The sequence below is a fragment of the Pseudomonas rosaeacicularis genome (assembly GCF_057128745.1).
In genome coordinates this window covers 1-106,912 of the sequence record NZ_JBSKHT010000021.1, presented here as the reverse complement: position 1 = coordinate 106,912, position 106,912 = coordinate 1, and the positions used below count along the sequence as shown (strand labels likewise).

Below are 106,912 nucleotides of genomic sequence, written 5' to 3'. Positions count from 1 at the left end.
CAGAATTGAGGCGTACGCAAACCCTGTGGGAGATAACTTGTTGGCGAGCCTTGCGCCGCGGTGTGTCAGGCACACCGCCTCGCGAACAAGTTCGCTCCTACAGAATTGAGGCGTACGCAAACCCTGTGGGAGATAACTTGTTGGCGAGCCTTGCGCCGCGGTGTGTCAGGCACACCGCCTCGCGAACAAGTTCGCTCCTGCAGAATTGAGGCGTACGCAAACCCTGTAGGAGCTGCCGAAGGCTGCGATTGCGGTTTACCTGACACACCGCAGTCGCAGCCTTCGGCAGCTCCTACAGGGGACCGCGTTGTTTTTGGAGTCACTGGATGTTCGATTGGGCCTTATTGCAACAAAACGCGCCGCTATTGCTCGACGCGCTGTGGGTAACGCTGCAAGTGTCGATTGCCGCGCTGGCCATCGGCTTTGTCATCGGCATCGTAGTCGGCAGCCTGCGCTTGTCGCCGGTGCCGTTGTTTCGGCGTCTGGGTGGCGCTTACATTTTCGTGTTCCGCGGCATTCCGCTGCTGGTCCAACTGCTGTTCATTTATTACTTCCTGCCGCGTATCGGCCTGCCCAATGTCTCGCCTACCGTGGCGGCGATCATCGGCTTGTCGCTGGCGGCCGGGGCCTACACCGCTGAAATCCTGCGCGGTGGTTTTCTCGCGATTCCCGGTGGTCAACTGGAAGCCGCAGGCCTGCTGGGCATGAGCGACAGCCAAATGCTGATGCGCATCCGCGTACCACAAGCCGTGCGCCTGACGCTGCCGGCGCTGGTCAATGAAATGATCCTGCTGATCAAGGCCTCATCCCTGGTGTCGGTGGTCGGCCTGGCTGACCTGACCCGCACCGCGCAGAACCTTGCCGCCAGCGACTATATGTTCGTTCAGGACTACCTGATGCTGGCCGGCTTCTATTGCCTGATCAACATCCCCTTGGCGTTCTTCGGCGGTGTTCTGGAACGTCGGTTGAAGGAGTTCGGCGCGTGATCTTCGACCCGAAAATCATCACTGAGCACTGGGCCGACATCGGTTCGGGTTTCCTCGTCACCCTCGGCACCTGGAGCAGCGGCGTGGTGCTGGGCCTGGCGCTGGGCATGCTGATTGCTGTCGCCCAGGTGTTCGGCAACAACTTCATCCGCGCGCCACTTCGGGTGTTTATCGAACTGATCCGCAGCACGCCGTTTCTGGTGCAGCTATTTCTGGTGTATTACGGCGGCCCGGCGTTCGGTCTGAGCCTGGACCCGATTCCCGCCGGGATCATTGGCTTGGGTGTCTACGGCAGCGTGTATTTCGCCGAAATCTTTCGCACCGGTTTCGAGTCGGTGGCACGGGGTCAACTCGAAGCGGCCGATTGCCTGGGCATCACTCGCATGCAGTGCATCCTGCGCATTCAGGTGCCGCAGATGCTGGTGATCATCTTGCCCGCGCTGATCAACATGATCACCGTGCTGTGCAAGGAAACCGCCGTGTTGTCGATCATCACCATCCCGGAACTGACCATGGTTCTGACCGGCATCGGCTCGGAAACCTTCGCCTTCGTCGAAACGCTGCTGATGCTGTGCATCGGTTATCTGATTCTTGTGGAGTGCTGCTCGCGTCTGGGCATGCTGCTGGAAGTGCGGGTCGGCCGATTCATGAGCAAGCAGCCGCGATGAACAGTTTCCTCATTCCCAGCGGCGCTGTGCCCCAACGCCACACGCCAGAAACAAGGTGAAACCATGAACACTTCCGCAGCCCTGCCTGGCGATGCAACGCCCATCGTCACCCTGAACAAGGTCGGCAAAAGCTTCGGCGCCCTGCGCGTGCTCAAGGGCATCGACATGACCGTGCAACGCTCAGAGGTGGTGTGCCTGATCGGCCCGTCCGGGTCGGGCAAAAGCACCTTGCTGCGCAGCATGGCGTTTCTTGAGGAATACGACGAAGGCACGATCCATATCGAAGGCCAGTTGCTGGGCTGGATCGACACCGACAAAGGCCGGAAACGCGCGCCGCAATCACAGATCAACCAGACGCGGCGCAACGTCGGCATGGTCTTTCAGCAGTTCAATCTGTGGCCGCACATGACGGCACTGGGCAATGTGTGTGAAGCGCTGCGCCAGGTGCGCAAGTTGTCGGCGGATGAGGCGAGAAAGCGCGGCATGGCGATGCTCGACAAGGTCGGCTTGGCGCACAAGGCCGATGCCTATCCGGCGCAGCTTTCCGGCGGTCAGCAACAGCGTGTGGCGATTGCCCGGGCGCTGGCCATGGAGCCGCACATCATGTTGTTCGACGAGCCGACGTCGGCGCTGGACCCGGAGTTGGTGGGCGAGGTGCTGCAAGTGATGAAGACCCTGGCCAAAGAAGGCATGACCATGGTCGTCGTCACTCACGAAATGGGCTTTGCCGCGCAGGTGGCCGATTCGGTGATCTTCCTTGATCAGGGCGAGGTGGTCGCGCGCGGGACACCGCAGCAGATCTTCCACAACGCCGAGCACCCGCGCTTGCAGCAGTTCTTGCAGAACTACCTGGACCGCAATGCCTTCTGGCAGGACAACAAAGAAGCGAGCCGGATATGAACGCTTCAGGGCGCGGGAGCTGCTGATGGAAAAGTCGGCGCCGCAGGCTCTGTACCGGCAGGCCAAGGACTACGTGCACGGCAAGCTGATGTCCGGCGAATGGAAAGCAGGCGATTTGATCCCGTCCGAGAATCGCCTGGTGCTGGAGCTGGGCATGTCGCGCATGACCGTCAACCGCGCGCTGCGTGAGTTGACCGAAGAAGGCCGGCTGTTGCGGGTTTCAGGCGTTGGCACTTTTGTCGCCGAGAGCAAGCCGCAATCGAACCTGCTGCGCATCAGCAACATCGCCGACGAGATCATCGCCCGTGGCCATCGCTATCACTGCAAGGTGTTGCAGGTCGGGCGTGAGGCGGCGTCGATGCCGATCGCCTCGGCGTTATCTCTGCCAACGGGCGCTTCGGTGTTTCATCTGTTGTGCGTGCATTACGAAGAAGGCGTCGCGGTGCAACTGGAGGACCGTTACGTCAATCCGCAGATGGCGCCTGAGTTTCTGCACCAGACTTTCGGCGACACGCTGCAATCGGCTGCTTATCTGCTGGACATCATCCGCCCGGATGAAATGGAGCACATCGTCGAAGCCAGTCATCCCAGCAGCGACGAGCGCAGACATTTGCAGATCGACGCCGACGAACCCTGTCTGGTGCTGATGCGCCGCACCTGGAACAGCGGCAAGATCGTCACTTACGTGCGATTGGTTCATCCCTCTTCCCGCTATCGTCTGGGCAGTCGGATGCTGGTCAGCGGTGCTCATCGCTCAGGTTGAGCGGTGCCTGTTTTCAACCGGTCAGCAGATTGATCGAACGCCTGTGGTCCATCGCCCTCGATATCAGTAAGTCCTGTGAACAGGACATGACAGAAGAGGTGCATATGGATACCCAAGACAACCAGCAAACCACCGAACGTAACGATCCGGCGATTGACCCTGATACGCCAGATAACAACATGGGCCAGGACAAACAGCCGTCTCAGGATCAGTCCCAGGGCGGCAGCGCTCAGACGCAGTCGCCAGCCGAGAACAACCCTGCGCAAGGGAATCAATCTCAGGACAACAAAGAGGCCACATCTACCGATAACAGCTATACCCCGGACTTTGAGCCCGAGGAAGCTGAGTCGGCGGATGACACCAGCGAGCAAAAGCAGACCGGTGAGACGGATGCAGATATCGATACACCCGGGGGTTAAGGCCTGCACATATCTTCTGTGGGAGCCAACTTGTTGGCGAGACATTCGACGCGGTGTGTCAAACACGCCGCCTCGCGAACACGTTCGCTCCTACAGGGTTCTGCGTCATTCCCTGCATTTCCGATTGCATAGCACCCTAATTAACCGGCACGATCAGGTTCTTGTCTGCGCCCGCAGATTTCTCACGAATGCCTCTTCCCGGAGCGTTGTCGGTAATGGTCCAACCCACCCATGATTTGCCGCGGGCGAGCACAAAGCTCACGCCGCTGGAATTTCGCGGCATGGTCGCGATTCTGCTGTCCATTGCCCTCGCCACTCTCGACACCGCCATCGCCAACACCGCCCTCCCCGCCATCGCTGCGGACCTGAAAGCCTCGCCCGCTGCCTCAGTCTGGATCATCAACGCCTACCAGTTGGCGGCGGTCGCGACGTTGTTGCCGCTGGCGGCACTGGGCGGAGTGATCGGTCATCGCAAGGTGTATCTCGGCGGGCTGATTCTGTTTGTGGTGGCATCGGCGTTGTGCACGTTTTCCTGGTCTTTACCTACATTAACCATCGCTCGGGTTTTCCAGGGCCTGGGCGCCAGCGCGATCATGAGCGTGAATGCTGCGTTGATCAGCTCGATCTTTTCCTACGAACGCCTTGGGCGCGGCCTGGGCCTGAACGCCTTGGTAGTGGGCACCTCGTTCGCCGCGGGGCCGACCATCGCATCCTTGGTGCTGTCGGTCGCCAACTGGCCGTGGCTGTTCGCGATCAACCTGCCGATTGGCATCTTCGCCCTGGTGTTCGCCTGGAACTCTCTGCCCAAGACCAAGCCCGGCACGCTAACGTTCGACCGTATCACCGCCCTGCTCAACGTGGTCACCTTCGGCGCCTTGATTTTCGCCCTGAGCGAAGCGGCGCAATTAGGCTCGATGACCACGGTGCTGATCGCTATCGCGGTGTTTCTGGTGGGCGGCGCGCTGATGCTCAAGCGCGAGGCCGGGCATCCGGCGCCGATGTTCCCACTGGATTTACTCAAGCGACCGATGTTCGCGCTGTCAGCGTTGACAGCATTTTGCTCGTTCGCGACTCAAGGGCTGGCGTTTGTTTCGCTGCCGTTCTTTCTGGAAACCACGCTGGGACGCGATCCAGTGCAGACCGGGTTCTTGATGACGCCGTGGTCGGTGATCGTGGCGTTCATTGCGCCATTCGCAGGCCGTTTATCAGACCGTTACGCACCTGGCCTACTGGGCGGGATTGGACTGGCGATTCTGTGTGCAGGGATGATTTCTTTAGCAACGATGCCGGCAGATGCCAACGCCTGGGAGATCGGCGTGCGGATGATTCTCTGTGGGCTGGGTTTTGGATTTTTCCAGGCGCCGAACCAGAAAGCCCTGATGACCAGCGCTCCGAAAAATCGCGCCAGCGGCGCCAGTGGCACCATCGCCACCGCGCGCTTGATTGGGCAAGCGACCGGCGCTGCATTAGTGGCGTTGAGCTTCGGAATTTCCAGCGAGCATGGGCCGGTGGTGGCGTTGAGCATCGGTGCGTGTTTTGCGGCAGTGGGTAGCGTGGCCAGCGGGTTGCGGTTGGTGACGAAGAACACTGCAAATCAGCCGAGCTGAAATCACCTGTCATGATGAGTACGGTCCCCGTGGGAGCGGACGCGTCCGCGAAGAGTTCCTTGTAGCCGACACATGTCTAGCGTCTGACACACAGTATTCGCGGACAGGTCCGCTCCCACGAAGTCGCAAAACGCCGATCAATGCGAAGAAACATACTGCGAATTCACCTGCGCAGGCAGCGCGAATGAGCCCTGCAAGCGTGTCACTTCGTCAGTCGGCGTCCTGCCGAACAGCCTTTTGAATTCCCGACTGAACTGCGACGGGCTTTCGTAGCCTACTGCCGCGGACGCCACCGACGCGGTCATGCCGTTGCGCAGCATCAACAGCCGCGCCTGATGCAAGCGGGTGGACTTCACGTACTGCATGGGCGAGGTGTGAGTCACCGCTTTGAAATGCGCATGAAAGCGCGTGACGCTCATGTTGGCTTCTCGGGCCAGCTCGTCGACATCCAGCGCCTGGGCGAAGCTGCTATGAATCTTGCGGATGGCTTTCGATACCCGGCCAAACCGCCCTTGCTCCTCCAACGCGGCCCGCAGCGAACCGCCCTGCTCGCCCATGAGAATCCTGAAGTAGATTTCGCGCTCCAGCGCAGGACCCAACACCGCACATTCGACAGGTGATTTCAGCGCTTCGAGAAAGCGCAGCAGCGAGTCTTTGAGGCCATCGTCCATGGGCGATGAATACATACCTTTAGGCAAGTGCGATGCCTGCGGAGACTGCTCGTCCAGTTGCAGCATCAACTCGCCCAACAGCGCGAAGTCCAGATGAAAATACACCGCCAGCAACGGCTCGTCGCTGCTGGCATCGGTGGCCATGGTGAACGGTACCGGCACAGATACCACCAGGCATTGCTGTGCGTCATAGATGAAGGTTTCTTCGCCCCAATGGCCGATCTTCCGGCCCTGGCAAACCATCACAATGCCCGGGTCGTAAAGCACCGGCGCCCGTTCCAGTGGCCGGTTTGATCGCAGCAGTCGCACCTTTGGCAATGCTGTCACGGTATAGCCTTCCAGCGGGGCCAGCGCCTCAAGCAGCGTGATGATTCGCTGCTGGCGTTTGTCTCGAGTGGGGTGCAGATCTTTCATGGTCGATTCGCCAGATAGGAGCGCTACGCAACCCTGCACTGCTTGCCGAGAGAACACCAGCATTTGGGAAGAATAGGCAAACATGCGGCAGCTCTGCACCTTCGCGCTGCGGGCTCCGGCTTCTACCATGACCCCGTTCCCATCGACTTTCGTCGATGGCCATCAACATGAGTGAGGCAACCGAAATGAGTGACAAGAAAACCCTGTTCATCACCGGCGTCAGCAGCGGCTTTGGCCTGGCCTTGGCGCAACAGGCCTTGGCCGCCGGGCATGCGGTGATCGGCACCCTGCGTAACGCCGAGGCCTTGCAGGCCTTTGAAGCGCAATCACCCCACGCCCACGGCGTATTGCTGGATGTCACCGATTTTGCTGCCATTGACGCGGCGATCAACCGCGCCGACCAAAAGTTCGGTCCGGTGGATGTGCTGGTCAATAACGCCGGCTACGGCCACGAGGGCGTGTTCGAGGAATCGCCACTTGAGGAGATGCGTCGTCAGTTCGACGTCAATGTGTTCGGCGCCGTGGCGATCACCAAAGCCTTCGTGCCGTTGTTCCGCCAGCGTCGGCGCGGGCACATCATCAATATCACCTCCATGGGCGGCTATCTGACCATGCCAGGCATTGCCTACTACTGCGGCAGCAAGTTCGCGCTGGAGGGGATTTCCGAGACTTTGGGCAAGGAGCTGAAAGCATTCGGCGTGTTCGTCACGGCTGTGGCGCCCGGCTCATTTCGCACGGATTGGGCGGGCCGTTCGATGCAGCGCTCGCCCCGACAGATCGCCGATTACGACGCGCTGTTCGACCCGATCCGCCAGGCGCGGGAGGAGAAAAGCGGCAAGCAACTGGGCGATCCGGTCAAAGCGGCGCACGCCATGTTGCAACTGATCGCCAGCGAGAACCCGCCCGCGCATTTGTTGCTGGGCAGCGATGCACTGAAGCTGGTGCGCGAGAAGCTGGCGCAGCTGAGTGCGGAGATTGACCAGTGGGAAGCACTGACGCGGTCTACGGATGGGTGATAGGCGTGCTCATCCATGTGGGAGCGGACCGGGCGGCGTTCCGTATGTCCGCGAAGAGGCCTTTACAGTCGACGAAAATGTATCGCCTGAAATATTGCTTCGCGGATGGGTCCGCTCCCACGGGTTTAGCGTCTTGCGCCAGCTTTGCGGCAGCCTTCACGCATTACCTCGACTGAATATCCGGATCACTTCGTCCAGGTGCTCGGCCATTGCCTGGCGTGCAGCTTGGGGATCACGATTTTCCAGCGCTTGCAAGATCAATCGGTGCTCATGCTCCGAGCGCAGCGGCATGTCGTCGGAGGTGTAATGGGCCTGCAAGCGCTGGAACATGCTGCCGTAGCGATGGCCGAGCAGGTGCTGAATCATTAGCGAATACGCCGGATTGCCTGAGGCCTGGGCAATGCGGATATGAAACAGTCGATCGCCGGGATGGGTGTGGGAGCCTTCGCGGTTGTCCTGGCAGTTGCGCTCGAAGGCCTGATGAATCAGCGCCAACTCTTCATCACTGGCGTTTTCCGCCGCTAACGCTGCGGCTTCCGGTTCGATCAGGCGCCGCGCCTGTAACAGCGCAAACGGCGGGATCTCAGCGCTGAAATCCACTTCGATCGCCAGTTCCGGGTCCAGCTCTTTCCACTGATTGCGCGTCACCTGGGTCATCACTGGCTCATTGGTCGGCGCCTTCATCGGCGGCTCACAGACCAACACGCCATTACCGACACGCACATCCACCAGCCCGATCACTTCCAGCGCAATCATCGCTTCACGCACCGAGGCGCGGCTGACGCCCAGCATTTTTGCCAACTCACGCTCGGCGGGCAGACGACTGCCAGGCGGAAATTCCCCGCTGTCGATCAACGCGCGCAGCTGGTCGGCGATCTGTCGATAAAGGCGTTGATTATCAATAAGTTGAACGGGCATAGGCGTGAACTCGAGTTTCGAAGACGTCTGCACGGGCGCCGATCAGGAGAAAAAATCCCCTTGTTGACGGCCAACGTGCGTGCTAAAAACAGGTCCAATGGCCTGACCATTGGATCGCTGCACTGAGCGGATCATAGCAAAGCCTGAGACGTTCAGGCGCTGTCGATTCGGGTGCTCGGGTCGCATCAACGCACAATAAAAACAAAGGACGCATGATGGATCTCAACGGTAAACGTGTGCTCATCACCGCCGCCGCACAGGGCATCGGCAAAGCCAGTGTGGAGGCCTTTCTGGCGGCAGGCGCGGAAGTCTTCGCGGTGGACATTAACGCCGCAGCGATGGACCAGCTCAGTGGCGTGCACAAGCACGTGCTCGACGTCACCGACAATGCCGATATCGAAGCCCTGGCCGCAGAGGTCGGCGCGCTGGACGTCTTGTTCAACTGCGCAGGCGTCGTGCACAGCGGCAACATCCTCGAATGCTCGGACAAAGACTGGTCATTCGCCTTCGAACTCAACGTCACCGCCATGTACCGGATGATTCGCGCCTTCTTGCCGGCGATGCTGGAGCACGGCGGCGGCTCGATCATCAATATGTCTTCGGTCGCATCGGCCATCAAAGGCGTCCCCAACCGCTTCGCTTACTGCGCCAGCAAAGCTGCAGTCATCGGTATCACCCGCTCGGTGGCGGCGGACTTCATCGGCCAGAACATTCGCTGCAATTGCATTTGCCCAGGCACTGTCGAATCACCTTCGTTGCGCCAGCGAGTGGCGGACCAAGCCGAGCGCGAGCACCGCAGCGAAGATGAGGTGTATGCCGCCTACGAAGCGCGGCAGCCGATGGGCCGTTTGGGTAAGCCACAGGAAATTGCGCAGCTGGCGTTGTACCTTGGTTCCCCGGTGAGCGGGTTTACCACCGGCACTGCGCAGATCATTGATGGCGGCTGGAGTAACTGACGCATGACTTGTAGGAGCCAACTTGTTGGCGAGATCAAACGACACGGTGTGCCTGACGCAACGCCTCGCGAACAAGTTCGCTCCTACAGAATCACATCCACCCTGTAGGAGCCAACTTGTTGGCGAGATCAAACGACACGGTGTGCCTGACGCAATGCCTCGCGAACAAGTTCGCTCCTACAGAATCACATCCACCCTGTAGGAGCCAACTTGTTGGCGAGATCAAACGACACGGTGTGCCTGACACAACGCCTCGCGAACAAGTTCGCTCCTACCGAGTTACACCCATTTCATTGAAAACGAGGACACCCCATGAAGCTTCTGCGTTACGGCGAAAAAGGCCAGGAACTGCCCGCCCTGCTCGACAGCAACGGCGGCATTCGCGATTTGTCCGGCCACATTGCCGACCTCTCCGGCGCCTCATTGAGCCCGGACAGCATCGAAAAACTCAAAGCGCTGGACCCTGCGTCTCTGCCACTGATCGAAGGCAATCCCCGGGTTGGGCCGTGCGTGGCGCAAGTGGGCAAGTTCATCTGCATCGGCCTCAACTACGCCGACCACGCCGCCGAAACCGGCGCCGACATTCCCAAAGAGCCGATCATTTTCAACAAGTGGACCAGCGCCATCGTCGGCCCCAACGACAACGTCGAGATCCCTCGCCAGTCGAAAAAGACCGACTGGGAAGTGGAGCTCGGCGTGGTGATCGGCAAAGGCGGTCGCTACATCGATGAACAGAACGCTATGGACCATGTGGTTGGCTATTGCGTGATCAACGATGTGTCAGAGCGTGAATTCCAGATCGAACGTGGCGGCACCTGGGACAAAGGCAAAGGCTGCGACACCTTCGGCCCGCTCGGCCCATGGCTGGTGACCAAGGATGAAATCGCCGACCCGCATCAGCTCAATCTGTGGCTGGAAGTGGACGGCAAGCGCTATCAGAACGGCAACACCCGCACGATGATTTTCCAGATCCCGAAACTGGTGAGTTACCTGAGCCAGTTCATGAGCCTGCAACCGGGCGATGTGATTTCAACGGGTACGCCGCCGGGCGTGGGATTGGGAATCAAGCCGGAGCCGGTGTTCTTGCGTGCGGGTCAGCGTATGCGCTTGGGTATCGAAGGACTGGGCGAACAGGAGCAGTTGACCGTAGATGCCTGACCTGTAGGAGCCAACTTGTTGGCGAGATGGAACGACACGGTACGCCTGACACACCGGCTCGCGAACAAGTTCGCTCCTACAGAAATGCGCCGCGTAGCAAGCCCGAGAATAAATCCAAAAAGGGAGACGCCATGACCAGCCTCACCGGCCTTCGGGTCGAAGACATTCGCTTCCCCACGTCGCAGTCTCTGGACGGCTCCGACGCCATGAACCCGGACCCCGATTACTCGGCGGCCTACGTGATTGTGGAAACCGATAATCCTGCGCTGCAAGGCCACGGCCTGACCTTCACCATCGGTCGCGGCAACGAGATCTGTTGCGCGGCGATCAACGCGTTGTCGAACCTGGTGGTCGGGTTGAAGCTCGATTGGATCGCCGAAGACATGGGCCGTTTCTGGCGCCACATCACCAGTGACAGCCAGTTGCGCTGGATCGGTCCGGACAAGGGGGCAATCCATCTGGCGACCGGCGCGGTGGTCAATGCGGTGTGGGATCTGTGGGCCAAGGCCGAAGGCAAACCGGTGTGGCGCCTGGTGGCCGACATGACCCCGGAAGCGTTGGTGCGCTGCATCGACTTTCGCTACATCACCGACTGCATCACCCCGGACGAAGCCATCGCGCTATTGCATGAGCGCGCTAACGGTAAAGCCGAGCGTTTGGCGTTGCTCCAAGCTCAGGGTTATCCCTGCTACACCACCTCCGCTGGCTGGCTGGGTTACGGTGATGAAAAGCTGCGTCGTCTGTGTCAGGAGGCAGTGGACGCCGGGTTCGATTACATCAAGCTCAAGGTCGGCCGCGACTTGCAGGACGACATCCGCCGCGTGCGCATTGCCCGCGAAGTGCTGGGCCCGGACCGCCATCTGATGATCGACGCCAACCAGATCTGGGAGGTCGATGCCGCCATCGACTGGGTGCGCGAACTGGCGTTCGCCAAGCCGTGGTTCATCGAGGAACCGACCAGCCCGGACGACGTGGAAGGCCATCGCACCATTCGTCTCGGCGTTGCTCCAGTCAAGGTCGCCACGGGCGAGATGTGCCAGAACCGTATCGTGTTCAAGCAGTTGATCATGCGCGAAGCGATCGATGTGGTGCAGATAGACGCCTGTCGCCTGGGTGGGGTCAACGAGGTACTGGCGGTGATGTTGATGGCCGCCAAATACAACCTGCCGGTCTGCCCCCATGCCGGTGGAGTCGGTTTATGCGAGTACGTGCAGCACCTGTCGATGATCGATTATCTGTGCATCGCCGGCACCCAGGAGGGGCGCGTTGTGGAGTATGTCGATCACCTGCATGAACACTTTGTCGACCCGTGCGTGATCAGCAATGCTGCGTACATGCCGCCGAGCCTGCCGGGGTATTCGATTGAAATGAAAGCAGCGTCGCGGGCGAAATTCGCGTATCGCGGGTGACGTTCATCCTGTAACGGATGAGCAGCGCTCTTCTGTAGGAGCCAACTTGTTGGCGAGACATACGACACGATTTACCTGACAAAGCGCCCCGCGAACAAGTTCGCTCCTACAAACGCTGCATGACCAGACTTGGACGGAGTACAACAACAATGTCGTCCCAAGACACCCGCCCGCCGAGTCCTTTGCGGCTCGACGCGCATCAACACTTCTGGCGCTACCAGGCGCAGGATTATCCGTGGATCGATGATCGTCACGGGGCGTTGCGCCGTGACTTCATGCCCGATGATCTCAAGCCACTGCTCGACGCGGCTGGAATTCACGGCTGCATCGCCGTGCAAGCGCGACAAAGCGAAAGCGAAACTGATGATCTGCTCGTCCTCGCTAAACAAAACCCCTGGATCTACGGCGTCATTGGCTGGGTCGATTTGCGCGCCAGCGACCTCGAACACAGGTTGGAACGCTGGTCCGACGCCCATTGTCTGTGCGGCTTTCGGCACCTGATTCAGGACGAACTGTCGCCCTTGGCGTTCATGCACGACCCGGCCTTCAATCAGGGTTTGCGGGTGCTGCAACGCCAGCAAAAGGTCTACGAAATCCTCATCAAAGAACAGGATTTAGACGCCGCCACTGCCCTGTGCCGACGCCATGACCGGCACCATCTGGTGCTTAATCACCTGGGCAAACCCCACGTCGAAAACGACAACCCGGTGGCCTGGGCCGAGCGCCTGGCACCCTTGGCCGCCCTGCCCCACGTCAGCTGCAAACTGTCGGGGCTGATCACCGAAGCCGATTGGCAGCAATGGCACCCGGTTCAGCTGCTGCCTTACTTCTATCTGGCATTGGAACTGTTCGGCCCGCAGCGCCTGATGTTCGGTTCCGACTGGCCGGTCTGCCAGCTGGCCGGTGCCTATCACGACGTGCATCACCTGTTCGAATCCGCCATTGCCGACTTGTCTGCCGATGAGCAGGCCGCGATCCGTGGCGGCAATGCCATTCGCCTTTATGGCCTGGAAGGAAACTGCCCATGAATCTGCATCTGCAAGACAAAGTCGTGATCGTCACCGGGGGCGGCTCCGGGATCGGCGCCGCCATTTCGCTGGGGCTGGCCGAGGAAGGCGCGATTCCGGTGATCTTTGCCAATCAGCCGCTGCCGGAAGCCCTGGCCGCCGAGCTGGATCAGCGCCAGCCGCAAAGCCTGTTCATACAAGTGGAACTGCGTGACGAAGACGCCTGTCGCGCCGCCGTGGCGCAGGTGCTGCAACGCTTCGGCCGCATCGACGGGCTGGTGAACAACGCTGGCGTCAACGACAACGTTGGGCTTGAGGCTGGCCGCAGTGCGTTCGTCGAATCCCTGGAAAAGAACCTGATTCACTACTACGTCATCACCCATTTGTGCCTGGATGCGCTCAAGGCCAGTCGCGGCGCCATCGTCAATATCGGCTCCAAGACGGCCGTCACCGGGCAGGGCGGCACCAGCGGCTACACCGCCTCCAAAGGCGCGCAGCTGTCGTTGACTCGCGAGTGGGCCGCGTCGTTGCTGGCCGATGGCGTGCGGGTCAACGCGGTGATTCCGGCGGAAGTCATGACGCCGCTGTACGAGCGCTGGATCGCCACCTTCGATGACCCGCAGGCCAAGCTGGCGCGCATCGTCGAGAAAATCCCCTTGGGCCAGCGCATGACTACGCCTGCGGAAATCGCCGACAGCGTGTTGTTTCTGTTGTCTTCCCGCGCCTCCCATACCACCGGCCAATGGCTGTTCGTCGACGGCGGCTACACCCATCTTGATCGAGCGCTGACATGAGCGGCGCCCGGTTTTGCCTGGCGCTGGACCTGATCGACGACGCCGACGCCATCGCCGAATACACCCGCTTGCATGAGCAGATCTGGCCGAGCATCGCCGAGCATTTGCGCAGCCACGGCGTGCTCGACATGCAGATCTGGCGACTGGGCACGCGGCTGTTCATGGTCATGGACACCGCGCCTTCTTACAGCGCCGAGGCGATCAATCGCGCGGCCGTGAGCAACCCGGATGTGCTGGCCTGGGAGGCATTGATGTGGCGTTTCCAGGCGCCTACGCCGTGGACCGAGCCCGGGAATAAATGGCAGCCGATGACTCAGATTTTCAGCCTCAAGGATCAACCGGGCTGACAACCACAAAATCAACCCGTGGGAGCGGAAATGTCCGCGAAGAGGCCGGTACAGCCGACAAAAATACATCGTCTTTGAAGCAGCATTCGCGGACAGGTCCGCTCCCACAGGAATCGTCGCGGCCGCCCAGACCCTACAACACGCTTCACGCCTTACAAAAACAACAAGGAGAGCGTCATGCTGACCAAGCAAGCGAAGATCGAAACACAGGTAAACCGGCAGGCCGTGCCGTCGGTGCGCTGGGCGCTGATTCTGGTGACCAGTCTGTTCTTTCTATGGGGGTTGTCGTACGGCCTGCTCGATGTGCTGAACAAGCATTTTCAGGAAACCCTGCACGTCAGCAAGGCGCAGTCGGGGCTGCTGCAAGCGGCGTATTTCGGGGCATATTTCATTATCGCCCTGCCTGCTGGATTGCTCATGGACCGCTTCGGTTACAAGGCCGGCATCCTCCTCGGGCTATGTTTGTACGCAATAGGCGCATTGCTGTTCATGCCCGCCGCCAACGCCCAGAGCTTTCCGTTTTTTCTGTTTGCGCTGTTTGTCATCGCGTTGGGACTGGGCTGTCTGGAGACTGCTGCCAATCCTTACGCCACGGTGCTGGGGGATCCGCAAGGCGCTGAGCGACGCTTGAATCTGGCGCAGTCGTTCAATGGCCTGGGGCAATTCGTCGGGCCGTTGCTGGGCGGTGCGTTGTTCTTCAGCGGCACGCAGACCGCGGGCGATAACAGCTCGCTGCAAACCACTTACGTAGTCATTGCCGTGATCGTGCTGCTAGTAGCGGCTTTGTTCTACCGCACGCCGCTGCCTGATTTGCGTGAACAGGAATCGCAGATCCAGCGCACCAGCGACAAAACCCTGTGGCAACACCCGGAGTTCGTCGGCGGTGTGGTGACGCAGTTTTTCTATGTGGCGGCGCAGGTCGGTGTCGGTGCGTTCTTCATCAATTACGTCACCGAACACTGGGCCAACATGACAAGCCAGACGGCAGCGTATCTGCTGTCGGTGGGCATGATCAGCTTCATGGTCGGACGGTTTTTCAGCACCTGGTTGATGGGGCGTATCTCGGCGCAACGGCTGCTGATGGTTTACGCGTGGATCAACGTTGCACTGTGCGCGGTGGTGGTGTCGGGGGTTGAAAATGTGTCGGTGGTGGCGCTGATCGCGATCTTCTTTTTCATGTCGATCATGTTCCCGACCATCTTTGCGATGGGCGTGAAAAACCTCGGGCCGCACACCAAGCGTGGCAGCTCGTTTCTGATCATGGCGATTGTCGGAGGCGCGTTGATGCCCTATCTGATGGGCCTGATCGCCGACCACGCCTCAACGGCGACAGCGTATCTGCTGCCGCTGGGGTGTTTTGTGGTGGTGGCGTTTTATGGCCGCAGCGGATTGCGTCGCGGTTGATGCAGAGCCTGGTCGAGGCTTGGCACGTTCCTGTAGGAGCTGACGAGCAGCGCGAAGCTGCGATCGCGGTGCGTCAGTCACGAATGTTTCAACTGATACATCGCATCGCAGCCTCGCGCTGCTCGTCAGCTCCTACAAGGGTCCGGCATTAAGGCTTGGCGATATCGGTCCGTGATACCGCCGGCGACTCCTGCGGCAAGGTCGCCCGCAGTTGTTTCACCTGCTCGGCCTTCACCGCAGGCGCCTGGTTGCCCCAGCTGCTGCGGATGAAGGTCAACAGTTGCGCCACTTCTTCATCCGACAGCCGCCAGGCGAAACCGGGCATGCCCAGTTCCGAAGGCGCCGCTGCGGTGGCCGGCAATTTGCTGCCTGCCAACACCAGACGAATCATCGACACCGGGTCTTCCGAGAGCACCGATGAGTTGCCGGCGATCTTCGGAAATACCCGCTCATAGCCTTGGCCGTTGGTGCGGTGACAGGCAGAGCAGTTGTCGACATACAACTGGGCGCCACGGCTGCCTTCCTCCCCCGCCGCCAATGCTTTCGCCGTCGCCGGATCAGCCTTGAAGCTTGACACCTGACGCTCGCTGGCCGGCAAGGTTTTCAGGTACGCCGCCACCGCCTGCAAGTCACCATCATTCAGGTGCTGAGTGCTGTGCACCACCACATCGCCCATCGCACCGCCCAAAACCGCGTGGGTGGCACTGCGAGCGCTGCGCAAGGTGGCGACGATGTCTTCCTTGCTCCAGGCGCCCAGACCGTCCGCCGGATTGCCCCGCAGATTGACCGCCAACCAGCCATCGATCACCGGCCCACCGGACAGGTAAATCGGGCTCGACTCGTCCAGTGCCTTTTCCTGCAAGGTCAGCGCCCGTGGCGTGTGGCAACTGCCGCAGTGGCCCAGGCCCTGTACCAGATAAGCACCGCGCGCGACTTGTGCATCCGTGTAGCGTTCAGGCTTGAAGGCGATGGCATCCGGGTCCGGTGCAAACGTCTTGCGCCAGATTGCCAACGGCCAGCGCATGGACAACGGCCACGGCACGTCATTGACGCGGTTGATCACACCGACCGGCGCAACGCCCTGCATGAAGTACGCATAAAGCGCGCGAATGTCGTCATCGCTGACTTTCGCGTACGCCGGGTACGGCATGGCCGGGTACAGGCTGTCGCCATTGGCAGCGATGCCGTGCCGCAACGCCCGATCAAACTCATCCAGCGAATAACCGCCGATGCCCGACACTTTGTCCGGCGTGATGTTGCTGCTGTAAAGCGTGCCAATCGGCGAAGCGATCGGCAGGCCGCCCGCAAACGGTTTGCCGCCTTTAGCGGTGTGGCACGCCGTGCAATCGCCGGCGTCCGCCAGATAACGGCCCTTCTCGATCAGCGCCGCCTGTTCGGCTTGCGGTGCTGCCTGCAACGCACGGGTGTGCGTAGGCCAGAAGGCAAACGCCAGCAACACCACCAGCACCACGACGCCCAGTCCAACCAGGCTCAGGAGAAACTTTTTCATGGGTCGTTCTCCTTATGCCTGAACCAGCGGGCCGGGGTTTTTCAGGTACTGCTCGCGGATGGCCTTGGCAGACCAATACGCCAGCGCGCCCACCATCCCGGTCGGGTTATAGCCGTTGTTTTGCGGGAACGCGTTGGCGCCAATGGCGAACACGTTGTGCACGTCCCACGATTGCAGATAACGGTTCAGCGCCGAGGTTTTCGGATCGCTGCCCATGATCGCGCCGCCGCAGGTGTGGGTGCTCTGGTATTTGGTGATGTTGTAATGCTCGCCCGGTTTCTTGGCGTCGCCCGCCATGGCCGTTGGGTTGAGGATTTTCGACATCTCCAGCGCCTTGCCCACCAGATATTGCGAAGCTTTGATTTCGTTGTCGTGCCAGTCGAAATTCATGCGCAGCAGCGGCCGACCGAAGCCGTCTTTGTAGGTCGGATCGAGGCTCAAATAATGCTGACGGTACGACATGCAAGCGCCCTGCACTTCGAAATAGAACGAGTGACGGAACGCATCGCTGGCCGCCTGCTTCCACTGCGTGCCCCAATTGGGTGTCCCCGGCGGCACGTTGATTCCGCGCACGGGACCGGCGCCCGGCTGACGCGCCCAGATCACCCCGCCGCCGACAAAACCGGCCTTGGCGCTGTCCAGTTGATTGCCGTTGAGGTTGTCCATGGTCGTGCCGGCGCCACCGATCCCGATGAACTGGTTGGCCTGCACTTCCTTACCGAAGAACAACACCACACGGTTGAGGTTCTGGTAGGAATAGTTGCGCCCGACGGTGCCTTCGCCAGTCTGCGGATCGTAGGGTTTACCGATGCCCGACAGCAGCATCAGATGCACGTTGAACAGTGAGAACGCACACAGCAGAACCAGATCGGCCTGCTGCTCGACTTCGCGCCCCTGAGCATCCAGATAAGTGACGCCGGTGGCCTTCTTGCCATCGCTGTCGAGATTGACTTTGAGCACCTGAGAGTTGGTGCGCATCTCAAAATTCTTGCGCAGGCGCAGTACCGGCAGAATGCTGATATTAGGGCTGGCCTTGGAGTAGTTCAGGCAGCCGTAATCGCTGCAGAAACCACAGGCATTGCACGGGCCCATCTGGCAACCGTAAGGGTTGACGTAAGGTCCGGATGCGTTGGACGCCGGGATCGGATACGGGTCCCAGCCCATCTCCCGGGCGCCTTTGTAAAACATTTCCGCGCCCAGGTAATTGGGGTTGGGCCCCAGCGGAAACTCACGGGAGCGCGAGCCTTCGAACGGATTGCCGCCGACCTGTTTCGCGCCTTGAATCACCCCGGCTTTGCCCGAGGTGCCACACACGTATTCGAAGTGATCGAAGTGCGGTTCGAGGTCTTCGTAGGTGACCGGGAAGTCCTGGATCGTCATGTCGCCGGGGATGAACTTGGCGCCATAGCGCTGCTCGACATTGCTGCGCAGATTGAAGTCTTCCGGCAATGCGCGGAAGTGGCAGCCGGACCAGTGACTGCCCGCGCCACCCACGCCAGTACCCGGCTTGAATGAGCCCATCTGCCGATAGGGTACGGCGACGGACGTCTGGTTGTGCCGCACGGTGACGGTTTCCTGGGACAGGCTTTGCAGATACCGGCGATGCACCGAACCCTCCAGCTCATCGACCACTTTGGGATAGGCAAAATCAGGTTGCGTGTCGCGATCGGCACCGCGTTCCAGCACCACCACATTCAGGCCTGCGTCGGTGAGTTCCTTGGCCATGATGGCGCCGGTCCAGCCCATGCCAACGATGACCGCATCTACTTTTGGTTTGACGTTCGCCATGCTCAACCCCTCCGTCCGGCCAGATCGACTGGCCCCAGCGGATACGGCTTGTCACGCACCGTCACCCAGTCCATGTAGTCGGCACGCATGCCCGGATAGCCGATCATTTTCCACGCGCCCATGTTTTTGTTGCCACCGTGGGACGGGTCGGCGAAATAGCCGTTGCGCACCTCGTTGAGCAGGTTGGTGAAAAACAGCTTCGACGACACCTCTTCCAGCACCAGCTTGCCGCTCTCGGCCGACTTCAACAGGTCTTCCTGCTGGGCTGTTGTGAGCTGGGCGAAGGTCTTGCCGGAGAAGGTTTTCTTGCAGCTGGCGTCCATTGCCTTGATGCCGACCCGCAGCAATTCGCGCAGGGTCAGACGGCCCTGATAACCGAACTCGGGGGCCGCTTCCAGAAACGGCCCTTGCATGTACCAGATGCCGCCATTGGCGTAAGGCGTCTGCATGTGGCGGTCGAGAAACTCCGGGACGCCCAGCTCGACAGCGCCGGGGCCGACCTGATCGGACGGGATCAAACGATCACATGCCGCAAACACGAACGCCCATTCTTCGGGGGTGAAAAACGTCGGTTTGTAGTCGTCGGGTTTGCTCGCCGGTTGCGCGCCTTGCTGGGCGTCGCTGGCGGGAGTCTGCGCGAAGGTGGTAGCGGGAAGGCCGGCACTGGCCAAGGTTACAACGGGGATGAGCGTCAGCGATTTGCGCAGAAAATCGCGACGGCCGGGGGAGGTATCGTCATCGGACATCGTTTACTCACTCCTGGGTCTGAAACACGGGTGTGCTGCTGGTTTGTTATCTTTTGCCGCTCGATGTCGGCATTTCGATTGCTCACTAATCATGATCAAGCTAAGCATTCGGACGTTACTAAAACAGCTATCGCCGCCTGTTGCCAGGCAAGCGACGGGCTGAAACGTTTCATCAGATTTTGAACTGACGGACCAGGCTGCTCAGGTTGCTGCCCAGTGAGGACACTTCGCGCATGGTGCGTGCGCTTTGTTCGGTTTCGTCGGCCAGGCTTTCCACCGCGCCAGCGATTTGGTGCACGCTGCGGTTGATCTCTTCGGCTACCGAGGTTTGCTCTTCGGCGGCGCTGGCGATCTGCGCGTTCATTGCGTTGATGGTGCCGATCAGGCCGGAGATGGAGTCCAGCGACACGCCGACTTCGTTGGTCTGCTTGTTCGCGCCCTCGCCCGCTTCAGTGGAACGGCGCATGGCCGCAACCGAAGCCGTGGTGCCGGCTTCAAGGCGGGTGATCATGCCCTGGATTTCCTGGGTGCTGGTTTGCGTGCGACTGGCCAGCGCGCGGACTTCATCGGCCACTACCGCAAAGCCACGACCGGCTTCCCCGGCACGCGCCGCTTCGATGGCAGCGTTGAGTGCCAGCAGGTTAGTTTGCTCGGCAATCGAGCGGATCACGTCGAGCACCGAAACGATCGAACGCACATCTTGCTGCAGGTTATCCAGACTGGTGCCGCTCAGGCGAATGTCCGACACCAGAGCGCTCATGCCCTGAATGTTGTTGCCCACCACTTTGCGTGCGGCATGACCTTGCTGGTCGGTTTCAGCAGCGGCCTCGGCGGCGCGCTGGGCGCTCATGGCGACTTCTTGCGCGGCAGACGACATCTCGTTGATCGCGGTGGCGACCTGATCGGTCTCGTTGCGTTGACGCTGCATGGCTTGTTCGGAACGCAGGGTTTGCTGCGTCGCCTGAACCACCAGGCCATCAAGATCGCTGGTCATCTGCGCAACCTGACGCACCATGGTGTGAATCTTGTCGATGAAGCGGTTGAACGACGCGGCCAGATCGCCCAGTTCATCGTGGCTGGTGATAGCCAGGCGATGGGTCAGATCACCCTCACCGGCGGCGATGTCATCCAGATTAGTCTTGAGTACGCGCAGCGGCCGGACGATGCCATTGGCGGTCCAGATACCGGCTGCAGCAGTCACCAGCAGCAACACCAGCGTGACCAGGAAAATACTGCCCAGAATATCACGCGTGCGTTTGGTCACTGCGTCCTGCTCCAGGACCATCGCCGCGTCGATGTCATCCATGTTGATGGCGCTGCCGAGCACCAGATCCCACTTCTCCAGGTAAACGGTGTAGCCCAGTTTGGGCACTTGCACGCTTTCCTGACCCGGTTTCGGGGCGGCGTAATCAATGTAATGCTTACCGTTTTTAGCCACTTCGACGAAGGTCTGGTAGTGGTAGGAACCGTCGGGGTCCTTGGTGTCCCAGAAGCTTTTGCCCACGCCCGCCGTGCTGTCGCCCCGGAAGACCCGCACGCCTTTGCTGTCGTAGCCGAAGAAGTAACCGTCTTCACCAAACTTCACCGGTTTCAGTACATCCAGTGCTTTATCGCGGGCCGCCATGTCGCCGTTGGCCGAAGCGTCGTGCAACGGCTTGATGGTGGTCAGCGCCACTTCGACGTAGTTTTTCAGCACATCGCGATTGCGTTGGACCAGGCTCTCGCGGGTGTCGCGCATTTCCTGATCAGCGCTGCGCTGCAACATCCATGACGCTAGCCCACTGATGATCAGCGCGAACAACAACGCGGGAATGATGGCTAAGCACAGCAATTTGCTTTTGACGGTCAACTTCATGGGAGAAATGCCCTCCTGGTCAATGTGGTTTTCAGGAGTATCGGCAGGAGGTCGTACAACTTGAAAAAAGAATGGTGGCAATTTGGCGTCAAATTTTTAGTGACCGTGGAGCGCTCTTGCAAGTGCCGGCGATATTTCATATCAACCGCTGCGCTCCCTCTGAGTGATAGTCAGAGGGAGCGCTCCCCATCAAGCCATGTTTCCACCCCGGAAACGGGCCGTTGTTGAAGTTGTTCCAGCGCATTTCCAGGATGTCGTCAGTCGGGGCAATCGGCGTATCAGACACACCGCATCGAAAGCCCCGCACTGCTCGCGCTCCTTCAGGTTTTGCGTATTACCAGCGAAACGCCACAGTCCCCAACACCGTGCGCTCTTCACCCCAGTAGCAACGCCCTGCGTTGTTGCAGCCCGACACGTATTCCTTGTCGAACAGGTTCTTTGCGTTCACGTCCACCGACCAATGCTTGTCGATGTCGTAACCCACCAGCGCATCCACCAGTGTCACATCGCCGGTCTTCAATTTGCCGTACAACGTCGGCGCGGTGTAGGCGAAGGTGTTGTCGAAGTAACGCACCCCGCCGCCCAGACGCAGCCCGCTCAGCGCGCCATCCAGGAAGCGATACGTCGCCCAGGTCGAGGCCTGGTTACGCGGAATACCGGTCAGTTGATGATCCTCGAACAACGAGCCCGGCGCGTCCTTGGTCACCCGCGCATCGGTGTAGGTATACGACGCCACCAGGCTGAGATTGCGGGTCACATCACTGTTGACCTCAAGCTCGACGCCCTTGGATTTGCTCTTGCCCACTTGCTGGCTGAAACCGTTGCTGCCCGCGACCACGTCATGGGATTTGGTCAGGTCGAAAACCGCAGCGCTGAAGGTGGTGTTCCAGCCTTTGGGCTCATATTTCAAACCCACTTCGTATTGCTCGCTGAGGATCGGATCGAGCAAATCGCCATTGGGCTGCGACGACTGTTGCACCGGGGTGAACGCCGTCGAATAGCTGACATACGGAGAAATGCCGTTTTCGAACTGGTACATCAAGCCGGTCTGCCAGCTGAAACGGTGATCCCAACCGTCCAGATCGGTGGCCGGCGTCGTGCCTTTGGCGCGGTTGCGGTATTCGCTTTGCACCCAGTCCTGACGCCCGCCCAACAAGAAAATCCAGTTGTCGTACTTGCTTTGCAGTTGGCCGTAGGCTCCGTACATGTGCTGATCGAGCTGGGAGTTCTGAACGTACAACGGCGTGGTCGGCTGTACCGGCGAGAACACCGGATTGAACACGTTATAAGTGCCGCCCAGGCCGGCGTTCCAGTCCTGATTGAACGAGGTACGGTCGTAACTGGCCCCGAGCAATACGGTGTTATCCAGTGCACCCGAGGTGAAGTGACCTTCGAACTGGTTGTCCACCGAATAAGTGACCGACTTGTTGTCGCGGTCGTAGGCACTGCTGCTCAACGTGCTGCCAAAGCCGGCCTGATTCAGGTTGTTCGGCCAGGTTTCATGGCGGTTCACACGCGATTCCATGTAGCGCGAGTTCTGACGGAACTGCCAGGTGTCGTTGATCTGATGGCTGAACTCGTAGCCCAGCGTCCAGGCTTCACGCTCGAAATCATCCCAGCTCGGGTTGCCGTTGAACTGATCCTTGCCAATTTTGCCGTTGACGTTATTGAGCAGCGTCCCCGCCGCCGGGTAGCCCAGCAGCAGTTTGGTGCGGTCGCGCTGGTAGCTCGACAGCAGGGTTAGCGCGGTGTCTTCGTCGAAATTGAAGGTCATGGACGGCGCGATATAGAGACGATCATCCGGCACCGAATCCACCTGCGTATCGGCGTTGCGGCCCAGCATCACCACACGCCCAAGAATGCGGTTGTCGTCGGTCAGAGGCCCGGAAACATCCAACCCCAGCTGACGGCGATTGTTGCTGCCGTAGCTGAATTTAGCTTCACCCTGCGCGGTTTCGGTCGGCTTTTTGCTGACCAGATTGACCAGGCCGCCCGGCGCGTTTTCGCCGTAGAGAATCGAACTCGGGCCACGGAACACTTCAGTGCGCTCCAGGCCATAGGGCTCGGTGGTGGTGTCGTAACGGTTGCCCTGCAGACGCAAGCCGTCCTTGAGCAATCCATATCCGTAGTCGGTAGCGTTGTAGCCACGAATGGAAAACAGGTCGCCGGCCAGACCATCACCCACCGCGAAAGGCGGCGCAAAAATACCTGGGACGTAGCCGAGAATGTCGGTGAGCGTTTGCGATCCCTGATCCTGGATGCGCTGACGTGTCACCACCGACACAGAACGCGGGGTCTCGGACAGAGGCGTGCTGGTCTTGGTGCCGGCGGTGCTGTTCTGTACCTGATAGCCGACGGTCTGTTCGCCTTCCGGTGCCTCTCCAGTGATCACCGAGTTCTGCAATTGCAACGCCTCGCCTTTCGTTGCCGGTTTGGCTGGCGCATCTTCGGCGGCGGCCATGCCATGCCAGCTCACCGTGGCGACCAGCAACGCCAAGGTTTTCACCTTCACATCCATCTTGTTATTACGAGCCATTTACCTTGCCCCTCCCTTGAAGTTGCTGCGGGCCCAGCCCCGTTTGTACCGCTATGTTTCAAAAACGAGGAAATGTAACAGAGAACAATTCCTATTACCATTGCGATTGGCTGCTACGACAAATGTCTTTTCTAGCTGCGCGCAGCGCCTCAGCCTGCGCTCAGGCCGGCTGTTACGCTGGAGGGGGGGGAGAGGAAGATTTAGGCGACCTGAGCGATCTTTGCGGCGGCAATAATCTAGCCACGGGAGAAAGCCAATAACACCGGCCCGAGGACCGATCGCCTCAGTGAGCAAACCGCGCTGCAAACACCGGACATTACTCCTGATGGAGTCCTGCGAGTCTATACAGCGCGTGAAAAGGAGTGGTTGCCGCTACTGTAAATTCACGAACAACCCGCCATCCACCAACAACGAAGCACCGGTCACATAACGCGCCATATCGGACGCCAGGAATACGATCGGCCCCGCTACATCTTCCGGCTGCCCAAGGCGCCCAAGCGGTGTGCGCGAGGTCATGTAGGCCAGCTTCTCTTCATCCGCCAAATCTTCCTTGTTGATATCGGTGGCGATGGTGCCGGGCAATACCGAGTTGCAGCGAATGCCATAGGGCCCCAACGCGATGGCGCACGACTGCATCAGCGAATGCAGACCCGCCTTGGTCGGCGTGTAGTGGGTTTGCATGGCCCCGCCGACCAAGGCGCTGATGGAGCTGACGGCGATGATCGCCCCGCCGTTACCTTGATTTTTCATCTGATTGGCGGCGGCCTGAACGGCAAAATACGCGCCGTTGAGGTTGGTGTTGATGGTCTTCAGATAGACTTCGCGCGGCATGTCGAGGAACGAGTGAAACGGACAGATGCCGGCGTTATTGACGAACACGTCAACGCTGCCGAACGCATCCACCGCGCCCTTGACCAGCCTGTCTCCGGTGTCCGGATCTTCTGCGTCGCTGCCGACTTCAACGGCCCTTCCACCGAACGCATCGATCTCATCGATCAGGCTGCGCGCTGCGGTCAAACCCTGCTCGCTGCCGCTGTGGCCGATCACCACGCTGGCGCCTTGTCGCGCGCACTCTTTGGCTGCGGCCCTGCCGATGCCTCGTGAAGCACCGGTAATAATCACGGTTTTGCCTGCCAGTAACATAAGAACTCCTTGCTGGATATCGAGTGAAAGTTGGGCTGCTGTCAGCCCAGATAGTTGCCGTAGCCGACCATGCCGATAGAACCGAGAATCACCGCGATGCCCATCATCAGCACGCCCTTGTTGGATGAGGTCGTGCCCTGCCATTCGCGGAAATACAGGCCCCAGCAGTTGGACACGATGATGATGAAAGACATATGCAGCACCCACGAACTGGCGTCGTTCTGCAGGCGGCTTTCGCCCATGCCGTAGAAGAAAAACTGCAGAAACCACAACGTCCCGGCGCTCGCCACCAACAGGTAATTGCGCAGCAGCGGCGTCTGGGTATTGGTGTAATCGCCGAAGGTACGATTTCGGCGATTGAGCCCCAGGCACCAGATCGCGTTGGTGGTGAGGCCGCCCCACATGATCACCATGAAGGTCACGTTGTTCTGGAACAGGCTGTTGGCGCCATGCTGCACGGCGGCTTCAGCCAAGGGTCGACCTGCTGCGATGCCGTAACTGAAACAGGCGCTGAGCACGCCTGAAATCACCGCCACCAGCGCGCCTTTGCTCAGAGAGAACTCGCTGACGCTGGCGAACTTGGTTTCGTCCGATACATCGCGCTCCTTTAGCATCCCGGCTCGACCGCACAGGGCGATGCCGATCATCGACACCGCCACGCCCCACAGCACCCAGTTGCCACCGACACTGGCGACCATTTCAGTCAGCGTCCCTGCTGTAGCGTCCGTGAATAGATCGCGGTAGAGCGCGGGCATCAGAGCGCCCAAGGCTGAAGTCAGTCCCATCACCAGCGACATGCCCAGCGACAGACCGAGGTAGCGCATGGTCAGGCCGAACGTCAACCCGCCGATCCCCCACAACACGCCGAACAGGTAGGTCCAGAACAACGTTGCGCTGTCGGCCTGCCGCAGGATGTCCAGAAAACCCGGCACCGTCAGCTGCGCGGCAATCAACGGCACGATCAGCCACGACGCCAGCCCGCCCATGATCCAGTAACTTTCCCACGCCCAGCCGTGGACCTTCTTGTAGGGAATGTAAAAGCTGCCAGAAGCTGCACCTCCGATAAAATGCAGCAGCACACCGAGCAGAATGATTTCCACGGTTTACGTCCTTTTTGTTTTTTTGGATTGGGCTTTCGCTTGAATGAATACGCTATGTTTCAGTCGCGGGTGAGGCTGAACATCGGCTGCAGATCGACGCTGATGGGTGATGCGTCCGGATGGCTCGGCATGAGCGAATGCATGTGCTGCCACCATCGCTGCATGACTGGCAAATGCCGTAATTCATCGAGCCGATGAGGGTCGTCGTGGGTCATCACGGCAAACAGCGCGAGGGCGTCGGGATCGAGAAAAATCCGGTAATCGGTGATGCCTGCATCGCGCAGCGCCTGCACCAGTTCCGGCCAGATTTCATCATGCCGGCGGCGGTACTCATCAGCCTGACCGGGGTTGAGATTCATGCGAAATGCGCGCACCGGCATCAGCGTGCTCCCTGCTCGGGCAGGGAATAGGCGCTGGCAACGTTGCGCAAAAAGAACTTTTCCTGAACCGAGGCGGGTTTGTCTGCCAGGCAGCGTTTAACCAGGCCGACGGTCGTGTCGAAGTCGGCGACGGTATTGCTGTTGGGCCAGTCGCTGCCGAAGAAACATCGGTCCTCACCGAAGGCTTCCCAGAGATAAGCCAGTCGATCCCGGTAATACGCAGGATCGTTGATCACCCCGCCTGCATCGAGCTGAGGGATTTCTGCCAGCTTGGCGAACACATTGGGATTCTCGGCCAGCGCGAGCACATCGCGCTGAAAGTCCGGGAGCTGGTCGGCGGTGACTGCAGCACTGGGCAAATGATCAACGATGATGCGCAAATCAGGCAGCCTGTCACTCAGTCGCAGCAGGCCCTTGATCAATCGGGGATCAGGGTTGGCGCTGTCCAGACTGCGGCCCGATTCAACCAGGCGCCGCATGCCTTCGATGAAGCCCGGACGCGTTTGGTCATCGAGTAAGTCCCGGTCCCACAAGTTGCCGTAACGCAGCCCTAGAAACAGCGGCTCGCTGTGTAGCGCCTCGAAGTCATCGTTGAAATGCGGGGCCAGCGGCGACAGATTGCCGACGAAACCCAGCATGCTGGGGGTGTCGCGCATCTTGTCCAGTAGCCACTGATTGTCCGAGCGCCAGGGACTGGCCTCCACCACGATGGCGCCAACGATATGATGAGCAGTTGAGACCTGTTGATATTGAGCAGGCAACGACGTGCCATGCAGCACATGACCAACCTCGGGCCAAGGGATCCCCTCAGGCCGCGTCGCGTCGAACAGGTGAATATGGCCGTCGATAATCGGGCCGTCGTACAGGATGGGAGCAGTCATTCTCGATTCCAACTGATAACGCTTGTTCTTATTGAGGCCGACTGTAGGGCGTGGCAGCGATACGTGACTAATCGATTTTTGGTTAACAGCGATACCTTAAGGCTATCGGCCTCACGCCAGCCGAAACACCCCAAAGCTGAACCTTCTCCCCAAGACGCCCTCACTTATGAAGGCCGTGGCGGTGGGTTCGGCCTCGATATCAGCGCCCGCATCAGACATCCCCTGTCCGGATTCTCAGGATCGCCCATGAATCTTTATGCCCCTTCTCCTTCAGTCATTACCCCCATCGAGCGCGAGTTGAGTGTGCGAGCGGTGATCACCGGGGTGCTGCTGGGCATCGTACTGACGCCGTCGAATGTCTACGCCGGGTTGAAGATCGGCTGGTCGTTCAATATGTCGATCATCGCGCTGCTGGTGGGCTTCGGCGTGTGGCAGAGCTTTATCGCAAGGTTCAAGACACAACCGCCTTGGACCCTGCACGAGAGCAATATCAATCAGACGGTGGCCTCGGCGGCGGCGTCGATCATTTCCGGTGGGCTGGTGGCGCCGATCCCGGCTTACACCCTGTTGACCGGCCAGCAACTGGACCCAATCCCGATGATGGCCTGGGTGTTTTCGGTGAGTTTCCTTGGCATCTGGATTGCCTGGTACCTGCGCCCTACCCTGCTCAACGACAAGGCGCTGAAGTTTCCCGAAGGCATGGCGACCCTGGAAACCCTGCAGCATATTTATCATCACGGCCATGAAGCCGCCGCGCGAATCAAAGTGCTGTTCTCTGCCGCACTGTTGTCAGCGGGCGTGAAGTGGATCGACACCTTTCTCTGGACCATCCCGCGCTGGGCGCCCAACGCGCAACTGGAACGCCTGACCTTTACGGCCGACCCCTCGCTGTTGCTGATCGGCTTCGGCGGCATCATCGGCATTCGCGTGGGCTTGAGCCTGCTACTGGGCGCAGCACTGGCGTGGGGCGGGCTGGCACCCTGGTTGCTGGCGCAAGGACTGATCGTGTTGCCATCGGGCAGTTCCGGACCACAATTCGCCAAGCTGGTCGAGTGGCTGCTGTGGCCTGGCGTGAGCTTGATGGTCAGCTCCACGCTCGTGTCGCTGGCCATCCAGATTTTCAAATCTCGCCGTCAAACCGTTGGAAAGCGAACTTTCGCTTGGCACAGGCCCGCTGCGGGTCCGGCCATAGGGTTCGCGCTGTCGATCGCGTTGGTGGTTTGCCTGCAAGCTGCATTGTTCGGGATCGACGTCTGGATGGCGCTGCTGTCGATCCCGCTGGCGATCTGCCTGGCGGTGGTGGCGGCACGCGTGGTCGGTGCCACCGGGATCGCGCCGATTGGCGCCATCGGCAAATTGTCGCAGCTGAGCTTCGGCCTCGTGGCGCCGGGGCAAGTGCCGATCAATCTCATGAGCGCCAACACAGCGGGCGGCGCGGCGGGTCAGAGCACCGATTTGATGAACGACTTCAAGGTCGGGATGGCGATTGGCGCGACACCCAAGAAACAGGTCATCGCGCAGTGCGTGGGTATCTTCATCGGCAGCATCGTTGGGGTGCTGGTGTATATAGCGCTGATTCCTGACCCGCAAAGCATGCTGCTTACTGAAGAATGGCCCGCACCCGCCGTCGCGACATGGAAAGCTGTGGCGCAAACTTTGATGTATGGACTGGATTCGCTGTCTTCCAGCGTGCGCTGGGGGATCTTTCTCGGTGCAGTGGTCGGGTTGCTGCTCGGGGTAATGGACAGCCTGCTGCCCAAACGTCTGACGCGCTTTTTGCCCAGTTCAGCAGCCCTTGGTTTGTCGTTCGTTCTTCCGGCGTCGACCTCATTGATGATGGCCTTGGGCGCGGTGCTGACCTGGCTGGTGAGTCAGCGTTGGCCGCACATCACCGAGCGATTTGCAATCACCGCTGCGGCCGGTTTGATCGCCGGCGAAAGTATCACCGGAGTAGGTGCATCGTTTTGGGCAATGGCTGGGAATCTTTAGAGCTCGGGTAGCTCTGAACTTCAGCGCCTTGAGTCGACGACATAGTTGTGACGCAAGGCTTTCAGCATCAGCCGCTTGCGAACTATCAATTCGATCAATATTGAACATAGCGAACTTCGCCGTTCTTTTCGGATTGCGAGACAGGGATGATAGCGCCATCGATTTTTCAAGGACTTAGCTCCCATGTCAGTCAACATGACCATCCTGTTTTTACTGATCGTCTCTTTCACGATTGCGTTGTTTGGCGTCGGCTTTTAAAGAGCGATTGCCCGGCAAGCGTCAACGACCTTCCAGCAACACTCCGGCCTGATCCAGCAGCCCCAGCGGATCGCTGGTCTTGTGAATGTCCACGGACAGCAACTGCCGAAACTTGCGAGCGCCGGGGAAACCCGTGCCCAATCCCAGTACATGACGCGTGATGTGATGCATCGAGCCGCCGTCGCTCAGGTGAGCGGCGATATAGGGGCGCATGGCCGCAAGGACTTCGGAACGGGTGATAACGGGGGCAGTGCTGCCGAACAGCTTGCGATCGACGTCCGCCAGTAGGTACGGATTGTGGTACGCCTCACGGCCAAGCATCACCCCGTCGAAGGTGTTCAGGTGTTCCCGGCATTGCTCGAGGGTTTTGATACCGCCGTTGAGAATGAACTCAAGGCCGGGGAAATCCTCAACGAGTTGCGCAGCAACGTCGTAGCGCAGCGGCGGGATGTCGCGGTTTTCCTTAGGCGACAGGCCTTCGAGAATGGCGATCCGCGCGTGAACGGTGAAGCTGGTACAACCGGCATCGCGCACGGTGCCGACGAAATCACAAAGCTCTGCATAACTGTCGCGACCGTTGATGCCGATCCGGTGCTTGACCGTTACGGGGATCGATACCGCATCGCGCATGGCTTTGACGCAATCTGCAACCAGCTGCGGGTGGCCCATCAGTACGGCACCGATCAGGTTGTTCTGCACCCGGTCACTCGGGCAGCCGACGTTGAGATTGACCTCGTCGTACCCCGCCGCCTCGGCCATTTTCGCGCAGGCGGCGAGATCCGCCGGGGTGCTGCCACCCAACTGCAGGGCCAGTGGATGCTCGGTGTCGTCGTGCCGCAAGAAGCGCTCGCTGTCGCCGTGCAACAACGCACCGGTGGTGACCATCTCGGTGTAGAGCAAGGCGTTTTTCGACAGCAGGCGCAGGAAGTACCGGCAATGGCGGTCAGTCCAGTCCATCATCGGCGCGACGGAAAACCGACGGGACGGTTCGCTTGGCTTGAGAGCAGCGGGTGAAGCGGTCAATGGCAACATATTGGCAATCGTGCGGATCTGTCGTGACGGACGCGCAGTTTATCAGCAAGCGCAAACATTCACCGTTACGGATGTTGCACCAGTCAGCAGCCTGCGTACCATTTGCCCGTTTGATGACATGGAATGGGAACAAGCAGCGCCAGCCGCGCTCAAACCAGTCTGGATCGAGTATCCGCGTCTCAACAATCCATAACGGCAGGTCGGGACATCAGGCATAACGCCTTGTCACGCTGAATTCATCGCCGACGCGCAGACTCCCCGTTTGCGCAAACGAGAGCCTTGAATCGCCCGCATCCGTTATGGTTTACGCCCTTGAGTGGCCGACGGCGCTCGGGTAATGTCATCAAACCCACAGGACAGAGCACGCTCATGACTTCCAAGCTGGAACAACTCAAAAAAATTACCACCGTCGTTGCCGACACCGGCGACTTCGCAGCCATCGAAAAACTCAAGCCGGTCGATGCAACCACCAACCCTTCCCTGCTGTTGAAAGCAGGTTCGAACGACAGCAACGCTGACCGCCTGAAAGAAGCGTTCAGTGGCAGCAACGGCGACATCGATCTGGCAAGCGACCGTTTCGCCGTCGCTATCGGCCGAGAGATCCTGAAAGTCGTCCCTGGCCGTGTCTCGACCGAAGTCGACGCACGCATCTCCTTCGACACCGCCGCCTGCATTGCTCGCGCAGAACGCATCGTGGGTCTGTACGAAGAGTTCGGCATTGGCCGCGACCGCATCCTGATCAAGCTCGCCTCCACCTGGGAAGGCATCAAAGCCGCCGAAGTACTGGAAAAGAAAGGCATCCAGTGCAACCTGACCTTGCTGTTCTCCTTCGCCCAGGCTCAAGCCTGTGCAGACGCTGGTGTGTTCCTGATTTCGCCGTTCGTAGGCCGCATCTACGACTGGTACAAAAAGGCCGAAGGCAAGGAATACGTGGGCGCGGAAGATCCGGGCGTGAAGTCCGTCAGCCGCATCTACAACTACTACAAGGCCAATGACTACAAGACCGTGGTCATGGGCGCCAGCTTTCGCAATCTCAGCCAGATCGAAGAACTGGCGGGCTGTGATCGCCTGACCATCAGCCCGGACCTGCTGCAGAAGCTGTCCGAAGACAACGGCGTGCTGGAGCGCAAACTGGCGCCGGGTAAAGGCGGCGAGCCGCGCCAGACGCTGAACGAAAGCCAGTTCCGCTGGGCTTCCAACGAAGACGCAATGGCCACCGAGAAACTGGCCGAGGGCATTCGTCAGTTCGCCCGCGATCAGGAAAAACTGGAAGCGTTGCTGTCGGCCAAGAAATAACGTTCGGCTCAGCGCAAAAAGGGCGGCATCCTCGCGGATACCGCCCTTTCTTTATGCCTGCGATTTATCGCGGCGAATGACTCAGGTCACTGACGCTCGAGCGCGTTTACCAGGTCGTGAAATGCCTCGCGGTTGGAGTCATTCAAGCCCATGAGGATCTTGTGGGCTTCCAGCACTTTGGCTTTGACCACTTCTTCGCACTGGTCCTGCGACGGCAAGTCGGTCAGGCACTCAGGGCGCGGGATCGGGCGATCGACAATATTGAACACCTGATCGAAGCCCATCGACTGTAAAAGGCGCGTGATGTCTTCATGGGTCGTTACCACGGTGGGCAAGAGACCTACTTTTTGACGCGACAGAATAGACAACTTCGCCAACAAGCCGAGTGTGGTGCTGTCAATGCTGCGGGTTTCGGTCAGATCGATCACGACCGTTGAAAAATTCAACGCCGTGAAGATCCGCTCAATCGTCGTATCCAAGGCCGAACAAAGCGTCAACCGCACTTCACCCACAAATTTCAGGACGAACGTGCCATCTTGCTCGGCAAACTGGATTCTACCGGTACTCATTAAAGGTTCCTGCTCAACACTAACAAGGCGATATCATCCGGCATCTCCCCGAGTGTGGCCAATCCAAACTTGCGGCGTAAGCCATCCAGGCTGCCACCTGCCGCCATCACCAATTCAGGTAACGCGGCCTCTTTCTCTTTGAGTGTATCACCTGGCAAAAGGTCCAGAATGCCATCAGACAGCAACGTTAGACTAAAGGACGCAGGCAAATCCAGCACGTGGTCCGTATACGTCGCTTCGTTGAACAACCCGACTGGCAAACCACGCCCATCCAGATAACGGGCCCCTTCCGGGGTGTACAGCACCGGCAATGGCAGATGGCCGCCGACGCTGTAGGTCAATTGCCCCGTGTCTTCATCAATGACACCGCCCACCATCGTTACGTGCTTGCCCAGCTTGCAGCTGATCAAACCGCGATTGATGTGGCCGAGGACATCAGAAGGCTTGAATTCCGGTAATGTGCCGCCGCGCCTGGATTCGAACAGCAAGCGGGTGGTCATGAACTTCAACAGAACCGTAATGAACGCTGATGATGCGCCATGACCTGATACATCGGCCAGATAAAACGCTACACGGCGCTCATCGACACGAAAGTAATCAACGAAATCACCAGATAGATATAGCGAGGGGATGATCTCGTGTTCGAACTCGAAATCATCGATGGCCCAGGGATTGGTCGGCAGCATGTTCATCTGAACCTGGCGGCCGGCGTCCTGGTCTTCCTGAAGCAAATGAAGGCTGGCTTCAAGCTCGCGGTTTGCCGTTTCCAGCTTCTGCCGATACAGCTTGTTTTCCTGAAGCAGAAACGAGCGATCCAGAGCCCGGCGCACCGAATGCTCCAGCACGGCCAGATCTTCCAGCGGTTTGATCAGGTAATCGGCGGCCCCAAGACGCAGTGCTTCAACCGCGTCGCTCATCACGCCAGCACCGGACACCACGATCACCGGGGTTTCCGGGGCGAGACTGGTCACCTGACGAATCAGCTCGAGGCCGCCCACTTGGGGCATGCGCAAGTCGCAGATCACCAGATCAGGCGTTTTTTGCTCGAATATCTGTAGACCCTGCTGGCCGTTACTGGCCTGCAGGACGCTGAACCCACTGTCTTCCAAATAGGCCGCAAGACTTGCGCGCACTACTTCGTCGTCATCGATTATCAGCAACGTGGCACTGGTTTTTTGCATGTGGGCAAACGGCGCCAGATTAGGTTGGCGTAGGCGGTCAAGGGGTGTCTGACCGCGTACTGGATTCGCTTCTAGCCTCTCTGGCTATTCGCGCCCGGACTTTTGATCCCGCGCGGCGTATGACAGAGGTGCCCTTCAAGGCGCAGACGGTACTCCCATCCGCCGGGCGTTTCAAGCGCGCTCCAGCGGTCGGTTTGCGTCTTTACACCGCAAATCGCCCGGAGTTATAAGAACGGTTAATTCAGCAACGAAATCGAAGGATGTACCATGGGCCAGAATGATCGCGACTACGCCGAGAAACGGGACTACATCCGCATGCGGGTTGATGCTGATATCAGTCTGCTGTACGCGGGCCAGATCATCCCGGCCGTTTGCGTGGATTTATCCAGCTCGGGCATGCAGATAGAAGCGCCGCGCTCGTTTCAGGTAGGTGACAAGATCAGCGTTCGCATCGACTCAGAGCATGCTGCACTGAAGGGCCTGGAGGCCGAAACCGAGGTCGTCTGGCTGGCGGACCTGGAAGAAGGCGGACAGAAACTGGGCCTTACCATCCTGAAGATGAACTGAGTCGGCACGGAACAGGTTCACAGTTTCGACAAATGACCGGCGTAAAAAAGGCGACTCACTGAGTCGCCTTTTTTTGATTTTCAAGCAGTCAAAGACGAATCAGAAATCGTCTACAACCTTGCCGTCCTTCACTTTGAACTCACGGTTCTGCAGGAAGGCGTTGCGAATGAAGATGTACTTGTCACCGTTGATAAGCTTCTCGGCCGACAGCAGGCTGGCGCGAGTGTCGACGATGTTGAGGCCCAGCAGCGAGTTACGGACCGGCACGTCGTCGATGTAGCGGTACGGTGCAGTGTAGGTGTCCGGGTACTTGGCGACGGCGTCACGCACGGTGCTAGGACCGAAGAAAGGCAACATCACGAACGGGCCGCTGCCTACACCCCAGTAACCGAGGGTTTGGCCGAAGTCTTCGTCATTGCGTTGCAGGCCCATCTTGGTGCCCACGTCGAAGAAGCCAGCGAGACCGAAGGTGGTGTTGAAGATCAAACGTGCGGTGTCGACGCCAGCAGCGGCAGGTTTGGCCTGCAACACATCGTTGGCGAGGTTGGTCACGTCGCCGACGTTTTTGAACATGTTGTGGATGCCGTCTTCCAGAAACTGCGGGGTGATGAACTCATAACCCTGGGCAATAGGCTTCAGCGCGTATGTGTCGAGGGTGTCGTTGAAGCGGAAGATGGCACGGTTGACGCCTTCCCAAGGGTCTTCGTCAGCGGCTTGGGCGGCCATTGGAACCAGTGCGATACCGGCACAGAAACAAAGCTTAGCGATACGATCAAACAAGCCTGCACCAGTCACGGGCATAGCTGACACTCCTAGTCAAAGTTATGAAGCGGGCGCTACGCCCCCAAAACAAAGTCGCGAGTATAAAGCGTTCCGCGATGATTTACGTCGCTCAACGCCGAAGGATTTGCTTACGCATTGAAATTTGACAACCGCTGTCATCGCGCCGTCATCGGACTGTCACGTGAGTACCTTAGTTTCACCTCTATTTCAGAGGGAAATTCATGCTCGCTCCCGTCGCTGTTTCCGACCCCTCTTTCACGGCTGTGCTATTTGGTCTGAGCGGCTGCCTTGTAGACTTCGGCGCGCAGTCAGCCGCGCTTAAGCCCAAAGAATCGCAACAAATCGTGTCAGCCGAGGTGGCTGCGCAAGCCGCCGACTATGCCTTCCCCACGCCCGGCGCATTAGCCGTTTTGAAATCTCTGCGGCATCAAGGCGTACCGTGCGCCTGGATTGAGGAATTCCCCACCCCCATCGCACAAGAGCTGGCCAAACCTCTAAGCGGCTGGATCCAGCCTGGCGCTGCTTCAGGCAGCCACTGGCCGGCGCCCGATGCCTGCTGGCAGGCGTTGATGAGTCTGAATGTGAGTCAACTGGATGGATGCGTGCTGGTCAGCGGTGATCCGCGCCTGATCAAGTCGGGGCTCAATGCCGGTTTGTGGACGATCGGCCTGGCGTCGTGCGGGCCACTGTGCGGAGTCTCGCCAGCGCAGTGGGAGAGTTTGAATGACGCTAAGCGTGAACAGTTGCGCACTCGAGCCACGTTGACACTCTACGAAATCGGCGCCCATTCGGTTATCGATCATCTTGGCGAACTGGAATCGTGCCTGGCCGACATCGCACTGCGGCGGTTGAAAGCAGAGAAACCCTGACACCGTTTGATCGACATCATGCAGGTTGTGGCGCACTGGATTAGTCTTACAGCATAAGGACCTTTGGCCGTGCGCCGAGGTCCATGCTGAGACTATCAATAAAGGGAGCACCCTATGTCCGCCCGCAAACTGCAAGAGCAACTCAATACCTTGCGCGAGCAACTGGATCAAAACCCGCCGTTGACTGAAACGGAGCGCGAGGACCTGAAACAGGTGATGGAGCAGATTCAATCGCAGATCGAACTCGAAACCCGGACACAGGACACCAGCGTGGCCGACGGCGTCAATCTGGCTGTGGAGCGCTTTGCACTGGAACATCCGAGCATCGCCGGCACATTACGCAACATTGTCCAGACGCTGGGCAACATCGGCATTTGAAATGCCTGCTCTTTTGTATGAGCGAATTTATTCGCGAGACGGCGATTCAGGCGCAGCAGATGCGTCGAATTTACCGCCCTTCGCGAACACTTTCGCTCCTACAGAAATCTGCACATCACTGCCGCGCCAAACGGGCATTCTCAAGGGTCAAAGCTTCGGTACTGCGATACGGGTTGATGTCCAGCCCACCACGCCGCACGTACCGCGCTGACACCGTCAGCTTTTCCGGCTTCAGCAATCGTTGCAAGTCCATGAAAATCCGCTCCACGCACTGCTCGTGGAAATCCGAATGCTGGCGAAAGCTGACGATGTAGGCCAAAAAGCTTGCGTGGTCCAACGCAGCTCCCCGGTATTGCACCGCAACGCTGCCCCAATCCGGCTGACTGGTCACCGGGCAATTGGATTTGAGCAGATGGCTGTGCAGGGCTTCTTCAATGATGCGTGAGGAGTCACAACGCAGCAATTCTGGCTGCGGGCGGTCGTAACTGTTGATGCTGATGTCCAGATCATCGATGCACTCGCCTGGCACCGCGACGATGCCCTCGCCTTCGATGTCTTTCAGGCTGCGAATGCGCACGCCAACCGGCTTGCCTGCTGCGGCCGACAAATCCTTTTCAAGCGTCGCCACCAGCTCGTGTTGAGACGCGAACGGCGTCTGGTTCAGTGAGTTCAGGTACAGCTTGAAGGATTTCGATTCGATGATATTGGGCGAATCCGCCGGTATCGCAAACTCCCCGATCGCCACCACTGGTTTGCCCGACGGCAACAACCATGACAACTCGTAGCAGTTCCAGAAATCGACGCCTTTGTAGGGCAACGTCTCGGCAGTCAGCCCCAATTCTGCCCATTTGGCGGCGCGTGGAATCGGGAACAGCAGCGATGGCGTGTAGGTGGCGATGTACTCACTGGACTTGCCCAGCGGCGAGTGTTCGGCTGCGGGATGCATGGCGGGACCTGAATGTGAAAGCGGAAATGAAAACCAAGGCGTGTAAGTTTACGGGTTTTGCGGCCGTCGCAAACCTGTAGGAGCGAACTTGTTCGCGAGACGGCATATTTGATTTGCCGCGAGATCCTCTCGCCAACAAGTTGGCTCCTACAGAAGCCGCGTCTTCAGGGCGTCACTCATAACGCAGCGCATGGGCCGGCTGGATCTGCGCCGCGCGCCAGGCCGGGTAGATCGTCGCCAGAAAGCTCAGGATGAAACCGGCCGCGCAGATCAGCGCCACGTCCCCTCCTTGCAAATCGGAAGGCAGATTGCTGATGAAATACACGTCCGAGGTGAAAATATGCTGCCCGGTGACGCGCTCGATCCAGCCGACCAGTGCGCTGACGTTGATCGCAGCAATGACGCCCAGCACCCCGCCGATCACCGTTCCGACAACGCCGATCACGGTGCCCTGGACCACAAAGATAGCCATGATTTGCCCCGGCGTAGCGCCAAGGGTGCGCAAGATCGCGATGTCCGCGCCCTTGTCGTTCACCACCATGATCAAGGTTGCGATGATGTTGAAAGCCGCCACCGCGACGATCATCAGCAGCAACAGACCGATCATGGTTTTTTCCATTTTCATCGCACTGAACAGGCTGCCTTGGGTGTGCGTCCAGTCATCGGCTTTGTAGCCATTACCCAGCCCCGCAACAATCGCCGAGGAGACTTGCGGTGCTGCGTACAAGTCTTTGACCGCCAGACGCACGCCCTGCACCTGATTTGGCTGCCAGCGCTGAATGGTCGCCGCATCCGCCACATTGACCAGTCCCATGGAGCCGTCAAGCTCGGCCCCGACCTTGAACACGCCGACCACGGTCAAACGCTGCAAACGAGGGGTAATCCCGCCCGGCGCGGTGCTGACTTCCGGAACGATCAACGTCAGCTTGTCGCCCACATTCAAACGAAAACGCCGGGCCGTGATCTCGCCGATCACCACGCCGAAATCGCCGGGCTTGAGATCCTGCATACGGCCTTGGACGATGTGTTGAGTGACGATCGAGACTTGCGATTCAAGGGACGGGTCGACGCCGCTGATCTGGATCGGCTGCATCGCGCCTTTGTAGGACAACATGCCGTCCATTTCCGTGAAGGGCACGGCAGCGGTGACTTCCGGGTTTTTCATGGCCGCTTCGGCAGCAGGCTTCCAGTCATCAAGCGGGGTAACCCCGGAGATCACTGCGTGAGGGACCATGCCGAGGATGCGCCCACTCATTTCCTTCTGAAAACCGTTCATCACGGACAGCACCACAATCATCGCCAGGACGCCAAGCGCCAGGCCAATCATCGAGGTCATGGAAATGAACGAGATGAAATGGTTCCGGCGCTTGGCCCGGGTGTAACGGGCGCCGATAAAGATTGATAACGGTCTGAACATTCGTGGAGCACCGAAGCTAAAGGTAGCTATAAGTAAAAATACACCGACACCGGTATGAGCGGCGTCGGGTTGAATCCATCAGATCGAGATCAGCCGCCCGTCTTGCAGGCTCAGCACACGGTCCATCTGCTTGGCCAAGGCCAGATCGTGGGTCACCACCAGAAACGCCGTGCGCGACGAGGTGCTCAGTTCGAGCATCAAGTCCTGAATGCCCTGGGCAGTGTGATGGTCGAGGTTGCCGGTTGGCTCGTCGAGCATCACCAAGCCTGGCTGATTGACCAACGCACGGGCGATCGCAACACGCTGACGCTCCCCACCGGACAACTCGGACGGCTTGTGCGCCAGGCGAGGGCCCAGGCCTACCCGCTCAAGCAACGCCGTGGCACGCTGACGGGCCTCGGGAATTGCGGTCTTGCCGATCAGCAGCGGCATGCAGACGTTTTCCAGCGCGGTGAACTCGGGCAACAAATGGTGGAACTGATACACGAAACCCAGCGCCCGATTCCGCAACAGGCCACGGGCTTTTTCATTCAGCGCCGACAACTCTTCGCCGGCCAGCCATACGCTGCCTTCGGACGGCGTATCAAGGCCGCCGAGCAGGTTGAGCAACGTACTTTTGCCCGAGCCCGAACTGCCAACAATCGCCACGCGCTCACCGGCGTGCAACTCCAGTTGCAAGCCAGACAACACCGTTACCGACTCTGGACCTTCCTCGTAGGATTTGCCCAGGTTGCGGCAGCTCAAAACTGCTTTATCACTCATGCCCGACTCACTCATAACGTAACGCCTCCGCCGGCTGGGTGCGCGCGGCACGCCAGGCTGGATACAAGGTGGCGAGGAAACTCAGGATCAATGCCGCGCCGCAGACGAGGAATACGTCTTCGGGCAGTAATTGCGATGGCAGATAGTCGATGAAGTAGACATCTGCATTGAGAAATTTGTGGCCGATCAGGCCTTCGAGCGCAGAGATAGCGGCGCTGACGTTGAGGGCGGCAAAGATACCGACTGCCGCGCCGATGGCAGTCCCAACCACTCCGATGACCGTGCCCTGGACCATGAAAATCGCCATGATCTGGCCTGGCGTGGCGCCCAGCGTTCGCAGAATCGCGATGTCACTGCGCTTGTCATTCACCACCATCACCAGCGTGGAGATGATGTTGAACGCCGCCACTGCAACGATCAGCAGCAACAGCAGGCCGATGATGGATTTCTCCATGCCGATCGCCTGATAAAGATTGCCGTGAGTGCGGGTCCAGTCGCGGGAGTAGTACTGGTGCTCGCCGAGATTCTGCGCGATTTCATAGGCGGTACGCGGCGCCTTGAACAGGTCTGTGAACTTCAGGCGCAGGCCCTGCACCTGATCGGGCTTCCAGCGATGCAACCGCGCCAGATCCTGAAGGTTGGTGACGCCCAGATAACCGTCCAGTTCGCCCGCGCCGACGTGAAAGATGCCGACTACGGTGAAGCGCTTCATGCGCGGGAACATCCCGGCGGGCGTGACGGTGACTTCCGGTGCGACGAACGTCACCTTGTCACCGATAACGACACCGAGCTTGGTAGCGGCCTTGTCGCCGATCACCACACCGAAACCGCCGGCAACCAGATCATCGAGCCGACCCTGCTTCATGAACTGGTCGATGATCGACACTTTACGTTCCTGGGCCGGATCAATGGCATTGAGAAGGATTTTCTGCACATTGCCGTTATTGGTCAGCAAACCCTGCATCTGGGTGAACGGCGCGACGGCCTCCACCTGCGGGTTCTGCTTGACCTTGGCCGCCAGGCTTTGCCAATCGCTGATTGGCTCGCCTGACTCGATGGTAGCGTGGGGCACCATGCCCAGGACGCGGGTGCGCATTTCATGATCGAAGCCGTTCATGACCGATAACACGACTATCATCACGACTACGCCAAGGGCGAGGCCGATCATCGACGTCAGGGAAATGAAGGAGACAAAATGATTACGGCGTTTAGCACGGGTATAACGCGTGCCAATAAATACAAAAAGAGGTCTGAACATTTAGGGCTTGTTCGCAGGAATGGGGAACGTCCTTGTGGCGGGCCTCAGCGAGCAGCTTTACACTCAAAACACACTGAGCCAACTGACGGATCGCGCTGGGCGATCTTTCTGACAACCGCCGCTACCATGGGTTCGCCATGTCGACATTAGATGAAGAAGAACGCCGCGAATACTACCGTATCGAGGACAGCGTCGCACTGGAAATTAACCTGTTGTCAGGGCCAGGCGCGGTCGACGAACACGCTCACCGAGGCACCTCGGCGCTGTTTGATCTGCTGAGCGAACTGCACGTCAGCGAGTTCGAGTCCCAGCATTTACTGCGTCAACTGGACGAGCGCGACCGCACGCTCAACAGTTTTCTCAAAGCCCTCAGCAAGCGCATCGATCTGCTCGGTCAGGTAGTGGCGCAAACCGTGCTGGGCAAGCTCGGCAAGCCGCAAAAGGTGATCATGTCCGAAGGCGGCCTACAATTCGAGACGCCACAGCCCTTCCATGCAGGCGATCTGCTTTCGATCAAAATGGTCCTCATGCCACAAGCGTCCGGGATGATGCTGCGGGCTAGAGTGACGTCCTGCCAAGCGCTCACTATTGGAGATTTCGAGGTCGGCACCGAGTTCATCGACCTGCCTGACGCCCAACGCCAACTGCTCGCCAGACACATCCTGCAACGACAAGCCCAGCAACGGCGGCTGGCCCGCGAACAAAACGATCCTTCTCCCGACTAATGTTCTGCACAGTGCGTTTAACTGAAAGTACACAAAGGCGCCCGACGTCCCCAAGGAGTAATTGTGACCCTGATCTATGGCCACCGCGGCGCTAAAGGCGAAGCACCGGAAAATACCCTGAGCAGTTTTCAGGAATGTCTCAAACACGGCGTGAAGCGTTGCGAACTGGACCTGCATCTGTCCCGCGACGGCGAACTGATGGTGATCCACGACCCAACCCTCAAACGCACCACCGATCGACGCGGCAAAGTCGTTGAACATCAAGCCTCTGATCTGGTGACCTACGACGCGCGCAAAGGCGGCCCTGGCTGGGTCAATCCTTGTCCGATCCCGCGTTTAGAAGAGCTGTTTGAAAAATGCGCGTTCGAACACTGGCAGCTCGAAGTCAAAAGCGCGTCACGCACCCGTGCCGCCACCACGGTGTTGGCGATTCGGGAACTGGCTCAGCGTCACGGCTTGCTGGATAAGGTCACCATCACTTCCAGCTCCCGCGAAGTGCTACGTGCCGCTCTGGAGCTGACACCTGATATTGCTCGGGGACTGGTGGCCGAATACGCCTGGCTCGACCCGCTGAAGGTCGCGCAAGGGTATGGCTGTGAGATCTTGGCGCTGAACTGGACACTATGCACCCCGGAGCGTCTGAAGAAGGCGCAGAACCAAGGGCTGCATGTGTCGGTGTGGACGGTCAACGAACCTGCACTGATGCGCAGGCTCGCTGATTTCGGCGTTGACAGCCTGATTACAGACTTTCCCGGTTTGGCCAGCGCCACGCTCGGGAATTACTGAAATCGGTCTCCCCGGCCGGCTCAGGCCACCGGCCGGAGTTGCTTAAAAAAGCCGGTTCAGGCCGTCGTAAGCCGCGACCCGATAGGCCTCGGCCATGGTCGGGTAGTTGAACGTGGTGTTGACGAAGTACTTCAGCGTGTTCGCCTCGCCCGGCTGGTTCATGATCGCCTGGCCGATATGCACGATCTCTGAAGCCTGGTCACCGAAGCAGTGCACGCCCAGCACCTGCAGGGTTTCGCGGTGGAACAGGATCTTCAGCATTCCCACGCGCTCGCCAGAAATCTGCGCCCGGGCCATGCCCTTGAAGAACGCCTTGCCCACTTCATAAGGCACTTTGGCCTGAGTCAGTTCGTGTTCGTTTTGACCGATCGAGCTGATTTCAGGAATCGTGTAAATGCCGGTCGGCACATCGTTGACGAAACGCCAGCTACCGTTATCGACCACACTGCCCGCCGCCGAACGACCCTGATCGTAAGCAGCACTGGCCAAACTCGGCCAGCCAATCACGTCGCCTGCGCCATAGATCGTCGGAACAGCGGTGCGGTAGCTTTCGTCCACGTCGATCTGGCCGCGACCATTGGCCTTGATGCCGACGTTTTCCAGTCCCAGCTTGTCGGTGTTACCGGTACGACCGTTACACCACAGCAACGCGTCGGCCTTGATCTTCTTGCCCGACTTGAGGTGCAGGATCACGCCGTTTTCCAGCCCTTCCACGCGCTCGTATTCTTCGTTATGGCGAACCATGACGTTGTTGTTGCTGAAGTGATAACTCAAGGCCTGGGAAATTTCCGAATCCAGGAAGCTCAGCAATTGATCGCGGTTATCGACCAGCTCCACCATCACGCCCAGACCGCTGAAGATCGAAGCGTATTCGCAGCCGATCACGCCTGCGCCGTAGATGATCAGTTTGCGCGGGGTGTGGTTGATGCTGAGGATGGTGTCGCTGTCGTAGATGCGCTTGTGGGAAAAGTCGATATCGGCCGGGCGATAAGGGCGTGATCCGGTGGCGATGATGATCTGGTTGGCGACGAGTTTTTCCACGATGCCAGTGGGGCACACGACGTCGATGGTGCGCTCATCGGCAAAGCTGCCGGTGCCGAAAAACACGTCAACCCGATTGCGCGCGTAGTAACCGGTGCGCGACGCGACCTGCTTGCTGATGACGATTTCGGCGTTTTTCAACACGTCCGGGAAAGAGAACCAGCGCGGTTCGCCGATGGCCCGGAACATCGGGTTGGTGTTGAACTGAATGATCTGTTTGACCGAGTGACGCAGCGCCTTGGACGGGATCGTGCCCAGGTGGGTGCAGTTGCCGCCGACCTGGCGACGGCTATCGACCATGGCAACCTTGCGTCCAGCCTTGGCGGCATTCATTGCCGCCCCCTCTCCTGCGGGGCCGGAACCCAGTACCACCACGTCGTAGTTGTAGACAGCCATGCGTACTCCTTAGAACGGGCCGAGAGCGCCACTCTGGCGTCTCTGGCTGACTCACGCCGCTGGCCGCGGCGGGAAGAATTCAAACTCGCGACGCAGTCTATACGTCCAGCGCCGCCGCGAACATTAACCCTTGGTCGCGTCGTAGGCCAATATTGTCTGCGCTACACCGCTTTTTTGCACAGCGGATCGATTCAGAGAGGCCGCACTCGGGGGAAAAGTGACATAACCTTGTAGGCAGACTCTTGAAAAGGTGTGCGTGATGCGGAAGTTGTTGACGATAGTGATGGTGTTACTAGGCACGCTGACGTGCTCTCAGGTCATGGCTTCTGAGGCCGATCTCTTGAAGCAAGCAGATTTTCCGGCTCAGTTGCCCGGGCAGTCGCCGGTACTGGAGCGCAAGAACCAGGCGATTTTGACGTACATGTGGGCCGATGTGTACGCCGCAGCCTTTTATGCAGAGCCTGCGATCAGCGCCAAGGAGTCGGTCCTGAAACAGACCCCGCAGCGCCTTGAACTGTTCTACTTTCGCGACATCGATCGTGAAGACGTGATCAAGGCTGCCAATGCCACGCTGGAACGCCAGCAAACCGAGGAGGCCCTGAAACGTCTTCGCCCTGAGATCGAACGCCTGCACAAAAGCTTTCAAAACATCAGCAAAGGCGACCGCTATGACTTGAGCTGGGACGAGACTGACGGGCTGACCCTGACGCGCAACCAGAAGGTCATCTTCGCCAGTCCCGATCGAGAACTGGCGAAGGCGTATCTGGCGATCTGGCTCGCGCCCGATGGCCTGTCGGACAAACTGCGCGAGTCGTTGCTCAAGTAAGCGAGCGGGCTGCAGCGCTCTGCTCCCAAGACTTGACTGACAATCGGTCAAGCCGTCCCGCCTCGTTAGTTGCGGGACGGGCAGCGTTACGGTGCCAAACCAATAAACAGCCGTTGGGCAACGTCTTTACCTATCGCGCTTCGGTAAACACTGACCACTGCGCCATCGTCTTTTGCGGCCTTGACCAACGCCTTGTAGCCGATGAAGCGCTGCTCCGGCAGCTTCAGGTGCGCCGCTGTGAAGGCGTCAGCAGCCGCCCCTTCGCTGGCGTAATGGAAATGAGCCCACCACAGCACGCGCTGGTCTTTGTCGCGGATGACATATTCCTGAAGAAAGTCATTGCGCCTGGCGCCGGACATATTCTTGCGCCCATCGAAACGGGCAATATTGACCTCCCGCTCGCGCGCCAGATAACTGAGCCGCGCGGCCGTCGGCGGTTGATTCTTGATCATCGCGACGCGCACCGTTCGGCCCTCGTCAATCAGTCGCGCACCCCCTGATCGCAACTCATCGATCAGCGACTGCAAGGTATTCTCGAGCGCTTCGTTCTGAGGAGGGTCGGCCAAGTGAACCCCCAGCTTGTCAGCCAATGCGCTCAGTTTGTCGGCCTTTTGCACAAGGATGTCCTGCATGTCTTCCGGCTCGCTGACTCGCGCAGACTGACGACGCACAGTGCTGATATCCGGTTCGACGCGCGCCAGTGCAGCCGCTGCCTCACGCTTGAGTTCGGTCAGAGCCATCGCGCTTTCGCCATGCGTCGGTTTGACCAAAGGCGCGACTTGGACCTCCACCCATTCGCCGTTCTCATGCAAATGGTAGGTGCCGATGACGGTGTCGCCGGCAGCCTGCGTCACATCGACCACAGCGCCGGGCAAATCCGGCGCGCCTTCGCGCAGACGCCCGATCAGCGTGCGCTGGGCACGGGTCTTGAACACCCGTCGGCGAGGTTGCTTGAGCCTGGGCGCATACTCGGACGGTTGCGCCGGCGGCTCGGCACTTTCGCGAATCAGCGCCGACAGCCGGTGCTCGGCGCGATCCGAAATCCACGACAACTCTTCGAGAAAACGACTGAAGTACGCCAGGACCATGGCGTCGGGTTCACTTTCGTGTGCATACGTGGCAATCAGGGCACTGCGTTGATACTCGCGCAGTGAGCTTTCCAGCACGCTGATTTGTTCGGCAAGCGTGTAGTCGTTCGGCTTTTCCAGCTCGGCCTGGGAACTGAACGCAGCGTGCAGCGCTTCATCGGTACGCAGATCCTTGAGCTCCCTGGCGCCCTGTCCTGAAAGGATCTGGTCTTCGCTGAAGGTCAATTCCAAAAGCGACCACAATCGGTTTATCCGCCAGTCCACCTGGGTGAATAGACTGCTCAGGTGCAACTCCAAAACGTCCTCGCGCCAGAATCCTTCGCCGACCTTGGGCACTGCGCGCAACTCCTGCCATAACCTCTCTCTGACGCCAGACCAGTGCACGCCTCGGCTTTGCAGGGCCAGCAGATCCTCAAACAGCTTCAAGTAGACGGTGACGTTAGCCTGGATAACGCTGGTATCGGAGACGGTTTGCAGTTGAATCATTTGAGCCCGCGCCTGTTTCAGCACGCTTTCAAGCAGCAAGCCTTCGAAGAAGGCAATGCGTCGACACACTCCTTGCAGATCCTTTCCAACGGTCTTATCCGCCGCGCGGTCAGCCGGACGCAGTGCCAGTTCGAGCTGTTTTTTCTGCTCGATGATGGCGCAGATCTCCTTCAAATCCGTTTCAACGCGTGTGATGAGGTCAGCGGGCAACTGCTCCGGCGTTGCGCGGAACGCGTCGTCCCAGTCGATGAACTTCTGATAAAGCGCGTATTTACGCTGATCCAGCAGCACTTTCGCCTCGGTCACACGTTTGAGCGTTGCCGCGTTTTCCAGGGCAAGTTGCCGAACACTCCGCTTGGGAGCGCCGCCACGCAAGCGCATCGACAAGTCCAGCGTCCATGCCTGATTGACCCGACGCAGACGAGGCCCCTCTGCTGACGCATTGTCCGCATTGACGATAGAGGCGCTGTCTTCGTTGAGAGCCACTGCGTAAACCCCGGTAGCAAGGCGCACAAACCAGCGTTGGTCCTGATGATAGAGGCCTTGTGTGCCCGACTCCGCAGACGGTTCGCCCAACAAAGGCTCGGGCGACACTTTCAGGCGCTCAATGGCCTGGATTTGTGCCTGGGTCAGTTGATGGGTTGCACTGGACCAGGAAAAATCCACCAGGGTTGTAGCGCCCTGCGCCAGATCGATCTGTTCTCCCATCGGCAGATCGGCCTGATTAGCCGGCCTGCCCCCCGCACTTTTCAGCGACAGCGGACGCCGGGACAGCTCCACCCGAGCGGCAAAACCGTGATGCAGGAGAATCATCGAGATCGTCAGCAGCAACGCGTTCCATGCCTCGACACCCTCACGTTTCGCCTTGCGACGTTCGGCCGCCAGCACCTGATCCACGCTGACCATAACCTGCACCAACCAAAGCGCAGAACCCACTGAACCGGAAACAAACGGCATGACGGCATCCAGTGCCAACCAGCCGCCCCGCTTGATCAGCGCCCAGCGGCGTTCTGCGTTGGACACCGACTCAAGATCTGCCAGATCGGCCAGTGCCTTGGCGTTGGCGTTGAAAAACGCAGTAAACACATCGCCGGGAATCGGGCTGACGTCCAGCTGCGCCGGGGCGGGAACCTCCAGCGGCGAAAAATCGGACCCCAAACCGAAGCGCACGAGGTGAGGCTGAGCGAAGCCGCCACTGGCATAGCGTAGCGCCGCATGCTCGCTCATCCACGCCAGTACCTGATCCTGCAACTCGCCGGCGTGCGCAATAGCCTCGCGCAGCGCTGACCAACTGGAGAATTCAGTGAGCGGCACTTTATCGAAGGGGCGATACAGCACAAACGGCCCGATCGCCAAGTCGGCGCCGCCCATGACGAACATATTGCTCGCCGGGTCTGCAGGGGCGCCTGGCTCAGCGACAAACGCCAACGGGCGCAGCACGGCGGCGGCACTCCCGGTCGATGGCTGCAGCAGCGAGCGCACACAGCGATAACCGGCCTGCGTCAACTGCCCTTCACCGCGGATCTTTTGTTCCAGCGCCTTGAGGGGCAGTTGCACGCGCAATTGATCTTTAAACAGCGTTTGACGCCGCGTGGCCTCGGCCGAGTCAGTGATCAGGTAACGCCTGACCAAGGCAGGATACGTGCGACCGATGTCAACGCGGCTCACCAGTTGCTTCAAATAGTCAGGCGTCAGCCAGGTCGGCAGCGGGCCGCCATCGCGCAGGGACAATGTGAGGGTGCCGTTTGGCAGGCTCGACAGATTGTCCAGAGCGAAAGCGGCAACGCTCATCTTGATATTTTCCACGCTGCCCACGGTGACGATCTGACCGCCTGAAGGCACAGCCGCTGCGGTGACTTTTGCAATGTGGACAGTGACGTCATTGAACGTCACCGCCGTGGCTTCGGGATGATCCTCGCGCAGACTGTCCTGAAGCACTTTGTTGGCGTACTCCATAATCGGCGGCAGATCGTCATCCCAGGATTTCCCCTCTGCACGTGCACCCACCACCGCCAGCGCCGCCAGGGTGCGGCTGTAATCCAGACGATCCTCGGCGCTTGCATGGCGCAACCAGTCGGGAAGTTGATCAAGGCGATTCAGGCGCGGGGCAACCTTGGATGACGACGTGTCACCCAGCAGCCCGGTGACATCGGTGACTTTCGCCAGATAACGCTCTATCTCGTCAAAGTCGCCCAACCCCAGCGCCAGTACATCCTGAATTTGGGACAGCTGCGCCTCAAGCACGTCCAGCGCTTGTTGTTCAAAATCCGTCGCAATCGGGCCCGTTTCCGTGGCGCTGCCGACGGTTGCGACGCTCGCTTGACTTGCACTTTGCTGCGCCAACGCCTGGGACAGGGATTTCCACGGGGTGGTGCCTTCTTCGCCAGGACTGTCCCAGAACGTCACGACCGACTGCATGAACTGCCCGACCAGGCCCAGAGATACGCTGTCGATCACAATGGCCAACTGCGCAAAGTCGATCTCCACGGCTGCCGGTAATGGAGCGGACGGATCGGCGATCAGGGTGTTTTGATCGGATTCCAGGTGCAGCGTCTTGCCGCTGGAAAAACTCTGGCGCAGATACTCCATAAGCGTTTCAGACTTGGGCTTGCCAGCGTTGGACGTGCGGGTGATCACCGCGATCTGTGGATCGATTTCGAGGTCTGGAAACTGCGCCTTGAGCCCCTCACGCAGGGCTTTCAGTGCCAGCGGCGCAAGAGCAGGACGGCGGGAAAAGGTATCGATTACATCAAATTTTAATTTCATTGGGGTGTTAACTCGCAGAGTGATGTTGCTCTCGGCCTGACAGGGCTGCCAGGCCGGAACATTTCAGGCGAGTTAAGGGCGGATTCATCCGGGCGATGACATAAACAAATATTGTGTGGTGAATACAATTGGCGAGGCTGGCCAGGGGCGCAGCCAGTGTTCTGATTGCCATCCTCCATATTTACACATATCGTTACAAATCTGCCCTATCCGAAGTCCAAGCTCGGTTTGGCAGCAGAGGACGCATAAATACAACGGATCCCCCCAGCTAGACAGCCTAAGTGAGTATTTCCAAATGGCCTCGACCACAGGCAAAGGCAAGGCGATTTTTCGCGTTGTCAGCGGCAACTTCCTTGAAATGTTCGATTTCATGGTCTACGGCTTTTACGCCACGGCCATCGCTAAAACCTTCTTTCCTGCCGACAGCGAGTTCGCCTCGTTAATGCTTTCACTGGCGACCTTCGGTGCCGGCTTCCTGATGCGTCCGCTGGGTGCGATCTTCCTCGGCGCTTATATCGACCATCACGGGCGTAAGAAAGGCCTGGTCATCACCCTCGCGATGATGGCCATGGGCACGATTCTGATTGCGTGCGTGCCGGGTTACGCGACGTTGGGCGTTGCAGCGCCACTGTTGGTGCTGGTCGGACGCTTGTTGCAGGGTTTTTCCGCAGGTGTGGAACTGGGCGGCGTCTCGGTCTACTTGGCAGAAATCTCGACACCTGGCCGCAAGGGTTTCTTTGTCAGCTGGCAATCTGCAAGCCAGCAGGCGGCCGTTGTATTCGCTGGCCTGCTCGGCGTTGGCCTAAACCACTGGCTGAGCCCGGAAGACATGGGGCAATGGGGCTGGCGCGTGCCGTTCCTGATCGGCTGCCTGATCGTCCCGGTGATTTTCGTCATCCGCCGCTCAATGGAAGAAACCCCCGAGTTCGAAGCCCGCGCCAAGAAACACCGGCCTACGCTGGGTGAAGTGGTGAAATCCATCGGTCAGAATTTCGGCCTGGTGATCGCTGGCATGGCGCTCGTGGTCATGACCACGGTTTCTTTCTACTTGATCACCGCCTACACCCCGACGTTCGGCAAAAACGAGCTGCATTTGTCAGACCTGGATGCGTTGCTGGTGACCGTGTGCGTCGGCATTTCGAACTTCATCTGGCTGCCGGTGATGGGCGCGGTGTCTGACAAGATCGGTCGTAAACCCCTGCTGTTGGGCGCGACGATTCTGGCAATCATCACTGCTTACCCTGCCCTGTCATGGCTGACCTCCAACCCCAGTTTCGCCAACCTGTTGATGGTCGAACTGTGGCTGTCGTTCCTCTACGGTTCGTACAACGGCGCCATGGTGGTGGCCCTGACCGAAATCATGCCGGTCGAAGTACGTACCACAGGCTTCTCGCTAGCCTACAGCCTGGCGACTGCGACCTTCGGCGGTTTCACCCCGGCGGCCTGCACCTACCTGATCCATGTGCTCGACAATAAAGCGGCGCCCGGCATCTGGCTGAGCGGCGCAGCGGTACTGGGCCTGATCGCCACGCTGGTGCTGTTCCGCAAGGGCCAGAGCCATGTGCATGGGGCTGCGGCGGCGCAGTGATGGGCTGCTAGCTGCAAGCTTTAAGTAAGAGCAAGATCAAAAACGCCCCGACTGAGTTCGGGGCGTTTTTTTATGTCAAGTACCAGTCCTGTAGGAGTGAGCTTGCTCGCGATTGCGGTCAGGCGGATGACATTGCAGCGTCTGGTTAGACGCATCGCGAGCAAGCTCACGCCTACCGGTCGAGCGCTTGGTGCAGATATGGACGTTGCTGAGATTTGTTGTAGGAGCGAGGCTTGCCCGCGAAGCTAGCGCCACGGAAATGCCTGACACTCCGCGTCCTGGACTTCGCGGGCAAGCCTCGCTCCAACAGGGGTCGGTTGATCCATCCGATCACCGTAACGCCGCTTACGCCCTCAGGGCGTAGGAGTCTGGCTTGCCGACGATTGGCGGCGAAGCGGTCATGAAGCCGGATGGCAAGGTTTGTCTGAATCATCGCGCACTTACGATCTGCTGCCGCTTCGCGGTCGAGCGCGACCCCGGCAGATCGCCTGCAAGCAAGGCTCCTACGCCTTCGGCAGAATCAAACACAAATGATCGGCGTAAACCGCCCCCCACCCGTTCAGAGACGTTTTTGTGCGGAGACTGCCGCCTGCAGGAGCACGCTTGCCCGCGATCGCGATGGGTCGGATGACATGCAGCGTCTGGCCTGACGCATCGCGGGCAAGCGCGCTACTACAGGTTTGTCGCCTGGCGCAGATGTGGACGTTGCTGAGATTTGTTGTAGGAGCGAGGCTTGCCCGCGAAGCTAGCGCCACGGAAATGCCTGACACTCCGCGTCCTGGACTTCGCGGGCAAGCCTCGCTCCAACAGGGGTCGGTTGATCCATCCGATCACCGTAACGCCGCTTACGCCCTCAGGGCGTAGGAGTCTGGCTTGCCGACGATTGGCGGCGAAGCGGTCATGAAGCCGGATGGCAAGGTTTGTCTGAATCATCGCGCACTTACGATCTGCTGCCGCTTCGCGGTCGAGCGCGACCCCGGCAGATCGCCTGCAAGCAAGGCTCCTACGCCTTCGGCAGAAGCGGTGATGCAGCGACGCGCGTTCGGCAGAAGCGGCGATGCGCAGTATGCGGAGCGGTGATGCGTTGATGCGTCTCGGCAGACGCAATGGTGTGGTGAGGTGCAACGAAAACAAAACGCCCCGAACTTGTCGGGGCGTTTTTGTGTTGCTTCGGCTTGCGGCTTGCGGCTTACCGCTTGAAACCGCCTGTGCTACTTAAGCCGGAAACGCTGGCGGGTTGACCCCGGCCATGTCTTCCATCACGCGGACCACTTGGCAGCTGTAACCGAATTCGTTGTCGTACCACACGTACAGCACAACGCGGTTGTCGTTGACGATGGTGGCTTCGGCATCGACTACACCTGCGTGACGCGAACCCACAAAGTCAGTCGAGACCACTTCCTGGGAGTTCACGAAGTCGATCTGCTTGTGCAGGTCCGAGTGCAGCGCCATGTAGCGCAGGTACTCGTTGACTTCTTCGCGGGTGGTGGCGTTCTCAAGGTTCAGGTTGAGAATGGCCATCGACACGTTCGGCGTCGGTACACGGATGGCGTTGCCGGTCAGCTTGCCGGCCAGCTCTGGCAAGGCTTTGGCCGCTGCGGTGGCCGCACCGGTTTCGGTGATGACCATGTTCAGCGCAGCGCTACGACCACGGCGATCGCCCTTGTGGAAGTTATCGATCAGGTTCTGGTCGTTGGTGTAGGAGTGAACCGTTTCGACGTGACCATTGACGATGCCGAATTTGTCGTTGATCGCCTTGAGCACCGGCACGATGGCGTTGGTGGTGCAGGACGCCGCCGAAACGATCTTGTCGTCATCGGTGATCTGCTGGTGGTTGATACCGTGAACGATGTTCTTCAGCTTGCCCTTGCCCGGCGCGGTCAGCACCACGCGGTCGATGCCTGGGCACTGCAAGTGCTGACCCAGACCATCAGCGTCACGCCACACACCGGTGTTGTCCACCAGCAGCGCGTCTTTGATGCCGTACTGGGTGTAATCGACTTCAGTCGGGTTCTTGGCGTAGATCACCTGAATCAGGTTGCCGTTGGCGCTGATGGTGTTATTGGCTTCGTCGATGGTGATAGTGCCGTCGAACGGGCCGTGCACCGAGTCACGACGCAACAGACTGGCACGCTTGACCAAGTCATTTTCAGCACCCTTGCGCACAACAATGGCTCGCAGACGCAGGCCGTCGCCGCCACCGGTTTTTTCGATCAGGATGCGCGCCAGCAGACGACCGATACGGCCGAAACCGTAAAGCACCACATCAGTGCCCTTGCGGGGGCCGGTGCCTTGTTTGCCGACGACATCGGCCATTTCTTCACGCACGAATTGCTCGGCGGTGCGGCCATTGCTTTCGGCCTTGTACTTCACGGCCAGCTTGCCCAGATCCACCGAGGCAGCGCCCAGTTTCAGGTCGCTCATCGCTTTGATCAGCGGGAAGGTCTCGTGTACGGACAATTCGCTGGCGTCGGATTGGCGGTGACGCGCAAAGCGATGAGCTTTGAGAATGGCGATGACTGAACGGTTGATCAGGCTGCGGCCGTAGATCGAACTCACCACATTGTTATTGCGGTAGAGCTGGCCGATTAGAGGGATCATCGCCTCAGCGAGAGCCTCACGATCAATCCATTCACCAAGACACTGGTCGGGCTTCTGAGTCACGGGAACCTTCCACATGTAGGGGCTGAAAAAAGGGGCTACATTATGACCGCGCCTTTGTTTCTGAGCAATGCGCGGTTATCAGGTTGTACGGCACTACATAAATGCGACACAGAGTCGCGCGGTCGTAAAACTGACAGCGTATTCCTTCTTTAGTTACAATCGCCGCCCCTGCCGCAACGCCTGGAGCTTTATCTTCCGTGCCCGTTCTGCGCCTACCGAAACTTCCTGCTGCTGCAGGCAAAACCCATTGGGGCAATCTGCCCGGTGCCGCCCAGAGCCTGGCGATTGCCGAGGCCGCCAGTGCGGCGAAACGCTTCACCCTGCTTTTGACCGCCGACAGCCAGAGCGCCGAGCGGCTTGAGCAGGAACTGAAGTTTTTCGCGCCCACGCTGCCGGTGCTGCATTTCCCCGACTGGGAAACCCTGCCCTACGACCTGTTCTCGCCGCACCAGGACATCATTTCCCAGCGTATCGCCAGCCTGTACCGGCTGCCGGAGTTGGCCCATGGCGTTCTGGTAGTGCCTATCACCACCGCCCTACACCGCCTGGCGCCCACCCAATTTTTGCTCGGCAGCAGTCTGGTGCTGGACGTTGGCCAGAAGCTCGACCTCGAACAGATGCGCAGCCGCCTTGAAGCCACAGGGTACCGCTACGTCGACACGGTGTATGAGCACGGCGAGTTCACGGTACGCGGCGCGTTGATCGACCTGTTCCCGATGGGCAGCAAACTGCCGTACCGGATCGATCTGTTCGACGACGAAATCGAAACCCTGCGCACTTTCGAGCCGGAAACCCAGCGTTCCATCGACAAGGTCAACAGCATCCGTCTGTTGCCGGCCAAGGAATTCCCGCTGCAAAAAGAAGCCGTCACCGGTTTCAAGGCGCGTTTCCGCGAGCGGTTCGACGTCGATTTCCGCCGCAACACAATCTTTCAGGACTTGAGCAGCGGCATCACGCCCGCGGGCATCGAGTACTACCTGCCGTTGTTCTTCGAAGAAACCTCGACCCTGTTCGACTACCTGCCCCAGGACACCCAAGTGTTCTCGATGCCGGGGATCGAGCACGCCGCCGACACCTTCTGGAACGACGTGCGCAACCGCTATGAAGAGCGCCGCTACGATCCAGAACGTCCGCTGCTGCCACCGGCCGAGCTGTTCCTGCCGGTAGAAGACTGCTTCGCACGGCTGAAAACCTGGCCCCGCGTGGTGGTCAGCCAGGACGATATCGACACCGGCGTCGGCCGCGATCGTTTCCCGGCGCAACCGTTGCCCAATCTCGCAATTGAAGCCAAAGCCGCTCAGCCGTTGGGCGCACTGGCAGGTTTTCTCGATGAATTTCCCGGACGCGTGCTATTCACCGCCGAGTCCGCCGGGCGCCGGGAAGTGCTGCTCGAATTGCTCGAACGCCTGAAGCTTCGGCCGAAAACCGTCGACAGTTGGCAGGATTTCGTCGACAGCAAAGAACGTCTGACCATCACCATCGCGCCGCTGGACGAAGGTCTGGTGCTGGACGACCCGGCGTTGGCATTGATTGCCGAAAGCCCACTGTTCGGTCAACGAGTGATGCAGCGTCGGCGTCGTGAAAAGCGCGCCGAGGGCCATAGCGCCGATGCGGTGATCAAGAACCTCACCGAATTGCGTGAAGGCGCTCCGGTCGTTCACATCGACCACGGCGTCGGCCGCTACCTCGGTTTGGCAACGCTGGAAGTCGATAACCAGGCCGCTGAATTCCTGATGCTGATGTACGCCGAGGAAGCCAAGCTGTACGTCCCGGTCGCCAATCTGCACTTGATCGCACGCTATACCGGCAGCGACGATGCCCTTGCGCCGCTGCACCGGCTGGGCTCTGAAACCTGGCAGAAAGCCAAGCGCAAGGCCGCCGAGCAAGTGCGGGACGTCGCCGCCGAACTGCTCGACATCTACGCCCGCCGCGCCGCGCGTGAAGGCTACGCGTTCGCCGATCCGAAGCTTGATTACGACACCTTCAGCGCAGGCTTCCCATTCGAAGAAACTCCCGACCAGCAAACCACCATCGATGCAGTGCGCGCCGACATGCTCGCGCCCAAACCGATGGACCGGCTGGTCTGTGGCGATGTGGGCTTCGGCAAGACCGAAGTGGCCATGCGCGCCGCGTTCATCGCCGTGCACGGCGGCCGCCAGGTTGCGATTCTGGTGCCGACCACCCTGCTCGCCCAGCAGCACTACAACAGCTTCCGCGACCGCTTCGCCGATTGGCCGGTGAGCGTTGAGGTGATGAGCCGCTTCAAGTCGGCCAAGGAAATCAACGCCGCCGTCGCCGATCTGGCCGAGGGCAAGATCGACATCGTCATCGGCACCCACAAGCTGTTGCAGGACGACGTCAAGATCAAGAACCTCGGGTTGGTGATCATCGACGAAGAGCACCGGTTCGGCGTCCGCCAGAAGGAACAGCTCAAGGCCCTTCGCAGCGAAGTCGACATTCTGACCCTGACCGCCACGCCGATCCCCCGCACGTTGAATATGGCCGTGGCCGGGATGCGCGATTTATCGATCATCGCCACCCCGCCCGCCCGTCGTCTGTCGGTGCGCACCTTCGTCATGGAGCAGAACAAACCGACGGTCAAGGAAGCGCTGCTGCGTGAATTGCTGCGCGGCGGTCAGGTGTATTACCTGCACAACGACGTCAAGACCATCGAGAAATGTGCCGCAGACCTGGCCGAACTGGTGCCCGAAGCGCGCATAGGCATCGGTCACGGGCAGATGCACGAACGCGATCTCGAACAGGTGATGAGCGACTTTTACCACAAGCGTTTCAATGTGCTGATCGCCTCGACCATCATCGAGACAGGCATCGACGTGCCAAGCGCCAACACCATCATCATCGAGCGCGCCGACAAATTCGGCCTGGCCCAGTTGCACCAGCTACGCGGTCGGGTCGGCCGTAGTCACCACCAGGCCTACGCCTACCTGCTGACACCGCCGCGCAAGCAAATCACGCCTGATGCCGAGAAGCGTCTGGAAGCCATCGCCAACACCCAGGACCTGGGCGCAGGCTTCGTGCTGGCGACCAATGACCTGGAAATCCGCGGCGCCGGCGAGCTGCTGGGCGACGGTCAGAGCGGACAGATTCAGGCCGTCGGTTTTACCCTCTATATGGAAATGCTCGAACGCGCCGTGAAAGCGATTCGCAAAGGCGAGCAACCGAACCTCGATCAGCCGTTGGGCGGCGGGCCAGAAATCAATCTGCGCTTGCCGGCACTGATTCCCGAAGCCTATCTGCCAGACGTCCATACCCGCCTGATCCTCTACAAGCGCATCGCCAATGCCGCCGACGAAGATGGCCTCAAGGACCTGCAAGTGGAAATGATCGACCGCTTCGGTTTGCTGCCTGAGCCTACGAAGAATCTGGTGCGTCTGACCTCGCTCAAGCTCAAGGCCGAGCAACTGGGCATCAAGAAAGTCGATGGCGGGCCTCAAGGTGGCCGCATTGAATTCACGGCAGACACGCCGGTGGATCCGTTGGCGTTGATCAAGCTGATTCAGGGGCAGCCCAACCGCTACAAATTCGAGGGCGCGACGATGTTCAAGTTCTCGGTGCCCATGGAGCGCCCGGACGAGCGTTTCAATATTCTGGAAGCGCTGTTCGAGCGCCTGACCCCGAAATCTGCTTGAAGGAAGCACCATGCGTTTGTTCCGCTCGCTGACCCTGCTGCTGGTGCTGATCGCGCCGGCAGCTTTTGCCGATGGCACGTATCAGGTCGAGGTCATTCTGTTTCGGCAGATCGACCAGCCCGCGGCCACCAATCAGCCTTCGCCGGAAGGCTGGGCCGACGGCGCGCGCAAGCTGCTCGCCGAGGACCAGCGCTCGACGACGCTGGACGACCTGGCCAACAAGCTCGACGCCAGTGACCGTTACAAGGTCATGCTGCACAAAGCCTGGCAACAGGATTTGAGCGCGACGCCGAGCAAAGTCGCACTGAGCGCAGGACTGGAGCAATTTGGTCATTTCCCCATCGAAGGCACCGTCAGCCTGGCGCTGGCCCGGTTTACCGACATCGATGCAAATTTCTGGGTCAATCAGCTCGACGCTCACGGCGTGTTAATCACCAGCGAACGTATGCGGCAGTCGACGCGAGTCAAAAATGGCGAACTTACCTACATGGATAACGGAAGCCTGGCCATGTTGATCAAGGTGTCTTCTCTTTAAACTACCGTCTCAAATATCGCGTTGCGCGGGGTTGCTCTGAACTGTGTCGTCCAATTTAGAAAAAGCCCTGGCTCTGCCATGGGAGCCGTTGTTCAAAGCGCAGAGTGTCGAGCGTGGGCTCAAATACGCCCAACAGAAACGCGTCATGCTCCAGCACCTGAGTGCGGACCTCGTTCGTACCGTGTGCCGCGGCTCAAGCCTGGAAATCTACACCCAGACCCTGCAATTCAAGGACCCCGGACGCACGCGTAATTTCGTCGTCGCCAAATGTACGTGCCCTGTCCGCACCAACTGCAAGCACTGTGCGGCAGCGCTGTTTTTCCTGCAGGACCCGCAAGAGCTTCCCGGGATTCTGGCCGCTGTCGAAAAACAGGCAGCGCCCGCCGCCAAGACAGCTGACAAGCCTTCCCTGCCCGAACGTGTGATATCCGACGCGGAGCCCATGCCACGGCTGACCCTGGCCAGCTTCGAGTTCAGCGCCTACGAGCCTCGTAACGGCAAGATGCAGCGGCACATTCAACACCGTGCCGCACTCGCATTTGCTTATGGCGAGTTCTACACCTCAGGCCCAGTGCCGCCAGGCCGATCCGGCGACATCGTGCGCCACATGAGTCATGAAACCCTGCGCATACGCCGCGATACCGAGCTGGAAGGCCTGTTTCGCAAGCAGCTGCTGGACCTTGGGTTTCGCATCGCCACACGCCAGAGCAAAGCGCTACCCGACAGCGCCGGGGAGATGTTCGAGCTGGCGAATGACAAAGCCTGGCTGCACTTTATGCTCAATGAATTGCCGGTTTTGCGTGATCTGCAATGGAAGATCGAGATGGCCGAAGACTTCGGCTTCGACGTCACGCCGGTGGACGACTGGTACGCGGTGGTCGATGAGGAGCCCGAACGCGACTGGTTCGGCCTGGAACTGGGGATCATTGTCAACGGCGAGCGACTTAGCCTGCTGCCGATCCTGATCAATCTGCTGCGCACCCATCCTGAGCTGATGACTGTCAGCGGCATCGACAAACGACGCGACGACGAACAACTGCTGGTGCAACTCAACCACTTCACCCAGCGCGGCGGCGTGCCGGTTCACGTTGCCCTGCCCTACGGCCGCCTGAAAACCGTGCTGGCGACCCTGGGGGAATTTTACTGGCGCGAAGATGGCAACGACGCCATTCGCCTGAACAAGGCTGATGCCACTCGGCTCCAGCACCTGGAAGACATGCCGCTGGTGTGGCAAGGCGGCGATCGGCTGCGCCAGTTTTCCGAGCGCCTGACCCAGATCAAAAACATCCAGATCAAACCCCCCACGGGCCTCAATGCCACCCTGCGTCCCTATCAGCTCGAAGGCCTGAACTGGATGCAGGCCCTGCGCGAACTCGAAGTGGGCGGCGTGTTGGCGGACGACATGGGCCTGGGCAAAACCCTACAGACCCTGGCGCACCTGCTGGTGGAGAAACAGGCCGGTCGCCTTGATCGTCCGGCACTGGCAGTGATGCCTACCAGCCTGATCCCGAACTGGCTCGATGAGGCCAGGCACTTCACGCCGCAACTCAAAGTGCTGGCGCTGTATGGCGCCAATCGGCATCAGGAATACGAAAGCCTGCAGGATTACGACCTGATCCTGACGACCTATGCGCTACTGCCGCGTGATGCGGAGCTGCTCACCAAACAACTGCTGCATGTGCTGGTGCTCGATGAAGCGCAGTACATTAAAAACCCCACCAGCAAGGCAGCCCAGGCGGCGCGCTCCTTGAACGCGCGACAACGGCTGTGCTTGAGTGGTACACCGCTGGAAAATCATCTGGGTGAGTTGTGGTCGCTGTTCCACTTTCTGATGCCGGGCTGGCTGGGCGACAGCAAACAATTCAACAGCAATTACCGTAACCCGATTGAAAAACTGGGCAACGAGGAGCGGCTGCAGCATTTGAATGCGCGCATCAAACCGTTCCTGCTGCGGCGTACCAAAGAGCAAGTCGCGACCGAGTTGCCGCCCAAGACCGAGATCGTGCATTGGGTCGAACTCAACGATGTGCAACGCGATGTCTACGAAACCATGCGTCTGGCCATGGACAAGAAGGTTCGCGACGAGATCACCCGCAAAGGCGTGGCGCGCAGCCAGATCATTATTTTGGAGGCGCTGCTAAAGCTGCGTCAGGTGTGTTGCGATCTGCGCCTGGTCAACAGTCCGCTCACCACCGGCCGTTACGGCAGTTCAGCCAAGCTGCAGAGCCTGATGGAAATGGTCGTGGAATTGCTGGCCGAAGGGCGAAAGATTCTGCTGTTTTCTCAGTTCACCTCGATGTTGAGTCTGATTCAGGAAGAGCTGGAGCAACGGGACATCGATTACGCACTGCTGACCGGGGCCACCAAGGATCGCCGCACGCCGGTGCAGGATTTCCAGAGTGGCAAGCACTCTATCTTCCTCATCAGTCTGAAGGCGGGCGGCACGGGTTTGAACCTGACCGCCGCCGACACCGTGATTCACTACGATCCGTGGTGGAACCCGGCCGCCGAAAATCAGGCCACCGATCGCGCGCATCGCATTGGCCAGGAAAAGCCGGTATTCGTCTACAAGATGATCGCCAGAGGCACGGTGGAAGAAAAGATTCAGCGCTTGCAGCAGGACAAGTCAGCGCTGGCTGCGGGCGTGCTCGATGGCAGAACGGCTGGCGACTGGAAGCTCAAGGATGAAGACATCGAAGCACTGTTCGCGCCGCTGCCGTCGGCGCCGAAAACTAAGGGGTAACGGGAAAACTCTGTAGGAGCGAATTCATTCGCGAGGGGCCGGGGCATCCGAAGCGTCTTCAGGCAAGTGATGGGGAGTAACCGGTGAATATGTCTCGCGAATAAATTCGCTCCTACAGAAGACAAATCACGCTCAGCTTGCCAACGCCTCATCTTCAGCCCACTTCACATAACACACCACCACCGGCATCCCGTGCTCGGCGCAAAAATCCAGCCAGCGCAGCTGGTTGTCCTGCAGGCGATCACCCGGGCCCTTGACCTCAATCATCCGGTAGCGCTGCTGGTCCGGGAAAAACTGGATCAAGTCCGGCATCCCCGTGCGATTGGCTTTGATGTCCTGCAACAACCGACGAAACCAAAGCTTGAGATGCGCCGCTGGCAGGCAATGCAACGCCTGCTCCAGCAACTCAGGTTTCAACGCAGCCCAGAACACGAAAGGTGACTGCAGGCCAAACTTGCTGACGTAGTGCTCGCCGATCAGCTGTTTGTAGCGATCATCATCCAGCAGCGCCAGGCACTCATCGAACAACGCGGCGCGGCGCTCATAAAAATCCGGACTGTAAAGATCGCTCGGCCCGCTGTGAAATGGATGGAAAAACGCCCCCGGCAACGGCGCAAAAATCGCCGGCCAACACAGCAGACCAAACAGTGAGTTGATCAGCGCATTCTCGACGTAATGCACCTCCCCGTCCTCTTGCATCAAGTGCTGCGCAATCATGCGCTCGACACTTGAATCGGGCAGCGGCGTGACGCTCAGATCGAGCCGGTCCACGACCCGGGTAGCCCGTCGCCGTGTCACGGGGCCACCAAGCTTGCGCAACAAGCGCGGAGCAACCCTGAGTAAGTGTTGAGTTTCGGCGTCATTTTCCGGGCCTGCCTGGGCCTGTTCCACCAGCGACATGGCCTCGACATAGGCTTCGCTGCGTTCCAGCACACGAATGCGACGGACCCGAGCGCCGGGGTAATTGGACTGCTCGTACACACTCAACGCCATCGACCAGTCCTGCTGACGCTCGGCCTGCTGACCGATCTGGAAAAGCAGCTTGGCCCGGCGCATTGAAAGCCATGGGTTTTGCGTACTGATCGAAAGAGCCCGCCGGGCCAGATCTTCAAGCGTCAGGCCCTCATCCAGCGCTTGGCGACAGGCGTGCATCTCTATGCAAACGTCAATATCGGCGCGCTGACTGATCGCCCGGGACGCAGCGCAAAACTCGACTTTTTCATAACGGTAGATACCAAGATCCGCCAGAACAAACTCAGACCATTCTTGATAGAGATTGCCGAAGTAGAGCAAACGCAAACGGTCACAGATCGGCATGACCTTGAGCCCGAAAATGACCTCGTCAAACTCGCAGAACCAGTGCTCCAGCGCTTGAGAGTGCGGGTAATGCGGGAGCAGCCGCTCCAGCAGATCGGCCTTTTTTTCGGAACTCTTGATGGCGTGTGCAGTGAAACACTGGCTCAACTCGGCCTTGCGCAGTAGGTGAAACAGCTCATTGAGGTCAAGCGGTGGTCGCGAATCGACCCAGCCACAGGCCAGTAGGGGCAACACTGCCAGTCGGACATCGCCGATTTCCGGGTAATCCAGTTTGCTGGCGCGGAACAAGGTGCCCTTGCGCATGACCATTCGCACCAGCAACGCCTGAGCCGGCTGCGGCAACAGGGCGAAGTCGGCAATGAACGCGCGCTCTTCCTCGTTCAGCAAGTCGGAGTAACGCTGGGTAATCCAGTCCAGTACCTGGCGAAAGTTCTCCAGATAATAGAAAGGGTTGTCGAGGGGCGAACTGCTCACGGGAAATGTCATAAGCCGATTGAGGAAAGGCGTCAGGATACTGTTTATCCGTACAGATTCCAGCCCTTTCCTACGTCTGCTGACGCATCGACCGATCAACGGCGCCTCGGTCCGGCGTTAGAATCTGCGCCATGCACTCGCTCAAGGAATTGCCATGAACCAGCCCATACCGCCGCTCATTTATCTGGCGGGATTCGACGTGTTTCGCACCGATGCTGTAGAGCACGGCCGCTACTTGAAATCCCTGTGTGAAGCCCATGGCCTGGAAGGGCTTTACCCCTTCGATAACGACGTGCCGCCCGCCGCCATGCCGCAGCTGACAGCAAAACTGATCTGCGACGCCAACATTGCCATGATCCGGCGTTGCGATGCGGTGCTCGCCAATCTCAATCTGTTTCGAGGGTATGAACCAGACTCGGGCACCGCGTTTGAAGTCGGCATGGCCGTCGCGCTGGGTAAACCGGTGTGGGCGTATTTCGAATCGAACAGCGCGCTGCTGGAGATCGTCCCCCACGATTCACAGGGCCTGGATGAATGGGGTTTTCAGGTGGAGGATTTCAGACTGCCGCGCAATCTGATGCTGGCGTGTACATGGGCTGGTAGCAGTAGCAGCGTCGAGGTGGGGGTCGAAGGGTTATCGAGGTATTTGCTGGGGCAGTGAGATAGCGAAGATCATCTGTAGGAGCGAATTCATTCGCGAGACGGCGGTTGGATCAATGTCGTGGTCGCCGCGAGTATCGCCTCGCGAATAAATTCGCTCCTACAGGGTCTGTGCCCCCCTCCCGTTCTTAACCCAAAGAGGCAGAACCGATATCCAGCTTGTCTGCATCGCCGAACTCGTCGAGACGCAAGTCACTCAGATCGAGCTCGCCCTCGGGATCGCTGTCTTCATCTGCGTCGGAATCATTGAGCGGCGATTGATCACCGCCGAAGTGTTGGTCGTCTTCGACCTCGCTGCTGGCGAGCAGCGCCATCAGGTTCAGATCAGACGGCAAGGTTGGCTGTAGTTGCATTGACGCGCTCTCCAATGATTGAGGATTTACCCGCAGGCTAACGCACCCAGCGTTAGAAAAAAATGCCCGGCCTCAGGTCCATCGGAAAAACTCACCACTGCTTTCACGCAGCATTTGCACCATGGCGTGAGCCGCGGGCGAAAGATAACCCTCACGTCGTACGCTCACACAAATGGTTCGGCTCATAGTGGTTTGCTTCAAAGGCACCTCACGCAAGTGCTGCATGTTCTTGCCGTATTCAAGGGTTTCCCGGGCGATGAAGCTCAACAAGCGGGTCTGCGCAATCAAACGCGGCAATAGAGAAATGGAATTGGCTTCAACCTGCACCACCGGCAGCGGCAAATTGTTGGCCGCAAATGCTTCGTCCACCCACTTGCGCGAAGACACACTGACGGGCGGCAGTACCCAGCGGTATTGGCACAGGTCGCTCATTTGAAATGGCGTTTTGAAGATGGGGTGGTTACGGCTGGCGATGACTACCGCTTCATCCGTCAAAATCGGATGCCCCACAAACTCAACGTCATCCAACAGTTGTGCGCAAATAATCATGTCCAGCTGCCCGGACCGCAGCTGCTCACGCAACATGTCGTCCTGACCGATCACCAGTTTCAACGTCAGATCGGGCCCTCGCTTGAGCAGGGCGTTGGTGAGTTCGGGCAGCAGATATTCGGCCATGGTTGCCGCGCATCCCAGACGAATGTTGCCCACTGCGCCGCTGGCGAAATCGCGCACCTCGCGCTGGGTCTGAGCAATGCTCTGCTGCAGCACCTTGCCGCGCGCCTGAAGCAATTCACCCACCGGGGTGAGCTTGATCCGCCGACCGTCACGCTGAAAAAGCTTGGTGCCGAACGATTCTTCAAGGCGTTGAATGCTCTTGGTCAGCGCCGGCTGACTGCGATTGAGCTTCTCGGCAGCACGACCGAGATGGCCCAGTTCAGCGATGGTTTCAAAATAAGTGAGGTCTCGCAGGTCCATATATCAACCAAAGTTATCAATTCATGACTATTAGAAAATAGACTTGATCGATTGGACTGTCGATACTTGCCTGGCTGAAGGCGCCTTGAATGGCCCTTCTCTCGGGAATAGCCCACAAGGGAAACAGCCCATGCTCTGGAGATCCTCGTTGTCACGCCCCTCTTCGTTTTCGCTGGAAAGCTTGCACCCTCTTCTGCAATGGTCGTTGCTCATTCTTCTTGCTGGCGCTGCCGGCCAACTCTTCAAACACTTCAACGTCCCAGCCGCGCTGTTTCTCGGGCCCATGCTGGTGGCGATCGGGTTTGGTGTCAGCGGTGCCTCGATCCGCATGAACAAGCACGCTTTCCGTCTGGGCCAAGGCGCAGTCGGTGTGCTGGTGGCGCATTCGATGACGATGGCAGTGTTGCTGACGGCGCTGCAGTCGTGGCATGTCATGGTGTTCGCGACGGTGCTGACCGTTGCGCTGAGCGCGTTGGTCGGGATCGGCCTGGCCCGCTGGGGCGGCATTCAGGGCAGCACTGCAGCCTGGGGCACTTCGCCTGGGGCGGCGTCGGCGATGGTCTCGATGTCCGAGGACTACGGCGCCGACTCTCGGGTCGTTGCGACCATGCAGTACGTGCGTGTGGTGTGTGTGGTGATGGTCGGTGCGCTGGTCAGCCGGGTGTTGGGCGTCGACGGCGGCGGCACTGATGCACACAGTGCCGTTGTCGGGGTTCAAGCACTCAATCTGTTGAGTCTGGGCCTGACCCTGTTGGTGATTGTCGTAGGCGTCACCTTGGGAGCGAAGATACCCGCCGGCGCTCTGTTGGTGCCGCTGTTGCTGGGCGGCGCGCTGCAGTTGAGCGGGTGGCTGCAAATCACGATGCCATCCTGGCTGCTGGCGGTGGCCTATGGCGCAATCGGTGGTTACATCGGGCTGCGTTTCGATCGCGGCACCATCCGGTATGTATGGCGCCGTTTGCCAGCAATGATCTTCGGATCACTGTTGCTGATATTGCTCTGCGCGCTGTCGGCCTGGGTGATCGCCGACCTGATGGGCAAGGACTTCCTCTCGGTGTATCTGGCCACCAGCCCCGGCGGCCTCGACGCTATGGCGATCATCGCCATCGACACACACTCGGACGTCGGGTTTGTGCTTGCCATGCAGACCCTGCGTTTGTTCGGCGTGATCGTGACGGGCGCCTTCATCGCCAAACAGGTGATTCGTGTCACAGAACGGATGGCCTGACCGCCGATAAGCGCGGGAATGGATAAACACTGCTTTTGTAGGAGCTGCCGATCGGAGCGAGGCTGCGACGCGGTCTTTCAGCGAAATTGCATCGCAGCCTCGCTCCGCTTGTCGGCTCCTGCATGAACAGAGTCAGTCTGCCGGGTCTTCAGCGTCGAACAGTGTCGCTCGGCGAACGATCGATCCTGGCTGAAGAATAGCGCCCGGTGCCAACACGGCATTGGCGCCAATCCGTGATTGATCGCCGATCAACGCGCCGAACTTGTCGCACCCTGTCCCCACAAGGTTGCCATTGATCCGCACCTGAACTTGCTTGTCGTCGCGCTCGTTTCGGTAGTTGCAGACGATGCTCCCCGCTTCCAGATTAACTCCCGAACCCAGTACCGAATCGCCAACGAAGTTGAAGTGCGCAAGCTTGGTGCCAGGGAACACAAAAGACGTCTTGAGCTCTGCGCCCGGCCCGAACGTGCAGCCCTCGCCCACCCAGCAACCACCGCGCAGGTAGGCGCCGGACGCGACAAAACATCGTGCGCCAAGGATCAATGGGCCTTTGAGCACAGCGCCCGCCTCCACGGTCGCTGTTTTGTGAATGGCTATGTCGCCGCGAATCTCGAAATCATCCTGAGGCAGTTCCTTTAACAACTGCGCCACGATTTCGGGGGCCTTTGTCACCAGTTCCCAAGGCTCCAGCGCGGCCCATTCGGACAATGGAGACGTTTCAAAGCCGGCAATGAATTCGATCAACGTGATCATGCCAACCTCGCCAACGCCGTGGCCAGACTTTGCGCCAGTGGCAACATTGGCAGCAGCGTCGCCTGGTAGGCATGGTACAGATCAGGTTTGCCCGGCCAGATGTCGGCGCTGGGCTGATTCTGCGGGTTCAGCTCGTGGCGCCAGCTGCCCGCTTCACGATCGATGAACAGCGTTTCGTTGAACTCCCAGAACACTCGATACCAGGTTTCATACTGTTCCTCGCCGGTGCGCTGCAGCAAGGCGGCCGAGGCAGCGGCCGCTTCGGCGTGGGTCCAGTGCAGACGATGGCGCACAACCGGGCGGTTTTCCCAATCCAGGGTATAGACGATGCCGGGTGCGCCATCCACATCCCAGCCAAACCGGCAGGCGTTTTCGAACAACCCACGCGCGTCTTCAAGTAACCAAGAGGGCGTGGGCAATTGGGCTTTCTGCCGCGCCGCCTCCAGATGCAGCACCAGGCGGGACCACTCAAACGCGTGCCCGGGCGTGGTGCCGTAGGGGCGGAATGCGTCGTCGGGTTTGTCGTGGTTGTATTCCAGCTCCGGCTGCCACTGCGCGCTGAAATGCTCGATCACCTGATGATTGTTGCCCGCCGCGTGCTGATGAATCACCCGCTCAACGATGCGCAGCGCACGGTCCAGCCACTGCGCGTTGCCGGTCACATCGGCCAGCGCGAGAAACGCCTCGGTGCTGTGCATGTTGCTGTTGGCGCCGCGATAGGCTTCCTCGTCGCTCCAGTCGCGGGCAAAGGATTCACGCATCGTGCCTTCGTCTTCGCTCCAGAAATGTTGAGTAATGACCTGGATGGCTTGTTCCAGTAGCGCCTGAGCACCGGGCCGTTTGGCGACGACTGCAGAGCTTGCGGCCAATGCAACGAACGCGTGCAGATAGGCGGCTTTGCCGGTGTCAGTGCTGTGCGCGAGCGGTTTGGCGAACCAGCCGCCATGCTCGGCATCACGCAGCGGCCCGGCCAATGCAGCCACGCCGTGATCGACAAGGGCTGCGAACCCGGGCAGTCCGTTGATGTGGGCCATGGCGAAACTGTGAGTCATGCGGGCGGTGTTCATGGTTTCGGCGATCGCGTCGGCAGGCAGCCGTCCGTGGTCATCAAGATTACCGAAGCCTTCAGGCAGCTGAGCAGCCTTGGCAAATGCCAGCAGCCGCTCGCCCTCCCGCGCCAACCAGGCTTTGTGGCCCGGAGCGGCTAGCCAACTGCTGAAATCGCGATTCACATAATCCATTTGCGTCCACCTGTCTGATCGGCGAGTTCAGCCCGCCCGGTATTATTAGTCGTGGCGAATCATGCAAGCCGGGGACGGGTCCAGGCAAGTGAAGGCTTCAAGGCTGTCAGGCCAGGCCACGGAACAGTAGGGGCGCGCTTGCCCGCGAATTCTGGGTCCAGGCTATGGGCCCGTATTGAATGCACCGGCGTCATCGCGGGCAAGCGCGCTCCTACGGCGGGTGTATGCGCCGGGTCTGAAATTCAGCCAAAGCCGCATGAGCGGACTTGTACGGGCAATCCGTGGTCTAGAAGCTGTGAAAGACGATTTCAGTGACCCAACAGGAGATAACGCCATGCATCTGGAAGGTTCATGCCATTGCGGCGAGGTAGAGTTCAGTCTCAACAGCGCCCACCCCTACCCCTACCAACGCTGTTACTGCTCGATCTGTCGCAAGACTCAGGGCGGGGGCGGTTACGCCATCAATCTGGGAGGCGATGCCAAAAGCCTGAAGATCAAAGGCAAAGCGAGCATCTCCATTTACCACGCGAAAATGCGCGACGGCGATCATCCAGTGCACACCAGCAGCGCAGAGCGGCACTTTTGCAAACACTGCGCCAGTGCGCTGTGGCTGTTCAGTCCGGAGTGGCCGGAGCTGATCCACCCTTTCGCCTCCGCCATCGATACGCCGCTGCCAACGCCACCCGAACACACCCATTTGCTGCTGGACTCCAAGGCATCCTGGGTCGAGGTTCAGGCCGGACCGGACGACAAGCAATTCGAGCACTTTCCTGAGGAGTCGATTGCCGACTGGCATGAGCGGCTGGGATTGGTGCGCTGATCCGTCTTGGCGTGCGCGGTTTGAATGGAATACGACCGCTTCGCGCCCGATCGCCGGCAAGCCAGGCTCCTACGCCCTGCGGGCAGAAGCGCGATTCGAACGTCCCATTAGGCATACTCCGGGCGAACACGCGACTCAACCGGCAGACGCGATACCTGTAGCAGCTGACGAGCACCGCAAGGCTGCGATTGCGGAGTGTCAAACAAATTGCATCGCAGCCTCGCGCGGCTCGTCAGCTCCTATAGAGCAATGGATAAGATTTAACGCACGCTCAAGACGCCTGAATCGGTATCGATCATCAATCTCTCTGAACCTCCGCATCGCCCGCCGACTCACAACAGAAAGCCAATAAGGACACTTATATGCCTCTGCACCGAGTCGCTGAACTGGCTGATCTTCGTGAAGATCGTGGCTTTCAGGTTGAAATTGGCGATACCAAAATCCTGCTCCTTCGGGCAGGCGATGAAGTCTTCGCCTACCAGGCCGAGTGCCCCCACGCCGGGGCCCCGTTGGCTGATGGCGCTGTATGCAACGGTCATTTGATCTGCCCCTGGCACAAGGCCGAGTTTGCAATTAACGACGGCAGCCTGTGCGAACCTCCTGCCCTCGATTCCCTCACACGCTACGCCACGCATTTGATCAACGGCCAGGTTCACGTTGACGATCAAGCGCTGCCAAAACCCACGCCGACACTCGAGAAAGACGATCGCTGTTTTGTCATCATTGGCGCAGGCGCTGCCGGTACCGCAGCCGCCAGCGCATTGCGGGAAAAGGGCTTCAATGGTCGTTTGCTGTTGATCGATCGCGAACGCGAGCCCGGTTATGACCGCACCGCCCTGAGCAAATTTGTGCTCGCCGCCGACGTAAAACCAGACGAAATCCCAGCCATTCGCGAGGATAGTTTTTATCAGGATCAGCACATCGAACGGGTGTGGGGCGAAGTGATGAAACTGGACGTGGTGAACAAGCGTGTGTTCATCGCTGACGGTCGACGCTTCGACTACGACGCAGCGCTGGTGACAACCGGTGGCGAGCCCCGCACCCTGCCGCTGATCGGCTCTGAACTGCCGCAGGTCGTGACCCTGCGCCAGCGAGACGACGCCAGGCAGATTCTCGAAAAAGCGACGCCGGGCGCCCATGCGTTAATCGTCGGTGACAGTTTCATCGGGCTCGAAGCCGCTTCCGCCCTGCGCAAGAACAACGTATCGGTCACCGTGCTTGCCCGCCATGAAACCCCTTTTATTGCTCAATTTGGCGAACGCATCGGCCGAGCGATCAGGACGTTGCACGAGGCAAACGGCGTGCTGTTCCGCACCCACGTGGAGGTCAGTCATTTCGAGAGTGATCAGGCGGGTGACCCGCTGAAATACGCCATGCTGAGCAACGGAGAAAAGCTTGCCGTGGACGTCGCGTTGATCGGCATTGGCGTTGACCCTGCCACCCAATTTACCGACGGCGTGTCGCTGGAAAAGGATGGATCGCTAAAGGTCGATAGCGGCATGCGCGTTACTCAGGATTTATGGGCTGCGGGTGACATCGCCACCTTTGAGCTCAACGCCGTACCACTGCGCATCGAACACTGGCGCCTGGCGCAACAACAGGCGCGAATCGCCGCCAGCAACATGCTCGGTGGCGATGAGCGTTACCTGAACGTGCCTTTCTTCTGGACCTTTCACTTTGGCAAACGCCTGGATTATCTGGGGCACGCCGAGCAGTGGGACGACATCATTTATCTGGGTGAACCAGAGACTTTCGACTTCCTCGCCTTGCTGTGCAAACAGGGCGTCGTGGCTGCCGTCGTGGCCTGCGAGCGGGAGCGGGAAATGGCCATGCTGGCCGAGCGCATGAAACAGCCGCTGTTTCTGAATGAAGCACTGATGTTGATTAAGGCGTTGGCTAACTGAGCGGCGAATGACCTTTCACTTCTGACCAAGGACAAGCACATGAACGAACAAGAATCAGACCGCGAAGACCTCGACCACAAGCCGGAAAATGCTGGCAGTGTGGGCGAAAAACACAAGCAACTGAACGAGCAGGGAGAACACCCGAGGCCGCGTTCACCCAAGGATCCTGACGATGAAAATAACCCCGCGAACCACGAATAGCGGTGCCGGGGCTATTGTTCTTCAATTATCGGCTTGGGCCTGACGGGCCGTGCATCGGCCCATACAGATGCGCCTTTTGGCGGGCGCTGCAGCCCGTGAGTTCTCGTCAGCCACGCTTTCCACCTGGGTCCACCAGGTTTCACCGCGGTTAGGGTAGTCCACGTAAAACGGCTGTCCCATCTGCGGTGTGGTGATGGAGACGCTGCGCTCCCAGGCCAGGGCCAGAATTCTATCGAACGGCTCATGCCATGCGTGCATCGCCAAGTCGAACGTGCCGTTGTGAATGGGCAGCAACCACTTTCCGCGCAGATCCAGATGCGCTTGTAACGTCTCTTCGGGCTGCATGTGCACGTCCGGCCAATCGACGTTGTACGCACCGGTTTCCATGAGCGTCAGATCGAACGGCCCGTATTGCTCGCCGATCACTTTAAAGCCGCTGTGATAACCGGTGTCGCCGCTGAAGAAAATCCGCTGCTGATCGTTGATGATCACCCACGACGCCCACAGCGTCTGGTTGCCATCGCGCAAGGTACGCCCCGAGAAATGCTGCGCCGGTGTTGCGACGAAGCGAATCCCGTGAATTTCGGTGGATTGCCACCAGTTGAGTTGCTGGACCTTTTCAGCCGGCACGCCCCACTCGATCAACGTATCGCCCACACCAATCGGGGTGATGAAATGTTCGGTTTTGTCCTTCAGCACCTGGATAGTCATGTGGTCCAAGTGATCGTAATGGTTGTGCGAGAGGATCACCGCCTTGAGCGGCGGCAGGTCTTGCAGGCTGATCGGCGGCTGGTGAAAGCGCTGTGGCCCGGCCCATTGCACCGGCGATGCGCGCTCGGCGAACACCGGATCAGTGAGAAAGTACTGACCGCGCAGTTTGAGCAGAACGGTGGAATGGCCGAGGCGGTAAACCGTGTTGTTCGGCGCCGCCAGCAGTTGCTGACGCGATAACGGCAGCACCGGAATCTCCCCCGCCGGCCGGGTATGGCGTGGCTTGTTAACCACCGAGTTCCAGAAAATGCGCAGGGTTTTGAAAAAGCCCAGTCGGTTCATCGGTTTGTGATTGCTGTAGCGCCCCTCGTGCCGGGACAGGACAGGCAACGAGGTGACGTCATTTCGATTTTCGGTCAAGGCCATGGGTGCTGACTCCAGTGGAACGGTTGGAGAGTGTGCAAGGGGCGAACGCTTTGCAGGATGTTGCATACGTCGGGAAGAAGTAAGCAAGAAGATGTAACCGGTTTTTACACTACACAGTGTAGTTTCTAGCTTGCATCAAACACAATCACAAGTAAACTGCCGAGTGTAATTTTCCTTGAAGTGAAATTGATGACTGCCCCCCTGCGCCTGACTGACCGAAAACGTGAATCCATCGTCCTCGCCGCGATTGCAGAGTTCCGTGACAACGGTTTCGAGATCACCAGCATGGACCGCATCGCGGCCCGGGCCGAGGTGTCCAAGCGCACGGTGTACAACCACTTCCCGAGTAAAGAAGAGCTGTTTTCGGAAATTCTGCAGCGCCTGTGGACCAACGCCAGCGGTCAACCGGATGCGTCATATCGCACAGATGTCCCCCTGCGCGACCAACTGCGGGAAATGCTCAAGTCCAAGATGAAAACCCTCAGCGACAGCAACTTCATTGATCTGGCCCGTGTGGCGATTGGTGCGACCATCCACTCGCCGGATCGCGCGCAGACCTGGGTCAACCGGCTCAACCAGCGTGAAGAATCGTTCACCGTATGGATTCGCGCTGCCCAGCAGGACGGTCGCTTGAAGGAGGTGGAGCCGGGGTTTGCCGCTTATCAGATCCATGCCTTGCTCAAGGCTTTCGCCTTCTGGCCACAAGTCACCCTGAACGAGCCGCTGCTGCCGCCTGAAAAGCAGGTGTCGGTGGTCGAATCGGCGCTGGACATGTTTTTGTGCTGGTATGAGATCAAGAAAGCTGCGCACTAGGGCTGACGGCGAATAAGCCGGTACAGGCCAAAGACTTGTAGTGGTAAAAAAAGCTTCGCGGGCAAGCCTCGCTCCAACGAGGACCTAGCCGCGTGACAAAACGCATAACCCGTGGGAGCGGACCTGTCCGCGAAGAGGCCGTCAGGTCCGCTACATTTTCGTCGTCAGGACTACCGCATTCGCAGACGGGTCCGCTCCCACAGGGTCATCGCATCAACTGGCAGCGCTGTGTGTAATCTTGCCCGCCGCCACCCGTTCAACAATCGCCCGACGCGCGTTCAATCCAGGTGTTGCACGCTCGGTGGCGGTGGCCAACACGCTGGCCGATGCGCTGTCGGGGCGGCCTGAATCGAAAGGCGGCGCCGGGGCGTATTCCAGTTGCAGCTGAATGAGCTGCGCTTTTTCCGGATCGAACAGCTCACTGACCAGCGTCAGCGCAAAGTCGATACCCGCCGTCACGCCGCCACCGGTCATCAGGTTGCCATCACGCACCACACGTTCGTTGACCGGGATCGCCCCGAAACTTTCAAGCAAACTGTGTGAAGCCCAATGAGTGGTAGCGCGCCGTCCTTGCAACAGACCCGCAGCACCCAGCACCAGCGCGCCGGTGCAAACCGAGGTGACGTACTGGGCGGTCGCCGCCTGCTGCTTGATGAAATCCAGCGTCTCGGCATCTTCCATCAGCGCATCGACGCCCACGCCTCCCGGTACGCAGATCACGTCCAGCGGCGGGCAACCGGCAAATGTGCGGGTGGGCATCAGCAGCAACCCCGTGCTCGAAATCACCGGCGCCAGTTCTTTCCACAGTAAATGCACGGAGACGCCCGGCATGGTGGCAAAAACATCGTAAGGCCCGGTGAGGTCCAGCTGCTGGACGTTGGGAAACAGCAGGATGCCGATGTGCAGGGTCATGGGGGTACTCCAATGAATTCGTATCTGGAAAGGCACGCTCCCTGTAGGAGTGGTTGCGCCTGTGGACGAACCCACTCTAGCCAAATACGCTCTGGCGGATACGCCATAATACCCACAAATCACGCCAACCATCAAACACAGGTCTGCCCATGCCTCAGACACCGAAAGCCGTTCACATCCTCGCGTTTCCCAACGTGCAGTTGCTAGACGTGGCCGGGCCGCTGCAGGTATTCGCTTCAGCCAATGTGCAAGCCGTGCGCCTGGGCCAGCCTGCTGCGTATGCGCCCAGCGTGATTTCCACCCAGCCGGGCAGCGTGATGTCGTCGGCCGGGCTGGGACTGCTGACCTTTCCATTGCCATCGTCGACCTCGGACACGCTGATCATCGCTGGCGGTTGGGGCGTTCATACCGCGCTGCAGGACGAGCAACTGGTGCGCTGGGTGCGCGAACAGGCAAGCACCGCCCGGCGCGTTGCGTCGGTGTGCACGGGGGCTTTCATGCTGGCGCAGGCCGGCGTGCTCGACGGCCATCGCGTGGTGACGCATTGGGACAGTTGCGACACGCTGGCGCAGCGCTATTCAAAGGTCCAAGTCGATCCGGAACCGATCTTCATCAACGAAGGCGCGCTCTGGACGTCGGCAGGCGTGACGGCCGGCATCGATTTGGCGCTGGCACTGGTGGAGGCAGATCTGGGTCGAAACATCGCCCTGGCCGTGGCGCAGGATTTGGTGGTGTTTTTAAAGCGGCCAGGCGGTCAGTCGCAATTCAGTACCGCGCTGTCGATGCAGCAGGCCACGCGCAACAACGACAGCCGCTTCGCGGATCTGCATGCGTGGATTCTCGACAATCTGGCCAGCGAACTGTCAGTCGGGGTTCTCGCCGCTCATGTGGGGATGAGCGAGCGCAGTTTTGTCCGCCATTATCGCGCCCACACCGGCAACACCCCCGCGCGCGCCATCGAGCAATTGAGGGTTGAAGCCGCACGCCGATTGCTCGGTGACAGCGCCCTGCCCATCAAACGCATCGCCGATCGCTGCGGCTTCGGCACCGAAGAAACCCTGCGCCGTAGTTTCATGCGCACCGTGTCCGTCACGCCCCAGGCCTATCGGGAGCGGTTTAGTGCGCAGTGATGCAGATTTGCCGGCGAGGCTTGCCCGCGAAGCTGAGTCTGTAATTTGTCTGGCACACCTAGTCACAGCTTCGCGGGCAAGCCTCGCTCCAACGCACGTAAATATATTTCATAATTTGTAATATTTATCCTGTTTCGTGTAAGTTAATTTCCATCACGAAAACAGGGATAACAAAAATGCCGCCCTCCTCTGGCCTGTCACTCCTGATCTACGCCGCCGTGGCGATCATCGCGCTGATCGTCTTGATCGCCCGGTATCGCCTCAACCCCTTTGTCGTTATCACCCTGATTTCCGTCGGACTGGCCTTGGTTGCAGGGATGCCCGCCACTGGCGTGGTCGCGTCCTACGAAGCGGGTGTCGGCAAAACCCTCGGCCACATCGCGCTGGTGGTGGCTCTAGGCACCATGCTCGGCAAAATGATGGCCGAATCGGGCGGCGCCGAGCAGGTGGCGCGCACGCTGATCGATCGCTTTGGCGAACGTAACGCGCACTGGGCCATGGTCTGCATCGCGTTTCTGGTGGGCTTGCCGCTGTTTTTCGAAGTCGGCTTCGTGCTGTTGGTGCCGATTGCTTTTACGGTAGCGCGGCGAGTCGGGGTATCGATCCTGATGGTCGGCCTGCCAATGGTCGCGGGGCTTTCCGTGGTACACGCCCTGGTGCCACCGCACCCTGCCGCGATGTTGGCGGTACAGGCCTATGGCGCTTCGGTGGGGCAAACGCTGTTTTACGCCATTCTCGTCGGCATCCCGACCGCGATCATCGCCGGCCCGCTTTACGCCAAATTCATCGTGCCGCGCATTCAACTGGCCGATGAAAACCCGCTGGCCAAGCAGTTTCTCGACCGCGAACCCCGCGAGAAACTGCCGAGTTTCGCCCTGACCATGGCCACCATCCTGCTGCCTGTGGTGTTAATGCTGTTGGGCGGCTGGGCCAACCTCATCAGCACGCCTGGCAGCGTGTTCAACAGCTTTCTGCTGTTCATCGGCAACTCGGTCATCGCCCTGCTGCTGGCGACGTTGCTAAGCTTCTGGACGCTGGGCATTGCCCAGGGCTTCAACCGCGATTCGATCCTCAGATTCACCAACGAATGCCTGGCGCCAACCGCCAGCATCACGCTGTTGGTGGGCGCAGGCGGCGGTTTGAACAAGATTCTGGTGGACAGCGGTGTCACCAACGAAATCGTCGGGCTGGCGCAGGATTTTCACCTGTCGCCGCTGCTGATGGGCTGGCTGTTCGCGGCGCTGATGAGGGTCGCGACTGGCTCCGCTACTGTGGCGATGACCACCTCTTCGGGCATCGTGGCGCCCGTTGCACTCGGCCTGGGCTATCCACATCCCGAACTGTTGGTGCTGGCGACGGGTGCAGGGTCGGTGATTTTTTCCCACGTCAACGATGGCGGTTTCTGGCTGATCAAGGAGTACTTCAACATGACCGTGGCGCAAACCTTCAAGACCTGGACAGTGCTGGAAACGCTGATTTCGATCATCGCGTTCGCCCTGACCCTTGGTCTGGCACAGGTGCTCTGAGTGGACATCCTTTACCAGATCCGCGCGCGCCAGGACTCGTTCAGCGCAGGCGAAGGGCGAATTGCCAAACTGATCCTCAGCGACACGGCGTTCGCCGCCAGCGCCAGCCTCGATGATCTGGCCACGCAGGCGAAAGTCAGCAGCGCTACCCTGTCGCGCTTCGCCCGCAGCATCGGCTGCCGCGACCTTCGTGACCTGCGCCTGCAATTGGCTCAGGCCAGTGGCGTCGGCAATCGCTTCCTTAACCCTGAACGGGCGCCGGAGCAGTCGGCGTTTTTCACCCAGATCGTCGGTGACATCGAAGCCACCCTGCGTCAGCACTTGGCAGGCTTCGACGAATCGCGCTTTGCCCAGGCCGTCACCCTGCTGACCCAGGCGAAGATGATCCACGCTTTCGGTATGGGCGGCTGCTCCAGCTTGTGCAGCGAAGAACTGCAAACCCGCCTGGTGCGCCTGGGCTATCCGATCGCCGCCAGCCGCGATCCGGTGATGATGCGCCTGATTTCGGCCACGCTTGGGCCTGCGCAGACGATCATTGCTTGCTCGCTCACCGGGCGGACGCCGGAACTGCTGGATGCGCTGAAGCTCGCTCGCAGCTACGGCACGAAAATCCTCGCGATCACCTTGCCCAAATCCCCACTCGCACGACTGGCGGATGTGGTGCTGCCGTTGCAGATCGCCGAAACCAATTTCATCTACAAACCCACAGCCGCACGCTACGGCATGCTGCTGACCATCGATGTGCTCGCCACGGAACTGGCGCTAAAGGCCCCCGAGGAAAATCAGGAGCGTCTGCGGCGGATCAAACTGGCGCTCGATGATTATCGCGGCGGCGAAGACGGCCTGCCGCTCGGAGACTGAATCATGCTTTATGACCTGATCATTCGTGACGCCCAGGTGATTGATGGCAGCGACGCCCCGGCCTTTCGCGCTGACGTGGCGATCCGTGACGGCCGCATCCAGCGCATCGGCAGCCTGGACGGCGTGTCTGCAACTGAGGAAATCAACGCGGCGGGACGCGTTCTGGCGCCAGGCTTCATTGATGTGCACACCCACGACGACACGGTGGTGATACGCAAACCGGAAATGCTGCCCAAGATCACCCAAGGGGTGACCACGGTGATCGTCGGCAACTGCGGCATCAGCGCCTCGCCGGTGACGCTCAAAGGTGAGCCGCCTGATCCGATGAATCTGCTCGGCCCGGCCAAAGCATTTTCCTACCCGCGCTTCAGCGATTACGCAGCCGCCGTCGACAACGCGCGGCCGGCGGTCAACGTCGCTGCGCTGATCGGTCATACCGCCCTGCGCAGTAATCATCTGGATGACCTGTTGCGCACCGCCAAACCCGATGAAATTGCTGCCATGCGCGAACAATTGCGCGACAGCCTTGAGGCTGGCGCGCTGGGTCTGTCTACCGGGCTTGCCTACGCTTCGGCGTTCTCGGCTAAGACCGATGAAGTCAAGCAACTGGCCGAAGAATTGACCGCATTCGGCGCGGTGTACACCACCCATTTGCGCAGCGAGTTCGAGCCGGTACTGGACGCGATGGACGAGGCATTTGTCATCGGCCGACATGCAAAATCGCCGGTGGTGATCTCGCACCTCAAATGCGCGGGCGCCGGCAATTGGGGTCGCAGCCCGCAGCTGTTGGCGTCACTGGAAAAGGCTGCGCTGGATCATCCTGTGGGTTGTGACTGCTATCCGTATGCCGCCAGTTCGTCGACGCTGGATTTGAAGCAGGTCACTGATGCGTTCCGTATCACCATCACGTGGTCAACGCCGCATCCTGACCAGGGGGGTCGAGACCTGAAAGAGATCGCCGCCGATTGGGGCGTTTCGCTGATCGACGCCGCCCGCACGCTACAACCGGCTGGGGCGGTGTACTACGGTATGGATGAAAACGACGTACAGAATATTTTGAAACATCCGCTGTCGATGATCGGTTCAGACGGCCTGCCCGAAGACCCGTTTCCGCACCCGCGCCTTTGGGGAGCGTTTCCTCGGGTATTGGGGCATTTCAGTCGTGATCTGGGATTGTTTGCGCTGCACACCGCCGTGCACAAGATGACCGGGCTGACCGCCAGCCGTTTTGGCCTGCACGAGCGTGGGTTTATTCGTGAGGGGTATTGGGCGGATCTGGTGTTGTTCGATCCTGAAACCGTGCGCGATGTGGCGGACTTCAAAGACCCACAACGCGCCGCTGAAGGCATCGACCGCGTGTGGGTGAATGGGCATTTGAGTTATGCCGACGGTAAAGCGCAGGGTCAGCGCCAAGGCAGATTTTTGCCCAGGAGCGGGTCGTTGGTTGCCGGATTTAGCCAAGGCTCACTGTAGGAGCCAACTTGTTGGCGAGCCAGGCGACGCAGATTGTCTGGCTCACCGTCTCGCGAACAAGTTCGCTCCTACAGAGGTTCCAATCAACCGACGATCACACCCCGGCATTCACCAAAGCCGATGCTGACCTGCCCTTCCCTGTGGCAGCGAGCTTTCAGGATCACTTCATCGCCCGCCTGCAAAAATGTGCGGGTCTCGCCGGTCGGTAGCTCAATGGGACGTTTCCCGCCTTGGGTCATTTCCAGCAGGCTGCCCAATTGATCGGGCTCTGGTCCTGACAGGGTCCCGGTGCCAAACACATCCCCCGCCTGCAGCTTGCATCCGTTGACGCTGTGGTGCGTGACCATCTGCGCCACCGTCCAGTACATATTCAGTGTGTTGCTCAAGCCCAGCCGATACGGCGCCAAGCCCTGATCTTTCATCTGGGCGGTCTGGATCAATACCTCAAGCTCGACGTCCAGTGCGCCGTTACCTTGGTCATCGGCGTTGAACAGATACGGCAACGGCGCCGGATCACCTTGAGGACGCTGCGGTTGCGCACTGCGAAAAGGCGCGAGGGCCTCGGCAGTCACTACCCAGGGTGAGAGCGTGGTGGCGAAGCTCTTGGACAGAAACGGCCCCAGCGGCTGATATTCCCAGGCTTGCAGGTCACGGGCAGACCAGTCGTTGAGCAGGCAGAAACCGGCGATGTGCTGACCCGCATCAGCGATCGCAATCGGCTCACCCGCTTCGTTGCCCGGCCCGATCCACACCCCGACTTCCAGCTCGTAGTCCAGCCGCTTGCTCGGTCCGAACGTCGGCACTTCAGCGCCAGGCGCGAGCGTTTGGCCGCTCGGGCGTTTAACCGGCGTGCCCGAAACGCACAGGGTTGAGGCGCGGCCGTGGTAAGCAATCGGCACATACTTGTAGTTGGGCAGAAGCGGGTTGTCCGGCCGGAACAGTACGCCGACGTTAGTGGCGTGATGAATGCCCACGTAAAAATCGGTGTAATCACCGACTTTGGCCGGCAGGTGCATTTGGCACTCTGCCATGGGCCGCAACAGCGATTCACCCATCACCTGCAAGCGCTCGCGCTGAGGACTTTTTGCATCCAGCAGGTGCAGCAGATCTGCGCGCAGTGCCTGACGAGCCGACGCGCCCAACGCGAAGAAGTCATTGAGCTGATCACGGCTGGCGGCTTCGGCGGCCAGGCGCGCGATTCCCTGGAACAGGCTAGCGTCCAGTGCCACTTGCAGATCGAAAACCTTGTCGCCGATGGCCACCCCGCCTCGCTTGCTCGCATTGCCATGGCTGAAGACGCCAAAGGGCAGGTTCTGCAACGGGAAATCCGGGTGATCATTGGCCGAAACCACCCAACTGCGCAGGTGTGTGGAAGTGTTCATCGTTGGCTATCCGAATCCAAAGGTTTGAAGGTTCTGGCGATGCCGTTCCAGCACGCGTCGTAATCGCTTTGCAGCTGCGGGCATTCAAGGGCATGACGGCTGGGACGCAGCACTTTGCCGGTCTCGAACATGAACGCCATGGTCTGCTCAATCTTGTGCGGCTTGAGCTCGGCGGCCATGGCCTTTTCGGCGGTGGCGTTGTCCGGCCCGTGGGCGCTCATGCAGTTGTGCAACGACACGCCGCCGGGCATGAAGCCCTCGGCCTTGGCATCGTAGGCGCCCTCGATCAGGCCCATGAATTCGTTCATCAGGTTGCGGTGAAACCACGGCGGACGGAAGGTGTTTTCGGCCACCATCCAGCGCGGCGGGAAGATCACGAAATCCACATTGGCCTGGCCGTGGCTTGCACTCGGCGAGGTCAGCACGGTGAAAATCGAAGGGTCGGGATGGTCATAGCTGACCGTGCCCAAGGTGTTGAAGCGGCGCAGATCATATTTGTACGGCACGTTGTTGCCATGCCACGCCACTACGTCGAACGGTGAGCCAGGCAAGGTCGTGGCCCACAGCTCGCCGAGAAATTTCTGCACCAGCACGGTTGGCTGTGTGCTGTCTTCATAGTGGGCGACGGGCGCCTGAAAATCTCGTGGGTTAGCCAGCCCGTTGCTGCCAATCGGCCCCAGATCAGGCAGGCGCAGAGCGCAGCCGTGGTTCTCGCAAATGTAGCCACGCGCATTGCCATCCTTGAGCTGGACGCTGAACTTGAGGCCTCGAGGCAGCACGGCAATCTCTTGCGGCTCGATGTCCAGCACGCCGAGCTCGGTGACGATACGCAATCGACCTTGTTGCGGCACGATCAGCCACTCGCCGTCGGCATTGAAAAACGCGCGCTGCATCGAGGCATTGGCGGCATAAACATACACGCTGACGCCTTCGGCCTGATCCGCAGCCGAGGTGCTGGCCAGGGCGATCAAACCGTCGATGAAGTCAGTGGATTGCGTGGGGATATCGAAAGCATTCCAGCGCAGGCGGTTCGGCGTGATAGAGCCCTGTTGCTGGCCGCGGATCTGGGTTTCAAGGCGCTGGTAGTGAGGGTGACTGGCCGATGGCTGGATGCGATATAGCCAGGTGCGCCGGGCTTCGCTGCGGGGAACGGTGAACGCAGTGCCCGAGAATTGCTCGGCGTAAAGGCCCAGGGGATGGCGTTGCGGGGAGTTCTGCCCCACCGGCAGCGCGCCAGGAATGGCCTCGCTGCTGAACTGATTACCGAAACCGCTCTGGTACGTCAGGGCGTCGGGCGCCTGTGCTGTGGACATCTTGACCTCTTGTTCTTATGGATTCAGCGCCGCCCCTGTAGGAGCGAATTTATTCGCGAGGGGCCATTACCGTTGTTGAATCTTTGTCGCCAAGGACATTGCCTCGCGAACAAGCTCGCTCCTACAGGGGGTACGTAGCATTACCGTAAATCGATTACGCATAACGTAATTTGAGTTTGTGAGAGGGTCAAGCTATAAAGCAGCCTTCTCAGACCGGCGCCCCTCCCCATGACCGATAATTCCCCAAGCCCTGTAGGCGCACGTGCGCAGAAAGTGCAGTCCGCTGAAGTCGGCGTCGGCATTCTCAAGGCGCTGGCGGACCTGGCGCCCTCGACCTCGCTGTCGAAATTGGCCGAATACGTGGGCATGCCGGCGAGCAAGGTTCACCGCTATCTGCAGGCGCTGGTGGACAGCGGTTTCGCCGAACAGAACCCACTGAACAACCATTACGCGCTGGGCCGCTCGGCATTGCAGGTCGGGCTCGCGGCCTTGAGTCAACTAGACGTGTTGAAGATCGCCGCACCGCAACTGGCAAACCTGCGCGATGAACTCAACGAAACCTGCTTTCTGGCGGTGTGGGGCAACAAGGGCCCGACTGTGGTTTACGTCGAGAAATCCTTGGGCGCCGTCACACTGGTGACGCAGATCGGCTCGGTGTTGCCGTTGCTCAGTTCGTCTACCGGGCTGGTGTTCGAGAGCTTTTTGTCGTCCAGCGAGACGGCATCGTTGCGGGAGTCTGAGTCGTCGTCGCTCAGCTCGTCGCAAGTAAAAGAAGTCCAGGCGCACATCAAGGAAATCCGCAGCAATGGGGTGCACCAGATTCAGGGCATGTTGATGACTGGGGTTAACGCAGTGTCGTCGCCGGTATTTACCCTGGGCAACACGTTGGCGGGGGTGGTGACCGTGGTGGGCTCCGCGTCGGTGTTGACGGGGGAAAAGCAGGTGCTGGCGGCTCGCAGGTTATTGGAAACCGCTCGAGCCGTCAGCGAACGGATGGGCGGGGAAATGCCCTCGAACCTGTAGGAGCGAACTTGTTCGCCAGGCGTTCTCCCTGACACCCCGCGGTGTCTGCTTCGCCAACAAGTTGGCTCCTACAGGACTTAGGCGCGCTTCAATCTGCGGTCAGGACCCCGCGCCGCACCTGGTCTCGCTCGATCGATTCAAACAGCGCCTTGAAATTGCCTTCGCCAAAACCGTCATCGCCCTTGCGCTGGATGAACTCGAAAAACACCGGGCCCATCAGGGTTTCCGAGAATATCTGCAGCAACAACCGCTGTGTGCCGCCTTCCGACGTGCCGTCGAGCAGAATCCCACGGGCTTTTAGCTCATCTTCGGGCTCGCCATGGTTTGGCAGGCGCCCTTCGAGCATCTCGTAATAGGTCTCCGGCGGCGCAGTCATGAAACGCATGCCGATGGCTTTCAGCGCATCCCAGGTCTTGATCAAGTCTTCGGTGAAGAAGGCCACGTGCTGAATGCCCTCGCCGTTGAACTGCATCAAGAACTCCTCGATCTGCCCCGCGCCCTTGGACGACTCCTCATTGAGCGGGATGCGGATCATGCCGTCCGGTGCGGTCATGGCTTTGGACGTCAGGCCGGTGTACTCGCCCTTGATGTCGAAGTAGCGCAGTTCGCGGAAATTGAACAGCTTCTCGTAGAAGTTCGCCCAATAAGCCATGCGCCCGCGATAGACGTTATGAGTCAGGTGATCGATAAACTTGAGGCCAGCGCCCTCGGGATGGCGATCCACGCCTTCGATGAACACGAAATCGATGTCGTAGATCGAAGTGCCTTCGCCAAATCGATCAATCAGGTACAACGGCGCGCCGCCGATACCCTTGATCGCGGGCAGTCGCAGCTCCATCGGGCCGGTGGCGATTTCGATGGGTTGCGCGCCTAGTTCAAGCGCGCGGCTGTAGGCCTTTTGCGAGTCCTTGACCCGGAAAGCCATGCCGCACACTGAAGGACCGTGCTCCGCTGCGAAGTAGGACGCTTCGCTGTGGGGCTCGTTATTGAGGATGATGTTGATCGCGCCCTGGCGGTACAACTGCACGTTCTTGGAACGGTGGTTGGCGACTTTGGTGAAGCCCATCATCTGAAACACAGGTTCGAGGGCGCCGGGGACGGGCGAGGCGAATTCGATGAATTCAAAGCCCATCAGGCCCATCGGGTTTTCATAAAGGTCGGTCATGGTCTTGCTCCTGGAAAGTGAATAGCGCGGATGCCGATATCACTGTCCAGAGGGTGGTGCGCAGGGAATGCCCCGTACGCTGCGGGCGAGAAAATCGCCGAAGATGAGTTGCAGACCAAAGCTTTTCATGTAGGAAAGGTTACTCCGGCTTATCGGATTGCGCATCTGGATGCGCGTGCTGGAAAGCAGGATGCTCAAGCGCCAACTGCTCAACGCGAACAATGCGCGGCAAAGCGCTGAGATCGACATTGAAGCGGCATGCCGCGTATAGCTGCGGCAGCAGATAGACATCGGCCAGCCCGACCGGGCCGAAACAGAAGCCCTCATCGCCGATCAGCGCTTCGACGGCAGTCAGGCCTTCGCTGATCCAGTGACCGATCCAGGCCACCACATCGCCTTCGTCATGGCCCAGACCGCGCAATCGATTGAGCACCGCCACGTTGTGCAGCGGGTGAATGTCGCAGCCGATCAGCGCCGCCACTTGCCGATGTCGGGCACGTGCAATCAGCTCGGGGGGCAGCAGCGCAGGTTGGGGGTAGCGTTCTTCGAGGTATTCGATGATGGCGTTGGACTGAGTGATGACGTCGCCTGAGTCCAGACGCAGCGCCGGTACACGGCCCTGGGGATTGATCGCAAGGTAATCAGCCTTGTGGTGTTCGCCGCCGTCGCGGATCAGGTTCACCGCAACGGCATTGACGTTCTGGCCCTTGAGCGCCAGTGCAATGCGCACACGGTAGCTGGAGGTCGAGCGGTAATAAGTGAAAAGGTCCACGGCGGTTGCCTGTCGCTGGTTTTTATTGTTCGGGATATTTCAGAATCTGATTACGCAGTGCGTAAATTGCGGGTTTGGAGCACGACTGTCAAGGCTGGACGGAATCGCCGATCTGATGATCGTTCCCACGCTCCGCGTGTTGACGCCGACCAAGACGCTCCGCGTCCCGCCGGTGACGCAGAGCGTCAGTGGAAGCATTCCCACGCGGAGCGTGGGAATGATCAAAAGGACGCGTATTCAGACTTAAGTCCACCCCTCCAACCGCAACGTCGCCCGCACCAGCCGCTGCTCTTCGTTCTCGATCTCCCGCAGGTTCTCGCAGATGCTCTGGATATGCGCGATGGCGGCCTTGCGCGCCTGCTCCGGCAAGCGGCCGGTAACGGCGTTGTACAACCGGGCATGGTGACGGTCGATCTGCTTTTTCTGCGCCTCTCGGTGATACAGGTTGTTGACCGAAGCAAACACTGTGTTGAGCAGCAAATCGGTCAGCGAGCGCAGGGTTTGCACCAGCACCGGATTGTGCGAGGCCTCGCAAATGGCCAGGTGAAACGCATGATCCAGACGCGCGTGGCTCGATGCGTCCAGTTCCTGATCATGGGCCGCGACCAGTGCGTCATAGCTGCGAGTGATCAGCACAAAATCGGCGTCGGTGCCGCGCAGCGCCGCCAGCCGTGCCGATTCACCTTCCAGCAGGCTGCGCACCTCAAACAGATCGAACAGCGTGCGAGGCTGCGAGCCGAACAGATGCAGCAACGGCGAGGTCGCAGTCAGGCCGTCCATGCGCGCAACGAACGAGCCTTTGCCCTGATGGGTGTCGATGATGCCGCGAGCCCGCAGCAATTTGAGCCCTTCACGCAGGGCCGTACGGGACACGCCAAGCTTTTCGGTCAAGCGCCGCTCTGACGGCAGCAGTTGGCCCACTTTCAATACGCCGTCGACAATCAGTCGCTCGATCCGCTCGCTGACCACATCGGCAACCTGAGGCGCCCGGACAATTGTTGTGTGCTGCATCATCGCTCCAACTGGTATGACCACCGGCCCGCCGAAAAACCCTCAAACAACCAGCAGCTACCAACTTATTGTTTTAAATCAAGTTAAACGGCAATGCCGCTTTTATCTGGAAAACAAACTGGTTCGACCAGTGCTTTCAACCATGGACAGTAAGACCGGCACGGCCAATGATGCAAGCAAGCCCATAAAACGTTCACTCTTTGAACGGGCATCAATAAAAACAAAACAGGGTTGCGAACCCATCATGAATATTCTGTACGACGAACGCGTCGACGGCGCGTTGCCTGATACCGACAAGGCCCAACTGCTGCAGGCCTTGCAAGCCAGATTGCCTGATCTGGACATCCTCCACCGCGACGAAGAACTGCGCCCTTACGAATGCGACGGCCTGTCTGCGTATCGCACCACGCCGATGCTGGTGGTACTCCCCGAACGTCTTGAGCAAGTACAAACCCTGCTCAAGCTCTGCCACGAACGCAAGGTGCCAGTGGTCGCCCGTGGTGCTGGCACCGGACTATCCGGCGGCGCGCTACCGCTGGAAAAAGGCGTGCTGCTGGTCATGGCGCGGTTCAACAAAATCCTGCACATCGATCCCGCCGGACGTTTCGCCCGCGTGCAACCGGGCGTGCGCAATCTGGCGATTTCCCAGGCTGCTGCGCCTTATGACCTCTATTACGCACCTGACCCTTCTTCGCAAATTGCCTGTTCGATCGGCGGCAACGTGGCCGAAAACGCAGGCGGCGTGCACTGCCTGAAATACGGTCTGACCGTGCATAACCTGCTGAAAGTCGACATCCTCACGGTGGAAGGCGAGCGCATGGTGCTGGGTTCCGAGGCGCTGGATTCTCCCGGCTTCGACTTGCTCGCCCTGTTCACCGGCTCCGAAGGCATGCTCGGCATCATCACCGAAGTCACGGTCAAGCTGCTACCCAAACCCCAGGTCGCGCGAGTGCTGCTGGCGGCCTTCGATTCGGTGGAAAAAGCCGGGCGTGCGGTGGGCGACATCATTGCCGAAGGCATCATTCCGGGCGGTCTGGAAATGATGGACAACCTGGCGATTCGCGCCGCTGAAGACTTCATCCACGCCGGCTACCCGGTAGACGCCCAGGCGATCCTGCTGTGCGAGCTTGATGGCGTCGAAGCCGACGTTCACGACGATTGCGATCGCGTGCGCGCCGTGCTGGAAAAAGCCGGTGCCACCGAGGTACGGCAGGCTAAAGATGAAGCCGAGCGCGTGCGCTTCTGGGCCGGACGCAAGAATGCTTTTCCGGCAGTCGGTCGGCTGTCGCCGGATTACTACTGCATGGACGGCACCATTCCGCGTCGGGAATTGCCCGGCGTGTTGAAGGGTATTTCTGCGTTGTCCGAAGAATACGGCCTGAGGGTTGCCAACGTGTTCCACGCGGGCGACGGCAACATGCACCCGCTGATTCTGTTCGACGCCAACCAGCCGGGCGAGCTGGACCGCGCCGAAGCGCTGGGTGGCAAGATTCTCGAACTGTGCGTGAAGGTCGGCGGCAGCATCACCGGCGAGCACGGCGTGGGCCGCGAGAAGATCAATCAGATGTGCGCCCAGTTCAACAGCGACGAACTGACCCTGTTCCATTCGATCAAGGCCGCGTTCGACCCCAGCGGCATGCTCAACCCCGGCAAGAACATTCCGACGCTGCATCGCTGTGCCGAATTCGGCGCCATGCACGTGCACATGGGCAAACTGCCCTTCCCTGAACTGGAGCGTTTCTGATGAGCGCCGAACGTCAGCCACACGATCAATCCGCGACGCAGGATCGCGACGCCAGCCAGACGCTATTGGAGCAGGTCAATCAGGCGATCCAGCTGGGGACGCCGCTGCGCATTCAGGGCGCCAACAGCAAGGCGTTTCTTGGCCGGGAGGTCGCAGGCGAAGTGCTCGACACTCGCCAGCATCGCGGCATCGTCACCTATGATCCGACCGAACTGGTGATTACCGCCCGCGCCGGCACGCCGCTCAGTGAGTTATCCGCAGCGCTGGACGCCGCCGGGCAAATGCTGCCGTGCGAGCCGCCGAGCTTCACCGACAACGGTGTGACCGATGCCACAGTCGGCGGGATGATCGCTGCCGGTCTGTCCGGTCCGCGCCGCCCCTGGTCCGGCTCGGTGCGTGATTTTGTCTTGGGCACACGGGTCATCACAGGGCACGGCAAGCATTTGCGCTTCGGCGGCGAAGTGATGAAAAACGTCGCCGGCTACGACCTGTCGCGCCTTCTGGCCGGCAGCTTCGGTTGCCTGGGCGTGATCACCGAAGTGTCATTGAAGGTGCTGCCAAAGCCTCGGTTGTGTACCAGCGTTGCGTTGGAGATGGACGCCGCACACGCCCTCGCCCGTCTGGCCGAATGGGGTCAGCAACCGCTGCCGATCAGCGCCGCCAGCCACGATGGCCGCGTGCTGCGCCTGCGCCTTGAAGGCGGAGAAGGTTCAGTGGCCGCCGCCCATGATCGCCTCGGCGGCGAATCCATCGACCCGGCTTACTGGGGTGAACTCAATGCGCACCGGCTGGAATTCTTCACCGACGGCCGCCCGTTGTGGCGGCTGTCAGTGCCCAACAACACCGGCATCCTGAACCTGCCAGGGGACCAACTGATCGACTGGGGCGGCGCGCAACGCTGGCTCAAATCCGACGCCAGCGGCGCTGACATCCGCGCCATCGTCAGCGAAGTCGGCGGGCATGCCATCTGCTTCAGCCACGGGTTGGACGACAGCCCGTTTCAGCCATTGCCCAGCCCGTTGCTGCGTTATCACCGCCAGCTCAAGGCGCAACTCGATCCGCACGGAGTTTTCAATCCGGGCCGAATGTACGCGGAGATCTGACCATGCAGACCACCCTGAGCGAACACGCCAAAACCCTGCCCCGCGCCGAAGAAGCTGAAAGCATCCTGCGCAGTTGCGTGCACTGCGGTTTTTGCAACGCGACCTGTCCGACTTATCAGCTGTTGGGCGACGAACTCGACGGCCCGCGCGGTCGGATTTATCTGATCAAGCAGGTGCTGGAGGGCAACGAAGTCACCGAGAAAACCCAACTGCACCTGGACCGCTGTTTGTCTTGCCGCAACTGTGAAACCACCTGCCCGTCGGGGGTGAAATACCACAACCTGCTGGACATCGGCCGTGCCGTAGTGGACGCCGCCGTACCGCGCCCGATGGGTCAGCGGCTGGTGCGCGAGGGCCTGCGCGCGGTGGTGCCGAACGCCGGTTTGTTCAAATCCCTGACGCAGATGGGCAACGCCTTTCGCCCCCTGCTGCCAGGCACGCTTAAAACCAAATTACCCGGCGAGATTCGTCCGGCGACAGCGCGCCCTACCCAGCAACATGCGCGTCAGGTGTTGATGCTCGAAGGCTGCGTGTTGCCGGCGCTGTCGCCCAATACCAACGGCGCAGCCGCTCGGGTGCTGGACCGGTTGGGAATTAGCGTGAAACCCATCGCTCAGGCCGGTTGCTGCGGTGCCGTGGATTACCACTTGAACGCGCAGGACGCGGGGCTTGATCGTGCCCGGCGCAACATCGACGCCTGGTGGCCGGCCATTGAATCCGGCGCCGAAGCCATCGTGCAAACCGCCAGCGGCTGCGGCGCGTTCGTGAAGGAATACGGGCATCTGTTGCGCGACGATCCGGCCTACGCCAGCAAGGCGGCGAAGGTCAGTGAACTGACGCGCGATCTTGTGGAAATCCTGCGCGCCGAACCCCTGGAAAAGCTTGGCGGCTGCACCAGTCAGAAACTGGCGTTCCATTGCCCTTGCACGCTGCAACACGCGCAAAAGCTCGGTGGCGCGGTTGAGGCGGTGTTGACGCGGCTGGGTTTCAACTTGACCGCCGTTCCCGACAGTCATCTATGCTGCGGGTCGGCCGGCACGTATTCGATCACGCAGCCGGTGTTGTCGAAACAACTGCGTGACAACAAGATGAACGCCCTTGAAAGCGGCGACCCGGAGGTCATCGCCACCGCCAACATTGGCTGCCAGACACATCTGGCCGGCGCTGGCCGCACACCGGTCAAACATTGGATCGAACTGATCGAGGACGCCTTGCACTAACGCAGGTGCGCCCCAAGACCTATAACAATCATCCTCAGGAGAACTGCATGAAAACCAAGTCCGTACTGACGCAGACCGAAGTCACCCAGATCATCGCCGCAGCCCGTGCGGAGGCGCAAAGCAACAGTTGGGTGGTGTCCATCGCCGTGGTCGATGACGGCGGTCACTTGCTGGGTTTTGAGCGTCTGGATGGCTGTGCGCCGATTGGCGGCTACATCGCTATCGAAAAGGCGCGCACCTCGGCCTTGGGCCGTCGCGAATCCAAAGGCTACGAAGAAATGATCAATAACGGCCGCACCGCGTTCGCTACTGCGCCACTGCTGACCTCCCTCGAAGGCGGCGTGCCAGTGATCGTCGACGGCGAAGTGATCGGCGCAGTGGGCGTGTCAGGCGTCAAGGCTGACCAGGATGCACAAATCGCCAAGGCCGGTGTTGCGGCGGTGAATGCGGGTTAAGGCATCACCGATATCCCTGCTCAAATGCAATTCCCTGTGGGAGCGGACCTGTCCGCGAAGGCGGTTTCTGATCCGCTGAATATTCGTTGGCCGTACGGGCCTCTTCGCGGACAGGTCCGCTCCCACGAGATTTGCAGCGTCCTCACTGGCGTGGGCACGATCAATCAATTTTTAACGGAGAATCCGAGATGACCGAATTCGTCAACCGCCAGGGCCTGAAGGTCGCGGCCAGTCTGCAACGTTTTGTCGACGAGGACGTGCTTCCCGGGACCGGGCTGAACCCCGACATTTTCTGGGCAGACTTCGATTCGCTGGTGCATGACTTAGCCCCAATCAATCGCGAGTTGCTGGCTGAACGCGACCGCTTGCAGGTGCAATTGGACAAGTGGCACAAGTCCAACCCCGGCCCTGTCACCGACATGCCAGCCTACATCGCGTTTCTGGATTCCATCGGCTATTTGCAACCGGTACCCGGTACCGTCCAGGCCACGACTTACAAAGTCGACATCGAAGTCAGCCACCAGGCCGGGCCGCAATTGGTCGTCCCCGCTGCCAACGCTCGCTATGCACTCAACGCGGCCAATGCCCGTTGGGGCTCGCTGTATGACGCGCTCTATGGCACCGATGCCATCTCCAGCGCCAACGGCGCGGAAATCAAAGCCGGCTACAACCCGCTGCGCGGCGCCAAAGTCATCGCGTTCGCCCGTGCGTTGCTGGATCAGGCAGTGCCGCTGAGCAATGGCTCCCACATCGACGCCACGGCGTACGCCATCGACAGCGGCAAACTGCTGATCACCCTGGCCAACGGCAGCCAGACCGAACTGGCGCAACCCGAGAAATACATCGGTTATCAGGGCGACCCGAAAAATCCCACTGCGATCCTGGTCAAAAATCACGACCTGCACATCGAAATCCAGATTGATGCCGCAAGCCCCATTGGCGCCACCGACCCGGCCGGCATCAAGGACCTGGTGCTGGAAGCTGCGCTGTCGACCATCATCGACTGCGAAGACTCGGTCGCCGCTGTGGACGCAGAAGACAAGATCGTCATCTATCGCAACTGGCTCGGGCTGATGAAGGGCGACCTGACTGAAGAACTGGTCAAGGGCGGCAAGACCATCACTCGCCGCCTGAATGCAGACCGCGAGTACACCACCGCTGATGGCAACGCGTTGAAGCTGCACGGGCGTTCGTTGCTGTTCATCCGTAACGTCGGTCACCTGATGACCAACCCGGCCGTGCTTTACGACGGCGACAAGCAAATCCCCGAGGGCATTCTCGACGGCGTGATCACCAGCCTGATTGCCCTGCACGACCTGCACAATCGCGGCAACTCCCGCGCCGGCAGCGTTTACATCGTCAAACCGAAGATGCACGGCCCGGAAGAAGTGGCGTTCGCCGACACGCTCTTCGCCCGCATCGAGGACGTGCTGAAGGTCCCGCGCAACACCCTGAAAATGGGGATCATGGACGAAGAGCGGCGCACCAGCGTCAACCTCAAGGCTTGCATCGCCGCTGCTTCGGCGCGAGTGGCGTTCATCAACACCGGTTTTCTGGACCGCACCGGCGATGAGATTCATACCGCCATGGAAGCAGGGGCGATGCTGCGCAAGGGCGACATGAAAGCCACGCCGTGGATCAAGGCGTACGAGCGCAGCAACGTCCTGGTCGGTTTGGCGTGTGGCTTGCGTGGTCGGGCCCAGATCGGCAAGGGCATGTGGGCCATGCCGGACCTGATGGCTGACATGCTCGAACAGAAAATCGCTCATCCCAACGCCGGCGCAACCACTGCCTGGGTGCCCTCGCCGACGGCCGCCACGCTGCACGCGCTGCACTATCACAAGGTTGATGTGAAAGCGATTCAGCACGAGCTGGAGCAAGTGGACCTGGACAGCGCCAGCGAACAGATTCTGCTCGACCTGCTGACCGTTCCGGTGGTGGCCGAAGCCAAGTGGACGACCGAGGAGATTCGCCAGGAAGTCGACAACAACGCTCAGGGCTTGCTGGGGTACGTGGTGCGCTGGGTGGAACAGGGCGTCGGCTGTTCGAAAGTGCCGGACATCCACGACGTCGGCCTGATGGAAGATCGCGCGACGCTGCGTATTTCCAGTCAGCACATCGCCAACTGGCTGCGCCACGGGGTAATCGACGAAAATCACGTGCTCGAAACCCTCAAGCGCATGGCGAAGGTGGTGGACGCGCAAAACGCTGGGGATTCGTCCTACAAACCGATGGCGGCCAACTTTGATAAGTCGGTAGCGTTCCAGGCGGCGAAGGATTTGGTGTTCAAAGGCCGGGAACAGCCGAGCGGATACACCGAACCGCTTTTGCATCAGTTCCGGCTAGCGTTCAAAAAAGAGGCGTGAGACGCGGTTGATCTGTATGAGCGAACTTGTTCGCGAGGCGATTTTTGGCGTGTTGACCAATGCTCGCCAACAAGTTGGCTCCTACAGACCCCCGGCATTCCTGTGGGAGCGGACCTGTCCGCGAAAGCAATGTGTCAGCCGATAAAGATGTGACGGTTGTCATGACGTCTTCGCGGACAAGTCCGCTCCCACAGTTTTGTGATGACTTACGTACTCTCCCGCACCACCAATTCAAACCCCAGATCCACTTGGGTCGGCTGCACCGTCCCGTCCAGCAAACCCAGCAGCAACTGCGCCGCGCGTTGGCCTACTTCTTCACGCGGGGTGCGGATGGAGGTGAGGCGCGGCACCATGTGCGCAGAGCCCGGCAGGTCGTTGAAACCGATCAGCGACACGCGCTCGGGAATCTTGATCCCGCGACGCAACGCCTCAAGCGCGGCTCCTTGAGCCAGGTCGTCGTTACAAAAGAACATCCCGTCCACATCTGGATGCTGCTCCAGCAACCGGGCAAACAACTCCCCTCCCAGACCGATTGAAGATGGCTGCGGCGTCGACACCTGCAAAGAAGCGTCATACAGCCCCGCCGCTTCCAGCGCTCCACGAAACCCGGTGCCGCGCTGCAACACGCGAGGGTCCAACTGCGCGGCAATGTAAGCCAGACGACTACGGCCACGGCTCAGCAAATGCCGGGCCGCCTCTGCCCCGGCCTGCTGCTGGGAAAACCCGACGCAGGACTCTGCCCGTTGCGCGTCCAGCTCCATCATGTGCACGCACGGCACACCGCTGGCGGCCAACAACTGTTGCGCGGCCTGGCTGCGGTCGAAACCGGTCAGCAACAGGCCGCGCGGGCGATTGGCGAGGTGGCTGCGCAACAGGTTTTCTTCTTCCTGCGGGGAATAGTGATAGTTGCCGATCACCACTTCCAGGCCGCGCGGGCGCAGTACATTCTGAATGGCTTCAAGCGTTTCAATGAACAGTTGATTAGAGAGCGAGGGCACCAGCACCACCACCGTCTGGCTGTGGGACGAGGCCAGAGCGCGGGCGGCAGGATTGGCGACATAGCCTAGACTGAGCGCGGCAGCCCGCACTTTTTCCACCAATTGCGGCGCCACGGTGGCAACGCCACGCAGTGCCCTTGAAGCAGTGATAGGCGAGACAGCCGCCAGTTGCGCGACCTCATTAAGGGTAGGACGACCGGTGGAGCGGGAACCATTGCGTGTCATGCGTTGCCAACTGATAGGACAAAAGCTGAAGGGGTTGCAAATTGTGTCTAATGGGCTCTAAGGTAGCGCTATCTCCGGGAGTCCCGCAACGCTTTCTTCGCACGCTTTTTCACATCCAAGGCGGCAGGATTGGTGCAATCGATGAACCACCGAGATACCCATAACAATGACTATACCTGGACGCAGCTCGCCGGCACTTGCGGGGTAACCGCGCAAGACAGCGCTGTCTTCGGGACGAGGTTTTTATGACTACTGCTCCAACTGCAATCTCCGCCCTCGTGGTAATGGGTGTTTCCGGCTGCGGCAAAAGCGTCGTTGGCGCTGAAATTGCCAAGAACAGCGGAGGTCGTCTTATCGAAGGCGACGCTTTCCACCCTCAGGCCAACATCGACAAGATGAGCGCCGGCCACCCCCTCGATGACGAAGACCGCGCCGGCTGGCTGACCCGTTTGGGTGAAGAACTGGCCGCCGCGTTGCGCAAGGGTGAACACCCCATCCTGACCTGCTCCTCACTGAAGCTTCGTTACCGCGAAACCCTGCGCGCGGCTGTGCCGGGCCTGGGTTTTGTGTTTCTTGAGTTGAGCAAGGAAGAAGCGACCGAACGCTGCGCCAACCGCCCGGGGCATTTCATGCCAGCGAGCCTGGTAGACAGCCAGTTCGCCACCCTTGAGCCGCCTAATGGCGAAGACCGTACGTTGGTCGTCGACGCCACGCAGTCGATCAAGGCAATCGGCGAGCAAGCTGCCGATTGGTGGAAAGCATCGAAAGCTCAATCCTCACAAGGTGCGCTCACCGGCTCTTGATCGCTGATCAGGCGTGAGCGGCAAAGACAGCGCTGTCTTTACACACACACGAAACAAAAGACAGCGTCTGGTACTGGCTCCAATAAAACAAAATACAACGGAGAGACACCCCCATGTTCGGTATGACCCAAGAGACGTATCTGCTTGTGGATGCGGTGGTGACCATCATTGGCCTCGTGCTATTGATCACCAAATTCAAAGTTCACCCCTTCGTAGCGCTGACCATCGCTGCGGGCTTTCTTGGCCTGACTTCCGGCATGCCGGTGGACAAGGTCATGAAGTCGTTCCAGGACGGTTTCGGCGGCGTGCTGGGTTTCGTCGGCATTATTCTTGGCCTCGGCACCATGCTCGGCAAGCTGATGGCAGATTCCGGCGGTGCCGATCAGATCGCACAAACCCTGATCCGTCGTTTCGGCAAGGAACGGGTCCACTGGGCCATGATGTTTTCGGCGTTCCTGGTGGGCATCCCGCTGTTCTTCGAAATCGGCTTCGTCCTGTTGATCCCGCTGGTGTTCATCGTTGCCCGCCGCAGCGGTGTGTCCATCGTCAAGATCGGCATTCCGCTGCTGGCAGGTCTGTCCGCTGTCCATGGACTGGTGCCACCGCACCCGGGTCCGCTGCTGGCGATCGGCATCTTCAACGCTGACATCGGCAAGACCATTTTCTACGGCCTGATCGTCGCGCTGCCGACCGCAATCATCGCCGGTCCGATCTATGGCAAATGGATTTCCAAATACATCCCTGGCAATCCGTCCAAAGAGCTGATGGACCAGATCGCCAAGGAATCCACCAACGAGAACCTGCCGAGCTTCGCGATCACCCTGATCACGATTCTGCTGCCGGTGTTCCTGATGCTGCTCAAGACTTTCGCTGACGTCGCGTTGCCTGCCGGCCACATCTTCCGCATATGGATGGACTTCATCGGTCACCCGATTGCGGCCCTGCTGTTTGCGCTGTTGCTGGCGTTCTACACTTTTGGTTCGGCCAGGGGCTTCAGCCGAGAGCACATCATCAAGCTGCTAGATCAAAGCCTGGCGCCGGTTGCGGCCATCGTGCTGATCGTGGGCGCAGGTGGTGGTTTCAAACAAATGCTGGTGGACAGCGGCGTTGGCAACCTGATCGGCCACATGGCCGTGCAGGCGCAGATTTCGCCGATCCTGCTGGCGTGGCTGGTGGCGGCGGTGATTCGCGTCGCGACGGGTTCTGCAACCGTTGCAACCATCACCGGCGCCGGTATCGTCGCGCCGGTGGTCGGCATGGTGCCAGGCGTCAACCGTGAGTTGCTGGTGCTGGCAACCGGTGCAGGTTCGTTGATCCTGTCCCACGTCAACGATGCCGGGTTCTGGCTGGTCAAGCAGTACTTCAACATGACCGTGGCGGAAACGCTGAAGACCTGGACCGTGATGGAAACCATTCTGTCTGTGGTCGGCATCATCTTCATCATGCTGCTGTCGATGGTGGTGTGAGTTAACGCAGGTCCCGCTGCATGCCCACTTTATTAGGTGGGCATGCAATCTTCCGCCACCGCCCCATCATCCCCCCCTAAAAACTCCCCTTACGCTGATGCTGCACTGTTCGCGCTGCGCCAGAAATCCTTGGGCAAGCCTCAATGCAGTGCAGGATGTTCGGAAAACCATCCAAAAACAAAGTTGTTCCAATTTGCCTTCACGCTTTTACGAAGTCTCCTACACTGCACTAAGAGATGGCTTACACGGCGAGGAATGAAAATTTCTTCACCCCGACGCATGAGTTCTTTGCATTAAATGCGAAAGGAGTGTGCAATAGTCGCCGCCCCGGATTTGGCGACCCCGTTTCGCACCAGCGAACATGGGATCAACCTGCCAAAACCGGGCAGAATTTGCAGGCGTTCAGCCCCGAGACAGATGCCCATAATAAGAAAAAGTCCCAGGGGAATTAAAATCGTACCAATGACGTCATACTGATGGACGCATTTGGATGCATCCGGTAATAGCCACCACCCAAAGGCTCATCCAGCCTCTTGGTAGAGGCGCTTCATGAGGCCATCAAGGAAAAGATTATGTTGATACTCACCCGCAAAGTCGGCGAAAGCATAAACATCGGTGACGAGATCACCGTAACCATTCTGGGCGTACAAGGCCTGCAAGTAAGGCTCGGTATCAATGCACCGAAAAATGTTTCGGTTCACCGCGAAGAGATCTACAAACGTATTCAGGCTGAGATCGCTCCGAATCAAGAGCCTCAATAAGCGCGTCTGACGGTCTCCGATACGCAGTCTGCTTCGCCCGAAGGCAGACTGCGATACGTCGCCCTATACAGGTGCTGATCGCCTGAATCAACTTTGGATCCATTCCTCGCTCAACCCCATCCCCATCGACTTCCCCGTATTTCCCTGCCCCTGATGCCTCTCACGCAACTAACCAGTGGCTGCCATTACCGCTTGTCAATTTGCTAGAACTCCGCTCAAACACCATCACTCCACCGTTTGTAACAGTTGAACGCTTGCCATCAGGTTGCGCAGCCGTTTCAGACAGTTCGTTGTCGTCGTTGTGAACCGAGCCTGCCTTCCCTTCGTTAACGGAAAACGGTGAATACGATGTCCACAACTTTTGAAAGCCCCAACAGCGCAGGCGACAGGGACAGGCCGGCACCTGCGGCTGAGCACTTGCAACACCTTCAGGATGACGCGATGGCGGCGCTGGACAGCGTTCGCCAGCAAGGCACGGCGCAGTTCGAGCAGTATCGCGAAACGGCTGCCGAACAGATTGCTTCACTGGCGGCCGGCGCCAAGTCTGCAGCTGAAAACATGCAGGACAACGACACGCTCGGGCTTTCGCACTACGTCACTGATATTGCCGCCAGCATGAGCACGCTGGCCGAAGATCTGCGTGGCAAAAGCGCTGATGAGTTGCTGCAGAAGGCGGGGAAACTGGCGCAAGACAATCCTGGGCTGTTTATCGCCGGAAGCATTGCGCTGGGTTTCGGGTTGTCGCGCTTCCTGCGCGCGTCCAGTCCCGATATCAACGCGGGGCCATCGTCTTCTGTCCCCAGTGACGACGCCGGCAATCCATTTCCAGAACCTGCGTCAGATCATTCTGAATTTGACCCGCGCATTGCCGCAGATGAGGAGCTGGCCATGCCCCCTCCCCACACCGATGACGTTCACCACAGTGGGCAGCCGGCCGGATTCCCCAACGCTGGTGCACCAAACAGTGGCCCGGCTTCATCGCTCAACCGAGGAGAACTGTGATGGCCTTCAATCCAGACACACGCCCACCCGGGGCGGCCGACGGTGACACGTCGGTGCTAGGGCTGATTCGTCAGCTAGCCCACGAAGTACCCGCACTTGTCACCAAAGAACTGGCGCTGGCCAAGGCCGAGATCAATGAATCGATCGCCACCACCAAAGCGGGTGTGGCAGCAGTTGCTGGCGGTGCTGTCGTCATGCTCGCCGGTCTGGTCATCCTGTTAATGGCTGGCGTGTACGCGCTGGCGATGGTAATGGCGCCCTGGCTTGCCGCGTTGATCGTCGGCGTCGCAGCGATGGTCGTGGGCTTCTTAATGCTGCAGTCGGGCAAAAAGCAGTTTGAGGCCTCCCACTTCACGCCTGAGCGCACTGTGAATTCCTTGCACAAAGACAAGGAAGCCATTCAGAGGAAAGTCTCATGAGCATCGACAGCAGCTTTGCCACCGAAGAATCCTTCGACCGCCCTGTCCGCCCCGACCTGGGTGCTGAATCCGAGAAATCCCCGGAAACCCTGGAGCGGGAAATCGACGCTCGTCGCGCCAACATCGGCAGTCTGGTAGACGCATTGGAGAGCAAGCTTTCCCCCGGCCAGTTGATTGATGAGGCGCTGGCCTACAGCAAACGCAATGGCGGTGAGTTTTTTGGCAATTTGGGCACCACCGTTCGCGCCAACCCTGTGCCGATGGTGCTGACTGGCGTCGGGTTGCTGTGGCTGATGATGAGCCAGAATCGTCCGCCCTCTGCCAGCAATGGCCCGTCGATGCTCGACAGCCTTGGCAATAGCGTGCGCAGCATGACCGATAGCGTCACCGACACGTTCGACACCGCCAAGGCGCGTGTTCAGCAAACCGCCAATCGCATGAAGGAACAGGCCAGCGATCTCGGCGATAAGGCTCAGGACTATTCCGGGAGCATCAGTGGGATGGGGGAAAGCGTCAGCGACAAGGTATCGGCAGCCAGTGGGCGCTTGAACGCAACCGCCCATGACGCCAGCGATGCATTACGCCGTCAGGGCCAAAACCTGCAATCGAGCCTCAGCTACATGCTCAAGGAGCAACCGCTTGCGTTGGCAGCCATCGGCATCGCCCTGGGTGCAGCGATTGGCGCTGCGCTGCCCGCTACTGCTAAAGAAAACCAGTTGATGGGTCGCGCCAGCGACCGTATTACCGATAAGGCCCAGGCTATGGCCAGCGATGGTTATGACAAGGCAGCGCAGGCCGGCAAAGGCTTCGTCGACGAGGTCAAGGCCAGTGTCTCGCAAGCCAAGGCCGTCAAGCCGGAAGATCCGCCCCATCGCCCGGCAGGGATGGACCAAGCGGTGTGAGCAGGCAGTGAACGCCAGGCAAAAAAAAGCGGCCGGTCAAATGACCCGCCGCTTTTTTATGAATCCTGTGTTGATGAATCAATCTGAAGCCGTGAGCTGTTTGACGATATTGTCCTTGGCCAGCAGCCGTTTTTCTTTGAGCTTTTTCAGCTGATCATCGGAGATGTCACCTGACGCTCCGGATTCAGCCTTTACCACGTCGGCATCGATTTCATCGTAATGAGTCACCAGCTGATTCAATTTCGGGTTGCTGCCACGACGCTTGGCAAGTTCCTCCTTGCTGATACTCAAATCCGCGTATAGATCGTGCTTGACTGGCATGAGGCACCTCTCTTCTTACATCGACTGAACGTTAACGTATGAGGGTAGCTCACCAGGAAGGTTCGGTGTTTCAGGCTCCGGGTACAAATGAGTGTATGCCTGAGACTGGATTTCAGGCGTGCGAATTTTCCCCGGAGCCGCTAGGGTATGGCCTCAACCCTTCAGATCAACAACAGGGAACGACGTATGATCCTGCCTTTCTCCCGTTCAGCCCTCACTACCGCCTTTGCCTTGAGCCTGACCTTCGGCATGGCTGTCCCGGCCTTCGCAGCGCCAAACCCAAAAGTGCAGGCCGATGCTGAAAACTACAAGGGCGAGGCCCTGAAACTGCTGGAGCGCCTCGTCAACATTGATTCGGGTTCGGGTTATGAGCCGGGCCTGACACAGGTGCGAGATATCACCGTCGACGAATTGAAAAAACTCGGCGCGACCATCGAAACTTTTCCTAATACCGCCCCGGATAAAAGCAGCCATGTAGTCGCGACACTCAAGGGCACCGGCAAGGCAAAAATCCTGCTGATGGCGCACATGGATACCGTGTTCAAAGAAGGTTCGGCCGCCGCTCGCCCCTTCACTATCAAGGACGGCCGCGCTTACGGGCCTGGGGTGATGGATGACAAGGGCGGGATTGTCGCTGGCATCTATGCGCTGAAAATTCTCAAGAACCTGAATTTCAAAGACTACGCGCAGATCACCTTTCTGCTCGACGCCAGCGAAGAAACCGGCTCGGACGCAGCCACCGCCCTGATCCAGAAAGTGGCGAAAGAGCACGACGTCACCCTGAACCTGGAACCGGGGCGCCCGGCCGACGGTTTGGTGGTGTGGCGCAAGGGCAGCGGCACCGCCGTGGTCAACGTCAAAGGCAAGGCCTCCCACGCAGGCGTCGCGCCGGAACTGGGCCGCAATGCTGCCATGGAAGCCGCGCATCAGATCCTGCAACTGGGCAAGCTGGGCGATGCCGAGAAAAAAACCACGATCAACTTCACCGTGCTCAATGCAGGCGACCGGGTCAATGTGATCCCGGATCAGGCCACCGCCAAGGCTGACGTGCGGGTCGCGGTGCCGGAGGAATTCGACCGCATTGAAAAAGACCTGACGCGGGTGTCTGCCGACAAGCTGATCCCTGAAACCGAGGTCACCACCCAACTGATTCGCGGACTGCCTCCGATGCCGCAAACCGCTGAGTCGGATCGGCTGATGAACATGGCCCAAGGCATCTACGGCGAACTGGGGCGCAAGCTGACCGTTGAAGGCAGCGGCGGCGCGGCGGACGCCAGCCTTGCAGCGGCTGTGGGCGTGCCTACGCTCGATGGCTTTGGCATCGTCGGCGGAAACATCCACACGCCTGAGGAATACGCCGAAGTCGAAAGCGTATCGCCAAGGATCTATCTGCTGACGCGGATGATCATGGAGTTGTCGGCGGGTAAGTAAGCATAGCTGCCGGGGAACGACCGTAACCCGGCGAATGCGGTGGGTCAGGTGAACCGCGTCGTCGGTGGTGGGGCTGCTTCGCAGCCCATCGCTGGCGTCGTAACCTCCGTGAGCTCCTACGCCTTCGGCAGAAGCAGATTGCGCCGATCGCACCGTTTCGCTTCTGCCCGGAGGCGTCAAACCTGCGGATGCGGGGCGTCGGATCTATCCCTCCCGCACCCGGCGCGCTTCGTAGGATTTCAGGTGCAGGTAAACAAAATCCAGAGCGGACAGCAGCGGCTTTTCCTGGCCGCTGGCTGAACGCCGGGCCACCATATCGCCAATGACATGCTCCACTTCGATGGCGGCGCCCCGTTCGATATCGCGCAGCATTGAGGCCGTCATCTTCGAACCGCTCGTGGTCAGCATCTTCTGAAATCGCTGTCGGACGTCGCTGCGTAGTGGGTAGCCTGCGTGCTCGGCAATGCTCGCGCATTCAGCCAGAAGCTTGAGCACCAACAGCTCGCCGCCGGCTTCGAGCACGTCACCGATACTGGCGCGCATGGAACCTGTGACCCCGGCGCCGGTGGCAATGAAACACCACTTTTCCCACATCTCCTGAACGATCTGCTGACTCAGGTTGGCGGCAAATCCTGCATCGGCGAGGGCCTCTGCAACCCGCAGGATCCGCGGCGTCAACGCGCCGCTGAGTTCGCCAAACGACAGTTGGTTGGTGTCATTCAAGTGCAGGATCGCGCCCGAGGTGTCGCGATCCAGCGAAATCAGGCACTGCCCGCCCAAGACGTTGGCAGCATCGAAGCGCGCGGTCAGACGTTCCAGATGCGCCATGCCATTGAGCAGCGGCAAGATCAGCGTCTGCGCACCCACTGCAGCGGCGAACGCCTGCATCGCAGCGTCCAGGTCGTAGGCTTTGCAACTGAGCAGGATCAAATCGTAAGGCTGGTCCAACTGCTCAGTCAGTAAATAAGGCGGCGAACGGTATTCGATATTACCCAGGGGACTACGCACCACCAATCCGTCGCGTTCGAGCTCCCCGGCCCGGCCGGCCCTGACCAGAAACGTGACATCACGACCCGACTCCAGCAGGCGCCCGCCAAAATAACCGCCTATCGCCCCCGCTCCCACGATCAATATGCGCATGTGCTGTGGTCCCATTCGAGTCAATCAAGATGCTGCCAACGCAACAAGGATAGATGAAGCCCGGGACTCTAACCAAAAGCTAGATGACGGCCAACATGTTAGTTAGATCAGGTGCTTTTCGACGGTGCGCACAGGGCGAACCGCGATCGCGCAAGGCAAAAAAAAATCCCGAACACGGTCAGAACGGTGTTCGGGATCATTCACGCAGACAGCGATATCAGGAGTGCGCATTGACCAACGTTGGCCACAGGAACGGCATACGCGCCACCTCGCGATTGGGCAACAGCTTGCGGCTCAAACTTACCGGTTCCAGCACCGACTCCTGCAAGCGTGCCAGCACGGCATCGATGACTGTGCTGCTGGCGTCATGGTGAAACTGCCAGACGCCGTAGATGCGACCATCGAAAGAAGCTTCACTGCCCAGACGCGGATCAACGCCCAGGCCTGCACCGAGCCCGAACAGGTGCAGCCCGTACAAACGCTGACCGGTGCTGTCGAGCGGGCAACCTGAAGGATCCGAATCCAGCCCACCCTTCACTTCCAGCAGTCCGATCGCGCCACCGCCGGCGTAATTGAGTGCCGGCAAGCGCGGTTGATAGCCGGTGCACTGCACCACCACGTCCGATTCAGCCAGTGCGTCCCGCGCACCTTCATACTGGCCTTGCGGACCCTTTTCGGTCTGGAACAGATGCACCCGCACCCCGGTCTTGCCGATCCGCCCGCATGCCAACGCCTCTCGCCCTACATCCAGAGCGCGATAACGCAAACCACCGGAGCGGTTGACGCGGCCCGAGATCGGGCAGACGTCTTGCTGTTCGTCGAATGCATAGCCCGCCGCTGCGGCTGCCGCGGCGCTCTCGTAGAACAGCCGGATGGGCGAACGGTGGACCAGCGTGACTTCTTTGAGCCCTGCAAACTCCAGTGCGTCGGCGAGGTTCTCCAGCACTGAAAAAGCGCTGTGGGAACCGCCGACCACGGTGACCCGGCCGTTGCGCGCCAGGGTTGGCGCAAAGTAGTCACGCAACTGCACGGCGTTCATGCGCAGCAAGGCGTCGGCGCTTTGTACTTGGGCCGAAGGCGATACCGCCAGCCCCTGATCGGCCAGGCTGTTGAGCAGGTGCTGCGGATCCTGACGCCCACCCAGGTTGAGGATCACCGAGCGGCAACGAATTCTGCGACTGCGCCCTTCGGACTCCACCCACACTTGATACTCGTCGCCATCACTGACGACCTCAGTGATAGTCGTGCTGCGCCACAGTTTCACGCCGTAATGATCGACGATAAAGTCCAGCACAAGCTTGGACGCCTCGGCGAGCAATTCGCTGACGTCCGACAGTTGCGGCGCGCTCTGGGCCTGACGACGGATACGCCAATAGGCGGGGGAATGTTCCAGCGGCTCAAAAACATCACGCAACGCCGGGTCGCGCAGGCAATCGAGGAAAACGTCGCCTACCGAATTGGCGGTGATGCGATATTCCCCAAGACGCCCAGTGCCGGGGTTAGCGCTCGCATCGACAATGATCAGGCCTTCCTTGGCCAGTTCCGGCATCACGCCGCTCTTCAACGCGTTGAAGAGCATGCCCATTCCCGCAGGCCCTGCACCTGCGACGACACAACCGCAAACGGTTTCCAGATTATCTCCATACATAATCACTTACTCCGAACTTATCGATGCGTTAGCGCTGCCCGAGCGTTTTCTTCAGTACTGCGGGGCGATGAGAAGGCAGATACACAGCCACTCTTGAGGCGGCCTTTTTTTTGAACAAAGGAAATAACTTACACACGACGGTTTTTTACGAACGACAAGAAGATCGCCAACGTCCAGGCATAACTACCGTCACCAAAACCGATTCATGAATTTGGCGAATGTCTAAACAACAATATTCGTGTCCACCCGCACGCTTGGCACCCATTCGGAACAGGGCGCAAACAGCGAATGAATTCGAATGTCAGGAAGATGGAGGGAGGGCAACGCTGCTCCTAATACCGAGCAACGACGTGGCGCGTTCGCAATCAAAAGATGCTACCGCCACTTCGCCTAGCGCCTCAGGATCAACCGTTTCAGGTGAGAAATGCTTGAGCGTCTCGTATTTCTTACAGCGTTGAAGCTGAGCAGATAGTTTCAAAAAAGCCTGCACGTGTCAATTTTCTGATAAAACCAAAATAATCCGAATCTGATGCTTCAACCTACTGAATATAAACGTTAATTTTTTATTGGCGCCGGAAAAAAGCTGATCCACAGGCGTTCCATACATTTATAAAATCACCGGCGAGAGGTTTGCTCTGTACCGCGCCTGTCAGCGGAATCATTAATCGCCTTGTCGATTCGATGGGCGGTGAGTGATTGAGAAAGGAAAAGCGAACTATCTCAAGCGTTCTTCTATCCATTAAGAGACGGGTGGTTATTTTCGAATCGAGAGTGAGGGAGAGGTTATGAATATTCAGAAGATGCTGGGTTCAAGCATTGCGGAAATCGATTATTCCAGGGACACACTGTTCGGCCCCATCCCCATGCAAGCCACTTGCCGCGTGCGCCTGGAAACTGTCGAGCAGGAAGGCCACAGGCTGCGTGAGCTGACGATCATTGGTGAAGTGCCAGACTATCTGGCGAAGTCCGCGATCATTCGTGTGGCAGTGGAAGGTCGTATCGAGGCAGGGCCTGTCGTGGAACATCACACGGTAAACACTGAGCAGGGACGGGGATTCAAGCTGCTGTTTGAGAATGAGCACGCGCGCTCATTTCATTGATCCAATCGTCAGTGCGCGTGACTCAACTCTTGGGCGTGGCGGGTATCGCCTTTAATACTAACGGTCGAGTCCTCACTTCTATATCGAAGACCGTCAACGCTGGGCGCCACATCAAGTCGGGGCTCGGACGGCATCAATGACTCTCGCTCTGAGGGCGTCATGGGAGGGTGAAAGTTTGCGTTTCTGGTCTCAAGTCGCTCCAGCATCAGGCCAATAGTCGCAATGCAGGCGACAACCACTAGTACCAGAACGCCCAGTATCGTCACGACCTTGCGGCGGCTCAGTCGGGTGCGAACGTAAGCAAAGGTTGGTTGCCGAACCGGTCGCTGATCTTCAGCCATACTGCCCTCTTTTTGTTGTGTCCCGACAACTGCCCCTGGACAACGAACCTTGCTTGATCCTTGGGACAGGGTCAATACCTGAAACGCAAAACAGGCGTAGAGCGCGGCCCAGACTGCGACACGACGCGCGCCCACATGAAAGACCACAAGGTATTACCTGATCGAAACATTGAACAACTTAGCAAACATTCGCAAACTTATTTAGTTCCATTCATTTAATCACCGTTCATCGCGGGAAGTTCAGTCGATAAAACGCCCGTGGATCATTTAGATCGACGGGCGTCAGGGTGATGGAAAGTAGTTATAAAGCCAAGCGCTTAGTTAGCTCGCCAACGCATGCTGATGGGCGCTGTGGTCCAGTTCAGACCGCAAGTGAGTGATCAAGTCGCAGATGGCTCGACTGGTGTCCAGCCTGTCCAGAGCGATGCCGGTTACGCACAGTTCAACGTGTTCGGTGACGGGATCAATGACTTCGACCGTCATCGTCTTCAGCGCCGACACCGTACAGTTACAACGTAAAGGCAGAAAAGCACTTTCAATGATGCTGCGTAACTCTAGATCGGAAAGCCTGCAAGCAATCATGAGTCTTCCTCCAGGCACGCTGCCAAACGCCGAGCAGGAGGTGCCGCTGAGTTATTATAGTGGCGTTACTGGATGTTTCCTTACCCGCCGCACTTCTAACTTCGCAGAACGGGATATACATCAAGTTATACGCCCCGCTCCATCGCGAAGCAACTTGGGCGCGCAACGCCCCGGGAAGGGTATTGATGCCAATCTATTAAAAGAAGAAACGATTCACTAGACGTTTCGAATGCAAAAACAGCACTCACTTGTCGCTTTGAGTGTGGCCATAACCAGACAGCTTTATTAAAAACGGATTGGCGGTTTGAGCCGCTCGTCGGCAAAATTAATTGCCGACGATGCGAACACTTGCTTAACCCTTAGGCAACCGCAGGTGGATCAGTGCAACACGAGCGCCCTTCTTGTCCAGACGCTCCTCGATGGAAAACGGCTTGAAGCCCAGCTTGGGGTAAAACAGAAGCCCGGGCACGTTGTGATTGAAACAGGATGCCGTCAGCTCGCTGGCTTCGTGCTTGCCAAACGCCAACTCCATCATGCAGCCGATCATGTAGCGGCCAACGCCCTTGGATCGGGCGTATGGCGCAATGATGACGTTACCCATCGAGCATCTTCCCCTGAAGTCATAGCGCGAAAAGTTTGCAAAACCCACAACCTGGCCGTTGAGTTCGATCACAGTATTGTCAGAGCGCTGCTCGATGGAATCGGTCAGCTGGGCAGGCGTGAGTGGAAATACCGCTTTGGGGAACATGTAAAACAGCTCATCGACGGACTGGGGCATCTCGCAAATGACAGGGACGTCTTTTTCTTCCAGGGGGCGATGCAGAAACATGGACGGTTATCCTCTCGAAGAAACAGGTTCTAAAAAGAAAACTATAGGCCAAACGCGAAATTAGAGCGGCGATTTGGCGCATTCGTTTCACAAGCATGTGTCAATAGGTGAATCAGCAACGACTGCTGCGGGAACGGAGCCGCTAAGGCTTCGTATGAGCTTTAGGTTCTGAAGCAGATATACCCCATAACCCTTTGAAGACAATGAAATTTGCCAACCGGGCATAACGCCTGTTGAAAATGCCCCGCTCATGCAAATTGCATGATGAGTGGCGAATAACAAATATATAACCCATTGATTTAAATACATTTATTTTATTTTTCAGGGATGGCACAACCTCTGCACCGACGAATATGGAAAAGATGTAACAACATTATTCGCACGGAGCAACATAACAATGAATCCATCCCCTGATACCTATCCTGCCGCTGTAGAAGCACACACGAACGTCTCGGGAGTTTCCTGGGGTGCCATCTTTGCCGGGGCCGCAGGTGCTGCGGCGCTCTCCCTCATCCTTATATTGCTGGGCACGGGCTTGGGCTTCTCGGCGATGTCGCCGTGGGCCAACGAAGGTGCCAGCGCCAAAGGGCTGGGCATTTCAACCGTAATCTGGTTGGCAGTGACTCAGATTCTCGCCTCTGGCATGGGCGGTTATCTGGCCGGTCGACTTCGCGTTAAGTGGGCCAACATGCACGGTGACGAAGTGTACTTTCGCGACACCGCTCACGGCTTTTTGTCGTGGGCAGTTGCAACACTGGTCGCAGCAGTATTGATTGTAGGGTCAGTAGGAAACATCGTTGGCGGTGGCGTTAAAGCCGGCGCGAGCATGGTCTCGGGTGCAGCCAGCGCTGCAACCCAGGCCGCAGGCACCGCCGCCAGCAATACGAGCAGCGATCAATACGGCTACTTCGTCGACAGCCTGTTCCGTGACAACCGTCCGGTTGCTGTGACTGACGATGCGGCACGCGGTGTGGTTGTGCGCATCTTCACCAAAACTTTGGCCAACGATGGTCAACTGGCGGCAGAAGATCGCAACTACTTGGCTCAACTGGTTGCACAGCGCACCAACCTGTCCCAGGCCGATGCCCAGGCTCGCGTTGATCAAGTGTATGGCCAGGCACGTCAAGCCGTTGAAGATGCCAAGCTGAAAGCCAAACAAGCTGCCGATACCGCTGCCAAAGTTGCTGCCATGGCCGCTCTGTGGACCTTCGTTGCGCTGTTGATTGGTGCATTCATTGCCAGCCTCGCCGCCATCTGGGGTGGTCGTCGTCGTGACGCCGTGACCTACCTAGAAACCCGTCCATATGCCACTACCACTGCACCTATCCGCTAATAAGGAGATTACCCATGCGCTCATTGCTGCTGTTGTTCCTCGGTGTGCCAATCCCGATCATTATCCTGATCGCCCTGTTCATGCACTGATAAGGCGGTAGACAAAAAAGGGGGAGCAGATATCTGCTCCCCTTTGTTATTACCGCGTCCGTCCCTGTATGAGCCAACTTGTTGGCGAGCCGCTTTACGCGGTGTGTCACATACAACGCCTCGCGAACAAGTTCGCTCCTACAGGGAATGCATGCGGTTCGGCTGTTGCATCTTCTGTAGGAGCCAACTTGTTGGCGAGCCGCTTTACACGGTGT

Annotated in this window: 92 protein-coding genes and 2 pseudogenes; 53 read left to right on the top strand and 41 right to left on the bottom strand. The window is 59.2% G+C overall.

Going from position 1 to position 106,912, the window contains the following annotated elements; translation table 11 throughout:
* Positions 1-326 precede the first annotated feature (326 nt).
* From ACWKWM_RS24925 to ACWKWM_RS24900, 6 genes are all read left to right on the top strand, one after another.
* A complete protein-coding gene (locus tag ACWKWM_RS24925; protein ID WP_483848667.1) occupies positions 327-986 on the top strand; it encodes an amino acid ABC transporter permease in 660 nt (219 codons plus the stop codon).
* A complete protein-coding gene (locus ACWKWM_RS24920; protein WP_483848666.1) occupies positions 983-1,654 on the top strand; it encodes an amino acid ABC transporter permease in 672 nt (223 codons plus the stop codon). Before ACWKWM_RS24925 ends, ACWKWM_RS24920 begins: the two co-directional genes overlap by 4 nt.
* Positions 1,655-1,717: 63 nt before the next feature.
* A complete protein-coding gene (locus tag ACWKWM_RS24915) occupies positions 1,718-2,554 on the top strand; it encodes an amino acid ABC transporter ATP-binding protein (protein ID WP_483848665.1) in 837 nt (278 codons plus the stop codon).
* 25 nt (positions 2,555-2,579) lie between these two features.
* Positions 2,580-3,317, top strand: a complete 738-nt coding sequence (gene hutC, locus ACWKWM_RS24910; protein ID WP_483848664.1) for a histidine utilization transcriptional repressor HutC — start codon at positions 2,580-2,582, stop codon at positions 3,315-3,317.
* 104 nt (positions 3,318-3,421) lie between these two features.
* Positions 3,422-3,736: a hypothetical protein gene (locus ACWKWM_RS24905; protein ID WP_483848663.1), complete on the top strand. Its 315-nt coding sequence runs from the start codon at positions 3,422-3,424 to the stop codon at positions 3,734-3,736.
* Between the two features lie 281 nt (positions 3,737-4,017).
* Complete coding sequence (locus ACWKWM_RS24900; protein ID WP_483848682.1) at positions 4,018-5,343, top strand: MFS transporter; 1,326 nt, start codon at positions 4,018-4,020, stop codon at positions 5,341-5,343.
* A gap of 137 nt (positions 5,344-5,480) precedes the next feature.
* Here the strand turns inward: ACWKWM_RS24900 and ACWKWM_RS24895 are convergent, their stop codons facing one another.
* Positions 5,481-6,428: an AraC family transcriptional regulator gene (locus tag ACWKWM_RS24895; protein ID WP_483848681.1), complete on the bottom strand. Its 948-nt coding sequence runs from the start codon at positions 6,426-6,428 to the stop codon at positions 5,481-5,483.
* A 185-nt stretch (positions 6,429-6,613) separates the two neighbouring features.
* Between ACWKWM_RS24895 and ACWKWM_RS24890 the strand changes: the two genes are divergently transcribed.
* Positions 6,614-7,444 (top strand): oxidoreductase, encoded by an 831-nt coding sequence (locus tag ACWKWM_RS24890; RefSeq protein WP_483848680.1) that lies wholly within the window; start codon positions 6,614-6,616, stop codon positions 7,442-7,444.
* A gap of 156 nt (positions 7,445-7,600) precedes the next feature.
* On the opposite strand, the gene ACWKWM_RS24885 is transcribed toward ACWKWM_RS24890, so the two are convergent.
* Positions 7,601-8,362 (bottom strand): FadR/GntR family transcriptional regulator, encoded by a 762-nt coding sequence (locus ACWKWM_RS24885; protein WP_483848662.1) that lies wholly within the window; start codon positions 8,360-8,362, stop codon positions 7,601-7,603.
* Positions 8,363-8,577: 215 nt separating this feature from the next.
* Here ACWKWM_RS24885 and ACWKWM_RS24880 point away from each other — a divergent pair, with 215 nt between their 5' ends.
* The 7 genes from ACWKWM_RS24880 to fucP all read left to right on the top strand — a co-directional run bounded on the left by ACWKWM_RS24880 (position 8,578) and on the right by fucP (position 15,437).
* A complete protein-coding gene (locus tag ACWKWM_RS24880; RefSeq protein ID WP_483848661.1) occupies positions 8,578-9,318 on the top strand; it encodes an SDR family oxidoreductase in 741 nt (246 codons plus the stop codon).
* Between the two features lie 312 nt (positions 9,319-9,630).
* Entirely contained in the window at positions 9,631-10,476 is an 846-nt protein-coding gene (locus ACWKWM_RS24875; protein ID WP_483848660.1) for a fumarylacetoacetate hydrolase family protein, read from the top strand.
* A 131-nt stretch (positions 10,477-10,607) separates the two neighbouring features.
* Positions 10,608-11,885, top strand: a complete 1,278-nt coding sequence (locus tag ACWKWM_RS24870; RefSeq protein ID WP_483848659.1) for an L-fuconate dehydratase — start codon at positions 10,608-10,610, stop codon at positions 11,883-11,885.
* Between the two features lie 149 nt (positions 11,886-12,034).
* Positions 12,035-12,913 (top strand): amidohydrolase family protein, encoded by an 879-nt coding sequence (locus tag ACWKWM_RS24865; RefSeq protein WP_483848658.1) that lies wholly within the window; start codon positions 12,035-12,037, stop codon positions 12,911-12,913.
* Entirely contained in the window at positions 12,910-13,686 is a 777-nt protein-coding gene (locus ACWKWM_RS24860; RefSeq protein ID WP_483848657.1) for an L-fucose dehydrogenase, read from the top strand. Before ACWKWM_RS24865 ends, ACWKWM_RS24860 begins: the two co-directional genes overlap by 4 nt.
* Positions 13,683-14,033: an L-rhamnose mutarotase gene (locus ACWKWM_RS24855; RefSeq protein WP_483848656.1), complete on the top strand. Its 351-nt coding sequence runs from the start codon at positions 13,683-13,685 to the stop codon at positions 14,031-14,033. The genes ACWKWM_RS24860 and ACWKWM_RS24855 overlap by 4 nt, the downstream gene beginning before the upstream one ends.
* 177 nt (positions 14,034-14,210) lie before the next feature.
* Positions 14,211-15,437, top strand: coding sequence for an L-fucose:H+ symporter permease (gene fucP, locus ACWKWM_RS24850; RefSeq protein WP_483848655.1), 1,227 nt, complete (start codon positions 14,211-14,213; stop codon positions 15,435-15,437).
* A gap of 148 nt (positions 15,438-15,585) precedes the next feature.
* Here fucP and ACWKWM_RS24845 read toward each other — a convergent pair whose 3' ends face one another.
* The 10 genes and pseudogenes from ACWKWM_RS24845 to ACWKWM_RS24800 all read right to left on the bottom strand — a co-directional run bounded on the left by ACWKWM_RS24845 (position 15,586) and on the right by ACWKWM_RS24800 (position 27,376).
* Positions 15,586-16,947, bottom strand: a complete 1,362-nt coding sequence (locus tag ACWKWM_RS24845) for a cytochrome c (protein WP_483848654.1) — start codon at positions 16,945-16,947, stop codon at positions 15,586-15,588.
* Between the two features lie 12 nt (positions 16,948-16,959).
* Positions 16,960-18,735, bottom strand: coding sequence for a GMC family oxidoreductase (locus tag ACWKWM_RS24840; RefSeq protein ID WP_483848653.1), 1,776 nt, complete (start codon positions 18,733-18,735; stop codon positions 16,960-16,962).
* A gap of 2 nt (positions 18,736-18,737) precedes the next feature.
* Positions 18,738-19,481, bottom strand: a complete 744-nt coding sequence (locus tag ACWKWM_RS24835) for a gluconate 2-dehydrogenase subunit 3 family protein (RefSeq protein ID WP_483848652.1) — start codon at positions 19,479-19,481, stop codon at positions 18,738-18,740.
* A 172-nt stretch (positions 19,482-19,653) separates the two neighbouring features.
* A pseudogene (locus ACWKWM_RS24830) lies at positions 19,654-20,148 on the bottom strand (methyl-accepting chemotaxis protein); the annotation flags it as partial.
* A gap of 363 nt (positions 20,149-20,511) precedes the next feature.
* Positions 20,512-21,219: pseudogene (locus tag ACWKWM_RS24825) on the bottom strand (cache domain-containing protein); the annotation flags it as partial.
* A gap of 451 nt (positions 21,220-21,670) precedes the next feature.
* Positions 21,671-23,872 carry a TonB-dependent siderophore receptor gene (locus tag ACWKWM_RS24820; protein ID WP_483848651.1) on the bottom strand — a complete coding sequence of 734 codons (2,202 nt, stop codon included), beginning with the start codon at positions 23,870-23,872 and terminating at the stop codon, positions 21,671-21,673.
* A 372-nt stretch (positions 23,873-24,244) separates the two neighbouring features.
* Positions 24,245-25,015 (bottom strand): L-rhamnose 1-dehydrogenase Lra1, encoded by a 771-nt coding sequence (gene lra1, locus ACWKWM_RS24815; RefSeq protein WP_483848650.1) that lies wholly within the window; start codon positions 25,013-25,015, stop codon positions 24,245-24,247.
* Positions 25,016-25,056: 41 nt separating this feature from the next.
* Positions 25,057-26,115 carry an L-rhamnose/proton symporter RhaT gene (rhaT, locus tag ACWKWM_RS24810; RefSeq protein WP_483848649.1) on the bottom strand — a complete coding sequence of 353 codons (1,059 nt, stop codon included), beginning with the start codon at positions 26,113-26,115 and terminating at the stop codon, positions 25,057-25,059.
* A gap of 59 nt (positions 26,116-26,174) precedes the next feature.
* A complete protein-coding gene (gene rhaM, locus ACWKWM_RS24805; protein ID WP_483848648.1) occupies positions 26,175-26,495 on the bottom strand; it encodes an L-rhamnose mutarotase in 321 nt (106 codons plus the stop codon).
* A complete protein-coding gene (locus ACWKWM_RS24800; RefSeq protein WP_483848647.1) occupies positions 26,495-27,376 on the bottom strand; it encodes an amidohydrolase family protein in 882 nt (293 codons plus the stop codon). The genes rhaM and ACWKWM_RS24800 overlap by 1 nt, the downstream gene beginning before the upstream one ends.
* Before the next feature lie 246 nt (positions 27,377-27,622).
* Here ACWKWM_RS24800 and ACWKWM_RS24795 point away from each other — a divergent pair, with 246 nt between their 5' ends.
* Positions 27,623-29,365, top strand: coding sequence for an OPT family oligopeptide transporter (locus tag ACWKWM_RS24795; RefSeq protein WP_483848646.1), 1,743 nt, complete (start codon positions 27,623-27,625; stop codon positions 29,363-29,365).
* 279 nt (positions 29,366-29,644) lie between these two features.
* Here the strand turns inward: ACWKWM_RS24795 and dusA are convergent, their stop codons facing one another.
* On the bottom strand, positions 29,645-30,655 hold the full coding sequence (gene dusA, locus ACWKWM_RS24790; protein WP_483848645.1) for a tRNA dihydrouridine(20/20a) synthase DusA: 1,011 nt from the start codon (positions 30,653-30,655) through the stop codon (positions 29,645-29,647).
* A gap of 369 nt (positions 30,656-31,024) precedes the next feature.
* Here dusA and tal point away from each other — a divergent pair, with 369 nt between their 5' ends.
* Complete coding sequence (gene tal / locus ACWKWM_RS24785; protein WP_483848644.1) at positions 31,025-31,951, top strand: transaldolase; 927 nt, start codon at positions 31,025-31,027, stop codon at positions 31,949-31,951.
* A gap of 86 nt (positions 31,952-32,037) precedes the next feature.
* On the opposite strand, the gene rssC is transcribed toward tal, so the two are convergent.
* Entirely contained in the window at positions 32,038-32,520 is a 483-nt protein-coding gene (rssC, locus tag ACWKWM_RS24780; protein WP_349802361.1) for an anti-sigma factor antagonist RssC, read from the bottom strand.
* A complete protein-coding gene (gene rssB / locus ACWKWM_RS24775) occupies positions 32,520-33,701 on the bottom strand; it encodes a two-component system response regulator RssB (protein WP_483848643.1) in 1,182 nt (393 codons plus the stop codon). The genes rssC and rssB overlap by 1 nt, the downstream gene beginning before the upstream one ends.
* A gap of 267 nt (positions 33,702-33,968) precedes the next feature.
* Between rssB and ACWKWM_RS24770 the strand changes: the two genes are divergently transcribed.
* Positions 33,969-34,268 carry a PilZ domain-containing protein gene (locus ACWKWM_RS24770; protein WP_483848642.1) on the top strand — a complete coding sequence of 100 codons (300 nt, stop codon included), beginning with the start codon at positions 33,969-33,971 and terminating at the stop codon, positions 34,266-34,268.
* A 99-nt stretch (positions 34,269-34,367) separates the two neighbouring features.
* Here ACWKWM_RS24770 and ACWKWM_RS24765 read toward each other — a convergent pair whose 3' ends face one another.
* On the bottom strand, positions 34,368-35,069 hold the full coding sequence (locus tag ACWKWM_RS24765) for an MlaA family lipoprotein (RefSeq protein WP_483848641.1): 702 nt from the start codon (positions 35,067-35,069) through the stop codon (positions 34,368-34,370).
* A gap of 203 nt (positions 35,070-35,272) precedes the next feature.
* On the opposite strand from ACWKWM_RS24765, the gene pcrP reads away from it, so the two are divergent.
* The gene (gene pcrP, locus ACWKWM_RS24760; RefSeq protein ID WP_483848640.1) at positions 35,273-35,920 is read left to right on the top strand and encodes an HAD superfamily inactivated hydrolase PcrP; all 648 of its coding nucleotides are present in this window, start codon (positions 35,273-35,275) and stop codon (positions 35,918-35,920) included.
* Between the two features lie 114 nt (positions 35,921-36,034).
* Entirely contained in the window at positions 36,035-36,298 is a 264-nt protein-coding gene (locus ACWKWM_RS24755) for a DUF4404 family protein (protein WP_483848639.1), read from the top strand.
* A gap of 115 nt (positions 36,299-36,413) precedes the next feature.
* Here ACWKWM_RS24755 and queF read toward each other — a convergent pair whose 3' ends face one another.
* The 4 genes from queF to ACWKWM_RS24735 form a co-directional block, all read right to left on the bottom strand.
* Positions 36,414-37,244 carry an NADPH-dependent 7-cyano-7-deazaguanine reductase QueF gene (queF, locus tag ACWKWM_RS24750; protein WP_483848638.1) on the bottom strand — a complete coding sequence of 277 codons (831 nt, stop codon included), beginning with the start codon at positions 37,242-37,244 and terminating at the stop codon, positions 36,414-36,416.
* A 172-nt stretch (positions 37,245-37,416) separates the two neighbouring features.
* The gene (locus ACWKWM_RS24745) at positions 37,417-38,661 is read right to left on the bottom strand and encodes a lipoprotein-releasing ABC transporter permease subunit (RefSeq protein WP_483848637.1); all 1,245 of its coding nucleotides are present in this window, start codon (positions 38,659-38,661) and stop codon (positions 37,417-37,419) included.
* A 78-nt stretch (positions 38,662-38,739) separates the two neighbouring features.
* On the bottom strand, positions 38,740-39,423 hold the full coding sequence (gene lolD, locus ACWKWM_RS24740) for a lipoprotein-releasing ABC transporter ATP-binding protein LolD (RefSeq protein ID WP_483848636.1): 684 nt from the start codon (positions 39,421-39,423) through the stop codon (positions 38,740-38,742).
* A gap of 7 nt (positions 39,424-39,430) precedes the next feature.
* Positions 39,431-40,681 carry a lipoprotein-releasing ABC transporter permease subunit gene (locus ACWKWM_RS24735; protein WP_483848635.1) on the bottom strand — a complete coding sequence of 417 codons (1,251 nt, stop codon included), beginning with the start codon at positions 40,679-40,681 and terminating at the stop codon, positions 39,431-39,433.
* 137 nt (positions 40,682-40,818) lie between these two features.
* Between ACWKWM_RS24735 and ACWKWM_RS24730 the strand changes: the two genes are divergently transcribed.
* Positions 40,819-41,406, top strand: a complete 588-nt coding sequence (locus ACWKWM_RS24730; protein ID WP_483848634.1) for a PilZ domain-containing protein — start codon at positions 40,819-40,821, stop codon at positions 41,404-41,406.
* Between the two features lie 63 nt (positions 41,407-41,469).
* Complete coding sequence (locus ACWKWM_RS24725; protein WP_483848633.1) at positions 41,470-42,192, top strand: glycerophosphodiester phosphodiesterase; 723 nt, start codon at positions 41,470-41,472, stop codon at positions 42,190-42,192.
* A 42-nt stretch (positions 42,193-42,234) separates the two neighbouring features.
* Here ACWKWM_RS24725 and sthA read toward each other — a convergent pair whose 3' ends face one another.
* The gene (gene sthA, locus ACWKWM_RS24720) at positions 42,235-43,629 is read right to left on the bottom strand and encodes a Si-specific NAD(P)(+) transhydrogenase (protein ID WP_483848632.1); all 1,395 of its coding nucleotides are present in this window, start codon (positions 43,627-43,629) and stop codon (positions 42,235-42,237) included.
* Between the two features lie 259 nt (positions 43,630-43,888).
* Between sthA and ACWKWM_RS24715 the strand changes: the two genes are divergently transcribed.
* Complete coding sequence (locus ACWKWM_RS24715; RefSeq protein ID WP_483848631.1) at positions 43,889-44,455, top strand: chalcone isomerase family protein; 567 nt, start codon at positions 43,889-43,891, stop codon at positions 44,453-44,455.
* 86 nt (positions 44,456-44,541) lie between these two features.
* On the opposite strand, the gene ACWKWM_RS24710 is transcribed toward ACWKWM_RS24715, so the two are convergent.
* Positions 44,542-48,795: a dermonecrotic toxin domain-containing protein gene (locus ACWKWM_RS24710; RefSeq protein WP_483848630.1), complete on the bottom strand. Its 4,254-nt coding sequence runs from the start codon at positions 48,793-48,795 to the stop codon at positions 44,542-44,544.
* Positions 48,796-49,090: 295 nt separating this feature from the next.
* On the opposite strand from ACWKWM_RS24710, the gene tcuC reads away from it, so the two are divergent.
* The gene (gene tcuC, locus ACWKWM_RS24705; RefSeq protein WP_483848629.1) at positions 49,091-50,383 is read left to right on the top strand and encodes a tricarballylate/proton symporter TcuC; all 1,293 of its coding nucleotides are present in this window, start codon (positions 49,091-49,093) and stop codon (positions 50,381-50,383) included.
* Positions 50,384-51,256: 873 nt separating this feature from the next.
* Complete coding sequence (locus tag ACWKWM_RS24700; RefSeq protein ID WP_483848628.1) at positions 51,257-51,463, top strand: hypothetical protein; 207 nt, start codon at positions 51,257-51,259, stop codon at positions 51,461-51,463.
* Between the two features lie 135 nt (positions 51,464-51,598).
* Here ACWKWM_RS24700 and ACWKWM_RS24695 read toward each other — a convergent pair whose 3' ends face one another.
* Entirely contained in the window at positions 51,599-53,062 is a 1,464-nt protein-coding gene (locus ACWKWM_RS24695) for a glyceraldehyde-3-phosphate dehydrogenase (RefSeq protein WP_483848627.1), read from the bottom strand.
* Between the two features lie 182 nt (positions 53,063-53,244).
* Here ACWKWM_RS24695 and mfd point away from each other — a divergent pair, with 182 nt between their 5' ends.
* Genes mfd through ACWKWM_RS24680 form a run of 3 tightly spaced genes read left to right on the top strand, consistent with a single transcriptional unit; the run spans position 53,245 to position 59,975 of the window.
* Positions 53,245-56,697 carry a transcription-repair coupling factor gene (mfd, locus tag ACWKWM_RS24690; protein WP_483848626.1) on the top strand — a complete coding sequence of 1,151 codons (3,453 nt, stop codon included), beginning with the start codon at positions 53,245-53,247 and terminating at the stop codon, positions 56,695-56,697.
* Positions 56,698-56,707: 10 nt separating this feature from the next.
* On the top strand, positions 56,708-57,232 hold the full coding sequence (locus ACWKWM_RS24685) for a CsiV family protein (protein WP_483848625.1): 525 nt from the start codon (positions 56,708-56,710) through the stop codon (positions 57,230-57,232).
* Positions 57,233-57,275: 43 nt separating this feature from the next.
* Positions 57,276-59,975 carry a DEAD/DEAH box helicase gene (locus tag ACWKWM_RS24680; RefSeq protein ID WP_483848624.1) on the top strand — a complete coding sequence of 900 codons (2,700 nt, stop codon included), beginning with the start codon at positions 57,276-57,278 and terminating at the stop codon, positions 59,973-59,975.
* A gap of 132 nt (positions 59,976-60,107) precedes the next feature.
* On the opposite strand, the gene ACWKWM_RS24675 is transcribed toward ACWKWM_RS24680, so the two are convergent.
* On the bottom strand, positions 60,108-61,778 hold the full coding sequence (locus tag ACWKWM_RS24675; RefSeq protein ID WP_483848623.1) for a VRR-NUC domain-containing protein: 1,671 nt from the start codon (positions 61,776-61,778) through the stop codon (positions 60,108-60,110).
* Between the two features lie 142 nt (positions 61,779-61,920).
* Here ACWKWM_RS24675 and ACWKWM_RS24670 point away from each other — a divergent pair, with 142 nt between their 5' ends.
* The gene (locus ACWKWM_RS24670; protein WP_483848622.1) at positions 61,921-62,427 is read left to right on the top strand and encodes a nucleoside 2-deoxyribosyltransferase; all 507 of its coding nucleotides are present in this window, start codon (positions 61,921-61,923) and stop codon (positions 62,425-62,427) included.
* Positions 62,428-62,554: 127 nt separating this feature from the next.
* On the opposite strand, the gene ACWKWM_RS24665 is transcribed toward ACWKWM_RS24670, so the two are convergent.
* Positions 62,555-62,779 (bottom strand): hypothetical protein, encoded by a 225-nt coding sequence (locus ACWKWM_RS24665; RefSeq protein WP_483848621.1) that lies wholly within the window; start codon positions 62,777-62,779, stop codon positions 62,555-62,557.
* Between the two features lie 72 nt (positions 62,780-62,851).
* Entirely contained in the window at positions 62,852-63,754 is a 903-nt protein-coding gene (locus ACWKWM_RS24660) for a LysR substrate-binding domain-containing protein (RefSeq protein WP_483848620.1), read from the bottom strand.
* Between the two features lie 148 nt (positions 63,755-63,902).
* On the opposite strand from ACWKWM_RS24660, the gene ACWKWM_RS24655 reads away from it, so the two are divergent.
* Positions 63,903-64,982 carry an AbrB family transcriptional regulator gene (locus tag ACWKWM_RS24655; RefSeq protein WP_483848679.1) on the top strand — a complete coding sequence of 360 codons (1,080 nt, stop codon included), beginning with the start codon at positions 63,903-63,905 and terminating at the stop codon, positions 64,980-64,982.
* Positions 64,983-65,114: 132 nt separating this feature from the next.
* Here ACWKWM_RS24655 and ACWKWM_RS24650 read toward each other — a convergent pair whose 3' ends face one another.
* Together ACWKWM_RS24650 and ACWKWM_RS24645 are read right to left on the bottom strand one after the other, a co-directional pair.
* Entirely contained in the window at positions 65,115-65,735 is a 621-nt protein-coding gene (locus ACWKWM_RS24650; RefSeq protein ID WP_483848619.1) for an LbetaH domain-containing protein, read from the bottom strand.
* On the bottom strand, positions 65,732-66,976 hold the full coding sequence (locus ACWKWM_RS24645) for a D-mannose isomerase (RefSeq protein ID WP_483848618.1): 1,245 nt from the start codon (positions 66,974-66,976) through the stop codon (positions 65,732-65,734). The genes ACWKWM_RS24650 and ACWKWM_RS24645 overlap by 4 nt, the downstream gene beginning before the upstream one ends.
* A 334-nt stretch (positions 66,977-67,310) precedes the next feature.
* Between ACWKWM_RS24645 and ACWKWM_RS24640 the strand changes: the two genes are divergently transcribed.
* The 3 genes from ACWKWM_RS24640 to ACWKWM_RS24630 all read left to right on the top strand — a co-directional run bounded on the left by ACWKWM_RS24640 (position 67,311) and on the right by ACWKWM_RS24630 (position 69,901).
* Positions 67,311-67,796 carry a GFA family protein gene (locus ACWKWM_RS24640; RefSeq protein ID WP_483848617.1) on the top strand — a complete coding sequence of 162 codons (486 nt, stop codon included), beginning with the start codon at positions 67,311-67,313 and terminating at the stop codon, positions 67,794-67,796.
* A gap of 362 nt (positions 67,797-68,158) precedes the next feature.
* Positions 68,159-69,700 (top strand): FAD-dependent oxidoreductase, encoded by a 1,542-nt coding sequence (locus tag ACWKWM_RS24635; protein ID WP_483848616.1) that lies wholly within the window; start codon positions 68,159-68,161, stop codon positions 69,698-69,700.
* Between the two features lie 39 nt (positions 69,701-69,739).
* Positions 69,740-69,901 (top strand): hypothetical protein, encoded by a 162-nt coding sequence (locus tag ACWKWM_RS24630; protein WP_483848615.1) that lies wholly within the window; start codon positions 69,740-69,742, stop codon positions 69,899-69,901.
* Positions 69,902-69,922: 21 nt separating this feature from the next.
* Here the strand turns inward: ACWKWM_RS24630 and ACWKWM_RS24625 are convergent, their stop codons facing one another.
* On the bottom strand, positions 69,923-71,038 hold the full coding sequence (locus ACWKWM_RS24625) for an MBL fold metallo-hydrolase (RefSeq protein WP_483848614.1): 1,116 nt from the start codon (positions 71,036-71,038) through the stop codon (positions 69,923-69,925).
* Between the two features lie 189 nt (positions 71,039-71,227).
* On the opposite strand from ACWKWM_RS24625, the gene ACWKWM_RS24620 reads away from it, so the two are divergent.
* Positions 71,228-71,851 (top strand): TetR/AcrR family transcriptional regulator, encoded by a 624-nt coding sequence (locus ACWKWM_RS24620; protein ID WP_483848613.1) that lies wholly within the window; start codon positions 71,228-71,230, stop codon positions 71,849-71,851.
* A 213-nt stretch (positions 71,852-72,064) separates the two neighbouring features.
* Here ACWKWM_RS24620 and ACWKWM_RS24615 read toward each other — a convergent pair whose 3' ends face one another.
* Positions 72,065-72,763, bottom strand: coding sequence for a DJ-1/PfpI family protein (locus ACWKWM_RS24615; protein ID WP_483848612.1), 699 nt, complete (start codon positions 72,761-72,763; stop codon positions 72,065-72,067).
* A gap of 149 nt (positions 72,764-72,912) precedes the next feature.
* Between ACWKWM_RS24615 and ACWKWM_RS24610 the strand changes: the two genes are divergently transcribed.
* The 4 genes from ACWKWM_RS24610 (at position 72,913) to ACWKWM_RS24595 (ending at position 77,753) form a co-directional block, all read left to right on the top strand.
* Entirely contained in the window at positions 72,913-73,893 is a 981-nt protein-coding gene (locus ACWKWM_RS24610) for a GlxA family transcriptional regulator (protein ID WP_483848611.1), read from the top strand.
* A gap of 176 nt (positions 73,894-74,069) precedes the next feature.
* Positions 74,070-75,419, top strand: coding sequence for a GntT/GntP/DsdX family permease (locus ACWKWM_RS24605; protein ID WP_483848610.1), 1,350 nt, complete (start codon positions 74,070-74,072; stop codon positions 75,417-75,419).
* Positions 75,420-76,280, top strand: a complete 861-nt coding sequence (locus ACWKWM_RS24600; RefSeq protein ID WP_483848609.1) for a MurR/RpiR family transcriptional regulator — start codon at positions 75,420-75,422, stop codon at positions 76,278-76,280.
* 3 nt (positions 76,281-76,283) lie between these two features.
* A complete protein-coding gene (locus ACWKWM_RS24595; protein ID WP_483848608.1) occupies positions 76,284-77,753 on the top strand; it encodes an N-acyl-D-amino-acid deacylase family protein in 1,470 nt (489 codons plus the stop codon).
* A gap of 83 nt (positions 77,754-77,836) precedes the next feature.
* Here ACWKWM_RS24595 and fahA read toward each other — a convergent pair whose 3' ends face one another.
* Both fahA and hmgA read right to left on the bottom strand, forming a co-directional pair.
* On the bottom strand, positions 77,837-79,135 hold the full coding sequence (fahA, locus tag ACWKWM_RS24590) for a fumarylacetoacetase (protein WP_483848607.1): 1,299 nt from the start codon (positions 79,133-79,135) through the stop codon (positions 77,837-77,839).
* Complete coding sequence (gene hmgA, locus ACWKWM_RS24585; protein ID WP_483848606.1) at positions 79,132-80,448, bottom strand: homogentisate 1,2-dioxygenase; 1,317 nt, start codon at positions 80,446-80,448, stop codon at positions 79,132-79,134. Before hmgA ends, fahA begins: the two co-directional genes overlap by 4 nt.
* Positions 80,449-80,676: 228 nt before the next feature.
* Here hmgA and ACWKWM_RS24580 point away from each other — a divergent pair, with 228 nt between their 5' ends.
* The gene (locus ACWKWM_RS24580; RefSeq protein ID WP_483848605.1) at positions 80,677-81,471 is read left to right on the top strand and encodes an IclR family transcriptional regulator; all 795 of its coding nucleotides are present in this window, start codon (positions 80,677-80,679) and stop codon (positions 81,469-81,471) included.
* An 88-nt stretch (positions 81,472-81,559) separates the two neighbouring features.
* Here ACWKWM_RS24580 and hppD read toward each other — a convergent pair whose 3' ends face one another.
* The 3 genes from hppD to glcC all read right to left on the bottom strand — a co-directional run bounded on the left by hppD (position 81,560) and on the right by glcC (position 84,419).
* Positions 81,560-82,636, bottom strand: coding sequence for a 4-hydroxyphenylpyruvate dioxygenase (gene hppD / locus ACWKWM_RS24575; protein WP_483848604.1), 1,077 nt, complete (start codon positions 82,634-82,636; stop codon positions 81,560-81,562).
* Positions 82,637-82,775: 139 nt separating this feature from the next.
* Positions 82,776-83,408 carry a maleylacetoacetate isomerase gene (maiA, locus tag ACWKWM_RS24570; RefSeq protein ID WP_483848603.1) on the bottom strand — a complete coding sequence of 211 codons (633 nt, stop codon included), beginning with the start codon at positions 83,406-83,408 and terminating at the stop codon, positions 82,776-82,778.
* Positions 83,409-83,651: 243 nt separating this feature from the next.
* The gene (glcC, locus tag ACWKWM_RS24565) at positions 83,652-84,419 is read right to left on the bottom strand and encodes a transcriptional regulator GlcC (RefSeq protein ID WP_483848602.1); all 768 of its coding nucleotides are present in this window, start codon (positions 84,417-84,419) and stop codon (positions 83,652-83,654) included.
* A gap of 244 nt (positions 84,420-84,663) precedes the next feature.
* Here glcC and glcD point away from each other — a divergent pair, with 244 nt between their 5' ends.
* The 5 genes from glcD (at position 84,664) to ACWKWM_RS24540 (ending at position 91,307) form a co-directional block, all read left to right on the top strand.
* Positions 84,664-86,163 (top strand): glycolate oxidase subunit GlcD, encoded by a 1,500-nt coding sequence (glcD, locus tag ACWKWM_RS24560; RefSeq protein WP_483848601.1) that lies wholly within the window; start codon positions 84,664-84,666, stop codon positions 86,161-86,163.
* Positions 86,163-87,266: a glycolate oxidase subunit GlcE gene (gene glcE, locus ACWKWM_RS24555; RefSeq protein WP_483848600.1), complete on the top strand. Its 1,104-nt coding sequence runs from the start codon at positions 86,163-86,165 to the stop codon at positions 87,264-87,266. The genes glcD and glcE overlap by 1 nt, the downstream gene beginning before the upstream one ends.
* 2 nt (positions 87,267-87,268) lie before the next feature.
* Positions 87,269-88,486, top strand: coding sequence for a glycolate oxidase subunit GlcF (gene glcF / locus ACWKWM_RS24550; protein WP_483848599.1), 1,218 nt, complete (start codon positions 87,269-87,271; stop codon positions 88,484-88,486).
* A 47-nt stretch (positions 88,487-88,533) separates the two neighbouring features.
* Positions 88,534-88,941 carry a heme-binding protein gene (locus ACWKWM_RS24545; protein ID WP_483848598.1) on the top strand — a complete coding sequence of 136 codons (408 nt, stop codon included), beginning with the start codon at positions 88,534-88,536 and terminating at the stop codon, positions 88,939-88,941.
* Positions 88,942-89,129: 188 nt separating this feature from the next.
* Positions 89,130-91,307, top strand: coding sequence for a malate synthase G (locus ACWKWM_RS24540; RefSeq protein ID WP_483848597.1), 2,178 nt, complete (start codon positions 89,130-89,132; stop codon positions 91,305-91,307).
* A 206-nt stretch (positions 91,308-91,513) separates the two neighbouring features.
* Here the strand turns inward: ACWKWM_RS24540 and gntR are convergent, their stop codons facing one another.
* Positions 91,514-92,530: an HTH-type transcriptional regulator GntR gene (gene gntR, locus ACWKWM_RS24535; RefSeq protein ID WP_483848596.1), complete on the bottom strand. Its 1,017-nt coding sequence runs from the start codon at positions 92,528-92,530 to the stop codon at positions 91,514-91,516.
* A gap of 284 nt (positions 92,531-92,814) precedes the next feature.
* On the opposite strand from gntR, the gene ACWKWM_RS24530 reads away from it, so the two are divergent.
* The 6 genes from ACWKWM_RS24530 to ACWKWM_RS24505 all read left to right on the top strand — a co-directional run bounded on the left by ACWKWM_RS24530 (position 92,815) and on the right by ACWKWM_RS24505 (position 97,883).
* Positions 92,815-93,333, top strand: a complete 519-nt coding sequence (locus ACWKWM_RS24530; RefSeq protein ID WP_483848678.1) for a gluconokinase — start codon at positions 92,815-92,817, stop codon at positions 93,331-93,333.
* A 113-nt stretch (positions 93,334-93,446) separates the two neighbouring features.
* Entirely contained in the window at positions 93,447-94,799 is a 1,353-nt protein-coding gene (locus ACWKWM_RS24525; protein WP_483848595.1) for a GntP family permease, read from the top strand.
* Positions 94,800-95,371: 572 nt separating this feature from the next.
* Positions 95,372-95,560, top strand: coding sequence for a carbon storage regulator CsrA (gene csrA, locus ACWKWM_RS24520; RefSeq protein WP_062380972.1), 189 nt, complete (start codon positions 95,372-95,374; stop codon positions 95,558-95,560).
* 348 nt (positions 95,561-95,908) lie between these two features.
* Entirely contained in the window at positions 95,909-96,562 is a 654-nt protein-coding gene (locus tag ACWKWM_RS24515; RefSeq protein ID WP_483848594.1) for a hypothetical protein, read from the top strand.
* Positions 96,562-96,981 (top strand): phage holin family protein, encoded by a 420-nt coding sequence (locus ACWKWM_RS24510; protein ID WP_483848593.1) that lies wholly within the window; start codon positions 96,562-96,564, stop codon positions 96,979-96,981. Before ACWKWM_RS24515 ends, ACWKWM_RS24510 begins: the two co-directional genes overlap by 1 nt.
* The gene (locus tag ACWKWM_RS24505) at positions 96,978-97,883 is read left to right on the top strand and encodes a DUF3618 domain-containing protein (protein WP_483848592.1); all 906 of its coding nucleotides are present in this window, start codon (positions 96,978-96,980) and stop codon (positions 97,881-97,883) included. Before ACWKWM_RS24510 ends, ACWKWM_RS24505 begins: the two co-directional genes overlap by 4 nt.
* A gap of 78 nt (positions 97,884-97,961) precedes the next feature.
* Here the strand turns inward: ACWKWM_RS24505 and ACWKWM_RS24500 are convergent, their stop codons facing one another.
* On the bottom strand, positions 97,962-98,204 hold the full coding sequence (locus ACWKWM_RS24500; protein WP_483848591.1) for a DUF465 domain-containing protein: 243 nt from the start codon (positions 98,202-98,204) through the stop codon (positions 97,962-97,964).
* Positions 98,205-98,390: 186 nt separating this feature from the next.
* On the opposite strand from ACWKWM_RS24500, the gene ACWKWM_RS24495 reads away from it, so the two are divergent.
* Complete coding sequence (locus ACWKWM_RS24495) at positions 98,391-99,635, top strand: M20/M25/M40 family metallo-hydrolase (protein WP_483848590.1); 1,245 nt, start codon at positions 98,391-98,393, stop codon at positions 99,633-99,635.
* Positions 99,636-99,839: 204 nt separating this feature from the next.
* Here the strand turns inward: ACWKWM_RS24495 and ACWKWM_RS24490 are convergent, their stop codons facing one another.
* Together ACWKWM_RS24490 and ACWKWM_RS24485 are read right to left on the bottom strand one after the other, a co-directional pair.
* Complete coding sequence (locus ACWKWM_RS24490) at positions 99,840-100,775, bottom strand: ketopantoate reductase family protein (RefSeq protein WP_483848589.1); 936 nt, start codon at positions 100,773-100,775, stop codon at positions 99,840-99,842.
* A 217-nt stretch (positions 100,776-100,992) separates the two neighbouring features.
* Entirely contained in the window at positions 100,993-102,423 is a 1,431-nt protein-coding gene (locus ACWKWM_RS24485) for a pyridine nucleotide-disulfide oxidoreductase (protein WP_483848588.1), read from the bottom strand.
* A 785-nt stretch (positions 102,424-103,208) separates the two neighbouring features.
* Between ACWKWM_RS24485 and ACWKWM_RS24480 the strand changes: the two genes are divergently transcribed.
* Positions 103,209-103,523 carry a hypothetical protein gene (locus ACWKWM_RS24480; protein ID WP_483848587.1) on the top strand — a complete coding sequence of 105 codons (315 nt, stop codon included), beginning with the start codon at positions 103,209-103,211 and terminating at the stop codon, positions 103,521-103,523.
* 662 nt (positions 103,524-104,185) lie between these two features.
* On the opposite strand, the gene ACWKWM_RS24475 is transcribed toward ACWKWM_RS24480, so the two are convergent.
* Complete coding sequence (locus ACWKWM_RS24475; protein WP_483848586.1) at positions 104,186-104,446, bottom strand: DUF1652 domain-containing protein; 261 nt, start codon at positions 104,444-104,446, stop codon at positions 104,186-104,188.
* Here ACWKWM_RS24475 and ACWKWM_RS24470 point away from each other — a divergent pair.
* Positions 104,331-104,666, top strand: coding sequence for a hypothetical protein (locus ACWKWM_RS24470; protein ID WP_483848683.1), 336 nt, complete (start codon positions 104,331-104,333; stop codon positions 104,664-104,666). The two genes, ACWKWM_RS24475 and ACWKWM_RS24470, sit on opposite strands and share 116 nt — an antisense overlap.
* A gap of 132 nt (positions 104,667-104,798) precedes the next feature.
* Here ACWKWM_RS24470 and ACWKWM_RS24465 read toward each other — a convergent pair whose 3' ends face one another.
* Positions 104,799-105,275: an N-acetyltransferase family protein gene (locus tag ACWKWM_RS24465; RefSeq protein ID WP_483848585.1), complete on the bottom strand. Its 477-nt coding sequence runs from the start codon at positions 105,273-105,275 to the stop codon at positions 104,799-104,801.
* A gap of 397 nt (positions 105,276-105,672) precedes the next feature.
* Between ACWKWM_RS24465 and ACWKWM_RS24460 the strand changes: the two genes are divergently transcribed.
* The gene (locus ACWKWM_RS24460) at positions 105,673-106,608 is read left to right on the top strand and encodes a hypothetical protein (RefSeq protein ID WP_483848584.1); all 936 of its coding nucleotides are present in this window, start codon (positions 105,673-105,675) and stop codon (positions 106,606-106,608) included.
* Positions 106,609-106,912: the final 304 nt, after the last annotated feature.

Coding starts and splice junctions, on each gene's coding strand:
- ACWKWM_RS24925 (WP_483848667.1), top strand. CDS start 327: ATGTTCGATTGGGCCTTATTGCAACAAAACGCGCCGCTATTGCTCGAC.
- ACWKWM_RS24915 (WP_483848665.1), top strand. CDS start 1,718: ATGAACACTTCCGCAGCCCTGCCTGGCGATGCAACGCCCATCGTCACC.
- hutC (WP_483848664.1), top strand. CDS start 2,580: ATGGAAAAGTCGGCGCCGCAGGCTCTGTACCGGCAGGCCAAGGACTAC.
- ACWKWM_RS24905 (WP_483848663.1), top strand. CDS start 3,422: ATGGATACCCAAGACAACCAGCAAACCACCGAACGTAACGATCCGGCG.
- ACWKWM_RS24900 (WP_483848682.1), top strand. CDS start 4,018: ATGGTCGCGATTCTGCTGTCCATTGCCCTCGCCACTCTCGACACCGCC.
- ACWKWM_RS24895 (WP_483848681.1), bottom strand. CDS start 6,428: ATGAAAGATCTGCACCCCACTCGAGACAAACGCCAGCAGCGAATCATC.
- ACWKWM_RS24890 (WP_483848680.1), top strand. CDS start 6,614: ATGAGTGACAAGAAAACCCTGTTCATCACCGGCGTCAGCAGCGGCTTT.
- ACWKWM_RS24885 (WP_483848662.1), bottom strand. CDS start 8,362: ATGCCCGTTCAACTTATTGATAATCAACGCCTTTATCGACAGATCGCC.
- ACWKWM_RS24880 (WP_483848661.1), top strand. CDS start 8,578: ATGGATCTCAACGGTAAACGTGTGCTCATCACCGCCGCCGCACAGGGC.
- ACWKWM_RS24875 (WP_483848660.1), top strand. CDS start 9,631: ATGAAGCTTCTGCGTTACGGCGAAAAAGGCCAGGAACTGCCCGCCCTG.
- ACWKWM_RS24870 (WP_483848659.1), top strand. CDS start 10,608: ATGACCAGCCTCACCGGCCTTCGGGTCGAAGACATTCGCTTCCCCACG.
- ACWKWM_RS24865 (WP_483848658.1), top strand. CDS start 12,035: ATGTCGTCCCAAGACACCCGCCCGCCGAGTCCTTTGCGGCTCGACGCG.
- ACWKWM_RS24860 (WP_483848657.1), top strand. CDS start 12,910: ATGAATCTGCATCTGCAAGACAAAGTCGTGATCGTCACCGGGGGCGGC.
- ACWKWM_RS24855 (WP_483848656.1), top strand. CDS start 13,683: ATGAGCGGCGCCCGGTTTTGCCTGGCGCTGGACCTGATCGACGACGCC.
- fucP (WP_483848655.1), top strand. CDS start 14,211: ATGCTGACCAAGCAAGCGAAGATCGAAACACAGGTAAACCGGCAGGCC.
- ACWKWM_RS24845 (WP_483848654.1), bottom strand. CDS start 16,947: ATGAAAAAGTTTCTCCTGAGCCTGGTTGGACTGGGCGTCGTGGTGCTG.
- ACWKWM_RS24840 (WP_483848653.1), bottom strand. CDS start 18,735: ATGGCGAACGTCAAACCAAAAGTAGATGCGGTCATCGTTGGCATGGGC.
- ACWKWM_RS24835 (WP_483848652.1), bottom strand. CDS start 19,481: ATGTCCGATGACGATACCTCCCCCGGCCGTCGCGATTTTCTGCGCAAA.
- ACWKWM_RS24820 (WP_483848651.1), bottom strand. CDS start 23,872: ATGGCTCGTAATAACAAGATGGATGTGAAGGTGAAAACCTTGGCGTTG.
- lra1 (WP_483848650.1), bottom strand. CDS start 25,015: ATGTTACTGGCAGGCAAAACCGTGATTATTACCGGTGCTTCACGAGGC.
- rhaM (WP_483848648.1), bottom strand. CDS start 26,495: ATGCCGGTGCGCGCATTTCGCATGAATCTCAACCCCGGTCAGGCTGAT.
- ACWKWM_RS24800 (WP_483848647.1), bottom strand. CDS start 27,376: ATGACTGCTCCCATCCTGTACGACGGCCCGATTATCGACGGCCATATT.
- ACWKWM_RS24795 (WP_483848646.1), top strand. CDS start 27,623: ATGAATCTTTATGCCCCTTCTCCTTCAGTCATTACCCCCATCGAGCGC.
- dusA (WP_483848645.1), bottom strand. CDS start 30,655: ATGTTGCCATTGACCGCTTCACCCGCTGCTCTCAAGCCAAGCGAACCG.
- tal (WP_483848644.1), top strand. CDS start 31,025: ATGACTTCCAAGCTGGAACAACTCAAAAAAATTACCACCGTCGTTGCC.
- rssC (WP_349802361.1), bottom strand. CDS start 32,520: ATGAGTACCGGTAGAATCCAGTTTGCCGAGCAAGATGGCACGTTCGTC.
- rssB (WP_483848643.1), bottom strand. CDS start 33,701: ATGCAAAAAACCAGTGCCACGTTGCTGATAATCGATGACGACGAAGTA.
- ACWKWM_RS24770 (WP_483848642.1), top strand. CDS start 33,969: ATGGGCCAGAATGATCGCGACTACGCCGAGAAACGGGACTACATCCGC.
- ACWKWM_RS24765 (WP_483848641.1), bottom strand. CDS start 35,069: ATGCCCGTGACTGGTGCAGGCTTGTTTGATCGTATCGCTAAGCTTTGT.
- pcrP (WP_483848640.1), top strand. CDS start 35,273: ATGCTCGCTCCCGTCGCTGTTTCCGACCCCTCTTTCACGGCTGTGCTA.
- ACWKWM_RS24755 (WP_483848639.1), top strand. CDS start 36,035: ATGTCCGCCCGCAAACTGCAAGAGCAACTCAATACCTTGCGCGAGCAA.
- queF (WP_483848638.1), bottom strand. CDS start 37,244: ATGCATCCCGCAGCCGAACACTCGCCGCTGGGCAAGTCCAGTGAGTAC.
- ACWKWM_RS24745 (WP_483848637.1), bottom strand. CDS start 38,661: ATGTTCAGACCGTTATCAATCTTTATCGGCGCCCGTTACACCCGGGCC.
- lolD (WP_483848636.1), bottom strand. CDS start 39,423: ATGAGTGATAAAGCAGTTTTGAGCTGCCGCAACCTGGGCAAATCCTAC.
- ACWKWM_RS24735 (WP_483848635.1), bottom strand. CDS start 40,681: ATGTTCAGACCTCTTTTTGTATTTATTGGCACGCGTTATACCCGTGCT.
- ACWKWM_RS24730 (WP_483848634.1), top strand. CDS start 40,819: ATGTCGACATTAGATGAAGAAGAACGCCGCGAATACTACCGTATCGAG.
- sthA (WP_483848632.1), bottom strand. CDS start 43,629: ATGGCTGTCTACAACTACGACGTGGTGGTACTGGGTTCCGGCCCCGCA.
- ACWKWM_RS24715 (WP_483848631.1), top strand. CDS start 43,889: ATGCGGAAGTTGTTGACGATAGTGATGGTGTTACTAGGCACGCTGACG.
- ACWKWM_RS24710 (WP_483848630.1), bottom strand. CDS start 48,795: ATGAAATTAAAATTTGATGTAATCGATACCTTTTCCCGCCGTCCTGCT.
- tcuC (WP_483848629.1), top strand. CDS start 49,091: ATGGCCTCGACCACAGGCAAAGGCAAGGCGATTTTTCGCGTTGTCAGC.
- ACWKWM_RS24695 (WP_483848627.1), bottom strand. CDS start 53,062: ATGTGGAAGGTTCCCGTGACTCAGAAGCCCGACCAGTGTCTTGGTGAA.
- ACWKWM_RS24685 (WP_483848625.1), top strand. CDS start 56,708: ATGCGTTTGTTCCGCTCGCTGACCCTGCTGCTGGTGCTGATCGCGCCG.
- ACWKWM_RS24675 (WP_483848623.1), bottom strand. CDS start 61,778: ATGACATTTCCCGTGAGCAGTTCGCCCCTCGACAACCCTTTCTATTAT.
- ACWKWM_RS24670 (WP_483848622.1), top strand. CDS start 61,921: ATGAACCAGCCCATACCGCCGCTCATTTATCTGGCGGGATTCGACGTG.
- ACWKWM_RS24665 (WP_483848621.1), bottom strand. CDS start 62,779: ATGCAACTACAGCCAACCTTGCCGTCTGATCTGAACCTGATGGCGCTG.
- ACWKWM_RS24660 (WP_483848620.1), bottom strand. CDS start 63,754: ATGGACCTGCGAGACCTCACTTATTTTGAAACCATCGCTGAACTGGGC.
- ACWKWM_RS24650 (WP_483848619.1), bottom strand. CDS start 65,735: ATGATCACGTTGATCGAATTCATTGCCGGCTTTGAAACGTCTCCATTG.
- ACWKWM_RS24645 (WP_483848618.1), bottom strand. CDS start 66,976: ATGGATTATGTGAATCGCGATTTCAGCAGTTGGCTAGCCGCTCCGGGC.
- ACWKWM_RS24640 (WP_483848617.1), top strand. CDS start 67,311: ATGCATCTGGAAGGTTCATGCCATTGCGGCGAGGTAGAGTTCAGTCTC.
- ACWKWM_RS24635 (WP_483848616.1), top strand. CDS start 68,159: ATGCCTCTGCACCGAGTCGCTGAACTGGCTGATCTTCGTGAAGATCGT.
- ACWKWM_RS24630 (WP_483848615.1), top strand. CDS start 69,740: ATGAACGAACAAGAATCAGACCGCGAAGACCTCGACCACAAGCCGGAA.
- ACWKWM_RS24625 (WP_483848614.1), bottom strand. CDS start 71,038: ATGGCCTTGACCGAAAATCGAAATGACGTCACCTCGTTGCCTGTCCTG.
- ACWKWM_RS24620 (WP_483848613.1), top strand. CDS start 71,228: ATGACTGCCCCCCTGCGCCTGACTGACCGAAAACGTGAATCCATCGTC.
- ACWKWM_RS24615 (WP_483848612.1), bottom strand. CDS start 72,763: ATGACCCTGCACATCGGCATCCTGCTGTTTCCCAACGTCCAGCAGCTG.
- ACWKWM_RS24610 (WP_483848611.1), top strand. CDS start 72,913: ATGCCTCAGACACCGAAAGCCGTTCACATCCTCGCGTTTCCCAACGTG.
- ACWKWM_RS24605 (WP_483848610.1), top strand. CDS start 74,070: ATGCCGCCCTCCTCTGGCCTGTCACTCCTGATCTACGCCGCCGTGGCG.
- ACWKWM_RS24595 (WP_483848608.1), top strand. CDS start 76,284: ATGCTTTATGACCTGATCATTCGTGACGCCCAGGTGATTGATGGCAGC.
- fahA (WP_483848607.1), bottom strand. CDS start 79,135: ATGAACACTTCCACACACCTGCGCAGTTGGGTGGTTTCGGCCAATGAT.
- hmgA (WP_483848606.1), bottom strand. CDS start 80,448: ATGTCCACAGCACAGGCGCCCGACGCCCTGACGTACCAGAGCGGTTTC.
- ACWKWM_RS24580 (WP_483848605.1), top strand. CDS start 80,677: ATGACCGATAATTCCCCAAGCCCTGTAGGCGCACGTGCGCAGAAAGTG.
- hppD (WP_483848604.1), bottom strand. CDS start 82,636: ATGACCGACCTTTATGAAAACCCGATGGGCCTGATGGGCTTTGAATTC.
- glcC (WP_483848602.1), bottom strand. CDS start 84,419: ATGCAGCACACAACAATTGTCCGGGCGCCTCAGGTTGCCGATGTGGTC.
- glcD (WP_483848601.1), top strand. CDS start 84,664: ATGAATATTCTGTACGACGAACGCGTCGACGGCGCGTTGCCTGATACC.
- glcE (WP_483848600.1), top strand. CDS start 86,163: ATGAGCGCCGAACGTCAGCCACACGATCAATCCGCGACGCAGGATCGC.
- glcF (WP_483848599.1), top strand. CDS start 87,269: ATGCAGACCACCCTGAGCGAACACGCCAAAACCCTGCCCCGCGCCGAA.
- ACWKWM_RS24545 (WP_483848598.1), top strand. CDS start 88,534: ATGAAAACCAAGTCCGTACTGACGCAGACCGAAGTCACCCAGATCATC.
- ACWKWM_RS24540 (WP_483848597.1), top strand. CDS start 89,130: ATGACCGAATTCGTCAACCGCCAGGGCCTGAAGGTCGCGGCCAGTCTG.
- gntR (WP_483848596.1), bottom strand. CDS start 92,530: ATGACACGCAATGGTTCCCGCTCCACCGGTCGTCCTACCCTTAATGAG.
- ACWKWM_RS24530 (WP_483848678.1), top strand. CDS start 92,815: ATGGGTGTTTCCGGCTGCGGCAAAAGCGTCGTTGGCGCTGAAATTGCC.
- ACWKWM_RS24525 (WP_483848595.1), top strand. CDS start 93,447: ATGTTCGGTATGACCCAAGAGACGTATCTGCTTGTGGATGCGGTGGTG.
- csrA (WP_062380972.1), top strand. CDS start 95,372: ATGTTGATACTCACCCGCAAAGTCGGCGAAAGCATAAACATCGGTGAC.
- ACWKWM_RS24515 (WP_483848594.1), top strand. CDS start 95,909: ATGTCCACAACTTTTGAAAGCCCCAACAGCGCAGGCGACAGGGACAGG.
- ACWKWM_RS24510 (WP_483848593.1), top strand. CDS start 96,562: ATGGCCTTCAATCCAGACACACGCCCACCCGGGGCGGCCGACGGTGAC.
- ACWKWM_RS24505 (WP_483848592.1), top strand. CDS start 96,978: ATGAGCATCGACAGCAGCTTTGCCACCGAAGAATCCTTCGACCGCCCT.
- ACWKWM_RS24500 (WP_483848591.1), bottom strand. CDS start 98,204: ATGCCAGTCAAGCACGATCTATACGCGGATTTGAGTATCAGCAAGGAG.
- ACWKWM_RS24495 (WP_483848590.1), top strand. CDS start 98,391: ATGATCCTGCCTTTCTCCCGTTCAGCCCTCACTACCGCCTTTGCCTTG.
- ACWKWM_RS24490 (WP_483848589.1), bottom strand. CDS start 100,775: ATGCGCATATTGATCGTGGGAGCGGGGGCGATAGGCGGTTATTTTGGC.
- ACWKWM_RS24485 (WP_483848588.1), bottom strand. CDS start 102,423: ATGTATGGAGATAATCTGGAAACCGTTTGCGGTTGTGTCGTCGCAGGT.
- ACWKWM_RS24480 (WP_483848587.1), top strand. CDS start 103,209: ATGAATATTCAGAAGATGCTGGGTTCAAGCATTGCGGAAATCGATTAT.
- ACWKWM_RS24470 (WP_483848683.1), top strand. CDS start 104,331: ATGACTTCGACCGTCATCGTCTTCAGCGCCGACACCGTACAGTTACAA.
- ACWKWM_RS24475 (WP_483848586.1), bottom strand. CDS start 104,446: ATGATTGCTTGCAGGCTTTCCGATCTAGAGTTACGCAGCATCATTGAA.
- ACWKWM_RS24465 (WP_483848585.1), bottom strand. CDS start 105,275: ATGTTTCTGCATCGCCCCCTGGAAGAAAAAGACGTCCCTGTCATTTGC.
- ACWKWM_RS24460 (WP_483848584.1), top strand. CDS start 105,673: ATGAATCCATCCCCTGATACCTATCCTGCCGCTGTAGAAGCACACACG.